Source organism: Frankia sp. RB5, assembly GCF_059816245.1.
Window position 1 is genome coordinate 1 of the sequence record NZ_JCBATA010000012.1, and the last position, 115,343, is coordinate 115,343.

General features: G+C 72.8%; 86 protein-coding genes and 1 pseudogene (1 of these 87 running past the window's edge). 58 read left to right on the forward strand and 29 right to left on the reverse strand.

Annotated elements, in window-relative coordinates; genetic code table 11:
- Window positions 1-609 precede the first annotated feature (609 nt).
- The 9 genes from pglX to AC6EXY_RS08255 all read left to right on the forward strand — a co-directional run bounded on the left by pglX (window position 610) and on the right by AC6EXY_RS08255 (window position 18,668).
- Window positions 610-4,200, forward strand: coding sequence for a BREX-2 system adenine-specific DNA-methyltransferase PglX (gene pglX, locus AC6EXY_RS08215; protein WP_499816447.1), 3,591 nt, complete (start codon window positions 610-612; stop codon window positions 4,198-4,200).
- 46 nt (window positions 4,201-4,246) lie between these two features.
- Complete coding sequence (locus AC6EXY_RS08220; protein ID WP_133150621.1) at window positions 4,247-5,443, forward strand: hypothetical protein; 1,197 nt, start codon at window positions 4,247-4,249, stop codon at window positions 5,441-5,443.
- A gap of 188 nt (window positions 5,444-5,631) precedes the next feature.
- The gene (locus tag AC6EXY_RS08225) at window positions 5,632-9,678 is read left to right on the forward strand and encodes a DUF6079 family protein (RefSeq protein WP_499816448.1); all 4,047 of its coding nucleotides are present in this window, start codon (window positions 5,632-5,634) and stop codon (window positions 9,676-9,678) included.
- A 71-nt stretch (window positions 9,679-9,749) separates the two neighbouring features.
- Entirely contained in the window at window positions 9,750-13,019 is a 3,270-nt protein-coding gene (gene pglZ, locus AC6EXY_RS08230; protein WP_499816449.1) for a BREX-2 system phosphatase PglZ, read from the forward strand.
- Window positions 13,016-13,261 (forward strand): hypothetical protein, encoded by a 246-nt coding sequence (locus AC6EXY_RS08235; RefSeq protein WP_207770235.1) that lies wholly within the window; start codon window positions 13,016-13,018, stop codon window positions 13,259-13,261. Before pglZ ends, AC6EXY_RS08235 begins: the two co-directional genes overlap by 4 nt.
- 131 nt (window positions 13,262-13,392) lie before the next feature.
- Window positions 13,393-14,787 (forward strand): BREX system ATP-binding protein BrxD, encoded by a 1,395-nt coding sequence (brxD, locus tag AC6EXY_RS08240; protein WP_101831125.1) that lies wholly within the window; start codon window positions 13,393-13,395, stop codon window positions 14,785-14,787.
- Window positions 14,784-17,123, forward strand: a complete 2,340-nt coding sequence (locus AC6EXY_RS08245) for a DEAD/DEAH box helicase (RefSeq protein ID WP_499816450.1) — start codon at window positions 14,784-14,786, stop codon at window positions 17,121-17,123. The genes brxD and AC6EXY_RS08245 overlap by 4 nt, the downstream gene beginning before the upstream one ends.
- 417 nt (window positions 17,124-17,540) lie before the next feature.
- Window positions 17,541-18,260 (forward strand): DUF433 domain-containing protein, encoded by a 720-nt coding sequence (locus tag AC6EXY_RS08250; RefSeq protein ID WP_101830552.1) that lies wholly within the window; start codon window positions 17,541-17,543, stop codon window positions 18,258-18,260.
- Between the two features lie 192 nt (window positions 18,261-18,452).
- Window positions 18,453-18,668 carry a hypothetical protein gene (locus AC6EXY_RS08255; RefSeq protein WP_165818246.1) on the forward strand — a complete coding sequence of 72 codons (216 nt, stop codon included), beginning with the start codon at window positions 18,453-18,455 and terminating at the stop codon, window positions 18,666-18,668.
- Here the strand turns inward: AC6EXY_RS08255 and AC6EXY_RS08260 are convergent.
- The 7 genes from AC6EXY_RS08260 to AC6EXY_RS08290 all read right to left on the reverse strand — a co-directional run bounded on the left by AC6EXY_RS08260 (window position 18,665) and on the right by AC6EXY_RS08290 (window position 31,496).
- Window positions 18,665-19,234, reverse strand: a complete 570-nt coding sequence (locus tag AC6EXY_RS08260) for a phosphotransferase (RefSeq protein ID WP_101830550.1) — start codon at window positions 19,232-19,234, stop codon at window positions 18,665-18,667. The two genes, AC6EXY_RS08255 and AC6EXY_RS08260, sit on opposite strands and share 4 nt — an antisense overlap.
- 82 nt (window positions 19,235-19,316) lie before the next feature.
- Entirely contained in the window at window positions 19,317-21,431 is a 2,115-nt protein-coding gene (locus AC6EXY_RS08265) for an MBL fold metallo-hydrolase (RefSeq protein WP_101830549.1), read from the reverse strand.
- Entirely contained in the window at window positions 21,428-27,823 is a 6,396-nt protein-coding gene (locus tag AC6EXY_RS08270) for a hypothetical protein (RefSeq protein ID WP_499816451.1), read from the reverse strand. The genes AC6EXY_RS08265 and AC6EXY_RS08270 overlap by 4 nt, the downstream gene beginning before the upstream one ends.
- A 3-nt stretch (window positions 27,824-27,826) precedes the next feature.
- On the reverse strand, window positions 27,827-28,030 hold the full coding sequence (locus AC6EXY_RS08275; protein WP_499842321.1) for a hypothetical protein: 204 nt from the start codon (window positions 28,028-28,030) through the stop codon (window positions 27,827-27,829).
- A gap of 336 nt (window positions 28,031-28,366) precedes the next feature.
- Window positions 28,367-29,653: an SDR family NAD(P)-dependent oxidoreductase gene (locus AC6EXY_RS08280; RefSeq protein ID WP_499816452.1), complete on the reverse strand. Its 1,287-nt coding sequence runs from the start codon at window positions 29,651-29,653 to the stop codon at window positions 28,367-28,369.
- A complete protein-coding gene (locus tag AC6EXY_RS08285) occupies window positions 29,650-30,078 on the reverse strand; it encodes a nitroreductase/quinone reductase family protein (RefSeq protein WP_101830547.1) in 429 nt (142 codons plus the stop codon). The genes AC6EXY_RS08280 and AC6EXY_RS08285 overlap by 4 nt, the downstream gene beginning before the upstream one ends.
- 425 nt (window positions 30,079-30,503) lie before the next feature.
- A complete protein-coding gene (locus tag AC6EXY_RS08290; protein ID WP_101830545.1) occupies window positions 30,504-31,496 on the reverse strand; it encodes an NAD-dependent epimerase/dehydratase family protein in 993 nt (330 codons plus the stop codon).
- A 202-nt stretch (window positions 31,497-31,698) separates the two neighbouring features.
- Between AC6EXY_RS08290 and AC6EXY_RS08295 the strand changes: the two genes are divergently transcribed.
- Together AC6EXY_RS08295 and AC6EXY_RS08300 are read left to right on the forward strand one after the other, a co-directional pair.
- On the forward strand, window positions 31,699-32,268 hold the full coding sequence (locus AC6EXY_RS08295) for a TetR/AcrR family transcriptional regulator (protein ID WP_165818244.1): 570 nt from the start codon (window positions 31,699-31,701) through the stop codon (window positions 32,266-32,268).
- The gene (locus AC6EXY_RS08300) at window positions 32,265-33,437 is read left to right on the forward strand and encodes an amidohydrolase family protein (RefSeq protein WP_499816454.1); all 1,173 of its coding nucleotides are present in this window, start codon (window positions 32,265-32,267) and stop codon (window positions 33,435-33,437) included. Before AC6EXY_RS08295 ends, AC6EXY_RS08300 begins: the two co-directional genes overlap by 4 nt.
- 302 nt (window positions 33,438-33,739) lie before the next feature.
- On the opposite strand, the gene AC6EXY_RS08305 is transcribed toward AC6EXY_RS08300, so the two are convergent.
- On the reverse strand, window positions 33,740-34,480 hold the full coding sequence (locus AC6EXY_RS08305) for a response regulator transcription factor (protein ID WP_101830542.1): 741 nt from the start codon (window positions 34,478-34,480) through the stop codon (window positions 33,740-33,742).
- Window positions 34,481-34,686: 206 nt separating this feature from the next.
- Here AC6EXY_RS08305 and mpaB point away from each other — a divergent pair, with 206 nt between their 5' ends.
- The 20 genes and pseudogenes from mpaB to AC6EXY_RS08405 all read left to right on the forward strand — a co-directional run bounded on the left by mpaB (window position 34,687) and on the right by AC6EXY_RS08405 (window position 54,963).
- A complete protein-coding gene (gene mpaB / locus AC6EXY_RS08310) occupies window positions 34,687-37,074 on the forward strand; it encodes a daptide biosynthesis RiPP recognition protein (protein ID WP_499816455.1) in 2,388 nt (795 codons plus the stop codon).
- Window positions 37,071-38,147, forward strand: a complete 1,077-nt coding sequence (gene mpaM, locus AC6EXY_RS08315) for a daptide-type RiPP biosynthesis methyltransferase (protein ID WP_499816456.1) — start codon at window positions 37,071-37,073, stop codon at window positions 38,145-38,147. Before mpaB ends, mpaM begins: the two co-directional genes overlap by 4 nt.
- The gene (gene mpaD, locus AC6EXY_RS08320; RefSeq protein WP_499816457.1) at window positions 38,144-39,451 is read left to right on the forward strand and encodes a daptide-type RiPP biosynthesis aminotransferase; all 1,308 of its coding nucleotides are present in this window, start codon (window positions 38,144-38,146) and stop codon (window positions 39,449-39,451) included. The genes mpaM and mpaD overlap by 4 nt, the downstream gene beginning before the upstream one ends.
- Window positions 39,448-40,803, forward strand: a complete 1,356-nt coding sequence (locus AC6EXY_RS08325) for an iron-containing alcohol dehydrogenase (protein WP_499816458.1) — start codon at window positions 39,448-39,450, stop codon at window positions 40,801-40,803. The genes mpaD and AC6EXY_RS08325 overlap by 4 nt, the downstream gene beginning before the upstream one ends.
- Entirely contained in the window at window positions 40,800-42,170 is a 1,371-nt protein-coding gene (locus AC6EXY_RS08330) for a YcaO-like family protein (protein ID WP_499816459.1), read from the forward strand. Before AC6EXY_RS08325 ends, AC6EXY_RS08330 begins: the two co-directional genes overlap by 4 nt.
- A 138-nt stretch (window positions 42,171-42,308) precedes the next feature.
- A pseudogene (locus AC6EXY_RS08335) lies at window positions 42,309-43,642 on the forward strand (IS701 family transposase); the annotation flags it as partial.
- A gap of 107 nt (window positions 43,643-43,749) precedes the next feature.
- A complete protein-coding gene (locus AC6EXY_RS08340) occupies window positions 43,750-43,905 on the forward strand; it encodes a hypothetical protein (RefSeq protein WP_165818502.1) in 156 nt (51 codons plus the stop codon).
- Window positions 43,906-44,002: 97 nt separating this feature from the next.
- Window positions 44,003-44,185 (forward strand): hypothetical protein, encoded by a 183-nt coding sequence (locus AC6EXY_RS08345; RefSeq protein ID WP_101833094.1) that lies wholly within the window; start codon window positions 44,003-44,005, stop codon window positions 44,183-44,185.
- Between the two features lie 62 nt (window positions 44,186-44,247).
- Window positions 44,248-44,430: a daptide-type RiPP gene (locus AC6EXY_RS08350; protein WP_101833093.1), complete on the forward strand. Its 183-nt coding sequence runs from the start codon at window positions 44,248-44,250 to the stop codon at window positions 44,428-44,430.
- A 164-nt stretch (window positions 44,431-44,594) separates the two neighbouring features.
- Window positions 44,595-44,774, forward strand: coding sequence for a daptide-type RiPP (locus tag AC6EXY_RS08355; RefSeq protein WP_101833092.1), 180 nt, complete (start codon window positions 44,595-44,597; stop codon window positions 44,772-44,774).
- Window positions 44,775-44,865: 91 nt separating this feature from the next.
- On the forward strand, window positions 44,866-45,096 hold the full coding sequence (locus AC6EXY_RS08360) for a hypothetical protein (protein ID WP_101833091.1): 231 nt from the start codon (window positions 44,866-44,868) through the stop codon (window positions 45,094-45,096).
- Window positions 45,093-45,824 carry an ATP-binding cassette domain-containing protein gene (locus AC6EXY_RS08365; protein WP_101833090.1) on the forward strand — a complete coding sequence of 244 codons (732 nt, stop codon included), beginning with the start codon at window positions 45,093-45,095 and terminating at the stop codon, window positions 45,822-45,824. Before AC6EXY_RS08360 ends, AC6EXY_RS08365 begins: the two co-directional genes overlap by 4 nt.
- A gap of 3 nt (window positions 45,825-45,827) precedes the next feature.
- Entirely contained in the window at window positions 45,828-46,571 is a 744-nt protein-coding gene (locus tag AC6EXY_RS08370; protein ID WP_499816460.1) for an ABC transporter permease, read from the forward strand.
- Window positions 46,572-46,707: 136 nt separating this feature from the next.
- Window positions 46,708-49,548 (forward strand): daptide biosynthesis intramembrane metalloprotease, encoded by a 2,841-nt coding sequence (mpaP, locus tag AC6EXY_RS08375; RefSeq protein ID WP_499816461.1) that lies wholly within the window; start codon window positions 46,708-46,710, stop codon window positions 49,546-49,548.
- 20 nt (window positions 49,549-49,568) lie between these two features.
- A complete protein-coding gene (locus AC6EXY_RS08380) occupies window positions 49,569-50,744 on the forward strand; it encodes a glycosyltransferase family 2 protein (RefSeq protein WP_499816462.1) in 1,176 nt (391 codons plus the stop codon).
- A 33-nt stretch (window positions 50,745-50,777) separates the two neighbouring features.
- Window positions 50,778-51,470, forward strand: a complete 693-nt coding sequence (locus AC6EXY_RS08385) for a GOLPH3/VPS74 family protein (RefSeq protein WP_499816463.1) — start codon at window positions 50,778-50,780, stop codon at window positions 51,468-51,470.
- Between the two features lie 541 nt (window positions 51,471-52,011).
- Window positions 52,012-52,233: a hypothetical protein gene (locus AC6EXY_RS08390; RefSeq protein WP_101834837.1), complete on the forward strand. Its 222-nt coding sequence runs from the start codon at window positions 52,012-52,014 to the stop codon at window positions 52,231-52,233.
- A gap of 134 nt (window positions 52,234-52,367) precedes the next feature.
- Window positions 52,368-53,225 (forward strand): sterol desaturase family protein, encoded by an 858-nt coding sequence (locus AC6EXY_RS08395; RefSeq protein ID WP_499816464.1) that lies wholly within the window; start codon window positions 52,368-52,370, stop codon window positions 53,223-53,225.
- An 88-nt stretch (window positions 53,226-53,313) separates the two neighbouring features.
- Complete coding sequence (locus tag AC6EXY_RS08400) at window positions 53,314-53,628, forward strand: hypothetical protein (protein WP_101834841.1); 315 nt, start codon at window positions 53,314-53,316, stop codon at window positions 53,626-53,628.
- Between the two features lie 381 nt (window positions 53,629-54,009).
- A complete protein-coding gene (locus tag AC6EXY_RS08405) occupies window positions 54,010-54,963 on the forward strand; it encodes an IclR family transcriptional regulator (RefSeq protein ID WP_499816465.1) in 954 nt (317 codons plus the stop codon).
- Here AC6EXY_RS08405 and AC6EXY_RS08410 read toward each other — a convergent pair.
- The gene (locus AC6EXY_RS08410) at window positions 54,954-55,361 is read right to left on the reverse strand and encodes a hypothetical protein (RefSeq protein WP_499816466.1); all 408 of its coding nucleotides are present in this window, start codon (window positions 55,359-55,361) and stop codon (window positions 54,954-54,956) included. The two genes, AC6EXY_RS08405 and AC6EXY_RS08410, sit on opposite strands and share 10 nt — an antisense overlap.
- A gap of 345 nt (window positions 55,362-55,706) precedes the next feature.
- Between AC6EXY_RS08410 and AC6EXY_RS08415 the strand changes: the two genes are divergently transcribed.
- The 6 genes from AC6EXY_RS08415 to fxsT all read left to right on the forward strand — a co-directional run bounded on the left by AC6EXY_RS08415 (window position 55,707) and on the right by fxsT (window position 67,966).
- Window positions 55,707-56,927 (forward strand): ABC transporter substrate-binding protein, encoded by a 1,221-nt coding sequence (locus AC6EXY_RS08415; RefSeq protein ID WP_499816468.1) that lies wholly within the window; start codon window positions 55,707-55,709, stop codon window positions 56,925-56,927.
- Between the two features lie 42 nt (window positions 56,928-56,969).
- The gene (locus AC6EXY_RS08420; RefSeq protein ID WP_499816469.1) at window positions 56,970-59,777 is read left to right on the forward strand and encodes an ABC transporter permease subunit; all 2,808 of its coding nucleotides are present in this window, start codon (window positions 56,970-56,972) and stop codon (window positions 59,775-59,777) included.
- 699 nt (window positions 59,778-60,476) lie between these two features.
- Window positions 60,477-61,064, forward strand: a complete 588-nt coding sequence (locus AC6EXY_RS08425) for an effector-associated domain 2-containing protein (protein ID WP_499816470.1) — start codon at window positions 60,477-60,479, stop codon at window positions 61,062-61,064.
- A gap of 223 nt (window positions 61,065-61,287) precedes the next feature.
- The gene (locus AC6EXY_RS08430) at window positions 61,288-62,772 is read left to right on the forward strand and encodes a VMAP-C domain-containing protein (protein ID WP_165818623.1); all 1,485 of its coding nucleotides are present in this window, start codon (window positions 61,288-61,290) and stop codon (window positions 62,770-62,772) included.
- Window positions 62,769-63,914, forward strand: coding sequence for a MoxR family ATPase (locus tag AC6EXY_RS08435; protein ID WP_133150863.1), 1,146 nt, complete (start codon window positions 62,769-62,771; stop codon window positions 63,912-63,914). The genes AC6EXY_RS08430 and AC6EXY_RS08435 overlap by 4 nt, the downstream gene beginning before the upstream one ends.
- On the forward strand, window positions 63,911-67,966 hold the full coding sequence (gene fxsT, locus AC6EXY_RS08440) for an FxSxx-COOH system tetratricopeptide repeat protein (protein WP_499816471.1): 4,056 nt from the start codon (window positions 63,911-63,913) through the stop codon (window positions 67,964-67,966). Before AC6EXY_RS08435 ends, fxsT begins: the two co-directional genes overlap by 4 nt.
- Here fxsT and AC6EXY_RS08445 read toward each other — a convergent pair.
- From AC6EXY_RS08445 to AC6EXY_RS08480, 8 genes are all read right to left on the reverse strand, one after another.
- Window positions 67,963-69,711 (reverse strand): HEXXH motif domain-containing protein, encoded by a 1,749-nt coding sequence (locus tag AC6EXY_RS08445; protein ID WP_499816474.1) that lies wholly within the window; start codon window positions 69,709-69,711, stop codon window positions 67,963-67,965. The two genes, fxsT and AC6EXY_RS08445, sit on opposite strands and share 4 nt — an antisense overlap.
- Before the next feature lie 134 nt (window positions 69,712-69,845).
- Window positions 69,846-70,028, reverse strand: a complete 183-nt coding sequence (locus AC6EXY_RS08450; protein WP_133150864.1) for a hypothetical protein — start codon at window positions 70,026-70,028, stop codon at window positions 69,846-69,848.
- Between the two features lie 214 nt (window positions 70,029-70,242).
- Window positions 70,243-71,133 (reverse strand): enoyl-CoA hydratase/isomerase family protein, encoded by an 891-nt coding sequence (locus AC6EXY_RS08455; RefSeq protein ID WP_101834860.1) that lies wholly within the window; start codon window positions 71,131-71,133, stop codon window positions 70,243-70,245.
- Between the two features lie 101 nt (window positions 71,134-71,234).
- Window positions 71,235-72,197 carry an MTB12 C-terminal domain-containing protein gene (locus tag AC6EXY_RS08460; protein ID WP_133150865.1) on the reverse strand — a complete coding sequence of 321 codons (963 nt, stop codon included), beginning with the start codon at window positions 72,195-72,197 and terminating at the stop codon, window positions 71,235-71,237.
- A gap of 165 nt (window positions 72,198-72,362) precedes the next feature.
- Window positions 72,363-73,130 carry a class II aldolase/adducin family protein gene (locus AC6EXY_RS08465; protein WP_207770547.1) on the reverse strand — a complete coding sequence of 256 codons (768 nt, stop codon included), beginning with the start codon at window positions 73,128-73,130 and terminating at the stop codon, window positions 72,363-72,365.
- Between the two features lie 106 nt (window positions 73,131-73,236).
- The gene (locus AC6EXY_RS08470) at window positions 73,237-74,280 is read right to left on the reverse strand and encodes a TauD/TfdA family dioxygenase (protein WP_499816475.1); all 1,044 of its coding nucleotides are present in this window, start codon (window positions 74,278-74,280) and stop codon (window positions 73,237-73,239) included.
- Window positions 74,281-74,362: 82 nt separating this feature from the next.
- On the reverse strand, window positions 74,363-75,616 hold the full coding sequence (locus AC6EXY_RS08475) for an ATP-binding protein (protein ID WP_499816476.1): 1,254 nt from the start codon (window positions 75,614-75,616) through the stop codon (window positions 74,363-74,365).
- Between the two features lie 130 nt (window positions 75,617-75,746).
- Window positions 75,747-75,896: a hypothetical protein gene (locus AC6EXY_RS08480; RefSeq protein ID WP_499816477.1), complete on the reverse strand. Its 150-nt coding sequence runs from the start codon at window positions 75,894-75,896 to the stop codon at window positions 75,747-75,749.
- 255 nt (window positions 75,897-76,151) lie between these two features.
- Here AC6EXY_RS08480 and AC6EXY_RS08485 point away from each other — a divergent pair, with 255 nt between their 5' ends.
- Both AC6EXY_RS08485 and AC6EXY_RS08490 read left to right on the forward strand, forming a co-directional pair.
- Window positions 76,152-76,730 carry a TetR/AcrR family transcriptional regulator gene (locus AC6EXY_RS08485; RefSeq protein WP_101834867.1) on the forward strand — a complete coding sequence of 193 codons (579 nt, stop codon included), beginning with the start codon at window positions 76,152-76,154 and terminating at the stop codon, window positions 76,728-76,730.
- 385 nt (window positions 76,731-77,115) lie between these two features.
- The gene (locus AC6EXY_RS08490; RefSeq protein ID WP_499816478.1) at window positions 77,116-78,615 is read left to right on the forward strand and encodes an MFS transporter; all 1,500 of its coding nucleotides are present in this window, start codon (window positions 77,116-77,118) and stop codon (window positions 78,613-78,615) included.
- 70 nt (window positions 78,616-78,685) lie between these two features.
- On the opposite strand, the gene AC6EXY_RS08495 is transcribed toward AC6EXY_RS08490, so the two are convergent.
- From AC6EXY_RS08495 to AC6EXY_RS08505, 3 genes are all read right to left on the reverse strand, one after another.
- Window positions 78,686-80,197, reverse strand: coding sequence for an AAA family ATPase (locus AC6EXY_RS08495; protein ID WP_499816479.1), 1,512 nt, complete (start codon window positions 80,195-80,197; stop codon window positions 78,686-78,688).
- Window positions 80,198-80,401: 204 nt separating this feature from the next.
- Window positions 80,402-80,947: a cupin domain-containing protein gene (locus AC6EXY_RS08500; protein ID WP_101834873.1), complete on the reverse strand. Its 546-nt coding sequence runs from the start codon at window positions 80,945-80,947 to the stop codon at window positions 80,402-80,404.
- A gap of 6 nt (window positions 80,948-80,953) precedes the next feature.
- On the reverse strand, window positions 80,954-81,847 hold the full coding sequence (locus AC6EXY_RS08505) for a LysR family transcriptional regulator (protein ID WP_101834875.1): 894 nt from the start codon (window positions 81,845-81,847) through the stop codon (window positions 80,954-80,956).
- Between the two features lie 378 nt (window positions 81,848-82,225).
- On the opposite strand from AC6EXY_RS08505, the gene AC6EXY_RS08510 reads away from it, so the two are divergent.
- The 10 genes from AC6EXY_RS08510 to AC6EXY_RS08555 all read left to right on the forward strand — a co-directional run bounded on the left by AC6EXY_RS08510 (window position 82,226) and on the right by AC6EXY_RS08555 (window position 93,141).
- A complete protein-coding gene (locus tag AC6EXY_RS08510) occupies window positions 82,226-83,617 on the forward strand; it encodes an NtaA/DmoA family FMN-dependent monooxygenase (RefSeq protein WP_499816480.1) in 1,392 nt (463 codons plus the stop codon).
- Between the two features lie 64 nt (window positions 83,618-83,681).
- Window positions 83,682-85,250: an ABC transporter substrate-binding protein gene (locus AC6EXY_RS08515; protein ID WP_499816481.1), complete on the forward strand. Its 1,569-nt coding sequence runs from the start codon at window positions 83,682-83,684 to the stop codon at window positions 85,248-85,250.
- Between the two features lie 180 nt (window positions 85,251-85,430).
- A complete protein-coding gene (locus tag AC6EXY_RS08520) occupies window positions 85,431-86,492 on the forward strand; it encodes an ABC transporter permease (RefSeq protein WP_101832532.1) in 1,062 nt (353 codons plus the stop codon).
- A gap of 1 nt (window position 86,493) precedes the next feature.
- Window positions 86,494-87,396 (forward strand): ABC transporter permease, encoded by a 903-nt coding sequence (locus tag AC6EXY_RS08525; RefSeq protein ID WP_101832533.1) that lies wholly within the window; start codon window positions 86,494-86,496, stop codon window positions 87,394-87,396.
- A complete protein-coding gene (locus AC6EXY_RS08530) occupies window positions 87,393-88,415 on the forward strand; it encodes an ABC transporter ATP-binding protein (protein WP_499816482.1) in 1,023 nt (340 codons plus the stop codon). The genes AC6EXY_RS08525 and AC6EXY_RS08530 overlap by 4 nt, the downstream gene beginning before the upstream one ends.
- Window positions 88,405-89,256, forward strand: a complete 852-nt coding sequence (locus AC6EXY_RS08535) for an ABC transporter ATP-binding protein (protein ID WP_101832534.1) — start codon at window positions 88,405-88,407, stop codon at window positions 89,254-89,256. The genes AC6EXY_RS08530 and AC6EXY_RS08535 overlap by 11 nt, the downstream gene beginning before the upstream one ends.
- Window positions 89,257-89,357: 101 nt before the next feature.
- Complete coding sequence (locus tag AC6EXY_RS08540; RefSeq protein WP_499816483.1) at window positions 89,358-90,698, forward strand: NtaA/DmoA family FMN-dependent monooxygenase; 1,341 nt, start codon at window positions 89,358-89,360, stop codon at window positions 90,696-90,698.
- The gene (locus tag AC6EXY_RS08545) at window positions 90,695-91,780 is read left to right on the forward strand and encodes an LLM class flavin-dependent oxidoreductase (RefSeq protein ID WP_499816484.1); all 1,086 of its coding nucleotides are present in this window, start codon (window positions 90,695-90,697) and stop codon (window positions 91,778-91,780) included. Before AC6EXY_RS08540 ends, AC6EXY_RS08545 begins: the two co-directional genes overlap by 4 nt.
- Window positions 91,781-91,786: 6 nt before the next feature.
- Window positions 91,787-92,656 (forward strand): alpha/beta hydrolase, encoded by an 870-nt coding sequence (locus AC6EXY_RS08550; protein WP_499816485.1) that lies wholly within the window; start codon window positions 91,787-91,789, stop codon window positions 92,654-92,656.
- Complete coding sequence (locus AC6EXY_RS08555; RefSeq protein WP_101832183.1) at window positions 92,650-93,141, forward strand: flavin reductase family protein; 492 nt, start codon at window positions 92,650-92,652, stop codon at window positions 93,139-93,141. Before AC6EXY_RS08550 ends, AC6EXY_RS08555 begins: the two co-directional genes overlap by 7 nt.
- Window positions 93,142-93,238: 97 nt before the next feature.
- Here the strand turns inward: AC6EXY_RS08555 and AC6EXY_RS08560 are convergent, their stop codons facing one another.
- Window positions 93,239-93,796 carry a GNAT family N-acetyltransferase gene (locus AC6EXY_RS08560; RefSeq protein WP_165818406.1) on the reverse strand — a complete coding sequence of 186 codons (558 nt, stop codon included), beginning with the start codon at window positions 93,794-93,796 and terminating at the stop codon, window positions 93,239-93,241.
- A 586-nt stretch (window positions 93,797-94,382) separates the two neighbouring features.
- Here AC6EXY_RS08560 and AC6EXY_RS08565 point away from each other — a divergent pair.
- The 3 genes from AC6EXY_RS08565 to AC6EXY_RS08575 all read left to right on the forward strand — a co-directional run bounded on the left by AC6EXY_RS08565 (window position 94,383) and on the right by AC6EXY_RS08575 (window position 99,060).
- Window positions 94,383-95,621: an LLM class flavin-dependent oxidoreductase gene (locus tag AC6EXY_RS08565; protein WP_101832185.1), complete on the forward strand. Its 1,239-nt coding sequence runs from the start codon at window positions 94,383-94,385 to the stop codon at window positions 95,619-95,621.
- Window positions 95,622-95,727: 106 nt separating this feature from the next.
- A complete protein-coding gene (locus AC6EXY_RS08570; protein ID WP_101832186.1) occupies window positions 95,728-96,219 on the forward strand; it encodes a flavin reductase family protein in 492 nt (163 codons plus the stop codon).
- A 288-nt stretch (window positions 96,220-96,507) separates the two neighbouring features.
- On the forward strand, window positions 96,508-99,060 hold the full coding sequence (locus AC6EXY_RS08575; protein ID WP_207770322.1) for a CaiB/BaiF CoA-transferase family protein: 2,553 nt from the start codon (window positions 96,508-96,510) through the stop codon (window positions 99,058-99,060).
- Window positions 99,061-99,130: 70 nt separating this feature from the next.
- Here the strand turns inward: AC6EXY_RS08575 and AC6EXY_RS08580 are convergent, their stop codons facing one another.
- Window positions 99,131-101,044, reverse strand: coding sequence for an ABC-F family ATP-binding cassette domain-containing protein (locus AC6EXY_RS08580; RefSeq protein ID WP_499816486.1), 1,914 nt, complete (start codon window positions 101,042-101,044; stop codon window positions 99,131-99,133).
- A 483-nt stretch (window positions 101,045-101,527) separates the two neighbouring features.
- Between AC6EXY_RS08580 and AC6EXY_RS08585 the strand changes: the two genes are divergently transcribed.
- Together AC6EXY_RS08585 and htpG are read left to right on the forward strand one after the other, a co-directional pair.
- On the forward strand, window positions 101,528-103,039 hold the full coding sequence (locus tag AC6EXY_RS08585; RefSeq protein ID WP_101836470.1) for an MmgE/PrpD family protein: 1,512 nt from the start codon (window positions 101,528-101,530) through the stop codon (window positions 103,037-103,039).
- Window positions 103,040-103,235: 196 nt separating this feature from the next.
- A complete protein-coding gene (gene htpG / locus AC6EXY_RS08590; RefSeq protein WP_101836471.1) occupies window positions 103,236-105,221 on the forward strand; it encodes a molecular chaperone HtpG in 1,986 nt (661 codons plus the stop codon).
- 84 nt (window positions 105,222-105,305) lie between these two features.
- Here the strand turns inward: htpG and AC6EXY_RS08595 are convergent, their stop codons facing one another.
- The 4 genes from AC6EXY_RS08595 to AC6EXY_RS08610 form a co-directional block, all read right to left on the reverse strand.
- Window positions 105,306-106,121 (reverse strand): mycofactocin-coupled SDR family oxidoreductase, encoded by an 816-nt coding sequence (locus tag AC6EXY_RS08595; protein WP_101836472.1) that lies wholly within the window; start codon window positions 106,119-106,121, stop codon window positions 105,306-105,308.
- A gap of 57 nt (window positions 106,122-106,178) precedes the next feature.
- Window positions 106,179-107,072 (reverse strand): SDR family NAD(P)-dependent oxidoreductase, encoded by an 894-nt coding sequence (locus tag AC6EXY_RS08600; protein ID WP_101836473.1) that lies wholly within the window; start codon window positions 107,070-107,072, stop codon window positions 106,179-106,181.
- Window positions 107,069-108,586 (reverse strand): aldehyde dehydrogenase family protein, encoded by a 1,518-nt coding sequence (locus AC6EXY_RS08605; protein ID WP_101836474.1) that lies wholly within the window; start codon window positions 108,584-108,586, stop codon window positions 107,069-107,071. Before AC6EXY_RS08605 ends, AC6EXY_RS08600 begins: the two co-directional genes overlap by 4 nt.
- A gap of 90 nt (window positions 108,587-108,676) precedes the next feature.
- Window positions 108,677-109,873 (reverse strand): cytochrome P450, encoded by a 1,197-nt coding sequence (locus AC6EXY_RS08610; protein WP_101836475.1) that lies wholly within the window; start codon window positions 109,871-109,873, stop codon window positions 108,677-108,679.
- Window positions 109,874-110,480: 607 nt separating this feature from the next.
- On the opposite strand from AC6EXY_RS08610, the gene AC6EXY_RS08615 reads away from it, so the two are divergent.
- A complete protein-coding gene (locus tag AC6EXY_RS08615; RefSeq protein ID WP_499816487.1) occupies window positions 110,481-111,248 on the forward strand; it encodes a class I SAM-dependent methyltransferase in 768 nt (255 codons plus the stop codon).
- Window positions 111,249-111,271: 23 nt separating this feature from the next.
- Here the strand turns inward: AC6EXY_RS08615 and AC6EXY_RS08620 are convergent, their stop codons facing one another.
- Complete coding sequence (locus tag AC6EXY_RS08620; protein WP_499816488.1) at window positions 111,272-112,075, reverse strand: GntR family transcriptional regulator; 804 nt, start codon at window positions 112,073-112,075, stop codon at window positions 111,272-111,274.
- Entirely contained in the window at window positions 112,072-112,212 is a 141-nt protein-coding gene (locus AC6EXY_RS08625) for a hypothetical protein (protein WP_499816489.1), read from the reverse strand. Before AC6EXY_RS08625 ends, AC6EXY_RS08620 begins: the two co-directional genes overlap by 4 nt.
- Window positions 112,213-112,313: 101 nt before the next feature.
- Between AC6EXY_RS08625 and AC6EXY_RS08630 the strand changes: the two genes are divergently transcribed.
- A complete protein-coding gene (locus tag AC6EXY_RS08630) occupies window positions 112,314-112,919 on the forward strand; it encodes a 2-oxoacid:ferredoxin oxidoreductase subunit gamma family protein (RefSeq protein WP_165818710.1) in 606 nt (201 codons plus the stop codon).
- Entirely contained in the window at window positions 112,916-113,230 is a 315-nt protein-coding gene (locus AC6EXY_RS08635) for a 4Fe-4S dicluster domain-containing protein (protein ID WP_499816490.1), read from the forward strand. Before AC6EXY_RS08630 ends, AC6EXY_RS08635 begins: the two co-directional genes overlap by 4 nt.
- A gap of 36 nt (window positions 113,231-113,266) precedes the next feature.
- On the opposite strand, the gene AC6EXY_RS08640 is transcribed toward AC6EXY_RS08635, so the two are convergent.
- Window positions 113,267-114,454 carry an RNA-guided endonuclease InsQ/TnpB family protein gene (locus tag AC6EXY_RS08640; protein WP_499816491.1) on the reverse strand — a complete coding sequence of 396 codons (1,188 nt, stop codon included), beginning with the start codon at window positions 114,452-114,454 and terminating at the stop codon, window positions 113,267-113,269.
- A 96-nt stretch (window positions 114,455-114,550) separates the two neighbouring features.
- Here AC6EXY_RS08640 and AC6EXY_RS08645 point away from each other — a divergent pair, with 96 nt between their 5' ends.
- Window positions 114,551-115,343: the 5' portion of a transketolase C-terminal domain-containing protein gene (locus tag AC6EXY_RS08645; protein ID WP_499816492.1), read on the forward strand. Its footprint extends 365 nt past the window's final position; the window shows 793 of its 1,158 coding nt (coding positions 1-793); the start codon lies at window positions 114,551-114,553; its stop codon lies beyond the right edge, outside the window.

Consider the following 115,343-nt stretch of genomic DNA (forward strand, 5'->3'; position numbering starts at 1 on the left):
AGCGGCGTGCCTGTCCTCGTCCCAGCGACACGTGCCCCCACCGTGTCCACCCCGACAGACACCCACGAACAGCGCGCACCCGACGGACGGCATCAACCGGTCACATCGCACACATGAAAGAGCCCTGGGGTTACAGCCCCGCGACCCTCACCCGCCATGAACATGTCCCTGCCGCCCTCGTGGGCCGACCGGACGTAGACAAACAGGCGACTTGACAACCGCGCTTCCTGATGAAATCCCAGGCCACGGTGCCAACCTGGTGCAGGAGCCCGCGATAGCCTCCCGACCTGCCGACACTGTCAAGATCAGGATCTCCTGCAAAATTCTTCGGCATCAGATTCCGTCGTGGAGATATTCAGCGTGTCCGTGCCGACGTCCCGGGAGAATTTTGTCTCTCGCTGTGAGAGGTCAAGCTTGTGCGCTGAACCCACGCTGCCGCCTCGCGTAAGACAACCACACGCGACGAGCCGCCAACGCTGACGGCGATCAAGTAGAAGTCGTCAGGACTGAATCGATCTCCTATTAAGCTCGCCGGGATGTGCTGTCGCCGGACGCCTGCGGCCACGAGTGGTCTGGGGTCCGTGGATCGCTGCGTGGTGGGGGACTTTTGTGATTGATCGGTTGGCGCTACTGAAGGACGCCCAGCGGCAGGTGAAGGCGCTGGAAAAAGACCTGAATGCGCAGGTCAGCGACCTTGCCGAGGTTGGGGAACGGCTGCGGGCGGAGTACGACCGGGCGTTCAAGGTCGGCCGGACTGCGGCGACCTGGTCGGCGTGGTTGGGGGAGCGGGTCACCCAGGCGGCGGTCGCCTGGGTGCTGGGGACCGTGTTCGTCCGCTTCTGCGAGGACAACGGACTGATCGGCGACCCGTTCCTGGCCGGCCCGACGACCGCCCGGCTCACCCTCGCGGAGGAGCGGACCGAGGAGTTCTACCGCCGCAACCCCGACAAGACCGCCCGCGACTGGCTCCTGGCCGCCTTCGGTGAGATCGCCGCGGTGCCGGTCGGCGCCGCCCTGTTCGACGAGCGTCACAACGCCCTCTTCCAGATCCCGCTGTCCCACGACGCCGCCAAGGACCTCATCACCTTCTGGCGTCGCCGCACCGAGACCGGCACCCTGATCCACGACTTCACCGACGACACCTGGGACACCCGCTTCCTCGGCGACCTCTACCAGGACCTCTCCGAGGACATTCGCAAGAAGTACGCCCTCCTTCAGACCCCGGAGTTCGTCGAGGAGTTCATCCTCGACCTCACCCTGACCCCTGCCATCGAGGAATTCGGCTACGACGTCGTCAAGGTCATCGACCCCACCTGCGGCTCCGGCCACTTCCTCCTCGGCGCCTTCCACCGTCTCCTCGCCGAATGGGAAAAGAACGCCCCCGACCGCGACACCTACGAGCGCGTCCGCCTCGCCCTTGACGCCATTCACGGTGTCGACATCAACCCATACGCGACGGCGATCGCGAGGTTCCGCCTAATTCTCGCAGCCCTGCGCTCCGCAGGATGGAAAAACTTGAAGGCGGCGGATGGATACGAATTTCCGCTTCACGTCGCTGTTGGTGACTCACTCCTCAAGAGTCGCCAACTCGACCTATTCGGTGAGAACCGCGACGAGCTCGCGGAGTTCGCTTATGCCACCGAAGATCTCGCCGACCATCCTAACATCCTTGAAGAAGGATGCTATCATGTCGTTGTCGGTAACCCGCCGTACATCACCGTCAAAGACAAAACTCTCAACGGGCTCTACCGCTCGTTGTATGACGCGTGCTCCGGCAAATATGCGCTGTCCGTTCCGTTTGCTCAGCGATTTTTTGAACTGGCCATACCCGCAAACCTGGAGGGTCGGCATGCGGGGCGTATTGGTCAGATAACTGCAAATTCCTTCATGAAGCGTGAATTTGGAAAGGCGCTCATTGAGAGCTTCTTTGCTTCACGTGTGGAGCTGACCCATGTCATTGACACATCGGGTGCATATATTCCTGGTCACGGCACGCCGACAGTGATTCTGATCGGCAGGAAAAACCGGTGGCACCGCGGAGCGAGTATCCGCGCCGTGCTGGGTATCCGCGGCGAGCAGTCGGCTCCTGAAGATGCGAGCCGTGGAGTTGTGTGGCGGGCTATTGTAGATCAGCTGGATAGGCCGGGATCGGAGAGTGAGTGGGTGAGCGTTGTCGAAGTCGAACGCACCCACTTCGACCTACCCCCATGGAATCTCGGGGGCGGGGGAGCTGTTGATCTTCAAGAGCGGATCGAAGCGGCATCGCCCGCCCGTCTGGTGTCAATCCTGACCTCGGCTGGTATCACTGCGGTTACGGGCGAAGATGACCTATATATTCTTCCTAGTCGTCGAGCTGCCCGCAGGCTCGGAATCGAGCAGACGCGACCATTGGTCGTTGGCAACTCAATTCGCGACTATGTTCTTGCTGACCCAGATGACTCAATATGGCCATACCGTGACGATTTCTCGGTCTGTAGCCTTGAGGATATTCCGCGCATCTCCTCGCTGTTTTTTGCATACAGAACGGCCATCTCGAAACGGAAAAGATTTGGCACTCCTATGCTCGCGAAAGGGATGTGCTGGTATGAGTGGCAGGAGATCTATCCCGAAAAGCTTGCTGTCGGATATGGTATACCATTCCCGTTTGTGGCGACCCATAACCACTTCATGTTCGATCGGGGTGGAAAGGTGTTCAAGCAAACCGCTCCGGTATTGAAACTGTCGGCGGATGCCTCGGAGGAGGACCATCTGCGGCTATGTGGTGTTCTGAACAGTTCGATGGCGTGCTTCTGGCTCAAGCAGGTCAGCCATGGAAAAGGAAATGGTGGTGTCAATGAAGGGTTGCGTGGCGACGAATGGGAGGAGTTCTACGAGTTCACCGGAACAAAGCTGCAGGAATTTCCGCTGCCGGGGGAGATGCCTTTGGATCTGGGGCGGGAGTTGGATGGGTTGGGGCAGCGGGTGATGGCGGTGGGGCCGGGGGCGGTGGCGGCGGAGGGGGTGCCGACGCGGGGGCGGTTGGGGGTGGCGCGGGAGGAGTGGGAGGCGACGCGGCGGCGGATGGTGGCGTTGCAGGAGGAGTTGGATTGGCAGGTGTATCGGCAGTACGGGTTGATGGCGGAGGAGCTGACGCTGCCGATGGGGGAGGTGCCGGAGGTTCGGTTGGGGGAGCGGGCGTTCGAGATCGTGTTGGCGCGGAAGATCGTGGCGGGGGAGGAGACATCCGAGTGGTTCAAGCGGCATGGGTCGACGCCGATCACGGAGGTGCCGGAGCACTGGTCGGAGGAGTATCGGGCGGTGGTGGAGAAGCGGATCGCGGTCATGGAGGCGGATCGGAACATCGGGCTGATCGAGCGGCCCGAGTACAAGCGGCGGTGGGCCACCGAGGGGTGGGACAAGCTGCAGGACAAGGCCTTGCGGGACTGGCTGCTCGATCGGCTGGAGGCGCGCGAGTTCTGGTTCGCCGACGTCGACGGGATGATGCAGCCGCGGCTGTGGACCACCGGGCGGCTCGCCGACGAACTGGCGGGTGACGCGGACTTCGTCTCCGTCGCCGAGATCTACCGGCCGGGGGAGGACCTCGCGAAGGTCGTCGCCGGGCTCGTCGAGAATGAGCACGTCCCGTTCCTCGCCGCGCTGCGGTACAAGGACTCCGGCCTGGCGAAGCGGGCCGACTGGGAAGACGTCTGGGACCAGCAGCGGGCCGAGGACGCCGAGACCGACCCGGAGGCGGCGAAGCGGATCCGCGACGCGATCCCCGTCCCGCCGAAGTATGCACAGGCCGATTTCCGGAAGCCGTCCTACTGGCGGGCCCGCGGGAAGCTCGACGTCCCGAAGGAACGGTTCATCTCCTACCCGCCGGCCGGGCCCGACAACGATCCGACGCTGCTCATCGGCTGGGCCGGCTGGGATCACCGCGAGCAGGCCCAGGCGCTGGCCACGCTGATCGTCGAGCGGCAGGACAACGACGGCTGGGACGCCGAACGGCTCACCCCGATTCTCGCCGGACTGCGCGAGGTGATGCCGTGGGTCCGACAGTGGCACAACGACGTCGATCCCCTGTACGACGGTTCACCGGCCGAGGTCTACGACGCCTTCCTCGCCGAGACGATGGGCCGGCACGCCCTCACCGCCGACACCCTCACCGGCTGGCGGCCACCGGCGGCCACCCGAGGCAGAGCGGCGCGACCACGGCGGTAGGGCGCACGGCGGTAGCGGACACGGCGATCACGCAAGGGGGAATGCGATGGCAATCGAGGACAACGAGCCAGGAGACAGCGGGCAGGAAGGGGACGTGCCGCCCCAGGCCATCGCCTGGATGATCGGTCCGGACATCGCACTGGTGCTGGGCGATGAGGCTACTGCCGAATCGGTGGGCGAGCCGCTGTCCGCGTTCTCGCCGCAGATGGCGCGGGCTGTGCTGGCTGGCAACGCCGCTCTGCAGGGGCTGGTCGGCGCCGGGAAGGCGTCGGGGCAGCTCGTGCGGCTCACCGCGGATTCGGCGAAGATGCTTCGAGCCTACGGAGAAACCCTCGACCGGGCCGGTTCGATCTACGCGGTGACGCGCAATGGATCGGGGCAGATCACGAAGCATCTGTCGTTTACGAGAATGCGGACGCTGCCCGCTGCGGCCGCGGCCGGGTCGGCGTTGGGTGCGCTTGCCCTGCAGCTGCAGTTGGAGCACCTCACCCGGCAGTTGACCGAGGTCCAGCAGGCTGTCGGCGGCATTCAGGACCATCTCGTCGACGAGCTCGTCTCCGCCATCGAGAACGATCTCTCTGGGCTCACCGGCGCCTATCAGGCCCTGCACGACACCGGCACCGTCTCGGACGTGGACTGGCCGGGCATCACGCACTACCTCACCGACGCCCAGCAACGGGTCCGCCAGGTGGAGCGGAAGCTGCTGCGCGGCATCGGGGCGATACAGCGCGTCGGGCCGGACAAGGACGAGGACCGCTCCTCGTCCGCCCGGCTCAAGGAGGTCGAGCGGGCCGAGGCCGAGCATCGTCCGCTGCTGTGGCTCGGGCTTTTCCTGAAGGCACAGCAGGCCGTCATGGTGGGCGAAGCCCTGCGCGTCTACCGGCTCGTCGCCGCGGGCGACCCCAACGTGGACGTCCTGACGCAGAGCAGCGAGCAGCGCCTGCGGGAGACGCTCACCGCGATGAGCGATCTGTGCGACCAGGTGGAGAACGCGATCGCCTACGCGGGCACCCAGGATCTCTCGGAGGCGAACCGCCGGCTGCCACCGCAGCTGTCCCGCAGGCTCGACCCGCTGTGGCAGGGCCTGCCCGCGTCGGTACGCCGGGACAGAAGCTCCGAGCTGGCACAAAGAGTCGGCGACCTCCGCGCCCGCATCGCTCCGGTGATCGAGCGGATCCGCACCGTGGTGGCTGCCAGCGGCCGCGCGGTGACGTCGTCGGACGGACGGCCGTCAGCACCCTGACCGGCCACCACTCCGAGCCGCCACCCCGCTGAGTGGCCGCCACTCTGAGCCGCTCAGCCCTCGCCCCACTACTCTCCACCGGGCATAGTCGAATACGTACGATCCGACCACGGATTGCCGTCGGATGATCCGTTTCCGCACCCGTCTCCGCACACGCGCCCGCACGACCTGACCCGAGGTGCCGCCGCATGACCAGTCCGTCGTCCTCCCAGCCGCTGCTGCGCGAGGTCATCGACATTCCGACCCGGACGTCCGACGGCGACTTCGTCCTCAAGCTCACCGAGGGCGTCGCCGACGCCGCGGCGACGATGCGCGACTACGTCCTGACTCCCCGGCTCGTCGGCAACTTCGACGAGGCGCTCGGCCTGATCGCCCAGGCGGTGACCGCCAGCCAGTCGAAGGGCATCTACCTGCACGGATCGTTCGGCTCCGGCAAGTCGCACTTCATGGCGGTGCTGCACGCGCTGCTGCGCGGTGAACCCGCGGCCCGCGGCATCGACGATCTGGCGGCCGTGCTCGGCAAGCACGACGCGGAGCTGGCCGGCAAGAAGTTCCTGCTCGTTCCGTTCCACCTGCTGGGGGCGAAGTCGATCGAGCAGCGGGTCCTCGGCGGCTACGCCGACCACCTGCGCGCCCTGCACCCGGGCGCGCCCGTCCCGGCCGTGCACCGGGCCGAGGCGCTGCTCGACGAGGCGCGCAACATCCGGGCCCGTGTCGGCGACGCCACCTTCCTCGCCGAGCTGAACGGCGCCGGCGCCGGCGCGGGCAGCGGCGCGCCGCTCGGACAGCACGGCGACGATGACGGCGCTGACGGCGGCGAGGACGAGTGGGGCGACGCCTCGTGGACGCCGGCCGTGCTCGACGGGGCGCTCGACCCGAGCGCCCCGGACGCGGACTCCCGCCGCCGGCTCGTCTCCGACCTGCTGACCACCTGGTTCGCGAACACCTACCGCGACCTGCGCGAGGACGCCGAGGGTTTCATCTCGCTGGACGCCGGCCTCACCGAGATCGCCCGGCACGCCAGGGAACTCGGCTACGACGCCGTCATCCTCTTCCTCGACGAACTGATCCTCTGGCTCGCGAACAACATGGGTGACATGGCCTTCGTGTCCCGCGAGGTGCAGAAGGTCACGAACTTCGTCGAGGGCGGGCTCGGCGCCCGGCCGGTCCCGGTCGTCAGCTTCATCGCCCGGCAACGGGACCTGCGCGAACTCGTCGGCGAGCAGGTCGCGGGCGACGTGCGGCTGTCGTTCCTCGACGTTCTCACCCTCGCCGACGGCCGGTACGACAAGATCGTGCTGGAGGATCGCAACCTGCCGCTCATCGCCAACCGGCGGCTGCTGCGCCCGCGCGACGCGAACGCCGAGGCCGCGATCGCCCGGGCGTTCGAGACGACGGCGAAGGTCCGTGCCGAGGTGTGGGACACGATGCTCGGCGGCAGCGAGCAGCTCGGCGCCGACCGGGACGCGTTCCGGCTGTCCTACCCGTTCAGCCCGGCGTTCATGGACACCCTGGTGCACGTCTCGTCCGCCCTGCAGCGCAACCGGACGGCGCTCAAGCTCATGCGCCAGCTCCTCGTCGACCACCGCGACGACCTGCGCCTCGGTCAGGTCGTCCCGCTCGGTGACCTGTGGGACGTCATCACCCGCGGCGCCGACACGCCGTTCACCGACGTCCTCAAAGCCGAGTTCGACGCGGCGCAGAAGCTGTACTCCCGCAAGCTGCGCCCCTACCTGCTCGACGCCGAAGGACTCGACGAGGACATCCTCGCCGCGGTTCGCCGTGCCCGGACGACGTCCGACGCCATCGACGCGGCGCTCGCGACGAAGGTCCGGCGGTTCACGGCCGACGACCGGCTGGTCAAGACACTGCTGTTGTCCGCGCTCGCGCCGAGCGTTCCGGCGCTGCGCAACCTGACTCCGCGGCGCCTGTCCGCGCTCAACCACGGCAGCATCAGCAGCCCCATCCCCGGCGGCGAGGCGGGGCTCGTCGGCAAGAAGGTCGAACGTTGGGCCGGTCAGTTCGGCGAGATCAAGTACCTGCCGGTCAAGGGCGGTGATCCGGGCGTCGGCCTGGAGCTCGTCGACGTGGAGGTCGACAGCATCCTCAACTCCGCCGTCGCCTACGACAGCGTCGGCAACCGGCGTGCGCTGGTCCGCCGGCTGCTCGTCGACGAGCTCGGCGTGACCGTCACCGACGACGTCTACGGCGACCGGCTCGACCTGGTCTGGAAGGGCAGCAAGCGCTCCGCGGAGGTCATCTTCGGCTCGGCTCGCGGCCGCGACCTGCGCGACGATCAGCTTGCCCCGCTGGACCCGCAGTCCTGGCGACTCGTCGTCGACTACCCGTTCGACGACCACGACGAGGGTCCGGCCTACGCCCGGGCGCGCGTCGAACGGCTGCGCGGCGCGGGCGTGCAGCATCGGACGGTCTGCTGGATCCCCGCGGACCTGACCGGCGCGCGCCTCGCCGACCTCGGCATGCTGGTCCGCCTGGACCATCTGCTCGCCGGGGGTGCGCACCGGTTCGACAGCCACGCCCAGCACCTGAGCGCCGACGACCGCCAGCGCGCCCGCGGTGTCCTGAAAAGCCGTCACGACGCGCTGCTGACCAAGACCCGAACCGTGCTGCGCTCGGCCTACGGGCTGATCTCCAAGGACGAACAGGACGTCACCGCCGACTACACCGACCACCTGCGGACCCTGTGGCCGGGGCTGAACCCGGCGCTGCCCGGCGGCGCGTCCTTCCGCGAGGCGGGCCAGCGCCTCGTCGGCGACCTGCTCGCCGACCAGTTCCCCGGCCATCCCGACCTCGACCCGGACCGGACCGGCGTCTCCGTCCGACCGGCCGACCTGCGGACCGTCCTCGGGTACGTGACGAAGGCGGCGGAGGCCGACGGCGGATCCGTCGAGGTCGCCAAGACCGACCGGGTCGCGGTCCGGCGGATCGCACCGGCGCTGGGGCTCGGCGTCATGCACGAGGTCCGCTTCGAGCTGGGACGAGACTGGGTCGACCACTTCACCCGCCGCGCCGCCCAGACGGCGGCCGACGGCGGCGCCGAGGAGGAGCTGCGGGTCAGCGACCTGCTGGGCTGGATCGACGAGCCCAGGCCACGCGGGCTCGACCCGGCGGTGGCGCACCTCGTCGTCGCCGCGTTCGCCGAGCAGACCGACCGGGCGTGGTACCGCCACGGCGGCCTGCTCTCGCCGCCCCCGGAGCTGCAGGCGATCACCCGGGACATGACACTGCGCGAGCAGCCGCTACCCGCCGCCGCCGACTGGGCCGCCGCGGGCGAGCGGTCCCAGCTCATCTTCGGGGTGCGCCCGCCCGCCCTGCTGCGCGGCAGGCTGCTACGCACCTTCGCGGAGGAGCTCGTCGGGAAGGCGCGGTCGACCCGGCCGGCGTGCGAGGAGCTGGTCAGCGCCCTGGAACGGCGGGCCGACGGACTCGGGCTCGACCGGAGCACCGGCCTTGCCGCGTCCACCGAGTCGGCCGCGGACGGCGTCACAGCAGGGCGCTTGCGCACCGCGTGGGCCGCCCGCGACCTGGTCCAGGCACTGACCGACGCCAGGTCCGGGGCGGAGCTGGTCCGCCGCCTCGCCCGCGCCGACCTCGCCGGACCGGCCAAGCGGCTGAACGTGAGCATCGGCCGCGCCCACGACGTGGCCGCTGCCATCAGGGCGGCACCCTGGGACGAGACCTTCGTCCTCATCGACGGCCTGCCCGAGCCCCACCAGGCCAGAGCCCAGGAGATCCTCGGGCAGATCCGGGCCGCCGGCTCCGCCGACGAGCTGACCACCCCGCTCGCCGCGGTGCTCGCCACCGCCCGCGCCGAGGCCACCGCACTGCTGCGTCGCGCCACACGAACGCCGACCCCACCCCCCACGCCGCTCGGCGCCGGCGGTGATGCCGGCACCACCACGGGTCCCCGGCGGCCGGTCGGGCTCCCGCCGTCCGGCACCACCACCGTCATTGGCGCCCCACACGTTCTTGGCACCCCTCCCGTCGGCGGCACCACGCACGTCATCGATCCCCCGACCGTCGGTGTCGGCGGTGTCGGCGGTGTCGGTGTCGGTGTCGGTGTCGGCGGGGAAGCGGGCGCGGGGGCTGGTCGAGGTGCCGTGCGGCAGTGGCGGGTCCGGATCGCGGACCTCGACCGGGCGCTCGCCGAGGTGCGCGAGCACGCGGGCGACCAGCCGGGCGAGGTCGAGATCGTCTGGAGGCCGGCACCGTGAACCTGCTGTCGTCCCCGCCCGACGGCGGCCTGGCGGGCGGGCCCGGTCCGACGGGCGTTGGAGCTCCGCGGGTGACCCCCGCGATCCTGTTGAACCGTGTCAGCCGGCTACGGCGCGGCGCGCAGAACGGCGACGGCGACCAGCCCCGGGTCCTGCTCGTCCGGGCCCAACCCGAGTGGCCGGCGCCGCGGGAACTCGACGTCGCCGGCCGGCACGTCCGGGTGGTGCCCTGCGTGTCGGCGCTCGCCGTCCTCGAACAGGTCACCTGCTGGGCGCGGGATCCGGTCGAGGACGGCTGGCTGGTGCTGCTGACCGACGCCGACGAGGACGATCTCGGCGACTCCGTCCTGGCCCAGGTCCACCGGCAGCGGGTCGACATCCTCGAGCCCTGGATCGCCGTCCTCGAGGATTTCGGTGCCAACCAGGCCGACCCGCGGCTGCGAGCCCCCGAGCATCGCTGGGTGGCGCAGGCTCTGCTGGAGGCCCGCCCGCCGGCCGGCTGGCCGCGTCGACCCGGCGGCCAGCTCACCCGGGAGGACGCGCTCGCGGAACTGGCGGCCGTCCGCCTCGGCCTGACCGGACTGGGCCTGGGCGCCGCCGACCTGGACATCGCCACGTTGCTGCGCTGGAGTGCGTCCCCCGGCGCGGTCGACGCGCTGCGCCGCCTCGGCGACGAGGAACGCGCCGGCCTCACCGGCTACCTGGCCGAGCGGACCGGCCGCGCGGGGCGCGCCCTGGTCACTCTGCTCGCCGCGGGCAACGGCGACCGGGCCCTCGCCCTCGGGCTGGTCTGTGACTGCCTGTGGCCCGCCCGCGAGCGCGACGCGGCCGCCCCCCCGGCGCCGGCCGGGACGGGCCCCGCAGCGCGCGGCGCGGCGGTCGGCGGTGCGGCCGGGGACATCGCCGCCCTCGAGCGGGCCAGGGCACGGGTCGAGAGGTTCTTCGGCGACGTGCGCCTGGACGACGCGATCATGCGCGCGTTCGCCGACGCGGTCCGCGAGGTGGTGACGACGGCGCTGGCGTCGGCCCGGCCGGGTGCCGGCCGGCTCGGCCTCGTGCCGCCGGACTCCGCGTCGTCCACGCTGCACCCGCAGGACGAGATCCCGGCGCTGCTCGACGTGGCGGAGCGGCTGCTCGACACCATCGACGCCCGCGCGGCCGGTGCCGCGAGCGACATCCTGCGGGCCGGGTTCGACCACCGGCTGGCCGGTGTCGCCACCACCATCCGTGACGTTCTCACCGCCGCCGAGGCCGGCGTCGACCGCACCCTGCTCGCCCGGGCGGCCCACGACGTCGTCACCGCGGTCGGTTCGCTGCGCGCGCACCTGCTGTCCGCCGTCGAGCGTCCCGAGGTGGAACGGGCCGTGATGGCCGCCCGGCTCGTCGGCTGGCTCGTCCGCCAGCCCACGGGCTCGCTCGCCGCCACACCCCCCTCGACCCGGCAGCGAACCGACCGGGAGCGTGCGGGTGTGCCGACGACGCTGCCCGACGCTCTGGACGCCCATCTCGACGACGGCGCCTGGGCCGACATCGCCCTCGGCCACCTGGCGGCCGGGGCTCCCGCCCCCGCGATCGGCACGGTGTACGGCGACCTCTACCGGGTGGCGGCCCGGCGTCGCCGCACCCTCGACGAGGCCTTCGCACGGCTGCTCGCCGTGTGGACGACGACGGCCGGGCTCACCGCGGCGAGGCCCAAGCGGCCACTGACCGTCGAGGACATCCTCGACCGGGTGGTGGCGCCGGTGGTGACCAGCCACGGGGGCCGGGCGCTGCTGGTCGTGCTCGACGGGATGAACGCCGCGCTCGCCGCCCAGCTCGCGGCCGAGCTGCGCCGCGAGCGGTGGGAGGAGTGCGACCCGCTCGGCCCCCACCTCGAGGAGCCTCACCCCGGCGAAGCACCCGCCCCCGCCCGGCGGCGGGCGGCCGTCGCCGTGCTTCCGACCGTCACCGCCGCCTCGCGGACCTCACTGCTCGCCGGGCGTCTCATCACCGGCGACAAGGCCAAGGAAACCCTCGAGTTCGAAGGCCATCCCCGCTGGGGCCGGCGGGCCGCCCGGCTGTTCCACCACGCCGACCTGGCCGGAGCACCCGGGGCCGCGCTCGACGGAGAACTCACCGAGGCGCTGACCTCGAACACTCCCCTGGTCGCGGTCGTGATCAACACGATCGACGACATGCTGGACCGCGGCCGTCAGCGAGACGACGGCGGCTGGGGCCTCACCGACGTCGGTCGGCTGCAGGCGGTGCTGGGCTACGCCCGTACCGCCGGCCGGGCCGTCATCCTCACCAGCGACCATGGCCACGTTCTCGATCACGGCGCCGAGGCGCTGTCCGCCGTCGACGCCGTCTCGGCCCGACACCGCGTTGCCGACAAGGTCGACGAGCAGCCCCGGGGCGACGGCGAGCCGCGGGATGGTGAGGTGGAACTGGCCGGGCCGCGGGTGCTCGCGCCTGGCGGGCGGATCATCGCCCTCTGGGATCCGGCGCGGCACTACCTGGGCCGCCACGGCGGCTATCACGGCGGCGCGTCGCCGGCTGAGGTGACCGTGCCCGTCCTGGCGTTCCTGCCGTTCCACCCGACCCCGGCGTCGGGGAGCCGAGGTCTGCCGCCCGGCTGGCGTCCGCTGCCCGACCAGCGTCCCGACTGGTGGTCGCTGGAAACCGCGGACCCGCTGCGCAGACTCGGCGGTGACACGCTGCTGATCGGCCCCCGCTCCGCCTCGGGGTCGGCGTCCGCCTCGGGGCGACGGCCGGCATCGGACGAGGGGACGATGCTGGTCCCGACGCGCAGGCGCCGCAGGTCCGCCGAGGAACAGACCGGCCCGGCGCTGTTCGAGCTCCCTCAATCCGCCCCCAGCGTGGCCGGCGACGAGCCATCAGGCGCGAGGCCGGCAGGCGGGAAGCCGCCGAACGGGGAGCCGTCGAGCGGGGAGCCGTCGAGCGGGGAGTCCTCCGTCGCGGAGCGCGCCCTGACGCGGTCGCCGTCAGCCCCGGTGTCCGCCTCGCCTGCCGCCCCCCGGCAGGACTCGCTCGATGCTCTGGTCGCGGCCCTTCTCGCCGCCGAGCTGTTCCAGTCGCAGCTCGACGGGCTGGCCCGCAAGGTGCCGGTGGCGAAGGTGGAGGCGGCGGTGCGGGCGCTGCTCGACGCGAACGGCACCCTTGCCACCAGCGTCGTCGCCGAACGCGCCGGTGAACGCCCAGCGCGGGCCGGCGGTTTCGCGGTGACCCTGCAGCGCCTGTTCAACATCGACAACTACCCGGTGCTGGAGCCGATCGACGACGGACACACCCTGCGCCTCAACATCGACCTCCTCCGGGCCCAGTTCGGCCTGCCCGGGTGAGGTGCCCTCGCGGCGCGACACTCGGCCGTACGCGATGTCATCGTGGGCGGGGCCCACAGGCGGGCGATCCCCTACCTGCCGGGCTCGCCCAGCTCGACCGCTACCTCGACCGCCTCGGCCTGACCACCGGCACCCTCGTCATCTTCGACCGCCGTCCGAACGCCCCCGACATCACCGACCGCACCGCCCTCCACACCGCCACCACCCCGGCCGGACACGCCGTCACCCTTCTCCGGGCGTGACGCGCGGCCGGGGCGTCCGGCTGTCAGATCGGAAGCACCTGGCTCCGTGATGTCCGGGCCTTGAGCACGGCGGAAAGCGAATCCGGGAGAATGGCGGGATTCGGGCGCTGGCGACGGATTCGGGGGCGGGCGTGAGCGGCGAGACCGGGCAGGTCAGCGCGGCGCGGCGGCGTGACGTGCTGGACGCGCTGCGGCGCGGGGCGGTGCCGTCGGCCGGGCTGGACCTGCTCGCGGTCGGGCTGGAGCGGTTCGAGCGGGTCGCCGGTGAGGACCTCGCCGCCGTCACCGCCGGCGGGTCGGTGTTCAAGGCGGTCCGCGGCGAGTACGGCTCCGGCAAGACGTTCTTCTCCCGCTGGCTCGCCGATCGGGCGCGCAGGGCCGGGCTCGCCACCGCCGAGGTGCAGATCTCGGAGAACGAGACGCCGCTGCACCGGCTGGAGACGGTCTATCGCCGTCTCATCGAGCGGCTGACGACCTCGACGTTCCCGCCGAGCGCCCTGCGCCAGGTCGTCGACGGCTGGTTCTACGCGCTGGAGGAGGACGTCCTGGCCGCGGACGAGGCGGCGGGCGTCAGCGCCGAGGCGCTCGACCGGGCCGTCGGCGACCTGCTCGACCGGCGCCTGGCGGAGGTCGGCCGGACCGCGCCGGCCTTCGCGGCGGCGCTGCGCGGCTACCGGGCGGCGCTGGGCGCCGCAGACGAGGCGACCGCGGCGGCGGTGCTCAGCTGGCTCGGTGGTCAGCCGCACGTCGCGGCGGCCGCCCGACGGGCCGCCGGGGTGCGCGGCGACCTCGACCACTTCGGGGCCCTCGGGTTCCTGCAGGGCCTGCTGGTCGTGCTGCGCGACAGCGGGTTCCGGGGGCTGCTCCTCGTCCTCGACGAGGTCGAAACCCTCCAACGGGTCCGGTCCGACGCCCGCGACAAGGCCCTCAACGCGCTGCGCCAGCTGATCGACGAGGTCCACAGCGGCCGCTTTCCCGGCTTGTTCCTCGTCATCACCGGGACGCCCGCCTTCTACGACGGCCCGCAGGGGGTGGCGCGGCTCGCCCCCCTCGCGCAGCGCCTGGCGACCGACTTCACCGCCGACCCCCGCTTCGACAATCCGCGGGCCGCGCAGCTGCGCCTGGCCGGCTTCACCGAGGCGTCGCTGGTCGAACTCGGCGGGCGGGTCCGGCACCTGTACGCCGACGGCTCGTCGGGGGAGGCGGCGGGACGGATCGAGACGCTGGTCGACGACGCCTATCTCGCGGAGCTGGCCGCCGCGGTCGCCGGGCGGCTCGGTGGGAAGGTGGGCGTCGCGCCCCGGCTCTTCCTGAAGAAGCTCGTCGGGGACGTGCTCGACCGCGTCGACCAGTTCGACGACTTCGACCCCCGCCGCGACTACCCGCTCACCATCGCGTCGGCCGAGCTGACCGATCTGGAACGCAACGCCGCCCGCGGGGCGACCCGTGCCGACGACATCGATCTCGATCTCGAGACGGGTGCCGACGCCGACCACGGCGCGGGCGCCGAGCTGGACCGGGCGTGACGATCGACCGGTCCGTACCCGCGTCGACGCCGGCTTCCGCGTCGACGCCGGCTTCCGCGTCCACGCCGGCGGCCGAGCCGGTGGATCTGCTGCACCCGGTGGTGGTGCACCACATCGTGAACAGCCTCGGGTGGCCGGGGCTGCGGCCGTTGCAGGAGGCGGCGGTCGCGCCGCTGCTGGCCGGGGCGGACGCGCTACTGCTCGCGCCGACCGCCGGCGGCAAGACGGAGGCGGCGGCGTTCCCGATACTGTCGCGGATGGCCGTCGAGAACTGGCAGCGGACGTCGGTGCTGTACCTGTGCCCCCTCAAGGCGCTGCTGAACAACCTGGCCCCCCGGCTCGAGACCTACACCGGCTGGCTCGGCCGTCGGGCCGCCGTCTGGCATGGCGACGTGGCGCAGTCCCGACGCGACCGGATCCGCCGCGACCAACCCGACGTCCTGCTCACCACGCCGGAGTCGCTCGAGGCGATGCTCGTCAGCGTCCGCACCGACCATCGTCGCTTCTTCGCCGGCGTGCGTGCCGTGATCGTCGACGAGGTCCACGCCTTCGCCGGCGACGACCGGGGCTGGCACCTGCTGGCGGTCCTGGAGCGGCTGCGCCGGACCATCGCCGGCGCATCGCTGGTTGACCGGCAGGCTGACGCTGCCGACGCGCCCGCCGGTCCGGTCGTCGCATCACAGCAGGATCTGCAGGTCATCGGCCTTTCGGCGACCGTCGGGAATCCGGCCGAGCTGTTGAGCTGGCTGCAGGGCTCGGGCGCGGGCCACCGCCCGGCCCGAGTGGTCGCTCCCGACCTGGCGTCCTGGCCCGCGCCGTCGACCCCAGGCGTTGCGCGGAACGCGTCCGACGCGCGCGGCGCCTCCGATTCGTCTCCGGCGCCGATCCTGCCGGCGCCCGCGGGGGACGTCGAGCTGGACCATGTCGGGTCGGTGGTGAACGCGGCGAAGGTGATCGCGGCGTTGCACCGGGGCGAGAAACGGCTCGTGTTCGCCGACTCGAAGAAGACCGTCGAGGAGCTCGGCCAGGCGCTGCGGGCCCTCGGCGTGACGACGTACCTCTCCCACGCGTCGCTGTCCGCCGAGGAACGGCGTCGGTCCGAGGAGGCGTTCACCGAAGCCCGGGACTGTGTGATCGTCGCGACCAGCACCCTGGAACTCGGCATCGACGTCGGTGATCTCGACCGCGTCATCCAGATCAACGCGCCGACGACCGTCGCGTCGTTCCTGCAGCGCCTCGGCCGCACCGGCCGCCGGCCGGGCACGACCCGCAACTGCCTGTTCCTCGCCCTCGGCGACACCGGTCTCGTGCACGCCGCGGGGCTGCTGACGCTGTGGGGACGCGGCTTCGTCGAACCGGTGGTCGCGCCACCGGAGCCGCGGCACATCATCGCCCAGCAGCTGCTCGCCTACTGCCTGCAGGAGCATCGCGTCGGCGACCGGACGTGGGCGGATGAGTGGAACGGCCTCGCGCCCTTCGACCACACCGCCGAACCGATCGTGCGCCACCTCGTCCGGGCCGGCTACCTGGATGCGGACGGCGGCATGCTGTTCGTCGGCCCCGAGGCGGAACGACGCTTCGGCCACCGGCACTTCTCCGAGCTCACCGCCGTGTTCACCGCCGCGCCCGAGTTCACCGTGCTGCACGGCCGCGACGAGGTCGGCCGCACCGACCCGGTGCTGCTCACCGAGGTCGTCGAGGGCCCGCGTCTGCTGCTGCTCGCCGGTCGCAACTGGCGGGTCACCCACATCGACTGGAAACGTCGCCGCTGCTTCGTCGAACCCGCCGATCGCGGCGGTCGCGCCCGCTGGTTGGCCTCCGGCGACGCCGCGACGTCGTTCGCGCTGGCCAGGGCGATGCGCGACGTCCTGCTCGGCGCGGACCCGCCGGTCGCGCTCACCCGCCGAGCCACGCGGCGGCTCGCCGCCGTCCGCGACGAGCACCTCGACGTCGTCCACCCCGGCGGAACGATGATCGCCCGCACCGACGACCTGACCGATGTCCACTGGTGGACCTGGGCCGGACAGCGCGCCAACCGCACGCTGGTCGCGAGCCTCGGCGACCTCGCCGACCCCCTCCAGCACGCCAACGCCGCCTACCTGCGCCTGCGATCCGACCTGACCCCCGCCACCTGGAAGGCCGCGACCGCCGACCTCGACACCCGGCTGTGCCTGCCCCACGTCACCGCCGAGGCGATGGCCGGCCTCAGGTTCTCCGCCGCCCTGCCACCCCGCCTCGCCGAAGCCACCCTCGCCACCCGCCTCGCCGACCTCCCCGCCGCCACCACCGTCCTGCGCGAACCCGTCCGCTTCACCACCCTCCCCGCCCTCCGGTGATCTTCGTGTGTTGGCGCGCCGCTGGGTGTGGCCGCGTTCCGGCAGTGTCGTGGCGGTCCGTGTCGCGAACTGTGGGGCAAACCGGACACGAAACCGCGACTTCGCGACACGGAACCACTGCCCCCCGCACGCCCTTCCCATCGGTGGGAAGTCCGCCCGAAATGCCGCTTACGGGAAACCGTCGATCCCGGTGCCGATCACGGCGTCGAGCCTCACGGCTTGTTCAGCAGCACGTGGAACGCCCGCTCTGCCCAGACTGTCGGCCGACTCAGCCTCATGACAGCGATCAACGGTGCTACGGAGGACTACATCTCGGGCGGCGATGGCTGAGTACGGTGGAGGGAGTGGTGGATCAACAACGTGATCAGGTGACCGGCGAGGGCCATGCCGGTGAGGACGTCCGAGGGGAGGCGGGGCATGACCGATGATCCAGCACGTTTTCGTGTGCCGCTCTACAGCGTGGCTGAGGCTGGCCGCTATCTGGGGGTACCCGCATCCACCTTCGCGGCGTGGGCTTACGGCTACGTCCTGAGACGGCCCGGTGGATCTGCCGTGCACGGCGATCCGATCGTGACGGTCCGGCCGCGTTCCACCCCTGGTGCGGCTGTTGTGCCGTTCGTTGGTCTTGCCGAAGGGCTTGTCCTGGCTGCGATCCGCCGGGCCGGCGTTCCCCTGCAGCGCATCCGGCCCGCGCTCGCCCGGTTGGCTGACGAACTCGGCATCGAACATGTTCTTGCCTCGCGGGCGCTGTACACGGATGGCGCCGAGGTGCTTTACGATTTTGCGGAGAGCCATGGCGATTCTCCTGAAGCCCGTGGGGCCCGAGAACTGGTCGCGGTGCGACACGGGCAGCGGGTATTCGGTGAGATCGTCGAGTCCTATCTGCGGCGGGTGGAGTTCGCGGAGGATGGGTATGCGCGGCTCATCAGTCTGCCTCAGTATCCGCGTGCGAGCGTGGTTGTGGACCCCGCGCGCGGATTCGGGCAGCCGATCTTCGCCAGGGGTGGTGCCCGTCTCGAAGATGCCCTGGGGCGCTTTCGGGCCGGCGAACCCCTTGCCGATGTCGCTGCGGAGTTCGGAGGTCCCCCAGACGATCTGGAGGACGCCGTGCGTATCGCCACCGGAACTGCCGCCTGATGACGCATCCCGTCGGGTTGCCGCATGTGTTCGTCGATCGGAGCCTCGGGCGTATAGCCGTGCCTCGGCTGTTACGTGGGGCCGGCATCCAGCTTACGACGCTGGCTGAGTATTATGGAATTCCGCAGGACGAGGACATCGCCGATGTCACGTGGCTGGCTGACACCGCCCGTCCTGGGGTGGGTGGCCTTCATGAAAGACGAACGCATCCGGCGCCGTCCCGCCGAGCAGCGGGCTGTCCTTGATTTTCAAGCGCGCTGCTTCTATCTCACACGGCAGAATCTCCCCGGCCCGGAGATGGCCCGCTGGCTCCTGGCCAATCTGGACGCTATTGTCGCGGCATGCGCGGATGACGGTCCGTTTCTCTATGCCGTCCATGCAAACCAGATCAAGAAGATGACTATTTAGGTTGTTGGAATTGTAGAGTTCACCAAGGGTGGCGTGTCCGTGACGGTGGATCTCGCGATCGGCTTGACGGCCGGATCGAGGCCGGTCTGGCCGACTCGCAGCCGCGCGACATGCATGGCCTGTGGGCTCAGCGTGTAAGAGTCAGGCGGCCTTGGAGCCGCATATTCGCCGTGGAACGCCGCCCAGCGGGCGGCAGCATGATCCCCGAGTGCGCGGGACAGACCCGCTCCCACGGCGGACGTTGACCCGCCGGCTCGCATGATCCCCGAGTGCGCGGGACGGACCCTTGCTGAGCCGGCCCGGTGGATCGCGACGAGCGCCTCGGCGAGCCCGAGAGCGAGCGTCGAGAGCAGCCGCGCGTCGAGCGGGCCGGCCGCCCTGACCAGCTCGTGCAGGCTGGGGCCGGGGATGTATTCGGTCGCCAGCCACGGTTGGGGGGAGTCGGCGTCGCTGGCGAGAACGGCGGCGGTGCACTGGGCGCGGACGGCCCGGCAGGCCGCTACCTCCCGGCGGAACCGCGCTCGAAAGTCCGCGTCGTCGGCGATCTCCTCCCGGACGAGTTTCACGGCGGCGGGCTGCCCCGCGCTGTCGGTGGCGGGCCGCGATCCGCCGCCGGAGGTGGAGGCGCCGTTCGCCTCCGGTGTGCGGTCATGACGACCAGGCGCCGGTGGCGGCCGTGGGCTGGGCGCGCAGGGCGAGGCGGGCGGCGAAGGTGGCCTGGCCTTTGGGTTCGCCGTGGACGAGCATCACCTCGGCGGCGCCGATGTCGGCGGTGATGGTGACCAGGTCGTCGGCGCTGGCGTGGGCGCCGAGGCCGTGGTGGCCGACGCGGGCGGCGACGGGGATCACGCTGGGTGGGCCGTCCCTCGTGGGCAGTTCGAACGCGCCGCCGCCGGCCTCGGCGAGGGCGAGCAGGCGGGCGCCGGGGGAGTCCTCGTCCTGGTAGCCGACGACCATCAGGCCGGCGCTCGGGTCCGGCAGCAGTGCCCGTGCCCAGCTGACCGCCGGGCCGGCCGTCAGCATGCCGGACGTGGCGATCACCACGCCGGCGCGCAGCGTCCGGATCGCCTCCTGGGTGCCGCCGGGCGGCACAGCGCGGACCCGGGGGCCGAAGATGCGCATCGGCCCGCCGTCCGGCCCGGGCTGCTGCTCGTAGACGGCGGTGACGGCGCGGGCCAGGCCGTCGATGCGGATGTCGACGTCGGGTAGTCGTTCGGTGAGGGTGAGGGCGACCTCCTGGGCGCGGCCCAGCGCGAACGCGGGGATCAGCACCCGCCCGCCGGCGCTGGTGATCGCGGCGACGTCGGCGACGAGCCGGGCGGCGGTGGCCTCACGCGGCGGCATCCGCCCGGCGCCGGCGTAGGTGGACTCCAGCAGGAGCAGCCGCGCACCGCGGGCCGACGGCGGGACCGCGATGCCGCCGACGGTGCGCTGCCCGGCGCGCGAGACGTCCCCGGAGACGACGATCCGCTGGTCGCCGGCATGCACGACGACCCCGGCCGCGCCGACGATGTGGCCGGCCGGGAACAGTTCGACGTCGAGGTCGCCGACGCGGTGCCGGCGGCCGCACGGCACGGCGCGGAGCTGGCGCAGCGCGTGCTGGACGTCGTCGGCGTCGAACGGCGCGGGCTCGAACGCGTCGCCCGTCCCGCGACGGGCGAGCACCTTCGCCGAGTCGATCCACAGGGGCGCGAGCAGCGTCGCCGTCGCCTCGGTGGCGAGGACCGGGGTATGCGGGCTGCGGGCGAGTACCGCCGGCACCCAGCCGGCATGGTCGTTGTGGGCGTGGGTGACGACCACGGCGTCGAGGCGGCCGGCGAACGCGTCGGCGATCCGCGGTGGTGCGAGGTCGTCGGCGCGGTGCCCGCCGGGGCGGCTGCCCGCGTCGACGAGCAGCCGGGTGTCACCGGCGGTGATCAGTACGCAGGAGCCGCCGATCTCGGTGCCGCCGCCGAGGACGTCCACCCGCGGCTGGCGCTCCCGGGCGCTGACGCTGGCGGCAGCCGGCGCGGGCGGATCGGCGAAGGCGTCCAGCAGCGCCGGCAGCCAGGTCGACACGGTCGTGGCCAGCTCGGCGGGCAGGCCGGCGAGCCGGGCCGCCTGGTCGAGGCCGGCGCCTGCGGTGCAGCGCAGCAGGGCGGCGAGCGCGGCGGCGAGCTGGAGCGGGTCGGACGCCTCGCGACGGGCGGCCGCGAGCTGTGCCTGGGCGGCCTGCGCGCGGGCGGTCTGCGCGGCCAGCTCGTCGCCGAGGTCGAGCAGCTCCGCGTGCGACCGCCGGGCATCGGACTCGGCGAGGGCGGCGCGCCGGCGGGCCTGGTCGCGGGCCTGCCGAAGGTCGGCGAGGCGGTCCTTCGCCCGTTCGTCGCGGCGTTGCTCCGCCGTGGCGCGCCCGGCCCGCTGCTGCTCCCGGCGATCCCGGCGCGCGGCCCGCCGCTGCTCGCCGAGCAGGGCCCGCACCTGCCCGGCAGCCCGGCCGACGACCGCCGGATCCCGGTCCGTCAGGCCGAGCGCGAACGCGCCGCCCTCGGCGAGGAGAAGCCCCTCGCCCGCCGTGGCCGCCAGCCGCGCCGCGACCTCCGCGCGCAGCGGCGCGGACTGCGCGAGCAGGTCGAGAAGGATGAAGACGCCCTCGCGGCTGGCGACGACCCGGCCGGGATCCACCGGTTCGCCGCCGACCTCGGCGATGACGGTCGCGGCGAGCCGCAACGCGGCGAGGACGACCGGCGGCAGCGGATCGTGCGTCGCGCCTGGCACGGACGTCATGGGCGTGCGCCGAGGTCGGGCGGGAGGCGGTCGGCGAGGACTGGTTCGGGGCGCAGCAGGCCGGCGTCGTCGACGAGCAGGCAGCCCAGCGCCGTCAGCGCGGCGACCACCTCGTCGAGGGCGGCGAAACCGGCGTCGGACGCCCGCGCGACCAGGTCCGGATCCTCCTCCAGGACGCTGGCGACGACGTGCGGATCCGCACCGGCCGCTCCGCACAGGTCGACCGCGGCGCGGAACACCGCGGCGAGGGCGGGTGCCGAGGCGTCCAGGCCGGCCGCGCGGACGAGGTCCCGGCCGCCCTTGGCGGACAGCCACTCGTCGAGGCCGTCGAGCAGCCGGCCGTGCCCCGCGGCGGAACCCTCGCTGGCGGCCCGCCGCGCGACCTGGGCGAGCGCCATCGGCCAGCCGCCGGTGCGCGCCAGCAGCTGCGAGCGGGCCTGTTCGTCGCGGAACGGCAGGCCGTCCTCGTCGCACCACAGCCGCAGGCCCGGCTCGTCCATCCGGGCCAGGTCCACCCGGCCGGGATGCCCCACCCAGGCGGCCGCGTTCGGCGGCGCGGTGACGACGGCGACGGCGACGTCCGGGGTGGCCGCCGCGACGGCGGTCTCGGCGGCGGCGAGCAGCGCCCGCAGCGCCGAAGTCGGCGCGTCCCGGGCGTCGACGAGGACGAGGGTCGCGTCGGTCGCACGGGCGACCGACCCCCGCACGCCGTCCGGCGTCGGCACCGCGCACCGCTGCACGGCCCGGACCAGCCCGGCCGTCTCCGCGTGGGCCTGTTCGAGGGCGAGGTGCACCCGGTCGATCCACAGCGCGGTGGAGCCGGTGATGGTCAGCACCGTCCGGCGCGCGTCGAACAGCCGGCCGATCTGCCGTTCCGTCAGCGGCGAGCGGATGAGGTCCTTGATCCGCCGGCGATAGGACGCGGCGTCGGACACCGAGGGCACCGCCAGCTGCTGCGGTGCCATGGACAGGGTGTCGAAGACCTCGTCGGCGGTGCCGAGCAGCCGGCGCACCGTCGGGGTCCGCAGCCGGTAGCGACCCTGGTCCAGGGCGAGGACGCCGAGGTCGACGCATTCGGTCACCAGGCCCGCGAAGCCGTCGGAACCCACGTCACGGAAGCCGGCCGGCCAGTGCTGACGGGCCTCGTCGGACAGCTCGGCGAGGCTGAGGCTGGCATCGATGCCCCGCTCGTGGGCCGCGAACGCCACCGAGTAGGTGATCACCAGGTAGCGGGGGTCCAGGTGCAGGGTCATGACGTACTTCTTGCGGAACGCGGCGGCGAGCTCGGCGTCGCCGAACACGTCGTCGACGTCCTCGGCGGTGATCAGCTGGGGCGGGCCGTCGGGCGGCACCTCCCGGGCGGTGAGGTGGCGCACCAGCGCCTCGCCGAACAGCTGCAGCAGCGCCGGCAGGTTGTTCGCCCGGGCCAGGATCCGCGCGGGCAGCGCGTCCTCGTCGGCGAAGGTGAAGCCGAGTGCCGCCAGCGGCTTGGTGAGCAGTTCGTGGGCGTGCTGCGGGCGCAGCGGGCCGACGCTGATCGGCCGGCCGAGGTGGGACAGCGGCTGATTGGGCAGCGACTCGAAACGGGCGGTCGTGTGCAGGCCGGCGAAGACGACCTTGGCGCGGCGGTCGGAGTCCAGCATGATCCGCCGGCACCAGTCGACGTGGGTGAACCGGTTGCCGGCGGCGTCGGCGTCGAGGAACGCGTCCGCCTCGTCGAGCAGGATCAGCAGCGCCCGGGTCGGCTCGGCGCGCAGCCAGCGCAGGATCGCGGCGTGCACGGCGGCGGCGAGGTCGCGGGCCGGCGGCGCGGCGCCGTCGACGATGCGCAGCTCGGCGAGCTTCGGCCACAGTGTGCCCCACAGCAGCTCGGGCCGCCCGTCGGCACCGACGGTGAACACGGTGGTCCCGACGGCCTCGTGGCCGGGGCGGTCGCGGGTGAACTCGCGGGCGGCGATCCGCAGCAGCGCGGACTTGCCCAGCTGGCGCCCCCCGGAGACGAACGACGAACCGCGCAGGTCGAGCACGGCGGCGAGCTCGTCGGTACGCCCGTAGAACATCTCCGGGGCGATCTCGCCCGGGGTGTCCCGGTAGGGGCTCGCGGCGGTGAAGGGCAGCGCGGTGGCCGCGAAGGTGGCGCGCCGTGGCTCCTGCTGGCAGACCAGGTAGGCAAGGCACGCCTCGTCGAGCAGGAACAGCGGCGGCCGGGGGCGCCCGCGTGCCGCGTTGGCGATCGCCCGGCGGTCGGCGGGGGAGAGCACCCCGGCCAGCCACAGCGCGAGCACCGTCTGGTCGTGCGGGGCGACGGCCATCCATTCGATGAGCGTCGCCGGCGTCGGCGAACTGCGGACCAGCACCACCGACAGGGTGGCGCCGTCCGGGCTCATCGCCGAGCCCAGCGCCGGGGTCAGCGCCTCCCCGGTGCCCCGTACGTCCTTCAACGTCACCCAGTGACGCCCGGTCTGGCCGGCGGGAGCCTGTTCCAGCCGAACCTGGGCGAACTCCAGCCCGGCCTGGGCGAGCACCAGGCGCAGTGCGCCGACGGTGTCGTCGCGGCGGATGTTGCGGTCGTTGCCTCGCCGGGCCAGCGCCCGCCAGGCGCCGAGGGCCTTGCGGCCGGCGTCGCGCCGCGCGTCGGACAGCCCCGCGGTGTCGAGCCCGAGCTGGGCCATCCGGGCCTGCGCGGCGCTGTTCGACCCGGTCAGGGCCGCGTACACGAGGTCCAGCGGCTCGCTTGACCGCTCGTCGGCGAGTGCCGGCACGGTCGCGAGGAACGCCCGCAGATGCCGCGCGCCGGTGGAGCCGGCGGATGGCAGCCGACCGCCGGCGGTGACCGTCTCCAGCGACTCCTCGGCGCTGGCCACCTGGCCGCCGAGCGCCCGGCCGACGAGCAGCTCGGCGACCTGCGCGACGTTCTGGTCCCGCCCGGCACGCTCGTGGATGCGGGCGACGGTGCGTGCGATCGCCTCGTCGCGCTGGCGGTCGAGGTCGGTGGCGATCTCGTCGATGGCGGACTGGACGCGGCCGAAGTCCTGCCGGGAGGAGTCCCGCAGCGCCTCCGCCCGGGCGGCCAGCGCCGCCCACGGCTGGTCGTCGAGGCTGCCGTCCAGCCGCCGGGTGGCGATCCGGTCGCTGAGCTCGTCGACGCGGTGGCGGATCTGTCGGGACTGGCGTTGGATGTCGACGCCGCGACGCCGTTCGAGCTCGGTGGCGAGCTCCGGCTCCGCGCGGCGCAGCCCGGCGATGAGCACCGCGGTCAGGTCGTGGTCACCGCGACCGGCCCGCTGGTCGTAGACGTCGCGCGGGCCGCGCCGCTCGGCCTGGGCGAGCCGGCCGAGGTCGCGGCGGCCGGCGTCGGGCAGCGCCGGCAGTCCGCCGTCGGGCAGCAGCGTCCGCGCGTCGAGCAGCAGGGCGGACGCGAGCAGCTCGCCGTGCGCGGCGTAGGCGACCGGCGGCTCGTCGGCGACCGGCACGTCGCCGTCGCAGATCGCCAGGGCCTGGCCGAACAGCCGCCTGGCCGCCCCGGCGACGGCCGGCCGGTCGCTGACGCCCGCCAGCTCGTCGAGGGCCGGCTCGCGCACCTTCTTCAGCCGGTTGTGCAGCTTGGCGAGGGCGGCGGTGTGCCAGTTGCCGACGGTCGTCGCCCGCCGTTCGAGCACACGCTCGGCGCATTCGGCCCAGCGGCCCGCGAGCTCGACGGCCTCATCCCAGCGGCCGGCGAGGTTGTCCCGGGCGCCGGCGACGATCTGGTTCGACTTGTTGCGCCGCTGCCCGGCGAAGGTCGACTCGATGCTGCGGTAGGCCTTGCCGCGCAGCCCGACCACCAGGTCCCGGGCCTGGCTGGCGGCGTCCGGGTTGTTCGCGGCGACCAGCGTCAGCATCGCCCCCAGCTCGCCGTCCGGCCGCATCCACGCCTGGTAGACGCCGTTGGCCGGCACGTACTTGAAGGTGCGCCGCGGCGCGCCGGACAGCAGCGCGGCCGCCTCCGTGGCCAGCTCCGCGGCGACAGTCTCCGCCGCGGCGAGGGTGCCCACCGCGTCGGCGGCCTCGGCGAGCATGACCACCCCGCAGCGGCTCGCCTCCGCGAGTGCGCTGAGCGCCTCGGACAGGTTCGGCTGGCCGCTGACGCACGGCAGCAGCTTCGCGAGCACCCGGGCCGGGCCGGCTGACGGCGCCAGCAGCGCGATCCGGGCGGCGGCCAGCAGCGCCAGCAACTGCCCGGCCCGATCGTCACCGAGCGCCTCCCGGCTGACCTGGGGTTCGATGTCGGCGAACGCGGACGCCAGCGGACCCGCCGGGGCGCGCAGTGCGACCGCGCAGGCCGCGAGCCGACGGGCCGCGACCCCGGCGGTCGGCGCGCCCGCCGCCTCCAGCAGGTCCGCCGCCAGCCCGAACCGGTCCCGCCCGAGCAACGCCTCGGCCAGCTCCGTGACCTGCGCGCCGCCAGGACCCGAGGCCTCCCGGCGCGCATCGTCGGCGGCGGGGACGGCGATGGGCGCGATCGCGGGGGCGGTGGTGTCGCCGTCCGCGACGGCGGCGTGCGCGGCGGCGGGGTCCGAGTCCGACCTGGCCGATGCCACGTCCGGCGCGGGGCTGTCGGTCCGGTGGTCGTCCGGCGAGCCGCCTGTCGCCGGTCGGGCCAGACCCCCGCTGATCGACGCGAGCGCGGCGCCGTGGCCGCGGGCCAGCAGCGCGGCGAGCCCAGCGAGGCCCGGGTCCGCCTCGTCGGTGGGATCGGGCTCGTCCACCGGCTCCGCGTCGTCCGTTGGCTCCGCCTGGTCCGCTGGCTCTGCCTGGTCCGTTGGCTCTGCCTGGTCCGCTGGCTCCGCGTCGTCCAGCGGCGCGGCCGCGTCGGCCGACGTCGACTCCGGCACCGGGGTCGGCGCCGCTGGCCTCGCCGCGGGCGCCGGCGGCGTCGGCTCTGCTGGCGTGGGCGGAGGGGACTGCGGTGGTGGGGGCGAGCGGGGCGGGTCGGGCAGGTGGGCCTCGCCGTAGGTGATGGCGTCGAGCAGCGGCTCGATGCCCGGTGAGGTGGCGATGACGGCCGCGCGCGCGGCGCTCAGCTCGGCCCAGTCGACGCGCCGGCGCGCCGACCGCTTGTCGTCGTCCACACCGAGGAACCGCCACAGGGCCGCCAGCGGCTCGCGGGACACGGCGGGATCGTCCTGGGCGGCAGTGGCGGCCGTGCGCACCCCGGTGATCAGATCCGCGAGGTCGGCCGGACCTTCCAGGCGCGTCAGCCGGTCGATCCAGGCCGCTTCCTCGGTCTGCCGGCGGTGTCGTTCCCGCAGTTCCGCTAACGCGTCCCGCAGGCCGTCCCGCGACGGGTCGATCGCGGCGCCCAGCTCGTCGCCGAGCCGACGCGCGGCGACGCTCACGTGGCGCGCGTGCGCGGCGACCTCGTCGGCGAGGTCGCACGCGGGCAGCTGACCCGCGCGCAGCGCGTCGGCCACCGACAGCGCCGCCCGCAGCGCCTCGTCCCACCGCTTCAGCACCTGGGAGGCCCGCTGCCCGGCGTCGTCCTCGACCCCCTCCCCACCGGAGCGCGGGGAGCCCGCGGGGATGTCGTCGCCCGTACCATCGGACATGAGCATCTCGCGGTCCTCCTCGACGCCGATCTCGCTGCCCGTGGTCAGGTGATACGCACCGCACCCACGGTCGTTCTGACACTCGTCGCGGTTGCCGCCCTCCTCGACCAGCGCGGCGGCGCAGCGCCGCGTCCGGGGAACGAGCCCTGGTAAGGACCGAGTGGGGACGTCCGGCAGCCGGGGAAAACCAGTCCGCAGCGCGTCGTGGGCGGACCGGGCCGCGGGGTGGTCGACGGCGAGCGTGGCCAGCGCCACCGCGGATGCCGGGGCGTCCTTGGCGATGGCGGCGACCAGGGCGCCCGTGACCAGCGCGGCGCCGACGTCGGCGGCGACGTCGAGGAGAGGGCCGAGGCCCGGCGACGACGCGACGGCGCGCAGCGCCGCGCCGTCGTCGTCGCCCAGCACGGCGGACCAGATCGCCGGATCGGCATACAGCATGAAGGCGATGACCAGCGGGCTGGTGAGGTCGTGCAGCAGGTCGATCCGGGTGGTGGAACCGCCGGCGCGCATCCGGGCCAGCAGCCGCGCCGCCATGCCCCGGTTGACCACCGCGACGCGGCGCATCCCCAGCGTGCCGGCGATCACGGCCTGGCGAACGATCAGCGGCATCTGGCGCAGGGACGCGAGCACGTCGTCGGCGGTGAGCGCGGCCACGGCGGCGGCGGCCAACGCGTCGAGGTCGACCTCCTCGGCGATCCGTCGTCCCGGCGGCCAGTCAGCCGGCGTGGCGGGAAATGCCGGATCGGGGAAATGACCGCCGGTTCCACGGATGCGGTGCGCTCTGCGGCGAGTCACGGACGACATCTGTCAGCCTTCCTCGCCAGCGAATCGGGCTAATGTTTTCAATAAATCGAACGTTGGCGTCGGGTGGCAAGAAAGCCGCGGACCGGACGGGCCGATGTCGCCGCGATCCGGTGCGGGAAGGCCTGCTGGCCGCATTTCCTCCTGATCAGGAATGTCGGTGCGCGGCGCACCCGCGAACAACGTCCGAAAATCCCGGGGAAGCGGCATCTGTCAATTCTGCCAGGACGCGCGAACCCGACCTTGATCGGGGTCCGCACGTCCCCATGCGGCGATGTCGCGTTTCTGGGTTTCGCCCGCATCCGGGCGTCCCGCGCGACCATTCGGCCTACCGAATCCGGTCGTACGCTCACCAGGCCAGGCCAGGCCAGGCCAGGCCAGGCCAGGCCAGGCCAGGCCAGGCCGCGGGCGCGTTCCGAGCCGCCACACGTCCCGCGCACGCTGAGGGCGCGGCGTCGCCTGGTCGGGCTGGGGCGCGCCGGCCGGGGGCGGGGCGGCGACATGCCGGCCCCGCCCGTGGCCGGGCAGCGCCGGCCGGAGGCGCCCCTACCTCGTGACGAGCGGGACCACGGCGGCGGCGGAGGACGGGTGGGGGAGCGTGCGGAACCGGTAGGTGACGCCGGTGATCCGCTCGGACTCCGCCCACAGCAGACGCTGGCGATCGGCGTCGCGCGCGCTCGGGCTGGAGTAGGCCGGCGCGGGCAGTCCCGTCCCGCCGAACAGGCCGTCCGGGCCGTAGTACTCGCCGCCGCGGACGTCCGGGTCGACCGCCGCCCGCAGCGGGGCGAGCGCCCCGGCCTGCGGCCCCTGGATGAGCCAGCCCATCAGCGGTGCCGCGCCGTTCGACAGGAACGCCCGGATGACCGGCGACCTCGTGCGCACCAGTGCCGTGCGGGCGATGCCCGGGTGGGCCGCCACCGCGAGGGTCGGGGCGCCGGCCGCCGCCAGCCGCCGGTGCAGCTCGTAGGTGAACAGCAGGGCGGCGAGCTTGGAGGTCGGGTAGGGCAGCCGGGCCCGCCGTCCGCCCGTCGGCCCGCCACGGGTCCCGCCCGTCCCACCGGCCCAGCCGCCCGGGCGGCCGTTCGTCCGGGCGCCGGCGGTGCCGCCCGCCGGGCCGTTCGTGGGCCCGAGGAAGCCGACGTGGCGGTCGGCCGCGGCCGGCGGGCGCGCGGCCCGTGACGGTAGTTGGGCCAGGTCGTCGGCGCTGAGACGGCCGCACAGATGGGCGAGGCTGCTCACGCTGACCACACGTGAGCCCGGGGTGGCGAGCAGCCGGTCGAGCAGCAGGCCGGTCAGCGCGAAATGGCCGAGATGGTTGACGCCGAACGTCGGCTCGAAGCCGTCCTCGGTGCGCGCGGTGCTCGGGGACATCACCCCGGCGTTGGCGACGAGCAGGTCCAGGCGTGGATGGTCGGCGCGGATCCGCGCGGCCGCCGCCTCGACCGAGGCCAGCGACGCCAGGTCCAGGCGTTGGACGCGCACGTCCGCGCCGGGCGTGAGGCTCCCGCCCAGGCCGTGGGACTGGTGGTCGGCGCCGACGTGGTCGGTCGCCGCGCCGCGCGGGGCGCCGATCGCGGTCGCCAGGTGGGCGTCGGCGTGCGTGTGGGCGGCGCGGATGGCGGCGGCGACCCGCTCGGCGCGGTCGACGTCACGGCTGGCGAGCACGACGGTGGCGCCGCGCGCGGCGAGCACCCGGGTGATCTCCAGGCCGATGCCCGAGTCGGCGCCGGTGACGACGGCCGTCCGTCCCCGCAGGTCCGGCACGTCGGCGACGGTCCAGCCCGACCGGTCGTGGGGGCGGCGGGGGAGGCGGACCGCCGGCGGGCGACTCACCTCGGCTCCAGCAGGACCAGCGGGATCACCCGGGTGGTCTTCGTCTGGTAGTTCCGGTACCACCGGTTGTCGGCGACGACCCGCGGCCACAGCTCGTCGCGTTCCGTGGCGGTCGCCGGGCGGGCCCGCATGGCCTGCCAGGGGCCGCCGCGGGTGCGCACCGCCACGTCGGGGTTGGCGCAGACGTTGTGGTACCAGTCGGGATTGCGGTCGTCGCCCCCGCGGGAGGCGACGAGGACGATCGTCGAGCCCTCCCGCAGCGGCGTGGTCAGCTTCAGCGTGTGGGGACGGCCGCTGCGCCGCCCCGTGGTGCTCACCTCCAGGACCTGCATCCCTCCGGCACGCCAGCCGAGCCGGCCCCCGGAGATCCTCACGAGGAGGCGGTGCATCGTGTTCAGCGCCTTGAACGCGTGGTCGCTCGCCATCCCTCCGACTTCCTGTGCATGCGCGCGCGACCCCGGGCGGACCGGACCACACGCGTCTGTCTGACGGCATCCACCGAACGTTCACCCGATGCTGCCGTCGCCAGAACGGATCGGGTACGGATTGTCTGCTACGTGTCGTTGGCCGGCTCTGCCCGGGGGGAGCGATCGTGCTCCTCCCGGGCCGGCCCGGGGCTGCGCCGTCCCGTCATCCGTTGTTGTACCCATCCCGTCGCGGGGATCCGCCGCGCACCGCGAAGCCGCTGCCCGGCAGGCGGAATCGCCCGCCGGGCAGCGGCTTCGTGCGGTCGGCGGGCGCCCCGCGGCGGCCGAGGTGCCCGTCGCCGGTCGCCGCCGCCGTCGGCGTGCCGCCCGTGACGCATCTCATGGGCGCGGCGGGGGTACCCGGGCTCCGCCGGTCCGAGACCTCAGCCTGGGACGCGTCCGGAGCCTGGGACGCGTCCGGCGGCCCGCAGCCAGTCGAGCGTGCGGCGCAGGCCCTCGGCCACCGGGGTCGACGTGATGCCGAGTTCCTTGTTCGTCACCGAGGCGTCGATCGGCGGGTCGGCGTAGGTGTGCTCGCTGAACCGGGTCATCGCGCCGAACCTCTCCGGTTCGTCCTGCGGACGGATGGCGCGGACCCGGTGCGCGACGCCGGCCAGGTCGTTGATCTGGTTGCACAGGTCGGGCAGGCTGCGCAGGTCGTCGCTGCTGCCGATGGCGAGGTAGCGCGCCCCCGGCCGGCCCTGCTCGGCGGCGGCGAGCACGATGTCGGCGACGTCCTGGACGAACACCCACGGCAGCGGCATGTCGAGGTATCCGTCGAACTCGCCGCGCAGCGCGCCCAGCAGACTGGAGTTGAAGCTCGTCGCCGCGAGCGCCCGGTCGACCAGCGGGGACGGGCCGTAGATGCCGGAGGGGACGACGGTGCAGGCGTGCAGGCCACGCGACGCCCGGTGCATCGTGAGGTAGTAGGCGGAGAGCTTCGCCGGCGTGTAGGTCGTCGGGCCGTGCACGATCGGTTGCAGTGGCGAGATCTCGGTCATGGTGTGGGACATGTCGAGGATGGCCGCGGTGCTGATCATGACGCAGCGGGGGTGCGACGCGGCCCGTTCGGCGACGTCGAGGACGTTGACGACGCCCTGGTAGTTGGCCCGGTCGTAGTCGTCGGGCCCGGCGGTGGACCAGGTGCCGCCGATCACCGCGGCGGAGTTGATCACGGCGTCGGCGCCGGTCATGCCGTCGGCGAGGGCGTCCAGGTTCGCCAGGTCGCCGGTGACGACCCGGCAGCCGGCGTCGGTGAGGAACGACGCCGACGCCGGATCGCGCACCATCGTCGTGACCGTGTGGCCTCGTTGTAAGGCCGTGACGCAGAGATTGGCTCCGGTGAGTCCGGAACCCCCGGTGATGAACAGGCGCACGCCAGCTCCCGTGGGTCGAATTATCTAATTGATTGAGATCGATTGAAACAGTGCTGGTGGGGGGACGCAAGACTCGTCGTCGATGTCCGTCCGTTGTGTATCGATTGCCGGGGAGAGGGTCGCGTGTTAACTTGAACGGCGTTCGAGATGGTGGGTGGGAATGCGGGACGGCCCGCCCGGAGCGGGTGGGAGGGGTGTCGCGATGGCGGGGCGGCCGGTGCGCGCGGACCCGCTGAGCGTCGGCGCCATCGTGGCCGTCGCGCTGCGTCTGGCCGCCCGCGACGGGCTGGAGGCGGTGCGGATGCGTGATGTCGCCGCCGAGCTCGACGTCGCCGCCGGCGCGCTCTACTGGCACGTCAGCAGCCAGCGCGCGCTGCAGGTCGCGGTCGTCGAGGCGGTGTTGGGCGCCGTGCCGTCGCCGTCCGAGCTGCGGGGAACGCCCCGGGAGCGGATCACCCGCCACATCCGGCTGCTCCAGCGGGCGCTCGTCGACAACCCCGGGATCACCGGCGCCGTCATCGCCAACGCCCCGGACACCCCGCTGGGCGCCAAGCTGCGCGATGGGGTGCGCGCGGCGCTGCGTGAGGCCGGCCTGAGCCACCCGGCGGCGCATCGGGCCTTCCTGGCTCTGGAGTGGCTCTGGCTCGGGTCCCGCACGGGAACCGGACCGCACGCGTACGACCAGGAGACATTCGACGCCGCGCTCACGGCGCTGCTCGACGGGATCCTCGGCACCGCCCCCGGTGCCCCGGACGAGGGAGCCTACCGATGACCTACGACGGCCCGCTGTTCGACTGCGACAACCACAACTACGAGGTCCGCGACGCGTTCACCCGCCATCTCGACCCGGCGTTCGCCCGCCAGGCGATCCAGCCGGTGAGACTGCCCGACGGGCGCGAGGTCATCCTCGCCGGCGACCGGGTCGTCCGCTGCCTCGAGCCCGAGTTCAACGAGGTCTACCGCCCGGGCACGCTCAAGGAGATGCTCAGGCAGATGGCCTCGGGCAACCCGGACGAGACCTACACGTTCGAACCGATGCGCGAGGAGTACCAGAACCGCGAGGCGCGCCTGGCCCGGATGCGCGAGCAGAACGTCCAGGGCGCGGTGATGTTCTCCGGCGGCTGGTCGTTGTTCGCCGAGGAGTACGTCGACGACACCGACGGCCTCTACGCCAACATCCATTCCTTCAACCGGTGGACGGAGGAGACCTGGGGCTGGGACGGCGAGATCGTGTCCCCGGCTTTGATCAGCCTGCGTGACGTCGACCAGGCCGGCGAGGAGCTGGACCGCGTGCTCGGCCGCGGTGCGAAGCTCGTGCTGTTCTCGGTGGGCCCGGTGGACGGCCGCTCGCCCGGCGACCCGCATTTCGACCCGGTCTACGCGCGGTTGCAGGAGGCCGGGGCGGCCATCGCCTTCCACATCACCGAGCACTGGTACAACCGCTCCATCGCCCCCGCGTGGGGCCACGAGCCGGCGCCGATCCATTTCCGGATGAGCGCCTGGCAGTGGATGAACACCTACGGCACCTACCCGATCACGTCGACGCTGAGCGCGCTCATCTTCGACAACGTCTTCGGCCGCTTCCCCGAGCTGCAGTGCCTGGTCGCCGAGTTCGGTGCCGACTGGGTGCCGCTGACCCTGTCCAAGCTCGACAAGAGCCGCGGCATGGGCCGCAACGGCCCGTGGATCGGCGGCCAGCTCACCGAGCGTCCCTCGGAGGTCTTCCGCAAGCACATCAAGGTCGTCCCCTACCCGGAGGACGACGTCGTGGGCCTTGTCCACCAGGTGGGGCACGCCGACGCGTTCGTCATGGGCAGCGACTATCCGCACGCGGAGGGGCTGGCCGAGCCCCGCGACTTCGCCAAGCTCGTCGACTCGTTGTCCGACGAGGACCAGCACAAGATCCTGTGGGGTAACGCCCAGACGCTGCTGCGCCGCTAATCGCACCTGAGCGTGGTTGCCGGCGCGGGAACGGGGCATTGCGTGTGCGTCCGGGATTCCCTTGCGCGTACAACGATTTTTTGGTGCTGACGCAACGACATCGGCGACCGCGTCCCCGTCGCCTCGCGCCGTACCTCGTTCGGCCCCGCGACGCCGCGGGCCTCGTGGGAATGGCGGGCGAATGCGGGCGGCTCGTTCGCGCGGGAAAGGACACCTGCGCGGGGCCGGGTAACCGCTGAGACGGGGTGACTGCGCGGGGCAGGGCGCGGCTGGATCGGGAGTGTACGGGCGACCTGCGTCGCCTAGTGCCGCACCGGCGACGGGTAGGACACGACACGGCGCTCCATCGCGACCCGCACGAGTTCCGCCTTGTTACCCAGCATGAGTTTCGCGCGGGTGCGTTTGACGTACGTGTTGACCGTCGTCACGGCCAACCCCAGACGCGTCGCGATCTGGCTGTGCGTGAATCCCTGGGCGATGAGGCTCAGAACCTGCTCCTCGCGTTCGGACAGCCGTGGCTGACCGGCGTCCCCCAGCGCGGCGGGAGAGGGGGTGTCAGCGGTGACTTCCCAGGTCACAGCCTCGCCGGGGGCGGCCTTGCCGGGCAGGACCTCGCCGGGCAGGACGACGTCGGTGAGGCCGGCCGGCAGGTAGAAACCGTCGGCGGCCACCGCGCGCACCGCGTCCGCGAAGCTCGAGCACGGCGCCGTGCTCGCCAGACAGCCGGCGGACCCGGCCTTCAGGATTGCGATGGCGTCATCCCGGTGAAGGGACTCGGAAACGGCGAGCACACGGCCGAGGGAACGCGCGTCCCGTATTCTCTCGGCGGCGAGCTCGAGGTTCGATCCGAAGTCGATGATGACGACATCGAGTTTGTCCGAACCAGTGGACCAGGCTGTCCTCCTCAGTTCGTCCGGGGTCTCGCCGATAACTGCGGTCGCGATGTCAGACTCCCGGACGAGCAATTGTTGCACGGCCCACCGGAACAGCGGGCGGTCACCTATGACTCCGACTTTCAGTGGCGACGAGCAGAACGGATCCACGAGTCTCCTCTATCGGTGCGTCGGGTGCTGAGAGTAACGATGTGATCTTTACGTGCACCCTACGGTTGGTAAACGAACGGTGAACTTGCCTGCGTGCGGCGTCAACTATTTTGGGGACACCGGCGAGGACAGACACGGCCACATTGGATGACGATAGTGACTCTGCGTTACTCCGCATCGAGTCCACTCCCGAACCGGAGGTGTCCGTGCGCCGCCTTGTTCTGCTCGCTCTGCGGAAACGCAGCAGCGGTTATGCCACCGAAATCCTGGGATCGCACCCGAGCTGGCCGCTGCGCGTCGCCCAGTCGGCGCTGACCGACCGTGGATTCGAGGTGCTCACCGCCGAGATGGCCGGCTCGTTGTCCTCTCTTCGCGGTCTCGTCGCCGGTCTGGCGACGCACGGCGGCGGGGTGGGATCGCCCGCCGCCACCGCCCCGGCCCCCGGTCACCCCACCCCCGGTTCTCCAGACGGTCCGGGTGCGGACCACCGCATTGTCTGGTTCAGTTCGTGCGATTGCGGGGATGCCTACTGCCCGACCGGCTGGCGGGCGGCGATCGCCTCGGCGGCCGACGGCGTCGCCGGATCCGCCGCGGGCCGCGGCGCGCCGGGATCCCTGCCCGCGCTGCTGACCCTGCTGTCCGCCGAGTGGACCGCGGCCGACCTGCGCCGCAGCCCCTACCTGGACGGTGTCGCCGCGGCGGCCGAGAGCCCCCACATCGGCCTGTCGCTCGTCGCCGACGGCCCGGACGGCACGGTCGTGGACCGGCCCGCCGACGTGCTGACGGCCGAGCTCGCCTGGCTGCGTGCCCGCGCCGACCGCGCCGCCCCGCCGGCCCCCCTGCACGGTCTGGAGGGGACGCCCGACGAGGTCCACCGCCGCCTCACCGCCTTCGCCGCCCTGATCGCCGCCGACGCGCTCGCCGCCGCCAGGTCGCTCGCCGCCGCCCAGCCGCTCACCGCCCCCCAGCCACTCACCGCCCCCCAGCCACTCACCGCCCCCCGGCCACTCACCGCCGCCCAGGGCGACTCCACGCCGGGCATCGACGGGGACGCCGGGGTGGAACTGCCGCAGCCGCTGCGCTGGTCGGCGACGTTGCGGGCCGCCCTCGTCGAGCGGCTCGGCCTCGAGGAGCTGGGCGTCCTCGTCGGCGCCGCCGGCATCGCCGAGCTCACCGTCACCGGCGTCGGCGACGCCACCCAGGCGCTCCGGCTGCTCGCCCTCGCCGACGCGTGCACCCTGCGCCTGGACGTGCGCGAGCTGTCCGGCGGGGACGTGCACCGGGTCGCCGGCAAGATCGACGGTCTGCGCGTCTCGCTGCTCGTCGGCCACTCCGGCGACGGACTGCTGCCCCGGGAACTGCTCGGTCTCGCCCCGGGCCTGGTCGCGGAGCAGGTCGAGGGCGCGGCGCACCTGCAGGAGATCAGCGGCCGGCTGGGCCGGTGGGCCACCGGCGCCCGCGCGCCCCGGCTGGACGGCGCGCCGCCCGGCCTCGCGGCGGCGCCCGGCGACGGCCCGGACGAGATCGTCCTCGCCGCCGCCGAGCACCTCGCCGCGGTCACCGACCCGGACACCGGGCTCGCCGACTTCCGCACCCTGGTGTTCGCCCCGGCCGGCGCGGCGCACACACCCCCGCCCGGCGGCGTCGTCGGCTCGCTTGTCCGCTACACCGGCGAGCTCGCCGCGGCGGGCGACGAACTCGTCATCGGCGACGACTTCTTCCTGCAGACCTTCGACTACTCCTCCGGCGGCTACCTGTCGCTCGTCGGCCCGACGCTGCTGCGGATCACCTCCGAGATCGACTACGCGGTCTTCCTCGAGGACGCCGACGCGGCCCGCCTCCGGGGAACCTTCCCCGAGTACCTGCTGCACCCGTTCGTCCAGCTCGCCGACATCTGCGCGCTGGGCACCGCGCACCCGTGCGCCGGCCGCCGCGGCGGCCGGCTGTTCGTCGACGCCGACGGCACCGTGCGTCCCGCGCCCGGCGGCGCCGCGCTCGGCGCGCTGCCCGCCGGCCTCGACCCGGCCCTGATGGCGCCGTGGAGCGCCGGCGCGGGTGACGACCCGTGCCTGGCCGCGGTGGTGACGGTCGAGGTGAGCCGCGTGGCGCGGGCCGAGCGGCCGTGGCTGTCGCGGTTCCTGTGGGGCCTGGACGCGCTGCGCCGCGCGCGGCAGGAGGGTCTGAAGAAGCCGGTCGTGTCCGGGTTCGGCGGCCGGTTGGTCGCGGCCCTCGAGGACACGGCGGTGGGCACCGAGGCGCCGGACGCGCCGCTGCTGCTCGGAGACCGCACCGGGGCGCTGCTCGTCAGCCCCCGGGACATGCGGGTGTTCCGGATCAGCCGGGACGCGGCGGCGCTGGTCGAGATCCTGCTGGTCGTCGGCCCGGGGGAGCGCGCCGTGGAGCTCGCGGGCGCCCACACCGGGGTGGCGGCCGGCGCCGTCGCCGAGGGCTTCGCGAGCCTCATCGCCACCTTCGCCCGGTCCGGCGTCGACCTGGCGCGCGGCGGCGCTCGGCCAGTGGCGACGCCGGCCGGGACGCCGGCTGCGGTGTCGGCTGGAATGTCGGTGGCGGCCACGGCGGGTGGTCCGCGATGAGCACGACCCTGACCTCCTCGCGCCCGGACACATCTGACGTGCCGGCCGTGCCGAATGCGACAGTCCGGACGGACACACCGGACGTGTCAGCCGCGGCGGGCGTGCCGAACGGCATGGCCGCGGTGGACACGGCCGCGGTGGACACGGCCGCGGCGCCGCGGCCGGGCACCGCCGGCACGATCATGACGATGTTCGGTGCCGGGCTGCCGGTGGAGGACTTCTACTCCGAGCGCGGCTCGGTCCTCTACGACCTGCTCGGCCACGACGACCAGCACGAGGTCGCCGAGCTGCGCGCGGCCCTCGACGCGACGCTCGGTGGCCGCCGCGGCGACGTGCTGGAGCTGGCCTGCGGCTCCGGGCGTCTGACGTTGCCGCTGCTCGCCGACGGCCATCACGTGGTGGGCCTGGAGAAGTCGCCGATGATGCTGCGCCTGCTCGCCGAGCGGGCCGGCGCGCCGGGGGGCGACGGCGCGCGGCTGACCACCGTCGAGGGCGACATGACCGCCTTCGACCTGGGCCGCCGCTTCGACGCGGTGGTGCTGGGCGCCACCTCGGTGTCCCTGCTGGACGCCGCCGGGCGGGCGGCGATGTTCCGCGCGGTCGGCGACCACCTGGTGCCGGCGGGCGTCTTCCTGTTCAGCACCCTGCAGATGCGCCGCGGGCCGATGCGCGCCCAGCCCGTCCGGGAGAACGTCCACACTCTCGCCGTCCCGGCCGCGACCGGCGGCGGCGGATCGATGATCACCCTGGTCGAGTGGATCGACGGCCCGGCGCGCCGGCGGCTCGTCAGCGCCCTGCGGGCCGAGGTCGACGCGTCCGGTGCCGTGACCCACCGCCTGTTCACCAGCCAGGTGAACCTGCTCGACGTCGACGAGGTGACCGACGAGCTGGCCGCGGCCGGCCTCACCGTGCACGCCCGCCAGCAGGTCGCCGGCGGCACCGAGACGGACCGGGCCACACTCCTGCTCGTCTGCGGCCATCGCGATGGGGTCGGCTCCCGCGCCACCCCGCCCGCCGCCGCCGCCGACCACGCCGCCGCCGACCACGCCGACGACGAGGATGCGGCGCGATGACGGGGGCGCTGTGGCAGCTGCTGAGCCCGCCGAGCCGGTTCGACCGACCCGGTGCCCGCGCGGTCGGCGCGGCGGGAGTGCGGGTGCGCTTCGACGACGGCGTCGAGGCGCTGTGCGCGACCAGCGGCCTGTGGAACGTCAACATCGGCTACGGCAACGAGGCCGTGGCGGACGGCGTCCACCGCGCGCTGCGGGACGCCTCCTACCTCACCCTGTTCCGCTACAGCCACCCGTGGGCGGTCGAGGCCGCGTCGACGCTCGCGCAGCTGTGCGGCGCGGAGACGTTCGGCCGAGTGCTGTTCTCGACGTCGGGCAGCGCCGCCAACGACGCCATGATGAAGATCGTCCGGCAGTACTGGGCGCTGCGCGGCCAACCCGCCCGCCGGGTCGTCGTCGGCCTGCGCGACAGTTACCACGGCCTGACCTACGGGGCGTCGGCGCTGTCCGGTGAGGAGCTCGGCCAGGAGCTGTACCTCGTCGACCGGCGCTTCGTCCGGCATGTGAGCTGCGCCGACGCCGGTGAGCTGCGCCGCCTGCTCGCGGGCGCCGGCCGGCAGATCGCCGCGGTCGTCGTCGAGCCGGTGCTCGGCACGGGCGCGGTCGAGGTGCCGGACGCCTTCCTCACCGAGCTCGCCGCGCTGCGCGACGAACACGGCTTCCTGATCGTCGCCGACGAGGTCGCGACCGGCTTCGGCCGCACCGGATCCTGGTTCGCCTCGCAGACCTGGGCGTTCGTCCCCGACGTCATGGTCGTGTCGAAGGGGCTCACCAACGGCACCTGCGCGGGCTCGGCGGTCGTCGTCTCGCACCAGGTCGCCGCCGCCTTCGACGAGGCCGACGCGGTGCTCGCCCACGGCGAGACGAACGCGGGCACCCCGCCGACCTGCGCCGCGATCACGGCGACCGTCGCGGAGATGCGCCGCCTCGACGTGGTCACCCGCGCGGCGGCGCTCGGGCGGCGCCTCGCCGCCGGCCTCGCCGACCTGGTCGCGGACCATCCCGCGGCGGTCGGCACCGGCGGGCGGGGCTGCTTTCGCATCCTGCGCCTGGCCTGGCCGGATGGCGAGACGTTCGGCCCGCAGGACGTGGCCGCCGCCATCGAGACGATCCGCCGGGCGGGCGCGGTCGTTCATCCCGGCCCCGGCGGCATCCAGCTCGTGCCGCCGCTGGTCTACACCGACGACGACCTCGACGAGCTGCTCGACGCCGTCCGCCGGGGCCTCACGACCCTGTGGGCTGGCCGCGCCGGCGCGGCGGGCGCCCAGGCGGCCCGACCGGTGCCGGCCGCGGCGGTGGCCAGGTGAACACCGTCTGGCAGTGGTCGTGCCCGACGCGGGTCGTCGCCGGCCCCGGCGGCCTGGAGCACGTCGTCGACGAGCAGCGCCATGCCGGGCGGCGGATCGGTGTCGTCGTCGACGCGGGCGTGCTCGCCACCCCCGCGGTCCGCTGGCTGCGCGACCAGTGGACGGGCTGGCCCGTGCTCACCGCTGAGCCTGTGGGCGCCGGGATCGCCGACGTCGCCGCCCTGGCCGGGTGGCTGCGCGACCAGACCGCCAGGACCGGCCTGGACACGGTCGTCGCGGTGGGCGGCGGAAGCCTGCTCGACCTCGTCAAGCTGGGCAGCGTCGCCGCGGTCGACGACGGCGTGCTCGCCCGGGTGACGGCCGGGCGCTGCGGTGTCGTCGGCCTGCCGCCGTCGGTCGGCCGCCGGGGCGGGCGCGCCACGATGGGCGACCGACGGATTCCGGGTGCCGCGCCGGTCCCGGTACACACGCCGGACCTGGTGCCCGCGCGCAGCCTCGTGCCCATGCGAGTTCTGGTACCCACGACGACCGGAACCGGGTCGGAGGTCAGCGCGGTGGCGTGTGTGCGCGTGCGCGGCGGCCACCGGCTCGTCATCGGCGAGGCGCTGCGCCCGGAGGTCGCCGTGCTCGACCCGGCGGCCACCGACGGCCTGCCCGCGTCGATGCTCGTCGAGGGAGTCCTGGAGGCGCTGCTGCGGGTGCTCGGGCCGACGGTCGGCAGCCTCGCGTCCCGGCCGGTGCCCGACGCGGCCGGCCTTGCCCTGGCCGGCGAGCTCGTCCGTCTCGGTGACCGCCTGTGCGGCCCCACGCCGGCGCCGGACCCGCCGGCGCCGGACTCGGCGGCGCGGGGGGCCGCGGGCGGGGCGGAGCGGCTGCTGGCCGCCGAGCTGTCCGCCTATACCCAGGCGAGCTGGGCGATGGCCGGGCGGGACCCGTTCGGCGGCCGGGCGTGGTACATCGCGAACGAGGTGTCCACCGTCCTCGGCGCGCGCAAGATGGTGGCCACCGTGCCCGTGGCGGCGGCGGTGTGGGCCCGCGCGGCGGCCGGCGACCGGCGGTTCGGGCATTCCGAGCGCCTCGCGGTCGCCTGGGACGCGGTGTGCCGGGCGGCGCGGCCGGGGCTTGGCGACGACCCGTCGGCCGGGCTGCGCCGGCTGGCCGACCGGTGGGGCGTGGCGAGCTGCCCGCCGGCCACCCCGGCCCAGCTGAGCGCCATCGCCGGACGGGTGGTGCGCGCCTTCGGCGGCGGCCTGCCGCCACTGGCGTCGATCACCCACGCGGACGTCGCCGCGCTGCTGCGGGAGTCGCTGCCCGCGGCGGCGGAGCACGAGCTCGCGGTGGCCGCGTCATGATCGACGCGCGGGCCACCCTCGAGCCCGAGGCCGGGATCGCGCGGGGCACCACTCTCGTCCCACCGGCGCCCGACCAGCCGCTGTGGACGGTCGCCGTCGACATCGGCGGCCTCGACGCCGCCGGCCACCGCGGCCTCGCCGACGGCGACTATCCGCTGCACCTGGTCGGCGCCGCCGGCCTGCGGCCCGGCGACGCCCTGCTGCGTGGGGCGGGCGAGGCGGTCGAGCGCTTCGCCCTGCGGCCCGGGCCGCGGCCGGGTGCGCCCGGGGAGCATGTTCCGCGGCTGCCGTTCGCCGACCCGACCGTCGCGCTCGGCTCGCCCGCCGCCGATCCCGACCGGCTGCGCTGGCTGCCCGGGCGGGACCTCGTCAGCGGGGACGAGGTCGTCGTGCCGGCCGCCCTGGTCGACTATCCGGCCGGTGACGAGCTGGCCCTGCGGTGCTTCGACCCGACGCCGTCGGGCGCGGCCGCCGGCGCGGACCTGGCCATGGCGCTGGGCAACGCGCTGCACGAGATCGTCGAACGGGACGCCGTCATGGTGGCCTGGGCCGCGCAGCTGCGTCTCGAGCGGGTCGACCTCGCCGCCTTGGCGCCCCCGCCGGCGCGGGCCGCCGAGCTGGACCGTCTCGTCCGTGCGGCGGACGAGCTCGGCCTGTCCGTGACCTTCGGCGCGATCCCCACCCCGCTGCGCGGCGTCGAGTGCGTCGTCGCGATCATGATCGATGACGGCGGAGCCGAGGCGGGGGCCGGCGGCGCGGGCGGCGCGGGCGGCGGGAATGGTGCCCGGAACGCCGCGACGGGGTTGCCGCTGGCGGCCGTCGGGGCGCGGGCGTCGCCCTGCCGGGCGGCGGCGATCGTCGGCGCGTTCCGGGAGGCGTTCCAGGTTCGCGCGGCGCTGCGCGGAGTGGGCCAGTGGTACGGCCCCGACGGCCGGGCGCCGACGGTGATCGCCGGCGACCTCGACCGGGCTCGGCTGTGGACCACACCCGCCGCCGTCGCCGCGGCGCGACGCTGGACCGCCGGCTTCGTCGCCCCGCACCCACCCGCCCCGACGGCGGTGGTACCCCCCGGGACGCCCGCGTCATCGGCAGGCAGGGCGTCGGTCGAGGGACTGGTGGCCGATCTCGGGCGGGAGGGTGCCCGTCCGGTCGCGGTACGGCTCACCCAGCGGCTGCCGGGCTCGGTCCAGGAGATGGGCTGGGAGGTGGTGAAGGTGATCCCGGTCGGCCTGCACGCCCTTCGGATGGACGAACGGCACGAGTTCACCTGGCTGCGCGCGCGGATCACGTCGGCGGCGCGCCGCCTCGGCCGGGCCGCCGGGGTGCCCGACGGCCAGCTCCATCCATTCCCCCATCCGCTGATCTGACGGCGCCGCGTGGCCGTGCGTTCGCGGGCGACCGCACGGCACGCGCATCTGAGGAAGGTAGGTGCCCAGTTGACGACGAACTCCCTGCGAGCTCCCCGGCCGGACGCCGGTTCGGCCCTGCTGGCCGAGCCGACGGGCCTGGCCGCGCGGGCCGATGCCTTCGCCCGGCTGCGGCCGCCACCCGACGAGCTCGCGCTGCTGCACGCCAGGGTCGCCCACCGGTTCGGCCGGCCTGAGCCGCGCCGGCGCGCGCTGGCCTACCTGCGCGGGCTCGGGAGCCTGCGCGGCGACCGCAACGGCGTGGCGCTCGCGTCGGCGGCCGGCGAGACCCGCCCCGACGGCATGCAGCGCCTGCTGACGGCGGCCGGCTGGGACGCCGACCTCGTCCGCGACGACCTGCTCGGCTACGTCCGCGAACGGTACGCCCACGCGTCGGCGGCCCTCGTCGTCGACGAGGTGGTGCTGCCGGGCCGGGGACCGAGCTTCGCCGGCTCGACCCCTCGCTACGCCGAGTCCGGCAGGGTGGAGAGCTGTCAGGTGGCCGTCATGGCCGCCTACCACACCCCCGCGCAGGCGGTGCTCGTCGACCGGGAGCTGTGCCTGCCGAGCCCCTGGGACACCGACCGGCGGCTGCGCCGCGCCGCCGGCATCCCCGACGAGCACCACCGCCACACCGGCTGGGAGCTGGCCGGGGAGATCGTGGACCGGTCGCTGCGCCGTCTCCCGGTGCGCTGGGTCGTGCTGGGCGCGGCGTTCGGTCCCGACGATCGGCTGCGGACGTGGCTCGCGCGGCGTGAGGTCGCGTTCGTGGCGCCGGTCGGGCCGGGCACCGTGCTCGGCACCACCGCGGGCCGCCGGATCACCGCCGCCGGTCTGCCGACGCTCGTCGGTGACCTTCGCTGGGCCGCGGTGGGCGCCGCCGGCGCCTCGTGGCCGGGGGACTGGTCCGGCTGGGCGACGCCCGCCGGTCCGCGTCCGCCGCGTCCCGGCGTGGGCGCCGACGGCGGCGAGCGGTGGGCCCAGCTGCGGATCCGACCCGCCCGCGACGGCCGCTGGGAGCATCGCCTGCTCCTGCGCGCCGCGGCCGGCGGCGCCACCGGGGTGCGGTACTACGCCTGTCACGTGCCGCGCGGGACCACGCTGGACGAGCTGGTCGACGCGTCGCGCCGGGGCGGCGCGGTGCAGCGCGGGGTGAGCCGCGCGCGAGCGACCGTCGGGCTCGACGCCTACCGGGTGCGGAGCTGGACCGGCTGGTACCGGCACGCGACCCTGGCCCTGCTCGCCGACGCGGCCGCCGCCGCCCGCCGGCCAGCCGCCTGATGCCCGCCGGCGCGTTGCGCGGAACGCGGCGCCGCCCGCCGGCGGTGGGCGGCGCCGCGGTGGCCGGAGGCCCGGAAGTGCGGTCGCCGGGGCAAAGCGCGGTCGGCGGGAGTTCCGCAAAAAAAATCGCCGCCGGAACCCCGTGGTTCACCTGCCGTTTATTGATGGCGGGAATCGAGGTGCGTACTGTCAGTGGCAGCGGGAAATGGCCGGAATATCCGTCCTCCCGAACTGCGAACCCTGACAAGGAGGTGCAACAATGGAACTCGCCCCCTCGCTCGACCTGGGTGTCGAGGAGCTGGAGTCGCTGGAGGCTCCCGCCTGGTGGCATTACGTCCTCGGCTTCGGTGCCGGCGCGGCGGTCGGCGGTGCCGCCCTCTACGGCGGTATCGCGATCGGAATCGCCATCACCTGATTCCCGGTGGCCTGAGGCTGCCCGGTCCTCACCTGTGCCGGAGCAGTCGCGGCGCACACCGATCCGCCTGCTGACGGTTTGAGGGGAGGTATACAGCATGTCCGCTCTCGCTGCTCTCGAACGCTCCCTGGACCTCCAGCCGTTCTCGCTGGAGATCGAGGAGCTCGAGCCGCTGGAGGCCCCGTTCGACTGGGATGGCTTCTGGTCCGGATTCCGGGCCGGTGTCGCGGTCGTCGGTGTTCTCGGCGGAGGTATCGCCATCGGCGTCGCCATCACCTGACCGGTACCACCAGGCACCGCATTCCCATCGGCGCGACCAGCACACGGCAAAGGAGGTGAAAGATGCTCGCGTCCACTATCGTTGGGCACGGGACGGACACCCCGTCATTGTCGCTGGATGTCGAGGAGCTCGAGTCCCTCGAGGCACTGTTCGACTGGGCCGGTTTCTGGCAGGGATTCCGGGTCGGTGTCGCGGTGGCGGCGGCGACCGGAGCCGGTATCGGCATCGGAATCGCCATCACCTGAGTGCGGCGGGGGTGGGGCGGATGGTAGCCGCCCCACCCCCTTATCGCGACGCTGCCCGCGACTCCGCCCTGCGTCTGGAGTCCCCGGACCATGCCGATGATAAACCCTGCTCATCGCTGGCCCGCGCATATTGCTGGCCTGATCACGTTGCTGGGAGGTGAAACATGACGTCCCTCGCCACTGTGGAGCCCACCGCCGACGCCCTGCGCGCGCTCGCGCTGGAGATCGACGAGCTCGAGTCCCTGGACGCGCCGTTCGACTGGCACGCCTTCTGGGTCGGCGCCGAGGCCGGTGCCGTGGCCGTCGCCGTCATCGGCGGCGGCATCGCTCTCGCGCTGACCTGAGCGCACCGTCTGGACCACACCCGCCAGACCCCGGGACCGACCGGCGCCCCGGCCGGTCCCGGGCCCCCGGCAAGGGAGATCGGAGATCACCATGAGTCGGATACTCACCCTTTCCGCGGCCGCCCGGCCGCAGTCCGCGGCCGCCCTGGCGAGCGCGTTGAGCCTGCTCGTGGCGGCGATCGCCCTGCTCCTGCCGCGCGGTTCCGGTGCCGCCACCACCGCGGTCGCCGTCGCCGGCACCGTCGCGATGATCGCTTTGATCGTCGGTCTCGGCGTGCTCATCGGCCGCCAGATCACCGACACCGGCGGTGGTGGGTCGTGAGCACCGTCGTCCGCTTCGACGCGTTCACCAAGACCTTCGGCGGGACGCGCGCGGTCGAGAACCTCAGCTTCGAGGTCCAGGCCGGCCGGATTGTCGGCCTCGTCGGCCCGAACGGCGCCGGCAAGAGCACCTCGCTGCGCGGGCTGCTCGGCCTCGTGCGGCCGACCTCGGGTAGCGCCGCCGTCTTCGGCGCCCCGTACGCGGCCCTCGCCGACCCGGCGCGGCGCATCGGCGTCAGCATGGAGGGCGTCGGCCTCAACCCGGCCCACACCGGCCGTCGTCACCTGACGGTGTTCGCGCGCGCCGCGGGCCTGCCCGACAGCCGCGTCACGGAGGTCCTGGACCTGACCGGGATCGCGCACGCCGCCGGTCGCAAGCTGCGCGGCTGGTCCACCGGCATGCGCGCTCGCCTCGGCCTCGCCACCGCCCTGCTCGGCGACCCCGAGCTGCTCGTCCTCGACGAGCCGACCAACGGCCTCGACCCGGAGGGGGTGCGCTGGCTGCGCACCTTCCTGCGCGAGCAGGCAGCGCTCGGACGCACCGTCCTGCTGTCCAGCCACATGCTCGCCGAGCTGGAGAACACCGTCGACGACATCGTGGTGCTCAACCGCACCGCCCTGTTCGTCGGCGAGCTCACCGCGCTCACCGGCGACGGGTCCCGGCTGGAGGAGCGCTTCTTCGACCTGCTCACGAAGCCCGGACTGGTCGGCGCCGGGGAGGTGAGGTGAGGCATGCGCAGGCAGATGCGCAGTGAGCTGCTCAAGGCCCGCAGCGGCTGGCTGCTGGCGGCCCTGCTGCTCACCGCGACGCTGCTCGACGTCGTGTCCATCCTGGGCACCGCCGGCACCATCCACCGCGACCTCGCCGCCGGCCACACGACGCTCGCCGCCGGCTCCCACGACATCGTCCGGCTCGGCTTCGCGAACCTGCTGTTCGCGACCCTGTTCGGCGTTCTCATGGTCACCGGCGAGTACCGGACGGGAACGGTCAGCCGGTCGTTCCTCATCGCCCGCTCCCGCGAGGACGTGCTCGGCGCCAAGGCGGTGGTGAGCCTCGCCGTCGGCGCCCTGTTCGGCCTCGCCGGCGCCGGCACCGGGCTGCTCGCCGGCTGGCTGGCCCTCGGCGCCCGCGGCGACCACCTCGCCGTCGACCGGGAGACGTGGCTGATCTGCCTCGGCGTGGTGCTCGTGTCCACCCTCGCTGGGCCCTGGGGGACCTTCCTTGGCTGGGTCATCCGCAGCCAGGTGCCCGCGGTGATCGCGACGATCGTCTGGACGCTCGTCGTGGAGAGCGCGGTGAGCGCCTGGCTGCCCGACGTGGCCCGCTACCTGCCCGGCGGCGCCGAGGCGGCCGTCTACCGCGACACGACGACGGAGGTGCTGTCCATGCCGTGGGGCGTCGTGCTGTTCCTCGGCTGGCTCACCCTCGGCGCCGCCGTCTCCGAGCGGCTGCTGCGCCACCGCGACGTCACCTGACCGCGCCCACCCGATCCCAGCGCCCAGCTGACGTCGCTCGCAACCCACCCGCCCGCACCCGCCAGACAGACAGGGCCCCTGGACCGCCAGGGCCGCAGGACCGACGGGACCCCGGACAGACAAGGGGAAGACGACCATGACGCCACCTGTCACCGTGGCCGCTGGCGCGGTGGTGGTCGACCGGCCGCCCGCGCCGCCCGACCAGCTCCACCGGCCGCCGCGGACCGATCCGGCCGCCACCACGGTCCCGCCGACCTCGCCGGGCCAGCCCCCGACGCCGGGCCTCGGCCGACCGCTCGAACTGCCCAGGGCGGCGACCCGTCTGCTGCTGCCCGGCGAGCCCGGGACGTCGGGCGAGCTCGAGCCGTGCGGCCAGCCGGCGGTCGCCCGGCCCGTGCCGCTCGCGGTGCTCCTGGCGGCTGGCCAGGCCCGCCAGCTCCTCCCACCGCCCCCTGCCCCGTCCCCCGCGCTGGCACCCGACCGGCCCGCGCCCGCGTACGGCGCCGCTTTCGTGCCGGCGCCCACGCTGCCGCCGATGCCGCAACTGCCGCCGGAGCCTGCGCCACCCGCGCCGCCCGCTGTGTCATCGGTGAGTGTGGCGGCCGCGCAGGCCGCTCGGGTGGCCGCCGTCGCGGCGGCGGCGTCGGCGGTGGCGACGGCGGCCAGCGCGGTCGCGGTGGCCGCGTCGGCCCTCGCGAGCATCTCGTCGGCCGTGGCGGACGACCAGGCGGCCACGGTGCGAGGACAGGTGCCGGTGTCGCCCGAGCGGCTCGCCGCGATGCTGGAGCCGGCGCGCCAGGCGGTGGCGTCCCAGTGGCCCCTCGTCCCCGTCAGCCCGGCAGTCCCCGCGCCAGCGGCTCCTGCGGCGGCGGCGCCGTTCGCGGCCGTCGCGCGCGCGGACGTGCCGGCCCTGCCCGCTGGTCCGGGTGCGGCACCGGTGGGTCCGAGCACGCTCGTCGCGCGGGCGGGTTCGGCGATGGCCAGGATCGGATCGGTAGTCGCGCGGGTCGGCTCGGCCGGGCGCGGGGCGGCGGCGACCGGGACGGCGGCGATCGGGGCGGCGGCGACCGGGGCGCGGCCCGGATCGGCGGCGAGCACGGCGGGACGGACCGCGCCGTCGGGTTCGGCGTCGGGACCGGCGGCGCCGGGAGCGATCGCGGCCGGCACGGCCACGCGTGCGGCGTCGGCGGCGGGAGCTCGCCCGTCGGGCGTGCTCGCCGTCCCGGCCGAGCCCGGGGTGACGCGGCTGCCGATGCTCGCTCCCGACGCCTGTGTGCATCCGCCGGTCGACGCCGAGGACGTCTGGGTGGCGCAGGTCGGCACCCGCTACCTGCGGGTCGGCGCGGACGCCGGCAGACTGCTGAGCGCCATGGACGGGACCCGGGACGCCGCGGGCCTCGCGGTCGCGCTCGGGGCGCCGTGGACGGCTGAGGTGGTGACCCGCTCGCTCACGTCCTTCGTGCGGATGGGCCTGATCGTCGACGCCGCCGACCCGGCGGCCGCGTCCGCCGCCACCGCCGCCACCGCCGCGGGTCGGCGACGTCGCCTCCTGCCGTTCCTGCCCGCGCTGCCGACGCTGTCGCGCACGGCGCCGAACGCGGACCAGCAGACGCGGCGACTCGTCTACCGCCCGCCGCTGTCGGTGCAGTTCACCCTGACCGACCCCAGCCGCCTGCTGAGCCGGTGGCGTCCGATGCTGCGGCGGCTCACCGGACCGGCGGCCTGCGGGCTGTACCTGGCGGTCATCGTGGTGGGGCTGTGCGCACTGGCGACGCAGGCCGACTCGCTGCGCCAGGTGGTCGGCCATCCGCTGGGCCTCACCCAGTACGGGGTCGTGCTCGGCGGCCTGCTGCTCGTCACCGGTATCCACGAGATGGGGCACGCGGCCGTGCTCACCGCGCACGGCGGCCGTCCGCGCCGGCTCGGGATCATGCTGTTCTACCTGACGCCCGCGTTCTTCTGCGACATCTCCGACGGCTGGCGGCTGCGCCACCCCCGCCACCGGGTCGCGATCGCGCTGGCCGGCATCGCCGTGCAGTGGGTGTGCGCGGGGCTGGCCGCCATCATCAGCCTGGCGCTGCCGGCGGGGGACCTGCACGACGCCGTCGTCGGTCTCGCCGTGGCCTGCTATCTGTATGGCGTCGTGAACCTGGTCCCGTTCGTCAAGTTCGACGGCTACATCGCGCTGATGTCGCATCTCGACCTGCCGCACCTGCGCCGCAAGGCGATGACCGACGCGCGCCGGGCCACCGCGCGGGTGCTGTTCGGCGGGACCTACCAGCGGGAGCTGCCCCGCAGGCTGTGGTGGTCGGTGCCGTTCGGCGTGCTGTGCGCGCTGTTCCCCGTCTACCTGGTCGGGTACGCGGTGCAGTCGTGGCTCGTCGGGCTGGTGGCGATGGGGCCGGTCGGCGGTCTGGTCAGCCTGCTGCTGATCGGGGCGATGGTGGTCCTGATCGGCCGGTCCGCGCGCAACCTGTTCGTCGAGGCCCGCGGCGGCGGGGCGACCGTCGCGTCGCTCGTGCTGGTGTCGAGCCTGGTCGCCGGGCTCGTGGTCGCCGCGGCGGTGAGCATCACCGTCCCGTCGAAGGTGCGGGCCGGCTACTCCGCCGAGCATGGCCGGGTGCTGCTGGTTCTGCCCGCCGGGACCGATCCGGCGGCGGGGCGTGCCGGCCATCCGGTGACGCTGCGGCGGATGGGGCTGCTCGGCGGCGCCGACGTCGGCACCGCCCGCACCAGCGGCGAATCCGTCCACACCGGCGAGCGCTTCGCCCCGATGGGCACGGCCCTGCCGGTCCGCGGCGGCCCGCGCACCCTGTCGGCCAGCTACCACGGGCTGAGCGGCGTCCGGCTGACCGACGCCGACGCCGGGCGGGCGGGCGCGTCCGGGCAGGCCATCGTCGATCTCGGCAAGGTCAGCGCCGCCCGCTGGCTCGTCGACACCTACCTCGCGCCGGCCTGGCGCTCCATCGTCGGCTGAGGGCGGGAGGTGACCACGTCATGACATCGCCGCTGGTCTCGGTGATCTGCCCGACCTTCAACCGCTCCCGCCGGATCCTGCCCACGCTGCGCTCCGTGCGCAACCAGCGGTTCACCGACTGGGAGCTGCTGGTCGTCTCCGACGGCTCGACGGACGACACCGACGACGTCCTCGCCGCCTGCGCCCGCGAGGACGACCGGATCCGACCGCTGCGCACACCCCGGCACGGCCATCCGTCGCCGGTGCGGCAGGCGGGCCTCGCGCGGGCCCGCGGCGGGATCGTCGCCTACCTCGACCACGACGACACCTGGCTGCCCGACCACCTGGCGTCGCTGGTGGCGGCCGTGGAGCGGGGTGCCGACGTGGTGGCGACCGGTGCGGTGCGGGTCGGGCCGGACGGGCGGGTGACGTCCGTGACCGGGCCGCTCGACCTGCTCTGGCATCCGGAACTGCAGCTCGCGTCGCCGCTGTTCGAGCCATCGCGGGTCGCGCACCGGGCGGGCCTGTCGGCCGCCGTCGGCGGGTGGCGGGCGCTCGCGTCCGGGCTGGAGGACTGGGACCTGTGGCTGCGCCTGGCCGACGCCGGGGCGCGCTTCGCGACGGTCGACGCCCGCTCGGCCCGCCTCGCCGACGGCGGGCCGAGCCGGCGCACCCGAGTCCCGCGCGGCCATCAGCTGTGGCTGGCGGAGTTCCCCACCGCCGCGGCCGCCGCGCGCGCCGTCGCGGGACTGCGGGCCCCTGGCGCCGCCGCCGAGCTGCGCGCGGCCGCCCGCGCCGACCAGCTCGTCTGGTATCGCTCCCTCGCCGCCACCGGCGACCTGCGCTGGCCCGAGCCCCATCAGCCGCACGGCCCGCCGGCTGGCGGGGACGCACGTCCGGCCAGCGTCACGGAGCTGGTGGAGCGGGCGTTTGCCGCGGCCGGTCCGGGTGCGGTGCCCTGGCCCGAGCTGGTGGTGCGGCGCGAGCCCCGATCGGACGTGGCGACGGTGCGGGTCGGGCTGCCGTTGTGGTGCGGCACGGCGGAGCATGCCGCGCGCCTGCGGGAGCTGCTGTGGCGACGCCAACCGGCCCAGCTCGCCCTGACCCAGCGCGTCCTCGGCGGCGGGCCGGTGGAGGGCGATGAACGGAAAAGGGAACGCGAGGGAAACGACAGGAGTATTCCGGCTGGTGGGTCGGTTGCCTTGGCCACGCGCTAACGGACAGGTGAGGTGAGTGTGATGATATCCGGCATGGACGTCACTGTTGCCGAAACGTTTCTTCTCCTCACGCTGGACGAGGCAGGAAAAGATGCCGCCGGCGCCGGATCCGACGCCGGACTCGCCGCGGCGCTCGTCGCGGATCTCGTTCTGGCCGGCGCGCTCCAGCTCGACGGGGAGGTCCTGACCCCGACCCCCGCCGGCCCGCCGGCCACCGACAATGTGCCGCTGCGGCAGGCGTACACCGCGCTCGCGGCGGCGGAACCGGCGCCGACCACGGACGACGCGCTGCAGACCGTGCTGCGGGAGCTTTCGCCGGTGCGGGAGACGATCGCCACCCGGCTCGTCGCCGCCGGCGTCCTCGGCACCGAGCGGGGCCGCATCTTCCGGGTCGTCCGCCATCCGATCGCCGAGCCCGGCGCCGGCGACACCGCCCGCGCCGGCCTGATCGCCGCCCTGTCCACCGACCAGGACCCGCGGGACTCCGCGCCCGCGCAGGCTCCCAGGCCGGACACCGTCGTGCTGCTCGCGCTGCTGCGCCCGTTCGATCTGCTCGAGCAGCTCGAGCCGGCACCGCACCGGGCCGAGGCCGCCGCCCGGGCTGCCGCCCTCATCGACGCCGCCGAGCTACCCCGGATCCTCGGGGGCGCGGTCGAGCGTGTCCGGGGGACGCTGGTGGCCGCGCTGGCCGCGGCTGCGGCGAGCACGGCGGCCGCCAGCGGCTGAGCGCCCAGCCCGCCCGCTCCCGCTCCCGCCCGCCCCCGGCTGGTGGGTCGCCGGGACGCCCCCACACGTTCGCGCTGACCCGCCAGCCGGGCTCCCTCGCTCCCGCTGATGTCTCCCGGACCTATGCCTGGCCTTCCTGACGGCGTCTGGCCGAGGCGCGGGGGGCACCGTGCCCCGCCCACGGGATCGCGGCGTGTCTTCCTTGGCACCGGTTCGTGCCCCCGGAATGCGTCCGCAGTCCTTCCCGAATTGTGGTGGCGGGACGTTCGTAAATCCCGTCGGCTGAACAGCTGGATAGTCGTGGACCACCAGTCCGTCGGGTCCGTCTGATTTTATGGTGAACAATGGGTGTCGCAGTGCGGATCGTCCTCGTACCGCCGAGCAAGATGGGTTATCGTCACTACGACGGCCGGGATATCCCTGCTTTGGACCGGCTGTTGTGATCCTCGGCGGGCCGGGTCTGCCGAGTTCCTTCGATTGGTGTGAGCGTCCTCGCCGGATGCCTCCGGAGCGCTCAGACCAGGGAATGAAAGGAATCCTCATGGCTACGGCACAGACCTTCTTCCAGAACACCGTCGGCCGTATGTTCCTCATCGCGATGCTCGCTGTCGGCCTGGCTGGCGGGACGCTGTCCGTGACCCACCCGGAATGGTTCCGTGGCGCGTCCTCCGACGCCGGCGTGATGCCGATCGGCGGCGGGGTCGGCGGTCCCATCAAGGGCGGTCCGATCGTGATCAACCCGGTCACGGGCCCGACCAGGTAGCCCCTTCGCTCCCTGCTCCCGGCGCCGCCGGGGGATGGGCCGTGCGATCGGGCGGCCCGTTCCCCGGCGCACCGGAGGCGGGGCGAGCCCGAGGATCTGCTGGGTCTGAGATGTCGCTGGGGTTGGAGATGCCGATGGAATCGGACGGGTCGGTGGTGTTCCTGGGGAGCCGGTGGGAGTCGGCGCGGCGTGCGTTCACCGGGCTGGTCGTCGCGGCGGCCGTCGTGCTGGGCGTGGTGGAGCGGCCCCGGCTGGTGATCGGGTTCGCGATCTGCGCGCTGGTGTTCTTCCCGCTTGAGCAGCTCATTCCCCTGGTCCGGCGCCCACCGCGCCGCGACTGGACCGTCGACGTCGTGCACAGCTTCGCCAACCGGCTGCCGATCACGATCGCCTTCACGGTGGCGCTCCGCGTGCTCGGCCCGGCCGCGCACGCGGCCTTTCCCGCCGAGCTGCGCCGGGTCGTCCTCGCCCAGCCCGGCTGGCTCCAGTTCGTCGTCCTGCTCCTCATCGCCGACCTGGCGAACTACGCCGGCCACCGGGCACTGCACGAGATTCCGGTCCTGTGGCGGCTGCACGCGGTGCACCATTCCAGCACCGGCCTCGACTGGCTCTCGACGAGCCGCGGCCACCCCCTCGATCAGATCATCAATCTGCTCGTGACCGTCACCCCGGTCTACGCGATCGGTTTCGACCTGACGTTCTCGGTGGCCTTCATGGCGTTCCAGTTCTACTTTCCGTTCCTGGCCCACGCCAACACCCGCCTGACCCTGCGCCCGCTGAGCGCCGTGCTCGTCACCCCTGCCTTCCACCACTGGCACCACGCCTACGAGCCGGCCGCGGTGAACCGCAACTACGGCGCCATCCTCTCCGTCTGGGACTGGCTCTTCCACACCAGCTACCTTCCCCGCCGCATGCCCACCGCTTACGGCATTCCCGACCCCATGCCAAACGGCTGGCTCGGCCAGCTCGCCGCCCCCTTCCGCTCCCGCTGACCCCGCCGATCAACCGGCGAGGCGAGCCACACCGACCACCATTGCGTCGGTCCAACTATTCGCCCGCCAGCGGACGTCGTGACCGACGATGTCCGCGTTCGCCGCGCAGGGCGAAGGCCCGCGGGTCGTGATCGTGCTCGCGTCGGTGCTGGCGACCAGGGTCAGCTGGTATTGGCGTTACCGGCTGACCCCCGCCTCCGATCTGGGGGCCACGAGCCCGTGGGCCGGGCGGCTGAGCCAGGTCCTTCGCACGCGGGTCGCCGAGCTGCGCTTCGCCCGTCCCTATGCCGTCGTCGCGGTCGCGCGCCACCAGATCCCGTCGACCGGTACCGCCGCGCCGGGCCCCTGGGACGGCCTGCCCGTCTTCTCCGCCTGGATCACCGAACCCGACGACGCCTCCTGACCCGACGACGTCGTCCAGCAGGCGCCCGTGCCCATGGTCCACTGCTGTTCCAGCCCGCGCACGCGGGGGTCGCCGGCGCGCCGGCGACCTCAGTCCGGCGGTGGGCAGCGTCCGCCGGCCCAGGACAGCCGGCACGTTGCGATGGACCGCCGAGCAGTACGACCGCCCCTGCCTTCATGCGCCCTCCCTCAGGTCCGCCGACCAGCCGGGTGCCACACTCCTTCCCTTAGCGAAAGATATCTTCCCTAGGGAGAAGGATCTAGGATCGGGTGGGGGCCCGTCCGGTAGTACGATCGCGACGCGGCACGCCGTTGTCGCCTGTCTTGTTGCCCAGGGAGTCGGCCCGGCGCAGATCAGGCAGAACGAACAGAAAGGCGACAGGTGGCGAAGAGTGTTCCGGCGCTCGACCGCGCTCTGCGGATACTCGGCGAGCTGGCGGCCCGACCCGCCGACGCACTGACCCTCTCCGAGCTCGCGCGCGCCGCCGACGTCAACCTCTCCACCTGTCACTCCATCGTCATGGCGCTCACCGAGGCGAGTTACCTGCTGCGCCACGAGCCGGCCAAGACGTACACGCTGGGGCCGGCGGTGGTCGAGATCGGCGCCGCCGCGCTCGCCCAGTACCCCGGCCTGCTGGCCGCCCGCCAGGAGGGCGATGCCCTGATGCGCCGCTTCGAGCTGGGCGTGATCATCGGCGGTCGGGCCGGCGACGAGCTCCTCGTCCTGGAGGACATCGCGTCGCCCCACGTCACCCCGGACAGCCGCAAGGGCTTCCGGGGGCCGATGGCGCCGCCGCTCGGCCGGCTGTTCATGGCCTGGGAGCCCGACGACGCGATCCTGGCGTGGCTGCAACGGCTCAGCTTCGACGAGGACTCGGACGAGGTCCGCTACTACCGCGACGCCCTGCGCATCACCCGCGAGCAGGGCCACATCGTCGCCCTCGACGGCACGATCAGCGAGTTGGTGATCAGGCTTGCGGTCCAGCTCGCGCGCGCCACCACCCAGCACGAGCGGCTCGACATCGCGGTACGGATGGCGGACCTGGTGCGCGACGAGGAGTACGCTCACCTCGGCCAGCGCACCAGCACCCTGCACCGCCAGGACGTCGTCGGCGTACCCGTGTTCGGCGCTGACGGCCGAACCGCACTGACACTCAGCGTCGTCGGCCGTCCGGGTGACATCGCGCAGCGCAACGTGCCCGTCATCCTGCGCGCTCTGACCGCGGCTGCCCGGCGGATCGCCGCGACCCTCGGCGGCCACACGCCGACCAGCGCGGACGGAGCCGACGGAGCCGAGCACCCGCGGCGAGCGGAGGGCCCGGGGGCTCACGTGTAGCAGCGGGTCAGTCGCGAGCCGTGCCCGCGGGCATGCTCCGATGCCCGCGGACCGCGGTTACCGCGCCTCGGGCAGGGCGCCGGGCCGACGAGGTTCACGTACTCGAACACCATCGGCGACGCCATGACCTCGGCGATCTGCCCGGCGACGTGCTCGAGCCGCATCGGCGTGTAGCCGAACGAGCCGGCCTCCCCCCAGCGCGGCGCCAGCGTCGCCACCGTGGCGCTGTCGAAGTCCCGGGCGAACTCGCAGAACCAGAAGTTGCGGCGCAGCACCTCGGTCGGGGTGATGTCCAGGCCGAACCACGGACCGTAGTACGCCTTGTTGTCGCGGTGACGCAGCAGGTGGTCCATCCGGTTGAGCAGGCCTGGCACCCAGGAGATGCCACCCTCGGACACGCAGATCCTCAGGTCCGGGAAGCGCACCGGATCGCTGCCCCACTCCCGCGCCGCCTCGAACCGGATCGGCGGGAGGTCTTGCCGTCGGTCGAGGTGGCCGCTATGGTTCCGGCATCGCGAAGTGGCCTACGCTACAGAGAAGGTTCCGGGCGGTCAGGAAGGCGGATCCACACCGTCCAGCGGGGTGGCGCGCATGCCTGGCGCCCGGTTGCGCCGCTGTACCCAGCGGCGGGTTTCGCGGGTTGACACGACCATCGCGGACGCGTCGACGGGGGCGCGGGACATGGGACTGGAGTCCAGAATGATCACGGAAGTCTTAGCGGGAGCGTCAGTCCGATGAGAGGCGTGAAGCCCGTCTTAGCGGCTGTCTGCGTCACAGCGCTCGCGGCGCTCTCGGCCTGTGGCAGCGGCGGTGGTGGTGACGCGGGTGCCAAGGCGAAGCCCGGCGCGAACCTGACCGGTCCCGACGTCAAGGTGATGACCTGGTCGGAATGGAACACCCAGGCCATCAACTATCCGGGAATTCCCTATGCCGCGCAGGTGGCGGCGGACTACGTCAACGACCATGGCGGCATCAACGGTCACCGCATCGTCCTCGAGACCTGCAACGCGCAGGGCGATCCCAACCGGGCCGAGCAGTGCGCCCGCCAGGCGGTCTCGAGCAAGGCGGTCGCGGTTCTCGGCTCCTTCACCCAGTTCGGCAACCGGACCGTGCCGGTGCTGGAGCAGGCGCATATTCCGATGATCGGGCTGACCCCGCTCACCGCGCCGGAGTACACCAGCGAGTGGTCCTTCCCGATCAGCGGCGGTTCGTACGCGAACACCGCGGGTGAGGCGCAGCGAGCGGTCGACGCCGGCTGCAAGCAGGTCGCGGTCGCGCAGGCGGACAACCCGGCGGCCGACGCGGCGACCAACACGTTCAAGCTGGCGGCGGCCACCCACAACCTCAAGGTCGTCGGGCCGATCCGGCTGCCGCTGACCGCCACCGACTTCGCGCCGCAGGTGGCCCAGACCCGCGGCTCCGACTGCGTCGCCTTCGTGACGGCCCCCGGCCAGGTCGCGATCTTCCTGAAGAGCCTCGCCCAGTCCGGCGAGAAGCCGAAGCTCATCAACTTCGTCGGCGGCATTGACGACACCGTGCTGAACAAGACCGGCGGCGTTGCGGAGGGCATGCTGACCGACGGCTGGTACCCGCCGACCACCTCGCCGCTGTGGAAGGGCTACCGCGACGCGATCGACACGTACGCGGGCAGCCACAAGAAGGACATCGCCCTGGTCAGTGACCAGAACAGCACCGCCTGGCTGACGTTCCAGATCTTTCAGAAGGTGACGAAGGGCCTGTCGGCCGTCACCGGTGACACGGTGGCGGACGCCCTGCGCAGGACGACCGCTCTCGACACCGGCGGGCTGACCCCGCCGCTGAACTGGAGCAAGCCGGGGCCGATCTCGTCGATTCCGCGCATCGTGAACGCGACGGTCTTCCCCGGAAAGGTCAAGGACGGCAAGGTCGTCGCCGACGGTAAGGAATTCATTCAGGTCGCCCCGCTGCTGCGGGACCTGCGGTAACCAGTCCGCCCCCCGGCAACGAAGAGAGGAGGTGGGTGTCGCGTGACGGAAGTTCTGCGCTTCGCTTTACTCGGTCTCGGTATCGGATCGATGTACGCCCTGTCCGCGAGCGGCGTCATTCTGATTTATCGTGCATCCGGCGTTGTGAACTTCGCCCACGGTGCCATCGGAATGCTCGGTGCGTACCTGGCCTGGGAACTCAACGCCAACCACGGCGTGACCTACCCGGTCGCCTTCGTTGCCGGGGTGGTGGCCTCGGGACTCGTCGGACTGCTGACCCATCTCGTGGTCATCCGCCCGCTGCGGCGGGCGTCCGCGCTCATCCGGCTGGTCGCCACGCTCGGCGTCATGATCATCATTCAGGCCGCGGCCGTCCTGCGCTACGCGGACACCACCGAACTGGTGGACAGCGCCCTGCCCACCAAGCTGATCCACCTCGGTGACATCGACGTGACGTCCGACCGCCTGCTGCTGCTGGCGATCGCCGCCGCGGTCAGCGTGGCGCTCGCGCTCTACAGCCGGACGACGTTCGGCCTGGCCACCGCCGCGGTCGCCCAGAACCAGCGGGCCGCGGCGACGTTGGGCTGGTCGCCCGACGTCATCGCCGCGGTGAACTGGGTGATCGGGTCCGCGCTCGCCGGCGCCGCGACGATCCTCATCGTGCCGATCATCGGCCTGCAGGTCGGCGCGCCGACCGGCATCCTGCTGGCGGCGCTGGCCGTCTGCGTCGTCGCGAGCTTCCGCTCCTTCGGCATCGCCTTCGCCGCAGGCATCGCGATGGGCGTCCTGCAGAGCGAGCTGACCAGGTACGGCAACGTCACCGGCCTGTCCCAGGCGGCGCCGTTCCTGGTCATCATGGTGATGATGACGCTGCGGGGACGCTCGCTCCCGCTGCGCGACTTCATGAACGAACGCCAGCCCGAGGTGGGCTCGGGACGGGTGCGTGTCGGCCGGCTGCTGGTCGTCGCCGTCGTCGCCATCGTCCTGATCACCCAGGCCGCGTCCTCGACCTGGGCGGACGCGGTCACGGGCACGATGGTCGCGAGCCTCATCCTGCTGTCGATCGTGGTCGTCACCGGCTACGCCGGGCAGCTCTCGCTCGGCCAGGTCGCCCTGTCCGGCGTGGGTGCCTACATCGCCGGGCGGCTGGTGGCCTCCGCGCACTGGCCGTTCGAGCTCGCGGCGGTGGTCGCGGTGCTCGCGGCGGTGCCGATCGGGATGGCCTTCTCACTGCCCGCCCTGCGTACCAGGGGCGTCAACCTGGCGATTATCACCCTGGGGCTCGGCGCGTCGGTGCAGTACATGCTGTTCCAGAACGCCAAGGCCACCGGCGGGGTGGCCGGCATCGAGGTCGGCGCCCGGCACCTGTTCGGGTTCAACATCGACGCCTCCGAGCATCCCAGCCGCTATGCCGCGTTCGCGTTCGTCGTGTTCGTGCTGGCCGCGCTGCTCGTGGCGAAGGTGCGCCGCAGCCGGACCGGCCGGCAGCTGCTGGCCGTGCGGACCAACGAGCGAGCCGCCGCGGCGCTGGGCATCGACGTCGCCGGCGCCAAGGTCTACGCCTTCGGGTTGTCCTCGGCGCTGGCCGCCCTCGGTGGCATCGTCGACGGGTTCCGCTCCCACTCGCTGCTGTTCAGCACGTTCACGGCAGATGGCTCGATCACGTCGGTCGGCAACGCGGCCATCGGCGGCATCGGGTACGTGCTGGGGCCGATCCCCGGCGGCACCCTGGCCTCCGGGTCAGTGGGCACCAAGGTCTCGGACGCGATCTTCTCCGGGCTGAGTGACTACCTGCCGCTCATCTCCGGCGTCATCCTGATCCTGCTGCTGATCGGCAACCAGAACGGCATCGTCGCCGAGGTCAGCAGACAGATCGGCGCCGTCTCGGCCCGGCTCCCGTCGCTGCCGTCCCTTCCCTCGCTGCCCTCGCCCGCGGCGCTGCTGCGGCGGGCCCCTCGCTCCGGGGCTCCGACGGCGGACGGCGGCATCCCCGCCGCCGCCGGCGATGCGGTGGCCCGGCGGGAGACCGTCCCGCCGCGCGTGCTGGAGGTCGACTCCATCACGGTGCGCTACGGTGCGGTGCGGGCGGTGCATGACGTCAGCTTCCGCGTCGAGCCCGGCCAGGTCGTGGGCCTGATCGGTCCGAACGGCGCGGGCAAGACGACGATGCTCGACGCCGTCAGCGGCTTCACGCCCATTACGGAGGGTGATATTCGGCTGGACGGACGCTCGCTGCGGGCCCTGTCCGCCGCCCGGCGCAACCGGGCGGGTCTGAGCCGCTCGTTCCAGTCCCTGGAACTGTTGGAGGACATGACCGTCCGCGACAACCTGCGCACCGCGGCGGACGAGCGCAGCCTGCCCGCCTACGTGCGCGACCTGGTGTCGCCGGACAGGGCGGAGCTGCCGCCGCAGGTGCTCGCCGCCGTGGCCGACTTCGAGCTGGCGGCGGACTTCGACCGCCAGACCCAGGATCTCTCCTACGGCCGGCGCCGGCTGCTCGCGATCGCGCGGGCCGTCGCGACGCTGCCCAGCGTGCTGCTGCTGGACGAACCGGCCGCCGGCCTGTCCTCGGTCGAGACCGCGGAGCTCGGCGTCCTGGTGCGCCAGCTCGCCGACACCTTCGGTATGGGCGTCCTCGTCATCGAGCACGACATGAACTTCGTGATGACGCACTGTGACCGCGTGGTGGTGCTCGACTTCGGCGAGAAGATCTGCGAGGGCACGCCGGCGGACGTCCGCAACGACCCGGCGACGATCGCCGCCTACCTGGGCACCAGCGGCGAGGCGGACGGGGAGGCGGGTGGTGCGCCGGCCGTGGACCCCGCACCGGCCGCCGCCGTGCGCACCTGAACGGCCTCACCCCGAGGTGGCTGGCGCCGAGCGTGGGAGTGACGCCAGCGGCGTCGCGGGCTGACGCCGCTGGAATCCTGATCCAGGTCGCCGGTCGCCGCCTCGGCCGGCTGGCCACACCGCCGCCGTCGACGGCGAGCACCCCACCCGAACCTCGATGACGACGGGGCCAGGGCTGGCCGTGTGTCGCCGCCGGCGGCGGCATCTCCGGTTCGGCCGTCGTTCCCGGCCCCCTCGCGGAGCCGCGGCGCTGCTGGCCGATCCACACCCGCTCGTCGCCGCGGCGGCAGCGGTCTGGAGCCGGCCGGGCGTCAGCACCGATGGCCTGCGCCGCTGGCAGGATGGCCTGCCGGGCGCGGTCGAGGTCGGTGACGTCCCGTCCCAGGAGGTGGCGGACGGCTGGGCGCGCGAGCACTCCCTCGGGCTGATCGACCAGTTCCCGTTGCCGGTCGACTCCCCGGTGCGTCGTCGGTCCGCTGCATATTGCATCATCGGTCCGGTCGGCGGGAGACTGGCCTGGTGCATGCCGTCACGAGGACCGCTCGTGGACGGCGTGGATCGTTACCCAAGGTGTTGTGCCGCGATTGTTCGGGGGGTGGGAGGGTCGTGGCCATAGGTGATCCGTTCTGGCCTCGCCGTGTTGACCGCTCCGTGACCGATGGGGTGAGGGGCGCGGCGTCGGCGGGGGACGAGCTCCTGATGAGGATCGTCGACGCGCTCGAGCGTCGCTCGGATCTGCACCTGAGTGGCACCCGCGGGCTCCTCCTCGAGCAGATCGAGCGACGCAGCGGGCGGCGGCTGTATCTCCCGGAGGCGCCCATCGGCCGGGACTGGTGCTTCCTGCTGGTCCAGGCCTGCGCCGACGGTCTGCCAGGGGGGGTCGGCGTCCTCGTGGACGCTGTTGACGACCTGCGGCCGGGATCCTCGCTCGCGCATCAGCTGCGGCGCCTTGGCGCCGCCTGGGAGACGGGCGTTGACGTCGGCACCAGGGGCGATCCCGACGGTGAGGCGCACCCCACGGATGGCGAGAGACGGGATCTTACCCCGGTGGAAATCCGGGAGCTCGCCCGCGCGGCGGGTCACGGGGCCCCCGCGCGACACCTGCTCGCGGACGCCGGATTTCCTCTCGAGCGTGTTCCCGTGCCGGACCACGACGCTGTCACCTTCTGGTGGGAGGTGGCGCGGCTGCTTCGGCACGGCCTGCTGGCCGATGGGCGGCGCTGTGTCCTGGCGGTCGCGGCGGCCCGGTTTCCGGACAACGCCGTCTTCGCGGCCTACCGCACCTGACCTGGCGTACTCGAGAATGCGCGCCGCGCCGGCCTCCCCGCCCGTACCGTCACTGGCGGCACAATGGCCACCGCGGGAAGGAACGTTGCGCGCTGCGGCGACGTTGCGCGTGGTACCTGACGGGTGGGCGCGCATCGCTTTTCCGTCGACGGGCGCGTTGTCATCATTCGGGGGAATCGTGGCCAACGGCGATGCGTCGCGTGCGTACCGGGAAACGCTCATCATGGCCGTTGTCGACATGCTCGAACGAGAACCGGACCTGCGTAGCGTCGAGGTCCGGATGTTGCTGGTCGGCAGGCTGGAAAGGCGCGTGGGGTGGCGGCTTCGGCTCCCGGAGTACCACGTCGACCGGGACTGGTATCTCCGGCTCGTCCAGGGCTGTTTCGACGACCTGCCGGGCGGCGTCAGCGCCCTCGTGGACGCCGTGGGGGATCTTCGGCCCGACTCGCCGCTGGCGGACCGCCTGTGCCGGCTGCGGGATGAGTGGGACGCGATCGACGTCGCCGAGGACCTGGGCACGCTCTGGGAGGTCCTGCGCGACGAGCTCACGGCCGTCACCGCGCGGCGGGGGACGTGGGCGTTCCACGAGGCCTGCAGTCCGTCGCGCACACCCCGCCACTGCGCCACCGCGTGGCACCAGTTCGTGTGGGCCGCGAGTCGGGTGCCGGCGCCGGGAGAGCTGACGCCCCCGGTCCGATTCCTGCTGCGCTGCCAGGATCTGCTCACGCCGGGCACCTGGGTACGGGTCGAGGCCTGGCTCTACCGTCAGGTACATCGGTCCGACCTCTCCGCGCAGCTGCACAGCGCACGGCTCGCGCTGGCACCCGCGCTGGCCCGGCGCCGGCACGCCTGCGTCATCACCCTGCAACTCGAGCCCATGGGCCCAGGGCCCGATGATCATCATGCCTCCTGGACGCTGCGCTGGACGGGGTCCGCGGCGGCCTGGCTCGGGCCCGCCCGCCAGGCCGGCACCGAGCGGTTCGAGGAGGTCACCGCGGCCATCCTCGACGAGGCCGAGGCGGTGGTCGCCGCGGAGATCCCGGTCGGGGAACCGATCGATCTGCTCGTCGAGCTCACCCTGCCCACACAGCACCTGGCCCTTCCCGTCTGCGGATGGGCGCGCGAGGTGGACGGCTCCCGTCGGTTACTCCTCCAGGACTATGCGATCGTGCTGCGCAGCCTCGACCGCCTGCAGTGGTCAGATCTGGCGCGGCGGCGCTGGCAGCAGCGGTGGGCCGCGTACAGCGAGGCCGCTCCCGGTGACGTCGTCGTGGTCGAGGCGGCACGGATCGGGCCGTTCGGTCTGGACGCGCAGCGGGGGATCACCGTGGTGGTTCTCAGCGGTCCGCCGACTCCCGGTTCGGTGGCACAGCGCCAGCTCGTCGACGCGCTGAGGGCCGGAGTCGCCGTGGCCGCCTGGCAGCGTCCGGAGTCCGGGCGCGCGGCGATCGACGCGGACCTGCACCATGTGCTGGTCCACGGTGAACCGCGGGACCTGCCCCACCGCCTGCGGGCCGAGAACCTCACCCGGCTGGACCAGAGCGCCGATCCGCTGGGTGCACACCTGCACGCCGTCACCCTCCTGTACGACGACGCGGACCGGCCGCCGACGGCCGGCGGCGCCGCCAGGCGGACCGAACGGCCGCCGGCAGGTGGATGGGTATCGCCCGCCGCCGTCACCCGGCCCGCCCCCGTGGCGGCATCGTGATCGCGGACGGCGTCGAAGCGGTGGGCGCCGACGATGGCGTCCTGCGCACGAACGCCAGCATCCCCGACGGCCGGGAGGACACCTACCCGGTCCGCCGGACGTCGACCGGTCGCCGTCCGGCCGGTAGTCCGGTCGAGGGCGGCGAACCGCCGGCGTGGTGGCTGGTTCACGGCACCGGCCAGCCGCGAGCAGAGGCCGTGCAGTGGCCGCCGGCTCCGCCGTCGCGTCGGTTCACCGCGGCCCCGAACGACCTGTCGACGCCGGCGGAGGAGGATGAGCGGGCGGCCCGCCGTCGCGCCGATCTGGGCGCGGCGCTGCTGGACCGCGGCCAGCTGCCCGCGATCAACGCGGGCATCGCGCTGCGCAGGCCCCTGGTCGTCGTCGGGCCGGCGGGATCGGGGCGGCGCGAGCTGGCGTATCTGATTGCGCGGGAACTGGGGCTCGGCAGGGTGCTGCGATGGTCCGTCAACGGCCGGACCCTCCTGCGCGACGGTGTCTTCGATGATGACCAGGCCGGGTTCGTCCACGCCCTGTTCCGCCCGCCCGCCGGCGAGGTGGCGGACGGTTCGCTGCGGCTCGGGCCCCTGGCTACGGCCCTGCTCGCGCGCCGGCGACCTCGGGTACTGCTGGTGGAGGGCCTCGACCGGGCCGATGTCGACCTGCCCGACGATCTCGTCGAGGTCATTGATGGGGGGCGCATCCGGGTACCTGGCCTGCTCGCCGCGGCGATGTCCGCGCAGGGCGCCGCCGACGTGGCGACGGACGATCCGGGCGGGGTTACCACGCTCGACTCGAACGTCGTGCAGTGCGCCGAGTTCCCGATCATCGTGATCAGTGTCCTCGACGATCGGGAGCTGCCCACCGCCCTACGGCGGCGCTGCGTGCGGGTGAGGTCCGCCGCACCGTCGGCGCAGACGCTGCGGCGGCTGCTGGAGGGTCGCTTCGGGCCTGATCCCCGCTTCGCCGATCTGGTCGACCGCTTCGTCGCACGCCGGTCCGCCGGGGCGGGTCTCGTCGTGGATCAGCTGGTGGACCTCGCCCAGCTGGCGTTGACCGGAGCCCTTGACGGCGACGGCGGGCTCGAGGTGATCGACGCGGTGTGGGCCGCTCCCGCCGACGAGACCTTCCCGAGCATGCCATGACGGGCGTCTGGCCATCGGCGAACCCGTCGGACCGGGACCAGGACCGCGCGCCGGCCGAGGGAGAGGACCAGCCGGACAAGCCCTCGCGACTGCGGGCCCTGACCGTCCCGGTCCACGCCGAGCTGCCACCGGCCGTGCGCGACGAGCGGGCCTTCTCCCGGGCGCTGGCCCGCGCGCTCGGCCCGCTGGTCAGCCGGGAGGTCCGGTCGTTCACCCGGCCCGACGCCGAGACGCTCGTCCGCGGCCGCCCACGCCGGCGCGGGCCGGCGGCCCGGCGGGGTTGGCATCTGCTCCTCGTGGTCGACGCCAGTCCGACGTTCCTCGCGGTGTGGGCCGACGCCGTTCCTCGCCTGGCCCGGTTACTGCGCCGCCAGCCTGCGTTCGATCACGTCTCCATCGCCCGCCTCGTCGCCGACGAGCCAAACGGCCGGATGCGCCTGCGCGGCGGCCTGCCCGGGGACGCGTCGCGGGGTGCGCCGAGCTGGCGGGCGGCGGTGGGACGTCGTGTGATCTGGCTGGTCACGGACGGGCTGGGACCGGCCTGGCGCGGCGGGGACATGGCCGCGGTCCTGTCGCACTGGGCCGACGCGGGTCCGGTCGCCATCCTCGACGTCCTGAACGCACCGTTGTGGCGCTGGACCGACCTGGGCGCCCGCCGAGTGCGGATACGTGGTGCCGGCCGTGGCGCCGCGGGCCGGATCCGATTCTGGCGCCACGCGGGACTTCGACCTGACGCCGACGGGGACACGGACACGGACACGGATCCTGGCGCTGGGGCGCAGGCACCGTGGGAGGTCTCCGCCCGCGCCGGCACGCTGGTGCCGGTGATCGGGTTCGACGTCGAGTGGATCGCCTACTGGGCCCGTTACGTCGCCGCGACCGAGCCCGTCTGGTTCGAGACGACCGCCGTGATCGCCGATGACCTGGGGCCGTTGCCCCGGCAGCGGGAGGATGCACCACCGCCGCCACCCGACCGTCTCGCGGATTTCGCGGCCGCCGCGTCGCCGGCCGCGCGGCGACTGGCCGGTCTGCTGGCCGCGGTCGAGGCCGTCGACCACCATGGCCTGTGCACGATCGCCGGCATCGCCGGCGCCGAGCGCCGGGACGTGACCGAGGTCTTCGCCGCCGGCCTGCTCGCGCCCAGGGCCGGGCTGGGTCGGGCCGGGGACGCGGTCACCAGGTTCGCGATCGCCACGCCCGCGCGGTGGATGTTGCGCGGCACGCTCAGCCGGGCCGATGTCGTGCGGGTCTGCCACGCGCTGGGCCTCGTCGACCACGACGGACGCCCCACCGCGCCGACGCCGGGCGACGCGCCGCCCGGTCCTCACGATCCCCAGAGACGCCCACCTGTCCCGGTGGGCCGGGCGACACACGGCCCGGCTAATACAACAGAGAGTGATAGTACTTTTACAATGGGCAGCGCAGCCGGGGTGGAGCACATGAGTTCCCACCAAGAGGGCGGCAGGACGGAAGCCACCGAGGGCGTCACGGCGCGCGACCGGCCGGAGGGAGGGCGGGTGAGGCTGAGCGCGACTCTGCCCGTTCCGACGCTTCCCGGTCCCGGCCGGCTGCCCCGGATCTGGGGGAGCATACCTCCGCGTAATCCGCACTTCACCGGTCGCGAGGATCTGCTCGCCGACCTGGACACCCGTCTGGCCGAGGGCGTCGCGACCGTGCTGCCGGAGACGCTGCGGGGCATGGGCGGGGTGGGCAAGACTCAGCTTGCGACCGAGTACGTGTACCGGCATCTGTCGGACTTCGACGTCATCTGGTGGATCCCGGCCGAACAGTCGGTGCAGATCGGCAACGCGTTCACGGAACTGGGCGCGCGGCTCGGGCTGGACGTCGGCACCGAGGCGACCGTGGCGGTGCGCCGCGTCGTCGAGGCCCTGCGCCTGGGGGATCCGTACGGGCGCTGGCTGCTGGTGTTCGACAACGCCGAGGATCCGCAGTCGGTGCGGGAGTACTTCCCAGCCAGCGCGACCGGCCGCATCCTGGTCACCTCCCGCGATCCGAGCTGGGCGCATGTCAGCCGCCCGCTGGAGGTGGACGTGTTCCGCCGCGAGGAGAGCGTCCAGCTGCTGCGCAGCCGGGGCGCGCCGCTCGCGGACGCGGACGCCGACCGGGTGGCAGCGGCGCTGGGAGACCTGCCGCTCGCGATCGAGACCGCGGCGACCTGGCGAGCGGAGACGGGTATGTCGGCGGGGGAGTACCTACGCCTCCTGGAGGACAAACTGACCGACCTGCTCGGTACCCCGCCGGCGGACTATCCCCAGCCGGTGACCGCAGCCTGGAACGTCGCGCTCGACCGGCTGGCGCAGAGCAATCCGGCAGCTCTGGAACTTCTGCAGGTCTGCGCCTCTTTCGCGCCGGCGCCCATCTCCCGGCAGCTGCTGTCCCGCGCGCACAACGAAAAGATCTCGCCGGCGCTCGACGAGGCGCTGCGCGACCCGGTGAAACTGAGCCGGGCCATCCGTGACGTGAACCGGTACGCGCTGGCGCGCATCGACCATCGGGACAACTCGATCGTCATGCACCGTCTGGTCCAGGCGGTGCTCATCGGCCGGATGACGCCCGAGCAGCAGGGGACGATGCGCCATGGCGCCCACGTCCTGCTCGCGGCGAGCGACCCCAACGACCCCTCCAACTCGGTCCTGTGGTCGTCATACGCCGATCTCTATCCGCATGTGGTCGCCTCCAACACCGAGCGGTGCAGAGACCCCCGGGTTCGCCAGCTGCTGCTCAATCTGTGCGACTACCTCTGGTCGTGGGGCGATCACCAGGGCAGCAGCGACTTCGCCCGGCTCGTCTACGATGCCTGGGAGGCGGGGTTCGGCGAGGAGGATCCGTACACCCAGCAGATGGGCCTGCGGGTGGGCTGGGGTCTGGTCGCCGTGGGACGCTACGCCGAGGCCGCCGAGATCAACAGGCGCACCTTCGAGTTGTCGAGGCGCGTCAACGGTCCGGACGCCGAGCTGACCAACATCCTCATGGGGAGCGTCGGCACCGACCTGCGCTGGCGTGGTGAGTTCGCCGCGGCGCTCGAGATCGCCGAGGACGCCTACGCCCGCGCCACGCGGGACTTCGGCTCGGACGATCCCCAGACGCTGTCCACCGCGCAGAACGTCGCGGTATGCCTGCGGCTGCTCGGTCGCTTCACCGAGGCGGCGACGCTGGCCGACGACACCTGGCAGCGCCAGGCCCGCCTGTTCGGGGAGGACGACAGCCAGACGCTCAACACGCTCACCGGGCTCAACGTCGATCGCCGTGAGCTCGGGGACTACCTCGGCGCGCTGGCCGAGCAGGAGAAGATCGACGCTCGCTACCGACGCAAGCCGGGCATCTCGGCGGATCATCCCGCGCGGCTGCACTCGAGCCGCTACCTGGCGGTGGCGAACCGCCGCGCCGGCAACCACGCCGCGGCCCTCGAGCTGTCCCGTGATGTCGAAGAACGATCGTTCCACCGCTACGGCGGTGAGCATCCCGCCTCGCTCGCCTCGGCCCTGGGCCTGTCCATCGACCTGCGGCACGCGGGGTCCCTGCACGAGGCCCGCGCGGTCTGCACCCGAACTCTGCTGCGGTACGCCGCCCGGATCGGCGACGCCCATCCGCACACCCTGACCGCCGCCGTCAACCTCGCGATCATCGATCGGCTCTCAGGCCAGGTCGAGGCGGCCCTCGAACGCGACGAGCGGACGCTGGCCGCCTTCGTCGAACGGCTCGGCGACGCGCACCCGTCGACGTTGGCCACCGGCGCGAACCTGGCCAGCGACCTGTACATGCTGGGTCGCTTCGAGGAGGCGTACGATCATGACAGCCGCACGCTGTCGAGCGCGATCACGACGCTCGGGGAGGCCCATCCCTCGACGCTGGCCGTGTCGGCAAACCTCGCGATCGACCTGCGGGCCCTGGAGCGCACGGAGGAGGCGCTGGACCTGCAGGCCCGGACGCTGAGCAAGGTGGACGCGGTGCTCGGGCGCGAGCATCCGGCCGCCCGCCAGATCGTGGCCTGGATACGCCTGGACTGCGACCTGGACCCCGTGCCGATCTAGAACGACGGCTCGTCGCCGCACGGCGACAGCCAGGCGGCGAGTGCCGCGCCGCCGCCGCGCGGCGCGGCTCGTGCCACGGCGTGGACGAGGTCGGGACGCCGCCGCAGCACCCGTCCCGCCGTCGTGTGCTCGCCGAGAGCGAGTCCGAGGCCGACGAGGTCTCGACGGTCGGCACTGCCGGTCTGGTCGGCCGCATCGAGTGTCCTGGCGTAGAGCCGACCTGCCCGGACGCCGTCCCCGGCAATCAACGCCGCGTCCGCCGCGCTGATCACCGCGTCGCGCTCGTCGCGGCGGAAGGCGTCGCGCTCGGCCAGCCAGCGCCGGGCCAGCCTGGCCCGGGAGTCGAGCGCTCGTGCCCGCGGATCGGGGCGCAACCGCTGGGGGACCGCGACCACGTCCGCCGGCACAGCCGCGCCGTCCGACCAGGCCGCGGCGAGCCGGTGGACGAGGCGTTGCTCGGGAACCAGGTGGTGTATCCGCCACATCGCCCGCGTGTCGGCGTGCACGAGGTCCGCGAGTCGGCGGGCCTCTGTGGGCACCGGTTCACCGATCCAGCCGAGCGCGGTGAGCCGCAGACCGGACAGGAAGCGCCGTCCCAGGCCGGTCAACGGCCCGTCCCGGAGCAGATCCGCGGAGATGTCCAGCACCGCGCGACGCCACACGGCGAACTCGAAGTGGGCGAGCATCGCCTCGGCCCCCCGCGCGCGCCGCCGCTGGATCCGCCAGAAGTCGGTGACGCCGTGGTAGGCGTAGACACCCTGGAGAACGCTGCGGGTCGGCCGCGGATCGTCGCGCCAGGGCACGAACCACAGCCGCGGGGCCGCCCGCGGGTCCACGAGATCGTCAAGGTGGGACAGCGCGCCGAGCAGCGCGTGACGGAGTTCGTGCGCGAGGGTCGCGGCTCCGTCGACGGGATCGTGGGGCTCGGACATCTCGACGCTGCCTACGGCGTCGTTCGAGCTGGCGCTGAAGGAGTGGAAGCGGTCCGCTGCGGGCAGCGCGACGATCGCGGCTACCGTCGCGCTCACGGCCTCGGCGAGGCCCGGATGGCCCTCGCGCAGCACCGTCCAGACCGCGGCCAGCTTGCGTTCCCAGCGTTGCAGGTCGGCAGCCGGAAGCCACACCGGCGGCGCGCTGTGCCGGGTGAGGCGATACGGATCGGCGTCCTCCAGGACGACGCCGACCGCGCTGGCCACGCGGGTGGGCCGCCATACCTGGGTGACCGGGACGGCACGTGCCACCATGCCGGGGCCGCCGGGGCCGCCGGGTGTGGGCGCCGGTACTCCCTCGAGCAGGATGCGGTCGGCGGCTGTGATGATCTCCACCCCGCGCTCCGACATTCGCACGGTGGCGGTCTCCCAGACCTCGTGGTCGGCGAAGCGGGTGTGGCCGAGCGTGGGCAGGTGGATCACGCCCTGGCGCATCGGCACCCTGATGTCGAGCGGGCCCCCGGCGTGGACGACGGCCGAGGCCGCCATAGTGTGCAGGTAGCCGACCTCGACCCATAGCGGCACATCCTCCGTACCGCCGGTGTGCAGCCGGCGCAGCAGCCGGGCGGCCCACGCCCCGGCGAAGGGGGAGTCGAGCACCACCTTGACGGCGGCCGGTCTGCGACGCTCGACATCGACAAGCAGATCCCATGCCTCGTCGGCGGACATCAGTGGACCGGCCGCGCCCGGCCGGTCCCGCAGAGCGTCGAGAACGGCGCGGAATGCCAGCCGACGATGGCTCGTCTCGGCGTCCAACAGCTTTCGGACAATGACCGGACCGAGTGTACCGAAGGTAAGGCTGTCCACGTCCCCGGGCAAGAACAGATGTGATGCGACCGTGCCCCCGATACCGGTGACTGCCGGACCGGCGGCGATGGGATCAGGACACATCAATCCGGCTGAAGTACGCAGCCGCCACCACCGCTTTGATCGCCGCGCGCGCAGGTCGGTTCACGGTCGAGGAGCAGGCGGTGAACACCGCCGCGCAGCGCGGCGGAAGGGGAGTCGCGTAACTGGTCCAAGCCGAGACCGCGCACGTCCACGAGCTCTATTCGACCTGCGGCGTCCGCCATCGTTGACCGCTCCTCCCGCGCGCCGCAGAAGGCCGCCGACGAACGGCTGACCCCGCGGCGACCACATTCTCCGCCCGGGCAAAACTCTGCGACCGCAGTCGGAGTGTCGCACATCGACCCACTCGCACGCGGCGTGAACGTCGTCGAGCCCGCGGGACGGCCGTTCATCCCGCCTTTGGTACGCCGCGGCCACGAGGCGGCACGGATCCGGTCGCTACCTGCCGGTGAAAGCGGCGGGCCGCTTGTCGAGGAAGGCGCGCATCGCCTCGGCGTGGTCGTTCGACATGGAGGTGAGGATCTGGGTGCGGTTCTCGATCTCGAGGGCGGTGTCGAAGGTGACGTCGAGGTTCGACCACAGGGCGCGCTTGGTCAGCATGACGCCGAACGGGCTGTTGGCGACGATGGCGCGGGCGGTGTCGAGCGCGGCCTCGAGCAGCTCGCCCGCGGGCACGACGCGGGAGACCAGGCCGATGCGGTCGGCCTCGGCGGCGTCCACCGGGCGTCCGGTCATCATGATCTCGGCGGCGCGCGACGAGCCGATATGACGGGGAAGGTGGTAGCTGATGCCACACTCGCCGGCGGACAGCCCGATCTTCACCGCGGCGACGTGGAACCGGGCCGACTCGGCGGCGATCCGGATGTCGGCGGCGAGCGCGAGGCCCATGCCGGCCCCGGCGGCGGCCCCGTTGACGGCCGCGATGACCGGCTGCGGGATCGCCCGGATGGCCCGCACCATCGACGCGAAGTTCTCCTGGCTGGCGAAGCGCTCCGCGGACGACCGTGCGCGACCCTCGTTGCGCTTGACCTGGCGGGCGATGTCGAGCCCGGCGCAGAAGGCCCGGCCGGCCCCGGTCAGCACCACCGCCCGCACCGACGCGTCGCCGCCGAGTTCGACCAGGGTCTCCCGGATCAGATCGACGAGCTCCGGCGTCAACGCGTTGAGCTGCTTCGGCCGGGACAGCGTGAGCACCGCGATCGACGGCTCGACGCGTTCCACCCGTAGGGGCGTCGCCTCACCCTCCACCGCGAGCGCGGCCTCGGCGCCGGGTGCCGTGCCGTTCGCGGAGGTCGTCGTGCTGCCGCCGCCGGTGCCGCTGTCTGCCATGGGTCCTCTCTCGGGGCAGTTCCCATCACCAGGAAACATCTAAATATTATGACTTAGTATCTGACCGTATCTACCTGTGGCGAGGGCGTCAACGCCGACGCTCAGGCTGGGGGGCAGCGCGCACCGGTCCAGGACAGCACGCCACAGTAGGTCTCCCGGGACACCTGCCATGCGGTGTTCCCGTCGTCGAGGACCGCGAAGCCGATCCGGGTCCCGGACTGGACGGCTCCGGAGTAGGCGAGCTGGAATTCCACCGCCGCGCGGGTGGGGCTCAGGAACACGATCTCGCCGACGAGTGGCCGTGATGTGCGCGTGGCCACGGGCTGGTTGGCCCGGGCCTGGAGGAGCGTGTCCCGCAGCCGCGGGCCGTCCTGCACCGCGGCCAACACGGCGTCCACGTCCTGGCCGCCGGTGAAGGCACGGGCGAACGCGTCGCGCACTTCGGTGGCCGCGGTCGCCGGATCCGCCGGTGGCTGCCCGGTGCCGGGCGGCGTCGGAGCCGGTGACAGCACCTCGACCGCGCGCTGCGCCGCGCTGTGAACGACGCTCGCGTCGATACTGACCTCGGCGCTGGTCAGGTCTCGCGACGGACACGCCGCCAGGAAGGTGACCGGGCCCGGCGGCGGGAGCGGCGACACCCAGATCCGCTCGGTATGGCGATGCACGCCGTCGAAGGATTCGAGCGGTCCGCTGGGGACGTGGCGGAACGGCACGTCGATTCCGCCGTTCGCGCCGGCGGGGCCGTAGGTGACCCCGACGACCGATCCGCGCGGTCCGGCGCCGACCCGGGGAAACGGCACCGCCTCGGAGCTGTTCCCGCTGCTGGGGCCGTAGCGGACCTCGACGCTGTCGTCGGCGAAGCGTACCCAGAACGCGATGATCGGCGCGGGATCGGGGGGCTGGTTGAATCCACCCGGAAGAAGGAGCCCGGGCAGGGCGTCCGAACGGGCGGCCGTCTCGACCGTCACCTCGAAACCCTGCGGATAGGCCGCGATCGACGCGAGGAACACCGCCACCCGGGTGGTACGGGCGACAAAGAGCTCGACCGGCACGGTACCGGGCACGATGTTGCGCGGCTTCTGCTCGACCGGATTGTTCCGGGGCCGGCGCGGTCGAGGATCCGGACCGTCTGGCCGGTCGTCGCTGGGGGATTCACCGGGGTTCACGTCCAGTCAGGCTAGACCGTTTCGGGGCGGCGCAGGCGGCGTTTGTCCGGCCATACGGCGAAATCAGTCCAGCAGGTCGGGTTCCTCGGTGGTGATCTGCCTCCAGAGCAGGGCGAACTGGAGGCGGCCGACCTCGGGGGAGCCGTTGACGGCGGCGGTCGCGGTGGCGGTGTCGTGGTCGATCAGGTGGAGGGGGCCGGCGGCGGACTCGGCGAGCAGCTGCACCTGGCACTGGCGGTCGAGGCTGATATACCACCAGGCCGCCTCGTCGACGCTGCGCCCGACGGTCAGCAGGCCGTGGTTGGCGAGGATCGCGGCCTTGCCCGGCCCGAGGACCTCGGCGATGTGCTCGCCCTCCCGGGCGTCGAGCACGATGCCGGCGAACGGGACGACGACGTGGTCGCCATAGAAGGCGCAGGCGTCCTGGGTGAGCGGGTCCAGCGGCCGGCGCAGCACGGACCAGGCCTTTCCCGCGACGGAGTGCGCGTGCGCGACGGACACCGCGTCCGGGCGGGCGGCGAGCAGCTGGGCGTGAATGGCCACGCCCGCCGGATTCACCGGCCCGTCGCCCTCCACGACGGTCCCGTCCGGGCTGACGAGAATCAGGTCGCTCGCCCGCAGCCGCGCCCACGGCTGGTCGGCGGGATTGATCCAGAAATGGTCGGGGCGCTCGGTGTCACGGGCCGAGATGTGGCCGGTGGCGCCCTCGGTGAGCCCGAACCGCGCGAACAGCCGCAGCGCCGCGGCGAGCTTCCGCCGCCGGTGGACGCGCTCGTCTGGATCCGCGACCGGCGGCCGGCCGGCGGCGGTGAGCATGTCGGTGACCGTCATGGTCCGGCTCCCTTCTGTTCCTGTCGTGCGTGGCGGTACGGACGGCGGGCGTACGCGTACTGGCCGTCTGACGGCACCGGGCTTCCGCGGGTGCGGCGGCCGGCGGTCAGTCGATGAGGGCGACCTGGACGTCGCGCGAGCCGGTGTACGGATTGCGGCCGTGCGCGGTGTAGACGTTGTCGACGAGCAGCACGTCGCCGTCTTCCCAGGGGAAGCAGACGACGGCCTTCGCGAGCCCGTCGGCGACCGCGCGGTAGTCCGCCTCGTCGATCTGGCCGCCGTCGCCGTAGGTGACGTGATAGGGCCGTGGCATTCCGGCCCGGTCATACAGGTCGAGATACGCCTCGTACGTGTCGCCGAGCCATTGCCCGTCCATGATCTGGGTCAGGATGTGGTTGAAGTACACGCGTTCGTGCGTACGCGGATGGTCCGCGAAGGCGGCCTTTTCCAGACGCGTCGACAGGCTGCCGTCGGGTTGCCACTCGACGTCCATGCCCAGACGGCGGCAGTCCGCCTCGATGGCGTCGTGGTCGTCGGTGCCGAAGCCGTTGACCAGGGTGGCGTGGTAGATCCACGGGTACTTCTCGCAGCCGTGCGGCGTGTGCGGATCGCGGAAGTTGCGGTGGTAGACGAGGCCGCGGCCGGCGAGGTCGTCCAGAAACCGCTCCGGCAACTCCCGGCCGAAGGCGCGCATGTCCCCGATGATCGTCTCGCCGTCGGTGGTGGCGCGCTGCCGGCAGTAGAACGCGATCTTCGCCGGGTAGTGGCGCAGGTAGGCCATCTCCTGGTGCAGCTTGATGTCCACCGCCGCCGGTACCCGGGTCGCCTCGTAGACGTTGCGGCCCAGCTCGTCACGCGGCGTCGCCCCGCCGGCATAGCCGCCCCTGTGCGGGGGATAGTGCGCGATCAGCTCGGAGAAGGCGGCCGTACCGTCGAGGGGCAGGCCGCGCAGAAGCAGCGCGCCGTGCTCGGCGAGCAGCTCGTCGAACGTCTCCCGCTGCCCGGCGAACCACTCCCGCGCCGCCGCCGGGTCCCGTGCCAGCTCACCCCGCATCGAGACGACCAGGGGAAGGCGACGGCCCTCCATCAGCCACGCGTGGGCGTCGTCACCGAGCGGGAGCGTCAGGCGTCCCGATAAGGCCTCCACCATGGACCAGACCGTAACACGATCAGATACATCATCCAACCTAGTTAGTTAAGTCGGGTTGGTGGAAGGGGAGGCAGGTGGGCCTTCAGTCCGCTTCCGCTGCCCACAGGGCGCAGATGGGCAGCGCCCAGATGCGATCGTCGACGTCGAACGGCATCGGGCCGGTGTGGAACAGGACGCCGGCGCGGAAGTCGGAGCCGAGCTGGTCGCGTAGCCATCGGAGGTGGCGGGCGTCCCGGGCGGTGGGGGCCGAGGAGGCCTTGATCTCGAGGGCGATCACCTGGCCGCCGCCGAGGTCCACGACGGCGTCGATCTCCTGACCGTCCCGGGTGCGGAGGTGATGGAGCCGGGCACGCGGATGGAGCAGGGCCAGCTCCGGCCGCAGCTGCGCGACGACGAAGGTGTCGAGCAGCCGGCCGAGCAGGTCGCCGTCGCGCAGGACGCTTCGCTCGTCGACCCGGGCGGCGGCGAGGGCGAGCGCCGGATCGGTCAGATACCGCTTGGGCCGTTTGGTCAGCCGGCTCAGCCGATTCGTCGACCAGGCCGGCACCAGGTCGACGAGGTACAGCGCGGCCAGGATCCGGTCGTAGGCGTCCGCGGTACGCTGGCTGACCCCGGCCGCACTGTGCAGGGTGTTCTCGGCCGGCAGCCCGGCGGTCGAGAGCCCGAGCACCTCGAGGTAGCGGCGCAGCCGGACGGGATCACGATGCTCGCCCGCGGCCAGCACGTCCCGGGTGACGACGTGATCGACGTAGGCGTCGAGCCAGGCGAGCCGTCCGTCGCCGCGCAGGCTCAGGGCGGCCTCGGGGAATCCGCTGCGCAGCGCGAGATCGACGTAGTCGTCCAGGCCCGGCGCCGGACCGGAGATCCGCAGGCGGGAGACGTCCGAGGTGAGGAGCAGGTCGAGCAGGCCGGGTCGGTCGAGTGAGCGGCTCATCTCCCGCTCGGCGAGCCCATGCAGCACGAGCCGGACGACCCGGCCGGTGCCGGGCCACTGGCGGGCGGTCAGGTCGGCTTCGACGCTGCCGGTGAGGATGAACCGGCCTGGCCGCGAGTCCTCGTCGACCGCGCGCTTGACCGCGCCGAGGATCGCCGGCACCTCCTGCCACTCGTCGAGGAGGACAGGCTCGCGGGCGCGCCGCAGTGCCGCGTCCGGACTCGCCATGACGGCCGCGGCGACCGCGGGGTCGTCCAGCCGAAGGATGTCGTTGGCGACACGTCGGGCAGAGGTGGTCTTCCCCGCTGCCCGTGGCCCTGTGACGAGCACTGCGGGCAGCTCGGCGAGCAGGTTTGACAGCCGCTGGTCGGCGATGCGCGGGATGTACCCTGACATGGGCATACGTCAACAGTACTCATTCTGCGGCCATGTCAATGCAAAAATCGCGGGGTGACGAGTGCGTGTTCTGCGGGCCCTGGAGTGCGTGTTCTGCCGTTACTGAGCGTACCGGACGGCTGGGTGGGTGCGCGGGTCAGCAGGTGGGGGAGGGGGTGCCGGGGTCGTCGGTGCGGACGTCGGACCAGTCGAGGCCGTCGAGGTTGACGACGATCGCCTCCTGGGTGGTGCGGGCGATGACGACGACGGCCTCGTGGTGTGCTGTCGGCACGTCTCGGCGTGTCACGACCCTGCGCCGCGATCCTGATCCGGTACCAGCCCGGCCCGTCGAAGGCCAGGTTCGGGCTGGCTGGGTCGGGGCCGTTCATCAGGGAACCGAACCGCAAACCTCCCCGCGCCAGCACCCGCGACAGGCAGATCAAGGTGATGGGGCGCAGGGCCCGGAGGGGCGTCGGTCGAGGCAACCGAGGTGCGCTGGCCCGCGGAGTAGTCTGACCAGGCGCCGCGTCGCGTGGTTCGAGTCTGGTGGAGAGGTGAGCTGTTGGCATCGCAACCGCCGACGACCAGGACCGAACGCCGCGATCGCGTCGATGCTCTGCGCAATCGTGAGCGTCTGCTGCGTGCCGCCCGCGCCGTGTATTCCGAGGAGGGGACCGACGCGCCGCTGAAGACGGTGGCCGAGAGGGCGGGTCTCGGCGTCGGCACGGTCTATCGCCATTTCGCCACCCAGGAGACGCTCGTCGAGGCGGTCCTGACAGATCACCTCGCCGAGATGGACGGGTTGGCCGCCACGCTGCGTGATACGCGCGGTCCTGACGACGCCCTCGCGGACTGGCTGGCCGAGTTCGTGGCCCGCCTCACCATGTACCGGGGCCTGGCTCGGCTGGTGATGCCCCAGCTGCGGGATCACGGGTCGCCGCTGGGCCGCGCCTGCCAGCGGATGCGCACGGCCGGCGCGGAGCTGCTGGCGCAGGCGCAGCGTGACGGGTCAATGCGCGCCGACGTCGATGTGGTGACGCTGCTGACGCTGGCGAACGCCACGGCGTTGGTGGTTGAGCAGCGACCGGATCAGGCTGGCCTCGTGCTGTCGGTCCTGATCGACGGGCTTAGGCGCCGCTAGCCTGGCCGCCAAAAGGCCCTCTTGCGCGCCGGGCGGGGCGCCGGCCCTGGCCGCGAAAGCTTCGAACGGGTTCCGCGGTCAGGTTCCGACGGCAGTCGGCGCGTCCCGGGATCCCCGACGATCGCGCCGACCAGGTCCGCGGCCGGCTGGACCCGCTCGGCCTGGCGACCGCGATGGCCGCGGGAGTGGCCGGAGTGGCAGGGGGCGTCGGCGGCGCCGACCCGCGGCAGCGCACCCTCGTGGTAAAACGGAATTTCTTTCCGTATCGTGGGGCCCGCGAAGCGGCCCGGATCGCGGGTCCGGGCATCCGGAACCATGCCGACCGCTCGTGTGTCGCACCCGGGCCGGGCCCGTGCCCCGGCCCGTGTCCTGATCGAGGTTGAGGATGAGCCAGGACCAAGACGTCAGGGCGTCGACCCCGGCCGGGGCCGCCGCCCCCGAGGCCGCCGCCCCCGAGGATCCCGGCCGCGCCCGACGGCTGAGGATCGCGCTCGCGATCATCGTCGCCTGCCAGCTGATGGTCACGCTCGACGCGACCATCGTCAACATCGCCCTGCCGAAGATCCAGAAGGACCTGGGCTTCTCGCCGATCGGGCTGTCGTGGGTGCTCAACTCCTACACGTTGATCGCCGGCGGGCTGCTGCTGCTCGGCGGCAGGTTCGGTGACGTCTACGGCCGGCGTCGGATGTTCATGTCCGGTCTGGTCGTGTTCACCGCGGCCTCGCTGCTGGGTGGGCTCGCGCCGAGCGCTGCGGTGCTCCTGGTAGCGCGCTCCCTGCAGGGCGTGGGCGCGGCCATGGCGGCGCCCGCCTCACTGTCCCTGATCATCAACAACTTCCGCGAGGGCCCGGAGCGCAATCGGGCGCTGGGCGGCTTCTCCAGTGTCGCCGGCCTGGGGCTCACCCTCGGTCTGATCCTCGGTGGGCTGCTGGCGGCCCTCTCGTGGCGGCTGGTGTTCTTCATCAACCTGCCGATCGGCCTGCTCGCGGTGGGCCTGGCCCGCTCCTACCTGCTGGAGACCGAGCGGCACCCGGTCCGCTTCGACCTGCCGGGCGCGGTCACCTCCACGGTGGGCACCGCGGCTCTCGTGTTCGGGTTCATCCGCGCGGCGTCGGACGGCTGGTCGGACCGGTGGACCGTGATCTCGTTCGTCGCGGGTGTCGCGCTGCTCGTGGCGTTCGTCCTGATGGAGACGAAGGTGCCCCAGCCGATCATGTCGCTCGGGCTGCTGGCCAACCGCGCGCGGGCGGGCGCCTATCTCAACATGCTGCTCATGGCCTGCTCCCTGTCCGGGACCTTCTTCTTCCTGTCCCAGTTCGTCCAGGACATCCTTGGCTTCGGTACGGTCGAGGCCGGCGCGGCCTTCCTGCCACTCGCGGTGACGCAGTTCGTCTCCGCGCGCAGCGCACCGAAACTACTGCCGAAGTTCGGGCCCAAGCGGATCTCGACGACCGGCGTCGCGCTGGCCCTGTGCTCCAGCATCTGGATGACCCGGCTCACGGCCGACAGCAGCTATCTCACCGGCATTCTCGGGCCGACCATCCTGTTCGGGGTCGGGGTCGGCCTGTGCTTCATGCCGCTGAACTCCGTCATCATGGCCGGCCTGCCACGTCGCGATACCGGCGCCGCCTCCGGACTGCTGCAGTCACTGCAACGCAGCGGTGGGGCGCTCGGCGTGGCCGTCCTCGTCACGGTCTTCGGGACCGCGCTCCAGCACGCGCGCAGCCATCCCGCCGCCGGCCTGGACGCCACCAGGCAGGCCCAGCACGCACTCGCGCACGGCATCGCGACCGCGTTCATCGCCGGCACCATCTTCATGGCGGCGGCGCTGCTCGTCTGCCTCTTCGTCATCAAGGTCAGGCCGGCTGCCCGACCTGGCAGCTGATATCCGCGGATCCGCGGGGCGGTTTGCGCGCAGGGCGGCGGCGTGCGCAGCGGCGCGTGGTGGCCTCACGTCAGCCGTGGAGCAGGGTGATGGTGCGGCCGGCGGGGCTGGTGGTGGAGGTGATCGTGGTGCGTTCGTCGATGGCGGGCGCGCTGGGGCGCTGGTCGAAGAGCGCGAGGGTGCCGGTGTCGAGCTGGAGGCGGTCGAGGTAGCGGTCGAGCTGGGTCAGGCCCGCGTTCAGCGGGTTGGTGCGACCGGCCCGCCAGGTCTTGATCTCGACGGCTTCACGTTGCACCGTGCGGTGGCCGTTGCGGGTGTAGGTCCAGCGGACGTGGAGATCGATGCGGCCGGAGCCAACGGCGTACTCGCGTTCGATGAGGCCACCGCCATTGACGACGCGCTGGAGATAGCCCATGAAGATGAGTTGGGGAGCGGCTTCGTTGTAGTAGCCGGACGCGGTGAGGAACTCGCCGTTCTCGATCCACCAGTCGGCGAACTCGACGAGGACCCTGGGGAAGTCGAAACCGCCATCGGGGCGGACGAAGGAGCGGGGGTCGGCGGTGACGGACTCCTGGATGCTGGAGGACAGCACGCGGGCGATGACCTCGCGGTAGATCGGGTTGGCCACGCGTACCGGCGGCTGCGGCGCGATCAGGCCGAGGTCGCGAACGTAGGCGACGTCGTCGTCGTAGGGGTCCAGGGTAAGGGGCGCGCCCGCCAGGACGGGCTCGATGACCCGTTGGACGCGGGGCTCGGCGAGCCTGGCCGCCAGCGAGTCCAGATGGGTCGCGCGGGCCAGGATGAGCCGTTCCTTGGCTTCTTCCAGGTGCTCGACCGTGATCCATTCCTCCGGGGGTACCACGAGTTTCTCGACAACCTCACGGGCGAGAGCGTTGACGAGCCAGGGCTGGCCGCCGGTGAGTGTGAAGGCACGCTCGACGGCGCCGGGGGCGAAACGCTGGCCGGTCTCGGCGGTGTGCTGGCGGTAAAGCTCGGTGACCTCGCCTGGTGTGAAGTCTCCCAGCCGCAGCGATTCCAGCTTGATGTTGAACGGGCTCGACGTGCCGAGACGCGAGGAATCGCCGCCGGCCATGGTCTTGTACTCACGGACGTCACGCAGACCGCACAGCACGACTGCCAGCGGAAAGTGCGCCGGCCGGGTGTCGAACCCCTCGCGCAGCTGCCGCAGCACGTTCACCAGACTTTCCCCGCGTACCGCGTCTATCTCGTCGAAGAACAGGACCAGCGGGCGCGGGCAGCTTTCGGCCCAGGCCGTCAACGCCTCGCCGAGCAGCGCGATCGGCGCGGCGCTCGGCCACCCGGGCGGGCGTAGTTCCGCCGGCAGCGACAGACGGGCGCGGCGCTGGATGACCTGGAGAATGGACTGCTGCGCGGCGGAGTAGTCGTCACCGGCGGACTCGGCGGCCTCACAGGAGACGTGCAACGCGGCGAACCGCCCCCTGGCGGTCAACTCGTGCGCGAGCGCGCGCAGCGCCGTCGTCTTGCCGGTCTGCCGTGGGGCGTGGACGACGAAGTACGCCTTCTGCTCGACCAGCCCGGGCGCCTCCGGCAACCGGGACAAGGCCGGGACCATGTAATGGTCGGACGGCACACACGGGCCGGCCGTGTTGAAACGGCGACCCATGGTCACGCTCCCCAGGTGGCGGCGGTAGTTGCGCTGAGGGCATCCTACCCGTCGGCAGCTGATCAACGATCATCGTCTTCGCCTCGCCGGGCTTCGGGTCAGGCGCGCTCGAGATGGGACCTGGCCGCGACCTGGGGGTGGTCAGCAGGTGGGGGAGGGGGTGCCGGGGTCGTCGGTGCGGACGTCGGACCAGTCGAGGCCGTCGAGGTTGACGACGATCGCCTCCTGGGTGGTGCGGGCGATGACGACGACGGCCTCGTCGGAGGGGTCGGGGTTCTCCTCGCGGTGCGGGACGTAGGGCGGGACGAAGACGTAGTCGCCCGGCGCCGTCTCGATGCGGGTCTCGACGGGCTCGTCGCCGTCGACGTCGAGGAAGACGAAGACGGGATGGCCGGTGACGACGTAGATCGCCGTCTCGGAGGCGCCGTGGTGATGGTTGCCGGACGACGTCGACGCGGGGACGTGGGTCTGGCCCATCCACAGGTTGCGGGCACCGACCGTCTTGCCGCTGATCGCCTCGCGGCGGCGCATGCCGCTCGTCTGCGTGGTGTCGCCGACGAGGCCGGCGGGGGCGACCCGGTGCAGCCGGCGGTGAAACGGGTCGATGTCGGCGGGCAGCAGGACGCCGGCGGGGGAGCGGACGAACTCCCCGTCGGAGCTGCCGGCGGGGACGTGGACGGCGGGCATCGAGACTCAGGCTCCCTTGGCGAGATGGAGGCCGCCGGCGTCGGTCGACGACCACTCGGCCAGCAGCGTGCGCAGCGCGTCGGCCACCTGCCAGGTGATCGTCTCGGCCAGGCCCTGGCGGGCCCAGACGGCGAGTGGCAGCGGCCGGGGGGCGGGCAGGTCGTCGCGGGGGACGAGCCCGTCCGGAGTCTGGCGCAGCGTGGCCATCAGCGCCACCCCCAGCCCGGCGCCGACGGCGGCCTGGACGCCGGCGAGCTGGATCGCCTCCGCGCCGATGACGGCGGGCAGGCCGTGCGACGACAGCGTCTCGAGCGCGCGGGTGCGCAGCGCGCAGGGATGGTCGAAGGCGACCAGCGGAATGGGACTGGTGCCGGGCGGCCGCTGCCACATCGTGGCGGCGTACCAGTGCAGGTCCAGGTCGCCGACGGGGGTGGCGCGCGGGTCGGCGGCCGGGCCGAGCAGCAGCGCGAGGTCGACGCCGCCGGCGTCGAGGCGCTCGCGCAGCTTCGTGCCGCGATCGAGCCGGAAGCGGATCTGGTGCTCGGGCAGCGACCGCTCCAGTGCGGCGGCCAGTGGCGGCAGAAGCTGCGCGGCCGCGTGCTCGGTGGAGCCGATGACGATCGTCTTGTCGGCGGCGACGCCGAAGTCACGCAGCGTCTCGTCGTGGATGGCGAGCAGCCGCCGCGCCTGGGCGAGCAGCGTCTCGCCGTCGGGGGTGAGACGAGAGCCACGTCCCTGCCGCTCGACGAGCGCCCGGCCGGTGGCCGCCTCCAGCCGGCGCACGTGCTGGCTGACCGCGGCCTGGCTGAGGTGCAGCGATGTCGCGGCACGCTGGAACCCGCCGCAGTCCGCCACCGCCACGAGGCTGCGCAGCGGGGCGATGTCCAACGTACGGCCCATGTTCACCAGACTACTCGACAATGCATCACGAGACGTGATGATTCGCCATCACGAAGCGTCGTTGGACTTTCGTTCGGTTCGGCCGCATGCTGAGCGCCATGACCCAGTCGACCGCCGTGCTGCTCACGTGTTGTCGCTGGCTGGACTTCGCCCGCGGCCAGGCCACCCTCTGTTGCTGACCTGATCGGTCGCACAGGGATCATCGGGCTGTTCGCCGCGCCCGGCCACTCGGGCCGCCGCGCGGCCGTCGCCTCCTGAGCGACCCGCGCCTCACCCCGTCCTCTCCTCTCAAACCCTGACGCCCTCGTCCGGCGACGCACCGTCGCGCGCCCGGAACCGGTCCGCCAGCGTCGCCGCCTGCTCCAGGAAGGTCCTCCCATGTCCGCTCGCACTCTCAAGCTGGGCGCCGTGCTCCTCGGCGTCGGTGGGCCAGGCCAGCACAACACCTGGCTGAACCCGGAGATCCCGGGCAACGCCAGCGTCGACGTCCGCTGGTACATCGCCCGCGCGCAGCAGGCGGAGGCGGCGAAGTTCGACCACGTGTTCATCGTCGACAGCCAGTTCATCACCCCGGACTCGCCGCACCACTACCTGAGCCGGCTCGAACCGCTGACGCTGCTGAGCGCGATCGCCGTGCACACCAGCCACATCGGCCTGGTCGGCACGATCACCACCTCGTACAACGAGCCGTTCAACGTCGCCCGCCGGCTCGCCTCGCTCGACCACATCAGCGGCGGGCGCGCCGGCTGGAACGTCGTGACCAGCGGTGACGGCGGCACCGCCGGCAACTACAGCCGCGACGAGCACTACGACTACGCGACCCGCTACGGCCGTGCCCACGAGCACGTCGCCGTCGCGCGGGGCCTGTGGGACTCCTACGAGGCGGGCGCCTTCCCCCGGGACAAGGACCGCGGGGTGTTCTTCGACCGCGCCCGGCAGCACCGGCTCGACCACTCCGGCGAGTACTTCTCCGTCGTCGGCCCGCTGAACCTCGAGCGCACCCCGCAGGGGCAGCCGGTCATCTTCCAGGCCGGCGACTCCGAGGAGGGCCGTGACCTCGGCGCGAGCATCGCCGACGCGATCTTCACGCACGCGCCGACCCTGGAGCGGGCGCAGGCGTTCCGCCGCGAGCTGCGCGCCCGCGCGGCCGCCAAGGGCCGCGACCCCGAGCACCTGCTCATCGTCCCCGGCATCTCGGTGATCATCGCTGACACGGACGAGGAGGCCCGGGCGAAGGACGCGGCGATCCGCGGCACCAAGAGCTTCGACAAGGCGCTGGCCGAGCTTGGCCGGCCCTTCGGCTGGCACGACTTCACCCAGTACGACCTCGACGCCCCCTTCCCCGAGGTCGGCGACGCCGGCGCGCTGAGCTTCCGCACCCAGGCCGAGTCCATCAAGAAGGTGGCCCGGGACAACGACCTCACCCTGCGCCAGGTGGTCGAGCATCAGCTCGAGCAGTTCCGCTCGCCGTTCGTCGGCTCGCCGCGCACGGTCGCCGACGCCATCCAGCGCTGGTTCGAGGCCGGCGCCTTCGACGGCATCAACATCACCGTGAACGTGCCGAGCGAGTTCGCCCAGTTCACCGACCGGGTGCTGCCGATCCTGCGTGAGCGCGGCGTCGTGCGCAGCGAGTACGAGTCCACCACCCTGCGCGGCAACCTCGGCCTGCCGATCCCCGCCAACCGCCACACCGCCCTTCGGGAAGCCGAAGCCGCCGCGACGGCACCAGCGCAAGGCGCGCCGGCCGCGGCGCCCGTCCCCGTGGCCTGACCCCCACCCCGTTCCACCCGACAGACCGCACGACGAACGTCCGAACCGACCAGAAAGACAGACGATGACCTCCGCGCGACCGCTGCGCTTCGCCCGCCGTTCCCGGCGCGGCGCCCTGTCCGGGACCCTTCTGCTTCTCGCGGCCCTCGTGCTCGGCGCCTGCGCCGGTTCAGGCGGCTCCGGAGCCTCCACCAGCGCGGGCGGCTCGGCGACGCTGAAGTGGGCGTCCTCCTACTTCCCGACGCACTGGGACCCGGTGGTCTCGGGCTCCGGCGCCCAGTTCCGCCAGCTGGCCCTCGTCTACGCGTCGCTGACCCGCACGGACGCCAAGGGTAATGTCGCCCCGGACCTGGCCGAGAGCTGGACCTACAACGCGGCCGGCGACCAGGTCACCTTCCATCTGCGGCCGAACCTGCGTTTCAGCGACGGCACCCCGCTCGACGCGGCGGCGGTCAAGGCGGCGATCGAGCGGGCCAAGACGCAGAAGGACTCCGCCCTGTTCGGCGACCTGACGTCTATCAAGACGGTGACCGCCAGCGGGGCGCGGGACGTCGTTCTCCAGCTCAGCCAGGTCGACCACCAGATCCCGTTGCTGCTCGGCGAGCGTGTCCTGCAGGTCGCGAGCCCGAAGGCCGCGGCCGACCCGGCCGCGCTCGACCAGAAGCCGATCGGCGCCGGGCCGTTCGTCGTCACCCAGCTCATCCCGGGCACGAAGGCCGTCCTGACGAAGAACCCGAACTACTGGGACGCCGCGAACATCCACATCGACAAGGTCGAGCTGACCTCGGCGTCGGACCCGACGACGATCGTCTCGGGCCTGCAGACCGGCGTCTACAACTTCGCCGACATCCCGCCGAGCCAGGCCAAGGCCGCGAAGGGCGCCGGTCTCGACGTCTTCGTCCAGCCGGGTTTCAACGCCAACAACATCAGCCTCAACATCAACAAGGCGCCGTTCACCAACCCCAAGGTCGTCGACGCGGTCCGCTACGCGACGAACCGGCAGGAGTTCGTCGACAAGCTGACGTTCGGCTACGGGCACCCGACCAACCAGCCGTTCCCGCAGGGCTACGTCGCCTACGACCCCGCCTCGGCGAACCTGTACCCGTACGACCCGGCGAAGGCGAAGCAGCTGCTGGCCGAGGCCGGCTACCAGCCCGGGCAGATCAAGCTGGACCTGGTCATCGCCAGTAGCGCCGCCTACTCCTCGACCGCGGAGATCGTGCAGTCCCAGCTCAAGGCCGTCGGTATCGACCTCACCATCAAGATCGACAAGAACTGGACCACGCCGTTCTTCGCCAAGGACCTACCGATCACGCTCTACGGCACCACCGGACGCGACTCGGCCGCCCAGACGCTGACCGCCCACTTCGGCCCGAACGGCCCGCTGAACCTCAGCTCGCCGTACGAGCCGGCCGGGTTCGAGGCCGCGATCGCCAAGGTCCGCGAGACCCCGCTCGACGCGCCGAACTACGCGCAGGTCCTGCGGGAGGCGACCCGGGCCGGGCTGCAGAGCAAGGCGCTGGTGTTCACCTTCGAGCAGCCGAACCTGTTCGCCAAGAACAAGGCGATCTCCGCGCTGCCCGCCAACCCCGGTCACATCGACTGGACCGGCGTGACCATCGGCGGCTCCTGATCCCTCCTCCCGGGTGGGCCGCCCGCCGCCCCCGCGGGCGGCCCACCCACCCCTGGCGGCCAGCCGCCCACCGTCCCGACCCGGCGCGGTGCGGGCCCGCTCCGATCCCGGCTCGGTCCCGCACCCCAGCACGGTCCCGCACCTGTCACACACCCGTATCCAGCACACAGGAGGCACGCCATGGCGGTGAGCACGGCTGATCCGCCGGTCGCGGCCGTCGGGCCCGCCGGGCCTGCCGGGCCCGTCCGGTCCGGCCGGGTCGCCGCGATCGGGGCGCGGCGGGCGGCCGGACGCGTCCTCGCCGCCCTGGCCCGCTCGATCGCGATCGTCGTCCCGGTGTTCGTGGTGGCGACCTTCATCACCTTCTCGCTGCGGTCACTCAGCGGCCTGAGCCCGGCGCACATCCAGCTCGGCGAGAGCGCCACCCCGGAGGCGGTCCACCGGGTCGAGGCGTCCTGGGGCCTGGACCGGCCGTTCCTCGCCCAGTACTGGAGCTGGTTCAGCGGGATTCTGCACGGCCAGCTCGGCCGGAGCTGGGCCAACGGGGCGACGATCTCCGACCTGATCTCCAACGGTCTGGCCGTGAGCCTGTCGATCTCGCTGTACGCGCTGCTCATCGGCCTCGTCGTCGGGGCCGCGCTCGGGACGCTCGCGGCGGTGCGGCGCACGAGCTGGATCGACCGGACGATCACCGCGTTCACGACGGTCATGGGGGTCACGCCGCCGTTCGTCGTCGGCATCGTGCTGGTGACGGTGTTCGCCGTCGGGCTCGGCTGGTTCCCGGCCGGCGGCTACGTGCCGACCAGCGCCGGCTTCGGCCCCTGGCTCGGGCATCTCACCCTGCCGGCGCTGGCGCTGAGCTTCGACGTGATCGCCGACGTCGCCCGGCAGCTGCGCACCGGCCTGGTCGCCGCCTACCGGGAGAACTACGTGACCGGGGCGATCGTGCGCGGGCTCAGCCCACGGCGGATCTTCCTGCGGCACGTGCTGCGTAACGGGGCCGGCCCGGCTCTGGCCACCCTCGGTTTCCGCTTCCCGATCATCGTCGGCAACTCGGTCATCACCGAGTGGATCTTCGGTCTGCAGGGGTTCGGCCGGTTCGCCAACGACTCGGCGCAGGCCGGGGACGTGCCGGCCGTGCAGGGAGTGCTGGTCGTGTCGATCGTGCTGGTCGTCGCGTTCAACCTGATCGTCAACGTGGTGCTCGCCCGGGTGACCCCGGCGTCGCGGCGGGGGGTCTGACATGGGCACCGTGCGCCGGGTACTCGGCCTCGTCTCCGGCCGCCTCGCGGTCGCGATCCTCTTCGTCGTCGCGCTGCTGGCGATCCTCGGCCCACTCGTCGCTCCGCACGACCCGCTGGCGACGAGCCCGCGCACGCTCGCCGGTCCGTCCGGCTCGCACTGGCTGGGCACGGACAACCTGGGCCGGGACGTCTTCAGCCGGCTGCTCGAGGGCTCCCGGACCTCCGTCGTCGGCTCGGTCGAGGTGGCCCTGGTCGGCCTCGCCGTCGGGGTGGTGCCGGGGCTGCTGTCGGTCTACCTCGGGCGGGTCTTCGAGTGGGTGACGCTGCGGGTCGCCGACACGCTGCTCGCGCTGCCGTTCCTGGTGTTCGCCGTCGCCGTGACCTCGCTGCTCGGCAACGGCATCACCCAGGCGATGCTCACCGTCGGCGTGCTCCTCTCGCCGCTGTTCTACCGGGTGACCCGGGCGGCGACCCTGACGGTGGCGCAGTCGCAGTACGTCGAGTCGGCGCTGATCTCCGGCGCGTCGGTCGGCTGGGTGGTGCGCCGGCACGTGTGGGGCAAGGTGCTGCCGCCGGTCATGGTGGCGCTCGCCTACACGGTCGGCATCGGCTTCGTCGTCGTGTCCAGCCTGACCTTCCTCGGCATCGGCGTGCAGCCGCCCGCGCCGACGTGGGGCGGCCTGCTCGCCTCCGACCTCGGCTACCTGTCCTACCAGCCCTGGGCACCGATCGCACCGGCGGTGCTGATCATCGTGACGGTGTGGGCCAGCAACCTGCTCGCGGACGCGATCCGCGACGTGTCCGGCGAGGCCGGCCGGGCGCTGCTCAACAACCGCCGGGCTCGCGCGGTGCGGGCCACGGCCACCACCGAACCGATCTCCGCTGGAGGTGCGACCCCGTGACGACGACCCAGGCCGATCGTGATCTGGTCGCGGCGACCGACGTCGGCGACCCACCGACAGCGACACCGACGCCCCGTCCCCGACCGGCCGACGAGGTCGTGCTGGCGGTGCGGGACGTGCGGATCCGCGACAATGTCGGCGACCGCGAGATCGTCCACGGCGTCACGTTCGAGCTGCGGCCCGGCCAGGCGGTCGGCATCGTGGGGGAGTCCGGCAGCGGCAAGACGCTGACCTGCCGCGCGGCGCTGGGCATCCTGCCCGAGCACTTCACCGTCTCCGGCGGGACGATCGAGATCGCCGGGGAGGACATCGCGGGGCTCACACCGGCCCGGTGGACCGCGCTGCGCGGCTCGACGATCAGCGCGGTGTTCCAGGACCCCGGGTCGTATCTCAACCCGTCCCTGCGGGTCGGCGCTCAGATCGCCGAGGTCGTGCGGGTCAAGGCCGGGCTGCGGCGGCGGGCGGCGCGGGCGCGGGCGGTCGAGCTGCTGGCCGCCGTGCGGCTGCGCGATCCGGAGCTCGTCTACGGCCAGTACCCCCACGAGCTGTCCGGCGGCATGCTGCAGCGGGTGCTGATCGCCGCCGCGATCGCCGCCGGCCCGCGAGTGCTCATCGCCGACGAGGCGACCACCGCGCTCGACGTGACGGTGCAGGCCGAGGTCCTGGACCTGCTGGCCGACCTGCGGGAACGCACCGGACTCGCACTGGTGGTCGTCTCGCACGACCTGGCCGTCGTCGCACAGGTCTGCGACGAGGTGCTCGTGCTGCGCGACGGCGAGGTCGTCGAGCAGGGACCGACCGAGCAGGTGCTCTACCAGCCACGCCACGCCTACACCCGGATGCTCATCGACGAGCACGAGCAGTACGGCCTCGAACGCTTTCTCGACGCCGACGCCGACGCCGACGCCGACGCCGACGCCGACGCCGACGCCGACGCCGGCACCGGTGCGGAGGCGGACGCGGACGGCGGTCGCGCCGGCGCACCCGCGAGGGACAGGGAGTTCGACGGTGTCCGCTGACGACCAGCAGCGAGCGGGGGACCGGCCGATTCTGGCGGTCGAGGACCTGGCGGTGCACTACGGAGCGGGGCGGCGGCGTCAGTCGGTGCTCGACGGGGTGTCCCTGTCGGTGGCCCGCGGGGAGACCGTGGGCATCATCGGCGAGACCGGCTCCGGCAAGTCGACGTTCGCGCGTACCGTGCTCGGCCTCGTGCGCGCCGGGCGCGGGCGGATCCTCATCGACGGCGAGGACGTCGCCCGGCACAAACCCCGGCAGTGGCAGGCGCTGCGCCGCCGGGGGGTGGTGCAGTACGTGTTCCAGGATCCGCTGCGCAGCCTCGACCCGGACCTGACGATCGAGGACTCGCTGGTCGAGCCGCTGCTCGTGCGCGGGATGCGGCGCCCCGAGGCCGTCGAGCGCGCCCGTGCCTACCTCGGCCGGGTGCGCCTCGACGAGGATCTGCTGCCGCGGCTGCCGGGGGAGCTGTCCGGCGGGCAGCGCCAGCGCGTCGCCGTGGCCCGCGCCCTCGTCGCCGAGCCTGGTCTGATCATTCTGGACGAGCCGGTGAGCGCGCTCGACTCGGCCAACCGGGTGGGCGTGCTGGAGATCCTCAAGGGGCTGCGCGACTCCGGCGTCGCGCTGCTGTTCATCTCGCACGACCTCGGCTCCGTGGCCGGCATCGCCGACCGGATCGCCGTGCTCTACCAGGGCCGGTTCGTCGAGGTCGGCGCCGCGCGCGACGTCGTGAACACGCCGCGCCATCCCTATACCCGCCTGCTCGTCGGCTCCGCGCCGACGCTGCGCTCGGCCGCCGCCGCCCGGGCCCGCCGGGAGGAGCTGCGCGCCCTGCTGCGCACCTGACCGTCACCGCCCGTCCGTCACCGCCCGTCCGTCACCGCCCGTCCGTCACCGCCCGTCCGTCACCGCCCGTCCGTCGTCGCCCGTCCGAGGGGAGCCTCCTCATGCCCCGCACCCTGCATCTCGCGCTGAGCGCCTACGGCGTCGGCGGTCCCGGCCAGCACGGGCTGTGGAAGGACCAGCGCGTTCCGAAGAACGCCAGCGTCGACATCGACTACTACATCCGGCAGGCGCAGACGGCGGAGGCGGCGCTGTTCGACGCCTACTTCATCGTCGACAGCCAGTTCATCAACGCCTCCTACCCGGCGCACTACCTCAACCGGCTCGAACCGCTGACCCTCCTGTCGGCCGTGGCCACCCACACCCGCTCGATCGGCCTGGTCGGCACGGCGAGCTCGACGTACAACTCGCCGTTCAACCTCGCCCGCCGCTTCGCCTCCCTCGACCACATCAGCCACGGGCGGGCCGGCTGGAACGTCGTCACCAGCTTCGACACCGGCACCTCGCGCAACTACGGCCTCGACGAGCACCTCGACTACCCGACCCGTTACGGGCGGGCCGAGGAGGCCGTCGACGTCGTGCGCGGGCTGTGGGACAGCTACGAGGACGACGCGTTCCCCGCGGACGTCGACCGGGGTGTCTTCCTCGACCCGTCGAAGCTGCACGCGCTCGACCACGCCGGCGAGCACTTCCGCGTCGCCGGCCCGCTCAACCTGGCCCGCTCCCCGCAGGGCCAGCCGGTGATCTTCCAGGCCGGGGTGTCCGAGGAGGGCCGTACCCTCGCCGCCCGGGTCGCCGAGGGCATCTACGCCCCCGGCGGCACGCTGGCGGAGTCGCAGGCGTACTACCGCGACATCAAGGACCGCGCCGCGGCGCTCGGCCGCGATCCCGACCACGTGGTGATCCTCGTGGGCGCCGGCCCGGTGGTGGCGTCCACCGACAAGGCGGCCCACCGGCTGTCCCGGGACATCTTCGAGGCCGACAATGACTTCGACCGCAAGCTCGGCTTCCTCGGCCGCAGCTTCGGCTCCCACGACTTCACCCCGTACGACCTCGACGCGCCGTTCCCCGACGTCGCCCACCTGGCCGAGCGCAGCGGCCGCACCCGCGGCCTGGAGATCGTCCGGCAGGCCCGGGACGAGAACCTCACGCTGCGCCAGGTCGTCGAGACGGTCAGCGAGTACACGCCGTCACCGTTCACCGGTGCCCCGGACACCGTCGCGGACGCCCTGGAGCACTGGTTCGCCGCCGGCGCCGCGGACGGCTACAACCTGCGCTTTCGCACCCACGAGGACCTGGAGCGCTTCGCCGCCGACGTCGTCCCGCTGCTGCAGAAGCGCGGCGTGTTCCGCACCGAGTACGCCGGCGACACCCTGCGCGCCAACCTCGGCCTGCTGGTTCCCGCCAACCGCCACACCCTCGCCCGCGAAAGCGCCGCCCGATGACGGCCCCCGGCACCGCCACCGCCCCCGCGGCCGACGGTGACCGGCCGCGGTTCCGGCTCGGCTTCCTCACCCACGTCGAGGGGCACGGGGACCCGGCCGCCACCTACCGCGACGCGCAGGAGCTGTTCGTCGTGGCCGACGAGCTCGGTTTCGACGTCGGCTGGGTCGCGCAACACCACGTGCCGCTCGCCGGCGGCGGGGTGCCCTCGCCGTGGACGTTCCTCGCCCACGCCGCCGCGCGCACCCGGCGGATCCAGCTCGCGACCGCGATCACGATCCTGCCGTTGGAGAACCCGGTGCGCCTCGCCGAGGACGTCTCCGTCGTCGACACGCTCAGCGGCGGACGGGTCGAGATCGGTGTCGGCAGCGGCGCGAGCGACGTCGAGTACGCCGTCTTCGGCCGTGACGTCACCCGCCGGCGTGAGCTGACCAGCGAGGGCCTCGCGATCCTGCGCGCGGCGCTCGCCGGCGAGGAGGTCGGCGCGCCCGGATTCACCATCCAGCCGCCGGCCGGCGACTTCACCGACCGGATCTGGCAGGGCGTGTTCAGCGCGCCCGGCGCCGGCCATGCCGCCGCCGCCGGCTCGAACCTGCTGCTCAACCGGGCCGCCTACGGCTACGACGAACCGACCGACGAGGTGCAGCGCCCCTGGGCCGACGCCTACCTCGCCGCCTGGGAGCAGCCGCGCCGCCCCCGCATCGGCCTGTCGCGGTTCGTCTTCCCCGCCGCCGACCGGGACGCGGCGCTCGCCCAGATCGGCCCCGGCGTGCTGACCGCGGCACGGCGCTTCGCCGAGCGCGGCGCCTTCCCGGCGGGCATCGACCTGGACGAGGCGCTGCGCCGCTTCCATGCCTTCCACGGGCATCCGGACGAGATCGTCGAGGGACTGCGGCGGGAGCGGGTGCTGCCGGTGGCCACCGACCTGATCACCCAGTTCAATCCCGCGATCGTCGACCACGACGCGGCGATCCGGGCCCTGGAGCTCATCGCCACCGAGGTGGCGCCCGCCCTGGGCTGGCGCCCCGCCGCGGATCCCACCCCCGCGCCCGCCACCGCCGATCGAGAACCGGCAGGAGTCTGACCGCCGATGACCGCCCCCCTGACGACCCCGTCCGCCGCCGCGCCGTCCACCGCCGCCGCGCCCGCGTCCACCATCTCCACCTCCGCGCCGCTGGACTTCCCACCCCCGCAGGGCCTGCGCGAACGCGGCACCGTCGTCGTCGTACCCGGGCGCGGCGAGAGCGCCGCGACCTACCGCCGGCTGGGCGCCCGCCTCGCCGCCGACGCCTACCGCGTCCGCGTTCTGCCCGCCCCGCCGGCCCTCCCGGCCCAGACCCTGTCGGGTACGCCGGGGTCGGGCCCGGCGGGGATCCTCGGCCCGCTCGCGGACGCGCTGTCCGCCGCGGTCACCGGCATCGGCGACGGCCCGGCGCGCCCGCTTGTGCTGGTCGGCGCGGACAGCGGGGCCGCCGCGCTCGCCGCGCTGGTGGCGACGGCACCGCCGGACGCCGCCTGGTGGCCCGACGCCGTCGTCCTCGCCGGGCTGCCCGGCCACGGCTCGCGGCTCGCGGCCGACGACTGGGCGCAGGAACTCGACGCCCGCACCCACTGCCCGGTGCACCGCGAGACGCTCGCCGACGATCCGGCGACGCGGCCCGGCATGCTCGCCGACGCGCTGCCCGACACGCTGCTCGACCTCGCCTACGGCAGCACGGCCCCCGTGCCGGCGCTGCTGCTCACCGGCGACACCGATCCGCTCGCCGACCGCGACGCGCTTCGCCGGCTGGCCAAGTCCCTGCCCGTCGCGCGCCTCGCCGTCGTACGCGGCGGGCATCGCGACGTCCTCAACGATCTGCAGCACCGTTCGGTGGCCGCCGAGGTCGTCGGCTTCCTGGAGGCGCTGCGCGCCGCCCCGCCGCTCGTCCCGTCGATCACAGTGGAGTCCAGCGCATGGTGAGTCCGCCGCGGGTCTTCGATCCCCGCCGGCTGCGCAACGTCTTCGGCGTCTTCCCCTCCGGGGTGGCCGCGGTCGCCGCGCTCGTCGACGACGCTCCCGTCGGCCTGGTGGTGAGTTCGTTCACCTCCGTGTCCCTGGACCCGCCGCTGGTCTCGCTGTGCGTCGCGCACACCTCCGGCACCTGGCCGGTGCTGGCCCGCGCGCCGCGGCTCGGTCTGAGCATCCTGTCCGCCGAGCAGGAGCGGGCCGGCCGCCAGCTCTCCGGCCGGGCCGCGGACCGTTTCGCCGAGCTGCGCTGGCGCGCGACCGCGGACGGCGCCATCCTGCTCGACGGTGCCAGCGGCTGGCTGGAGACCAGTGTCGACCAGCAGGTCCGCGCCGGCGACCATGACATCGTCGTGCTGCGTGTCCACGACCTGGACGCCGACCACGACGTGAGCCCGCTCGTCTTCCACGCCAGCCAGTTCCGCCGCCTCGAACGCTGACCCCGGCGAGCACCGCCGAGGACGTCGTCCGGCGATCACCAATGCGCCGGCGATCGGCGCCGTCATCCCGCGCACCGCGTACGCCCGCTCGCGGGAATCAGGCTCGCAGGTCGGTCGCGGACTGAGTCCAGACGTCGACCTCGCGGTCGAGCAGCGGGTTGTGGATCCGGCGGGTGGGACGCAGGCCGAGCTTGCCGGCGACGCGCTGGGAGCGGGCGTTCTCCGGGTGGATCACGGAGATGAGGTCCGGCAGGCCGAGGCGCTCGAACGCGTCGTCGCGGGCGGCCCGCGCGGCCTCGGTGGCCAGGCCCCGTCCCCAGGCCGCCCGGCACAGCCGCCAGCCGAGTTCCGGGCGTGAGCCGGCCGCCGCCAGGAACGGTGGGACGTGTGCCAACCCGGCGAAGCCGAGGACCTCTCCAGCATGGTCGGGCTCGTGGGACTCCAGAATCCAGGGCCCGTAACCGTGCTCCTGCCAGTGTTGGACCATGCGGCCGAGGAACGCCTCGACGGTGGCGGGATCGACGGGGCGGTTGAGGTAGCGCGCGACCTGCGGGTCGCGGTTCATCTCCGCGATGGCGGCCTCGTCCTCGGGCCGCCACCGGCGCAGCAGCAGCCGGGGCGTGCTGAGCGCCTCCACCTGCGGAAAATGGGTCATGTCCTCCCTTTCCGGGTCGCGTCCCGCGTCGTGACCTTCGCGGTCGTTGTCGCGCGGCTGGTCGTGGCAGCGTGATGGCATTGTCGCAGCGGCCCGTGTCGCGAACAGGGTGACAAACCGGACGCGGCGCGCGGCGCTCGCGACACGGTGCCGCTGTCCTCTGCGCGCTCTTCCCCGCCACGGGAAGTCCGCCTGATCGTCGGCTTTCTGGTCGACGCTGACGCCAGAGATGATCACGGAGTCCGGCTCGTTGACTGATCGTTGATTCTTATCGGTGTGATCGTGGATTCGCGTTGGACGGGAGGGAGAATCCCGCTCATCCTGATGGACATGCTTGGGAATCGGGCGGAGGGTCGGCGCCCACGATGGGCGCTCACCCGCCGGCGGTTCCTCGACTACGGGATCATCGCCTCCGCCTGCTGTCGTCCTCGCTGATCGAGCCGGCCGCCCCCCACGCGCCGGGCGCGCCCCGCAGTGCGTGCCTCATCCCGCTCCCGCGCCCGCGCCCCCGGCCGCCTCGGCCGGCGCCGTCGTGCCGCCACCCGCCTACCGCCGCCGGGCGTCCACCGGACCGAAAGGATCAGCCATGTCCGATCCCGCCGCCATCCCCGCGACCGCCGCCATCCCCGCGACCGCCGCGATTCCCGCGACCGCGTCGCCGACGGTCGAGTTCATCAGCCTGTCCCACCTGAACCCCTCGACCGAGCTCAACCCGGTGTCCACCCGAGGCATCGATCTGGCGTACTTCCGGACCTACGTGCGGTCGCTGGAGGAGGCCGGCTTCGACTACACGCTGCTGCCGTACGGGTCGAACAGCGCGGACTCGTTCGTCGTCGCCTCCGCGGTCGGGCAGCTCACCGAGCGGCTGCGCCCCATCGTCGCGCTGCGGCCGAACACCGCCTTCCCGCTCGTGGCCGCGCAGCAGCTCGCCACCCTCGACCAGCTCACCGAGGGACGCGCGGTGGTGCACCTCATCTCCGGCGGCAGCGACGTCGAGCAGGCCCGCCAGGGCGACTACCTGCCCAAGGACCGCCGCTACGCGCGCACCGCGGAGTTCATCGACCTGCTGCGCCGGGCCTGGACCGAGACCGCGCCGTTCAGCCATGACGGCGAGTTCTACCGCTTCGACGAGTTCGGTCCGGGCTTCGCGCCCTACGGCGCGACCATCCCGATCTCGATCGGCGGCCAGTCCGACGCGGCCTTCGAGGTCGGCGGGGCCAAGGCGGACATCTTCAGCTTCTGGGGTGAGCCCCTGGCGGACCTGCGCGGCGAGATCGACCGGGTGAACGCGCTCGCGGACGCCGCCGGCCGGGCCGAACGGCCGCGCATCTGGGTGACCTTCCGGCCGATCATCGCCCGGACGGACGAGCTGGCCTGGCGCAAGGCGTACGAGTACGTCACCCGCATCGAGCGGACCTATCAGGCCGGCGGCGCGCGCCGGTTCGTCGGCCCGGGCGGTCCGCAGAACGTCGGCTCGCAGCGGGCCCTCGACTTCGCCGCGAGGGGCGAGGTCTACGACCGGGCCCTGTGGACCCGCACGGCGGCCGCGACCGGGGGGCTCGGCGCCTCGACCGCGCTGGTCGGCAGCCCGGAGACGGTGGCCGCCGCAATCCTCGACTACGTCGACCAGGGCGCGAGCCTGGTCTCGATCCGCGGCTACGACACCCTGGCCGACGCGGTCGACTACGGGCGGTACATCCTGCCGCTTGTCCGCCAGGAGATCGCGCACCGCGAGGCCACCGGGCGCCGCGGCACCCTGCAGGAGCAGCACCCGGGGGCGCTCGCCCCCGGCTTCGACGCCGCGGTGGCCGCCGGAGCGCACTGAGCCCGCCTGACAGCCCCGCCTCTGACAGCCCCCCGTCTGAGAGCCCCGTCTGACACCCGCCTGAGAGTCCGCCGCTCGTCTCGTCGATCACAGTGGAGTGCAGCGCATGGTGAGTCCGCCGCAGGTCTTTGATCCCCGCCGGCTCCGGCACGTGTTCGGGGCGTTCCCATCCGGGGTGGCCGCGGTGGCCGCCGTGGTCGACGGAGCCCCGGTCGGGCTGGTGGTGAGCTCGTTCACGTCCGTCTCGCTGGATCCGCCGCTGGTGTCGGTGTGTGTCGCGCACACCTCCGGCACCTGGCCGGTGCTGGCGGGGGCGCCGCGGCTGGGGTTGAGCATCCTGTCCGCCGAGCAGGAGCGCCACGGCCGCCAGCTCGCCGGCCGGTCCGTCGACCGCTTCGCCGAGCTGAGCTGGCGTGCCACCGACGACGGCGCGGTGCTGCTCGACGGCGCCAGCGGCTGGCTGGAGACGAGCGTCGACCAGCAGGTCCGCGCGGGCGATCACGACATCGTCGTGCTGCGCGTTCACGACCTGGACGCGGACCACGACATCAGCCCCCTCGTCTTCCACGCCAGCCAGTTCCGCCGCATCGAACGCTGACGGCGCGGGCACGCCGGCGGCCCGCCCACACCCCCGCGTCGGCCCGCCCCAGGTGGCCTGGCATCAGGTAGTGGAAGTGGCGTAGCTCACGATGTATAAACATCAACACGATTCTTGTGATGGTGATGACGGCCGTTCCTCCAGAGGGGCAGGTGGCGGCGGTCCGCGAGGGTGGGACGGCACGACGGGGTGCCGCCGCCCGCCCGGCCGGGCCACGCGGGCGCCACCTTCGTGCCTGTGCGCGACGCGCAGCTCCCGGCGGGACGGACGACGGAGGGATGTGACCCCATGTCCGGGATCTGCGCGGGACTGACCGTCGTCGAGGTGGGATCGGGGAGCGTCGCCGCCTCGATCGCGGGAATGGTGCTCGCGGACGCCGGGGCGCGCCTCGTGAAGGTCGAGCCACCCGCCGGCGACACGCTGCGCGGCCGCAATCCCAGCGGGTTCCTCGTGTGGAACCGGGGCAAGGACAGCGTCGTCGCCGACCTGCGTGAACGCGACGGCCGCGAGCGGTTACGCCGGCTCGCGGCGAGCGCCGACGTCGTCATCGAGGCTCTGGCGCCGGGGCGCGCGGACGGCTGGGGGGTCGGCGCAGGGGACCTGCGCGCGCTCAACGCCCGTCTCGTGCACTGCTCGATCACCGCCTTCGGACGCACCGGCCCCTACGCGCGGGTGAAGGGACGCGACGAGCTGGTCGCCGCCAAGCTCGGCCTGTGGTCGCGCGGAGCGTTCGGGTTCCGCGACGGACCGCAGATGTACCCGGTCGCCTGGCCCAGTTTCGGTGCGGCGATGCAGTCGGTGGCCGGCGTGCTCGGCGCGCTGCTCGTGCGCGAGCGGACCGGGCGGGGACAGCGCGTCGACGCGACGCTGTTCGCCGGCCTGGACCCGCTCGACTACTTCGTCGCCACGGTCGTGCAGCTGACGGCCAAGCGGGGCGAGAAGCCGTCGGGGGATGCCCGGTCGGCGATCTCGGCGAGTCGCTACGGCGTGCTGGTCGCCACGAAGGACAGCCGCTTCATCCAGACCTCGACGATGCTGGGCCACCAGGCGCGGGCGCTGTGCGAGGCCGCGGGGATCCTCGACATCGTCGAGGCCGACGCCCGGTTCGCGGGCATGCCGACCTTCGCCACCGCCGAGATCGCCCAGGAGTGGGAGGACCTGCTGCTGGCGGCCTTCCGGTCCCGCGACCTCGAGCACTGGATGCCCCGTCTGCTCGCGAGCCCCGACATCGCCTTCGAGGTGTCACGCACGCCGGAGCAGGGCCTGGACCATCCGCAGATCGTGCACAACGGCGACGTCATCACCATCGACGACCCGTGGCTCGGTCCGGTGCGCGAGGTCGGCCCGATCGGGCACTTCTCCGCGACGCCGATGGACCCGCGCCGGTCCGCCCCCGCCCTCGGCGAACCCGCCGCCTGGGCCCCCGACGACAACGCCGAGGCCGAGCCGGCAGCCCCGGCCACCTCTCCCATGCCGGCCGGCGGGGCGGTCCCGGCTGGCGTCACCGCCGCGGCTGGTGGGGGCGTCGCGGCTGGTGGTGACGGGTACGGTGGTGACGGGGACGGTGGCGCGGGTGGGCCTGATGCCAACCCACAGGCGCCGCCGTTCGCGGGTACGACCATCGTCGAGTTCGGCTACTTCTACGCCATGCCCTACGCGACGGTGATGCTGGCCGAGCTCGGCGCCCGCGTCATCAAGATCGAGGACGGCGCAGGTGACCCGCACCGGATGTCCTTCGGCCCCGAGGTCGCCACGGCGAAGACCACGGCGGGCAAGGAAAGTCTGTCGGTGAACCTGCGCAGCGAGGAGGGCCGTCGCGTCGCGCACCGCCTCATCGCGACCGCCGACGTGTTCGTCACCGGCTTCCGCAGCGGCGTCGCCGAGCGTCTCGGCCTCGGCGAGAAGGAGCTGCGCGCGCTGAACCCCCGGCTGCTCTACGTCCACGCCGCCGGCTACGGCACCGAGGGCCCCTACGCCCATCGGGCGCTGTACGCGCAGGCCGCGCAGGCCGTCGGCGGCAGCTTCGGCCGGCAGGTCGGGCACTGGACCGAGCCGTCCCGCAGCCTCGACATGTCCGTCATCGAGCTGCAGGCCATCGTCATCCCGCGCCTCGGGCAGGTCGTCGACGGCGACTCCAACGCCGCCCTCTCCCTGCTCGCCGCCCTCGCGCTGGGTATCTACCACCAGCGGCGCACCGGCATCGGCCAGCGCCTGAACACCTCGATGATCGCCGCGAACGCCTTCGCCTACAGCGACGACTTCTGTACCTACGCCGACAAGCCTCCCGCCCCGATCGTCGACGAGGAGGCGTGGGGTACCTGCGCGCTGGGCCGCTGCTACCCGGCCGCCGCCGGCTCCTACGTCTGCCTGGTCGTGCGGTCCGAACCGGAACTGCGCGCGCTGTTCGCCGAGCTCGGCCTGCCCGCGCCGGACGACGACGCGCGCTTCGCCACCGCGACCGCCCGCGCCGAGCACGACGACGTGCTCGCCGCCCTGCTCGCCGAGCGTTTCGCCGAGCGCCCGGCCGCCGAGTGGGAGCGCGCCCTGGTGGCGGCCGGCGTCGGCTGCGTGGAGGCGGACCTGCGCGGGCATGCCATCGTGACCAGCTTCGACGCCAGGCTGCGCGACGCCGGCCTGACCACCGTCTACGCGCATCCGCTGTTCGGTGACCTGGTCAGGGCGGCACCGTGCGTCACCTTCTCCGAGACGCCGAGCCGGCTTGGCGTGCCCTGCGTGCGCGGCGAGAACAACCACGCCCTGCTCGCCGAGCTCGGCCACACCGCCGACGAGATCGCCCGCCTCGAGCACGCCGGTGCCGTCGTCCCGAGCACGATCGACTGACCGGGAAACGTAGCGTGCAGCGCGGGTCGCGGTGCCTACCCGCCGGCGGCCACCGGGTGGATGCTGGAGATCAGCTCCGGTAGGCCGAGGCGTCCGAAGGCGTCGTCGCGGGCGGCCCCATCGTCGCAGGCATGCTCGTCGTCGCAGGCATGCTCGTCGTCGCAGGCATGCTCGTCGTCGTGGGCGTGCTTGTCGTCGTGGGCGTGCTTGTCGTCGTGGGCGTGCTTGTCGTCGTGGGCGTGCTCAGCGACAGGCGGGCTCCGTGCCATCGGCGCCGGATCCAGCGGTCGTGGCTGACGAGGACGATCGCGCCGGGGTAGGCGTCGAGCGCGGACTCCAGTTCGTCGACGAGGGCGAGGGACAGATGGTTGGTGGGCTCGTCGAGGAGCAGGACGTCGACGGGATCGCGCAGCACCTGGGCGAGGGCGAGCCGCTGGCGCTGGCCGGCGGACGCCCGCGCGACCGGCACCGCGAGCTGGTCGGGCGTGAACAGGCCAAAGGCGAGCAGCGCCTGGGCGTGCTCGGCCGGACCGCCGGCCCGGCCACGGGCGAACGCGGCGAGCAACGTGTCGTCCGGGCGGGCGTGGGCGACCTGCTGGGGGAGATAGCCGATCGTGCCCCGCCGGGTGAGCTGGCCCTCGTCGGGGCGCAGCTCCCCGGCCAGCAGCCGCAGCAGGGTGGTCTTGCCCGCGCCGTTGGCCCCGTCGACGAGCACCCGCTCGCCGGCGCCGACGGTGAGGTCGGTCGGTGCCAGCCGCCCGGCGACCGTCACGCCGACGGCCTGCACCAGGGTCCCGGATGCCGGCGCGTTCGCCGCGGCGGTGGACGGCGACGGCCCGGCGCCGGCCGCTGTTCTCGGACGTTGGCCCGGCGGGCCGTACTGGGTCGGGTGGCCGTGCCGGCCCGGCAGGCCGTGGTGGGCCGGGTGGGCGTGCTGGGTCGGCAGGGTGAAGCGCAGGGGTGCGGGCGGGGGCGGGACGGGGGCGTCGAGCAGGCGGCGCAGGCGCTCCTCGGCGTTGCGCACGCGGCTCGCGACCGCCTGCTGGACCCGGTCGCCGGCGAGGCCGTAGGACATCTTGTTGCGGTCGGTCGGCGCGCGGTGTGACACCCGGCGTGATGTGACGGCGACGGCTTCCCGTTGACGGTCGACATCGGCCTGCCAGGTGGCGTACGTCTGGGCCTGGCGGGCACGGGCGGCCCGGCGCGCGGCGAGATAGCCGGCGTAGCCGTCGCCGTAGCGGGACAGGGTGTGCCGCTCGGCGTCGACCTCGACGAGGGTGTCGACCGTCTGGTCGAGGAAGACGCGGTCGTGGGAGACGACGACGGTCGTGCCGCCGCGCGTGCGCAGGTGCGTCGCGAGCCAGGTCAGCGCCTCGTCGTCGAGGTGGTTCGTCGGCTCGTCGAGCAGCAGTACCTCCCGCCCGGCACTGAGCACGCAGGCCAGGCGCAGCCGGGCCTGCTGACCGCCGGAGAGCGTCCCCACCGGCCGCTCGCGCTCCAGCCCGCGCAGCCCGACGCCGTGCAGGACCCGTTCGACGCGGGCATCGGCGTCATAGCCGCCGCGCAGGTCGAAGGTGGTCAGCAGGGTGCCGTACTCGGCGAGCGCGGCCTGCTGCGCGTCGGGCCCGCCAGGGGCGTCCGGCGCGGCGGCGCCGGCCATCACGGCTTCCAGCACGCGCAGCCTGAACTCGATCGCGCGCAGGTCGGCCAGCGCGTCATTGATGGCGTCGCCCACCGTCCAGCCCGCCGGCATCGGCGCCTCCTGGGCGAGGTGGCCGACACCCCCGTCGGCCTGGACGATCACCCGACCCTCGTCGGGCGTCTCCCGCCCGGCGAGCATCCGCAGCACCGTGCTCTTGCCGGATCCGTTCTCGCCGATCACCCCGGTGCAACCACCGGTGGGCAGCGCACAGGAGGCGGCCACCAGCACGGGGCGGTGGTCATACGACTTGCTGACAGCGTCCAGGGAGAGTTGCGTGGACATACGTGTCCTCCGAGGTGGTACCGGCGACGCGACCGTGGCGGGTCACGCCCTGGCGGGGCACCTCAGCGGAGCACCGGCAACTCCTCGGGACGGCAACACGAACCCGATCACCCTGCCATGCTCGGCCGCGGCCGGCAAACCAGTTTTCGCGCCCGCCCGTCAGCGTGGGCCGGCACCACCTCCCGTGGCCGGGCCGGCGGACTGCGCCGCGCGGATCGGGCGGGAAGGCCCGCGGATTCCGTCATCTCCCCGCGGTGACCCGCCCTCGTCAGACGCACCGGGCGGCGGCCGGCGTCGGGAGTCAGGACTCTCCAGCGGAACGCCGGATCTGCCAATTCTGTCAATGGGGTGGATCTCCGCGGGGAGGTAGCGTCGGACCTCGTGGACAAGATGTTCGCCGGCGCGCGGCGGCGGCTGCGGGAAGGCGGCGCGATGAGCCAGGTCGATCTTGCCCGCGTCCTGGCTGTCGCGAGGTGAGCCCGCATGGCTGAGCACAAGGTGCGTGTCTACCGCAGTGAGGAGCGCTTCGTCCGGGAGGAGCAGCTCGCCTGGAAGATCGCGGCGGTCGCGGCGGATCCGGTGGAGGTCACCGACGAGGTGGCCGCGATGGTCGTCAACCGCGTGATCGACAACGCCGCCGTGGCGGCCGCGTCGCTGGCCCGAGGGCCGGTCACGGCGGCACGGGAGCAGGCGACGCGGCACGCGCCGCCGTCCGGCCGGCCCGGCGCCACGGTGTTCGGCCTGCCGCCCGCGACCCGGGTCTCGCCCGAGTGGGCGGCCTGGGCCAATGGTGTCGCGGTGCGTGAGCTGGACTTCCACGACACGTTCCTCGCCGCCGAGTACTCCCATCCCGGCGACAACATCCCGCCGATCCTCGCGGCCGCCCAGCACACCGGGCTCGGGGGGCGCGAGCTGCTGCGCGGCATCGCGACCGGCTACGAGATCCAGGTGGCCCTGGTCCGGGCGATCTCCCTGCACAAGCACAGGATCGACCACATCGCGCATCTCGGGCCGTCGGCCGCGGCCGGGATCGGGACGGCGCTCGGCCTGCAGACGGAGACGATCTACCAGGCGGTCGGGCAGGCGCTGCACACCACGACGACGACCCGCCAGTCCCGCAAGGGCGAGATCTCGAGTTGGAAGGCGTACGCCCCCGCGTTCGCCGGCAAGATCGCCGTCGAGGCGGTCGACCGGGCGATGCGCGGCCAGGGCGCGCCGTCGCCGATCTACGAGGGCGAGGACGGCGTGATCGCCTGGCTGCTCGATGGCCCGCAGGCACAGTACGTCGTCGGCCTGCCCGGCCCCAGCGAGCCCAAGCGGGGCATTCTCGACACCTACACCAAGGAGCATTCGGCCGAGTACCAGAGCCAGGCTCTCATCGACCTGGCCCGCCGGCTCGGCCCGCGCCTCGGCGACACCCTGGCGAGCGTGCGGTCCATCGTCCTGCACACCAGCCATCACACCCACCACGTCATCGGCTCGGGGGCGAACGACCCGCAGAAGTACGACCCGACGGCGAGCCGGGAGACCCTCGACCACTCGATCCCGTACATCCTCGCCGTCGCCCTGCAGGACCGGGACTGGCATCACGAGCGCTCCTACACCCCCGAGCGGGCCGCCCGGCCGGACACCGTCGAGCTGTGGCGGAAGATCACCACGGTCGAGGATCCGGAGTGGACCCGGCGCTACCACGCGACGGACCCCGCCGAGAAGGCCTTTGGCGGTAGGGTCGTCGTGACTCTGGCGGACGGCTCGGTCGTCGAGGACGAGATCGCCGTCGCCGACGCGCATCCGCTCGGCGCCCGGCCGTTCGGGCGGCCCGAGTACGTGGCGAAGTTCCGCCGCCTCGCCGAGGGCGTCGTGTCCACCGACGAACAGGACCGTTTCCTCGACGCCGCGGTGCGCCTGCCCGAGCTGCGCCCCGACGAGCTCGGCGAGCTGACCCTCGTCCCCGACTGGCCGCTGCCCACCAGCTCCGCCGCCGGTCTCTTCTAGAGCCCAGCATGTCCGGCTCGGGCGGTTCCGTCGGGCCGCGGACTGGCAACCGGTAGGATTTCCTGCGCCGATCGCGCCGGGCCACGCGGGCCTGGCAGTCCGTCGCGCATGCCTGTCGGGGGCGTCCCAGCCGGTGTTCGCGGTTGATCGGTTGTGTGCTTTCCGTCCATCATCCGTGTCCGCATGGAGGAACCCCGTGAGCAGCCGGGTCGAGACGTTGGAGTTCCAGGCCGAGGCGCGTGCGCTGCTGCGCCTGATGGTGCACTCGATCTATTCCGACAAGGACGTGTTCCTACGGGAGCTGATCTCCAACGCGTCTGACGCGCTCGACAAGCTGCGCATCGCCGCGCTCGTCGACCAGAGCCTGCGTGAGGACGCCGAGGACCCGCACATCGACATCGAGGTCGACCGGGACAGCCGGACCCTGACCATCCGGGACAACGGGATCGGGATGTCCCGCGAGGACGTCGTCGGGCTCATCGGCACGATCGCCCGGTCGGGCACGGCGGAGCTGCTGCGCAAGCTGCGGGAGTCCGCCGACGCCGCCGCCTCCGCCGACCTCATCGGCCAGTTCGGCGTCGGCTTCTACGCCACGTTCATGGTGGCGGACACGGTCACGCTGGTGACCCGCAAGGCCGGCGAGCCGGGCGGCACCCGGTGGGAGTCCTCCGGCGAGGGCACCTACGTCATCAAGGACGTCGACGACGTGCCGCACGGCACCGCGGTCACCGTGCACCTCAAGCCCGAGGACGCCGAGGACCGGCTGTTCGACTACACCGACGAGTACAAGATCCGCGAGATCGTCAAGAAGTACTCCGACTTCATCGCCTGGCCGATCAGGATGGCCGTCGAGCGGCCCGCCCCCGCCACGGCGGGAGAGGAGACCGACGGCGCGGACGGTGGCGCGAGCGGCGACGGCGCGGACACCGCGGCGGGCGCCGCAGCGACGGTGACCGAGATCGAGACGCTCAACTCGATGAAGGCGCTGTGGGCCCGTCCGCGCGACGAGGTCGAGGCGGCCGAGTACAACGAGCTCTACCGCCACCTCAGCCACGACTGGACCGACCCGCTCGAGGTCATCCAGATGAAGGGCGAGGGGACCTTCGAGTACGAGGCGCTGCTGTTCATCCCGTCCCGGGCGCCGCTGGACCTCTACACCCGCGACGCGAAGCGCGGCGTGCAGCTCTACGTCAAGCGCGTGTTCATCATGGCGGACTGCGAGGCGCTGCTGCCGAACTACCTGCGCTTCGTCAAGGGCGTCGTCGACGCGCGGGACCTGTCGCTGAACATCTCCCGCGAGATCCTCCAGCAGGACCGCCGGATCCAGCAGGTGCGCCGCCGGCTGGTGCGCAAGGTGCTCGCCGCCGTCGCGAACCTGCGCGAGAACGAGCCCGAGAAGTACCGCACCTTCTGGACCGAGTTCGGCGCCGCGGTCAAGGAGGGCCTGCTCGAGGACACCGAGAACGAGAAGGCGATCCTCGACATCGTCTCCGTCGCCTCCACCCGCGACCCGGAGCAGACCACGACGCTGCGCGAGTACGTGGAGCGGATGAAGGACGGCCAGACCGAGATCTACTACCTGACCGGCGACTCCCGGGCGACGATCGAGAACTCCCCGCACATGGAGGCGTTCGCGGCGCGTGGCTACGAGGTGCTCATCCTGACGGACCCGGTCGACGAGGTCTGGGTCGAGCGGGTCGGCCGGGTCGACGACCACCCGCTGAAGTCGATCGCCAAGGGCCAGGTCGATCTCGACTCCGACGACGAGCGCAAGGACGCCGAGGCCGAGCGTGACGAGCAGCGCAAGGAGTTCGCCGAGCTGCTCACCTGGATGACCGAGCGGCTGAAGGACGAGGTCAAGGAGGTCCGGCTGTCCTCGCGGCTGACGACGTCGCCGGCCTGCGTCGTCGGCGACACCTTCGACATGACCCCGGCGCTGGAGAAGATGTACCGGGCGATGGGGCAGAACGTGCCGCACCAGCGCCGCATCCTCGAGGTGAACCCCACCCATCCGCTGGTCGCGGGCCTGCGTCGTACCCACGAGCAGGACGCCGGGTCGACCGCGCTCGCGGAGACGGTCGAGCTGCTCTACGACATGGCGCTGCTCGCCGAGGGTGGCGACCTGCGGGATCCGTCCCGGTTCACCCGGGTGCTCGCGGGCCGGCTGGCGAGCACGCTGTAGCGTTCGGGTCGCGCGAGAACCCCGGTCGGGACGAACCCGTCCCGACCGGGCAGCGGCGGCACGCCTACCGGCTGCCGCCCTCGGTCAGGTCTTCGTCGCGCCCATGTCCACCGTGAGCTGGGTGGCCGTCACCGACCGGGACAGGTCGCAAGCGAGCCACAGGACCGCGTCCGAGATGTCGTTGGCATCGGCGACCGGCAGGTTCGGCAGCATGCTGCCGAACGACACGGCGTAGGCGGGATGGTCCCCGAGGATCTTCTCGACGGTCGGATCCTCGCCCATCGGGGTGGCGACCGCCCAGGGATGCACCGAGTTCACCCGGATGTTGTACTCGCCGAGCTCGATCGCCGCCGCCTTGGTCAGACCGACGACGCCGTGCTTGGCCGCACTGTAGTGCGCCTCCGCCGGCAGCGACTTGAGGCCCGCCGCCGAGCTCACCGTGATGATCGACCCACCGTTGCCGGCCGCGATCATGTGCGGTGTGGCGGACCGCAACGTCCGCCACACGCCGGTGAGATTGATGTCGATCACCGTCTGCCACTGTTCGTCGGACAGCTCCCAGAACCGGCCCCAGTTGTTGATGCCGGCGTTGGCGACCACGACGTCGAGCCGCCCGCCGAAGGCCGCCACCCCCTCGGCGAGCACGTCGTCGAGCGCCTTCGAGTCGCGCACGTCACCCGGGCGGGCGACGATCTTCCCGCCCTCGGTCTCGACCAGCCGCACCGTCTCGGCCAGGTCGTCGGACGTCGCCGCGGGGTAGGTGTTGTGCGGCGACGCCGGCCCGGCGATGTCGATCGCGATGATCGACGCGCCCTCACGCGCGAACCGGACGGCGTGACTGCGGCCCTGGCCACGGGCGGCGCCGGTGATGAACGCGACCCGTCCGTCGAGTAAGCCCATCTGCTCTCCCCTGCACTGGTGGTGGGTGCTCCGGTGGGTGGGTGGGCGGGCCCGGTGTTACGCCCCGGCGGCGCCGGCGATGTCCTCCTGCAGGTTCGCGGGCAGGACGCCCGCGCTCCCGTCCAGGTCACCCGGCATGATGATCGAGGTCCTGGCGAGGTTGCCGCCGTCCGTCGCCGGCAGGCAGACGCCCGACATGTAGGCGGACTCGTCGCAGATGAGGTACAGCGCCGCGTAGGCGTTGTCGCGCAGGGACGGCGGGCGCGACAGCTTGAGCGGGATCGACGTCTGCGCCGAGTCCCAGGGCTGCATCTCCTCGTAGCTCTTCCCGAGCACCTCCGCGTCCGGCGGCATCGCGAAGTTGATGCTCATGCCGTGCGCCGGACACAGCGCGTTCGCCCGGATCCCATAGCCGCCCAGGGACAGCGACATGCCCTTGACCAGGCCGTTCACGCCGTGCTTGGCGGCGGCGTAGCCGGGGAAACCGGGGTAGGCGACGTAGCCGGCCATGGACGACACCGCGAGGATCGTGCCGCCACGCTGCTTCTTCATCTGCGGCACGACGGCCTTGGCGGCGAGGAACACGCCGGTGAGGTTGACCGCGAGCATCGAGGTGAAGCCCTCGACGGAGATGTCCTCGAACGCGAGCGTGCCGAAGCCCTCCTCGGGCACGCCGGCCGAGCACATCAGCCCGTCGACGCGGCCGAACGACGAGACCGCGAGGTCCACGGCGCTCGTCAGCTCGTCGAACTCGCGCACGTCGGCCTTGATCCCGACGGCCTGGCCGCCCGCGTCCTTGATCTCGGACACGACCCGGTCGACCCGGGCGGGAACGACGTCGGTGACCACGATCCTCGCGCCCTCGGACGCGAACAGCAGGGAGCTCTCCCGACCGAGGCCGGAACCGGCGCCGGTGATCAGGATGGTCTTGTCCGCCAGCCGCCCGCTCATGCCTGTGCGCCCTTCGCGCCCGCGCCGCCGGCCACGCCGGGGCTCGCGATCGTCTTCGCCTGCAGGTACTCGCGGAACCCGTCCTCGCCGTGCTCACGGCCGACACCGCTGATCCCGTAGCCGCCGAACGGCGTGTCCGGCGACAGGTAGAACGACGGACCGATGTTGACCGTGCCCGCCTTCAGCCGGTTCGCGACCCGCCAAGCCCGCTCCGGGTCCTGCGTCTGGACGTAGGCGGACAGGCCGTAGCGGGAGTTGTTCGCCACCCGCACCGCCTCGTCGTCGTCGCCGTCGTACTTCACAACGGTCAGCACCGGGCCGAACACCTCGAGCTGGGCGATCTCGGCGTCCTCGTGGACGTCGGCGACCAGCGTCGGCTCGTACCAGAAGCCCCTGCCGTTCGTCGGCGACGCGCCGCGCCTGCCGCCGACGGTGGTGCGGGCGCCGGCCTCGCGGGCCCGGTCGACCATGCCCTCCATCCGGGCGAGCTGGGCGGCGTTGATGATCGGGCCGACGACGTTGGTCGGGTCGGTCGGGTCGCCCCAGGGCAGGTGACGCAGCGCCTCGGTGAGACCCTCGACCACTTCGTCGTAGCGGCTGGCGTGCACGACGAGCCGGGTGGCCAGCGCGCAGCCCTGCCCGGAGTTCGACATGCACATGCCGACCGCGAGCGGCAGGGCGACCGCGAGGTCGGCGTCGTCGAGGATGATGTTCGCGGACTTGCCGCCGAGCTCCAGGCATACCTTGCGGATGCCGACGGCGCCGCGCTCGTAGATGCGCTGACCCACGGCCGGCGATCCGGTGAAGTGGTACATGTCGACCCGCGGGTCGCCGGTCAGCGCCTCGCCCGCGGCCGCCTTGTCCTCCGAGCTGAGGATGTTGAGCACGCCCGCCGGGATGTCGGTGTGCTCGTGCGCGATCCTCGCGAGGAGCGAGCCGGTCAGCGGCGTGTCCGGGGCCGTCTTCAGCACGACGGTGTTGCCGGTCGACAGCGCGTGGTGGATCTTCCAGAGGTCGGTCATGAACGGCGCGTTCCACGGCGTGATCGCGCCGACCACGCCGTACGGCTCGTAGCGCACGTGCCGGTTGCTCGGCAGGCCCATGACGCCCTCGTGGACCCCGAAGTCCGTCTCCCAGGGGAAGCGGCCGATGAGGTCGTTGAAGTAGCTCATGTCGCCGGTCATCACGTCGATGTGAGCGCCGATGTTGGACGCCGGCGTGCCCGCCTCGGCGATCTGCACCGCCTTGAGGGCCGCCGCCTCCTTGGCCAGCGCGTCCTGCAGCTGGCGCAGGACCCGCTGGCGGAAGGCGTGATCGGTGGCCCAGGAGGTCTCGTCCGCGGCGCGGCGCGCCGCCGTGACCGCGGCGGCGACATCCTCGGCCTGCCCGTCGGCGGCGGTGCCGACGACGGTCTCGTCCGCCGGGTTGATCACCTCGAAGCGCCCGCCGCCGGCCGCCTCGCGGAACTGCCCGTCGATGTACAGCCGGCCCTCGGGCTCGAAGTCGAGCGACATGAACGTACTCCACCTTTCTCGGACTGTGATGATGTGCCGCGGCCGACCGCGTCGTCCGCCCGTCGCGCCCCGAACCCGGGCGCGGACCGTTCAGGAGACCGGGAACGTGATGGGCAGATGGACCGCCGCCCGGACTCCGTAGTTGGTGTAGACGACCTCCTGGCCCGGGGTGATCTCGTACTCCGGGATGCGGCGGTGGAACTCCTCCAGCGCCACGCGGAGCTCGAGCCGGGCGAGGTTGGAGCCCAGGCAGCGGTGCGGTCCGGCCGCGAAGCCGACATGCGGGTTGCGGGCGCGGTCGAGATCGACGGCGAGCGGGTCGGGGAACGCCGCGGGGTCCACGTTGGCCGCCGCCCAGAGAACCTCCACCATGGTGCCGGCGGCGAACCGGCGCCCGGCGACCTCGATGTCCTCGGTCACCCAGCGGTGGGCGAGCGGCACCGGGGACTCGAAGCGCATGAGCTCCTCGACCGCCCTGGCGAGCAGCTCCGGCTGCGACACCACCCGCCGGCGCTCCTCGGGATGCTCCGCGAACCACGCGAGCATGCAGGACAGCGAGCACGTCACCGTGTCCAGCCCGGCGATGACCAGCAGGTAGCAGATGTCGACGATCTCGGTGTCGGTCAGCCGGGCGCCCTCGACCTCAGCGGTCAGGAAGCCGCCGATGAGGTCGTCGCCGGCCTCCTCGGCGCGCCGCTGCGCGAGGACGTCGGCGAGGTAGTCGTACATGCGCTGGCCGGCGGCGCGGCTGTTCGCCTGCTGTTCCTCGACGGTGGCGCCCTGGGGGCGAACGACCGATTCCTTGAACTCGAGGAAGATCGGCAGATCCTCGAGCGGCAGCCCGAGCAGATCGATGAAGATGTGGGTCGGCAGCGTCGCGCACAGCCCGAACATCAGCTCGGCCTCGCCGGCGTCGGCGAACGCGTCGATCAGGGCGTTGGTCCGGGCGCGGATCTTCGACTCCAGCCGCGCCACCTGCTTCGGCGTGAACAGGGGGTCCAGGAGCCTGCGGTACTTGCGGTGGGTCTCGCCGTCCAGGTCCAGCGGGATGAGCGGCCGCTGGGCACCCATGTTGTAGTGGACGCCGTCGGTGGCCCGCACAGCCGGGTGGCGCAGGAACTCGATCATCTCCTCGCGGCGGGCGACCACCGGTGTCCCGTCGGGCCGGGCGGGGGCGTCCTGGCCGGAGAGTTCGACGAAGGCCGCCTGCGGGTGGCGCTCGTCCCACGATTCCAGCATGTGCGCGACGCAGAAGACCGGCATCGTGCCGGCCTGGGGGCTACTCATGCGCTGGCCTCTCCTCCGGGCAGCGCCGGGCTGGGCCGTCCGGACGGACGTCCCCGGGCTGTGGGGCCCGGCGCGGGAACTGACATCTGCCGCGGCGCGCGTGCACGCGACCTGTCGTGACACGACCGGCCACCGAGGTGCACGGCTCACCCCGCCTCGGGCCGACGAGGCACGATGAAGGCGGATCTGTCACGCACGTCACACTGTCAGGTCATCTGGGGAGAGTCAAGATATCGCCGCTATCCACCGGCGGCGGGCGGGGGCCGGCGCGGCACGGGCGACGCCGCGGCGGCTGTCGGCCAGCCAGCACAGGCGACGCTGGCGGTTCGCCCTTGTTGGCGAGCGCCGGCGAACGGGCCGAGAAGCCAGTTGGCGAGCTCGGACTCGTCTCTACTCTTTGGATCAGCGCGACAGAGCGTGTGGAGTGGTGGCGTCAGCGCAAGATGAGAAGATCCTCGACGTGCGGGAGGCACCGGACCGCCCGGGGCGTGAGTTCGTGTTCATCGCCGAACGTTCGGCCTGATGCGACCAGTGTCCGTCACCGCCTATCGACCGGCGGTCAAACCCGATGGACAGCCGCCCATGCCCCGGGGTAATCGTTGGCACCGTGCAGCGGCAGGAGACCTGGGACGCTGATACCGCTCAGTGCTATGACATGCCGGGCGCCGGCATGTTCGCCCCCGCAGTAGTGGGGCCGACCGTGGACCGCCTGGCAGGGCTCGCGGGGACCGGGCGGGCGTTGGAGTTCGCCATCGGAACCGGCCGGATAGCCGTCCCGCTCGCCGAGCGCGGAGTGCCTGTCACCGGGATCGAACTGTCCCGCCCGATGATCGACCGGCTACGTGCCAAGGCAGACGAGGCGACGATCCCGGTCGTCGTCGGAGACATGGCGACGGCGGTCGCCCCGGGCACCTACACGCTCGTCTACCTCGTCTACAACACGATCTCCAACCTGCTGACGCAACCTGAGCAGGTCGCCTGCTTCCGTAACGCCGCCCGTCACCTCGTCCCCGGCGGCCGGTTCGTGATCGAACTGTGGGCGCCGGAGCTGCGCAAGCTTCCCCCGGGCCAGCAGGCCGTGGTCTGGCAGTCCGACCCTGACTACATCGCTCTCGACACCTACGACGTACTGCATCAACACGTCGTGTCGCACCACATCAGGCTCGATGAGAACGGAGGGGCCCGGCTGGCGCGCAGCCCCCATCGCTACGTCTGGCCCGCCGAACCAGCGACAAACGCCCAGCGCCGGCGCACCACCCCGAAGGCCGTGCGGGCATCACCCGCCTTCCCGTCCCGTCGCATCGTCACCTCCCTGCTCGAGGCCGCCGCGCGGGCGGCCGCTGGTCGCCGGTCATCCCCCCGTGCCGCGTCGTGACCGTCACCGTGCGGCGGTGACGGTCAGCCGGCGGTGAGTCCTCGGGTGGTCAGGCCGCCGAGCACCCGGGCGTAGAAGTCGCCGGGATGCGCGCGGGCCGCGACGTCGGGCGCCACCGCGTCCTCCCGGAGCACGCCGTGCGCCCGCAGCACGGCGACGATCTCCTCGCCGGTGCGGCGCATGCTGGTGAACGCCTCCCGCGCCGCGGCCTCCGGGTCGCGGGCGTGCAGCGACTCCCATTCGGCGCGCAGGCCCGCGAGCCCGGTGTCGCGGTGCTCGCCGACGGTGGCGCGCCCGGCCGCCGCGAGGATCGTCCGGAACGAACCCAGCAGCTGGCGCAGGCGGGGCGTGCCGCCGATGCGGTGCACCTCGCGGCGAAAGGCGTAGGCCAGCCGGAAGAACTCCTCGGTCGGGATGGCGGGTTGACCCGCCGCGGCGAGCGTCGTGGCCAGGCCGTCGAGCTCGCCGTCGGTGATCAGCTCCGCGGCGCGATGCGCGGCCAGGCTCGTCAGCATGCCGTACAGCTCGAAGTTGTCCTGGATCATCGCCGAGGTGAGCGGGGCGACGTAGGCACCGCGGTAGAACTCGACCTGCACGAGGCCGTCGCGCTCCAGGCTGGCGAGCGCCTCCCGGACCGGCACGCGGCTCACCCCGAGCTCGGCGGCGACGGCGTCCAGGTCGATGCGCCCGGGGTAGGGGTACTCGCCGGAGAAGATCTTCTCGGCGATGCGGTCGGCGACGTCCCGGCTGATCCGTCCGCGGGGCAGTCGGCTGCGCCCGCCCGCGCGGTCGCCGCCCCTGCCCTCACTCGGCCCGTCGTCCTTCACCCTGCTCCGCTCCCGCCCTCCATGCCGGCCCCAACGCCATCCTCGCCGACGTCCCGCGCACCGGCCGGGGCGGGCGTCGGCCCACCGGGGCGGGTGACCGCGCCGGCCGGCAGCGACCGGTCGATCTCCGTCCGCATCCGCGGAACCATCTGTTCGGATTTTAGATTCAAAATGTTGAACCCGTCCACGGCGGAGTGGTATTACCACAACGCACGACATGCGAGGGTCGAGGAGGGTCATGCAGAGTGAGACTCTGATCACAGGAATCGGCGGGCAGGGTATCCAGCTCGCCGCCCGGACACTGGCGCTCGGCGCGCTGCGCTCCGGCCGCGAGGTGCAGTACACCTCCGAGGTCGGCGGCGAGATGCGCGGCGGCGTGTCCACCGCGACGCTCGTCGTCGGCACGTCCCGGCTGCGGGCGCTGCCCGTCGTGCCGACGGCGGGCAGCCTCGTCGCCATGCACGACCGGTACTGGCCGTCGCTGTCCCGCCGGATCCGGCCGGGGGGCGTCGTCATGATCAATTCGACGCTCTGGGAGGCGCCGCGGCCGGAGGGCTTCCAGGTGGTCGAGATCCCGGCCACCCGCCATGCCCTCGACACCGGCGCGCCGATGACGGCCAGCCTGGTGATCATCGGCGCGTTCGCCGCGCTAACCGGCCTCGCGCCCGTCGAGGCGCTGTGCGCGGCGATGGAGAGCTCCATCCCGGCCTACCGCCGCCAGAGCGTGGCCGCGAACCTGGCGGCGATCCGCTTCGGCGCCTCCCTGGTGGCGCCGCTACCCGAACCGCTGCTCCCGCCCACCGGGACCGGCGCGCCGAACGAGACGACGGTGGTGGGGGCGTGAGCGCTCCGGCGCCGGCGCCGGGGCGGTTCCACGGGACCGTCACGGTAGCCGCGGCGCGGTGCAAGGGCTGCGAGCTGTGCGTCATCGCCTGCCCGGTGGACGTGCTGTCGATGTCGACCGAGGTCAACGACGCCGGCTTCCGCTTCCCGCTGCTCGAACCCGGCTGCATCGCCTGCGGCCTGTGCCACGCGGTCTGCCCCGACTACGTGTTCGAGGTCTACCGGTACCAGGACGACCAGCCGTCCGAGCAGCCACAGGACGACCCGCCAGCCGCGGCCGGCCCCCGACCCCCGCCGGAGGACTCGGCTTGACGTCCTCCCCCGCGTGAACGCGGGGGATTCCAACTCCTACACGCCCACCAAAGGGGGTGCGCAGTGTTGAGGTTCGCGGTTCACGGGCACCGGCAACCCGGCGCCTCCCCGCGCGGTCACCGCACGTCCTGCGGCGATGTTCATAGCAGCGTTCACATCAGCATTGGCCGTGTGCCCGCAGGCCGCGCATCGGAATACCGCTTGGCTCTCGCGGTTCCCGGGCGCCGTGTGCCCGCAGGTCGAGCAACGCCGACTCGTAGAGGCGGCCGGGACGCGTTCGATCCGGCCGGGGGCTTTCTGTTCCAACCGTTGCACGAGCAGCCCCCAACCGTTGGCGAGGATCCCCCGGTTCAGCCCGGCTTTCTGCGCCACGTTCCGCCCCGGCTCGGCCACCGTGCCACGGGCGGAGCGGGTCATGCCCCGAATGTTCAGATCTTCGACGCGGATCAGGTCGTACCGTCGAGCCAGATCGGTGGAGGTCTTCTCCGCCCAGTCCTTCCGCCGGTCGACCTCCCGGGCCTTGACCCGGGCGATCCGGACCTTGAGGTGGCCGCGCCGCGCGCTGCCACGCTTCGCGTGCGCGAACCGGCGTTGCAGCCCGTGGAGCCGCTCCGCTTCCTTCGGTCGCAGCCCGGGGCAGGCCAGCATCTCCCCGGTCGACAGGGCGGCGGACACGGCCACACCCCGGTCCACACCGACTACCTCGCCGGTTCCCGGTGCCGGGATCGGTTCGGGTACGACGGCGAACGCGACATGCCACCGGCCCGCACGGTCCAGGGTGACCCGGTAGGACCTGAAGTCCGGGACCTTCCGCGACACGCGGAACTTCACCCAGCCGACCTTCGGCACCCAGCATTGAGACCATCGCCGGTTCACCTTCTCGACCCTGGCGTTTTTCCCCACGACCTGGAAGCCCTCGGACTGTCCGCGTTTCCGGTAGGCAGGGCGCCTGTGTGAACCGTTGAAGAAGTTCCGCATAGCCTGGTCGAAGTCCCGCAACGCCTGCTGTTGGACGGTCTGCGACCCGGCGCGCAGCCAGTCGGACTCCGCCCGCGCGTCGGTCAACTGCCGGCAACGTTCCAGATGGTTCGGCGTCTTTCCCCGGTAGGGCGTCCACCACGACTGCTGTTCGACCGCAAGGTTCCACACATAGCGTGCATGCCCGCAGTGCTCATCGAGTCCAGCGACCTGTTCAGGTGCCGGATCGAGCCGGTAGCGAGACATGCTTTTATTCTATCGAAAGGATCCGCGTATGCGCTCCAGTGTGAGGCGCCGTTTCCTCCCCGGCCTGACGGCCGGGGTATCCACGGCGAAATCCCGATGACCGTCACGCAGCCGCCCCCCACCCCCGACGCGCCGTCCGCCTCGGCCGGGGCCGGGATCAGCGTCGGCTCCGACCAGGGCACGTCGCTGCTGCTCAGCGGCAGCGAGGCCGTCGCGCGGGCGTCGATCGACGCCGGCTGCCGGTTCTTCGCCGGCTACCCGATGTCCCCGTTCACGAACCTGCTGGAGAGCTTCTCGAAGCTGATGCGCGGGCCCGAGCGGGTCTGCGTCGCCGCCGAGAGCGAGATCGAGGGCGCCAACATGGCGATCGGCGCCGCCGCCACCGGCGCCCGCGCGGCGACCGGCTCCTGCGGCCAGGGCCTCGCGCTCATGCAGGAGGCGATCGCCGAGTCGGCGCTGAACGAGACGCCGCTGGTGTTCTTCAACATGGCCCGCAGCCAGCAGGACTACTTCCAGGCGACCCGCGGCGGCGGGTGGGGCGACTACCGGACGATCGCGCTGGCCCCCAAGGACGTGCACGAGGCGATCGAGCACACCCACCTGCTGTTCCACCTGGCCGACCTCTACCGGGTGCCGACCCTGTTCTACGGCGACCACTTCATCGCCCACACCGAGGTCGGCGTCACCCCGCACGTGCCGGACCTCGGGCCGCTGCCGCCGAAGGACTGGGCCCTCGACGGCCGCGCCGGCGGGTCCGGTCGCTCCAAGCTGCACTGGACGTGGAACATGGGCAAGGTCCTCGATCCCGGCCCGGGGCCGGACGCCCACTGGCGCGCCGTCGCCGCGAAGTTCGACGAGATCCGCCGGCTCGAGCAGCGATGGGAGGTCG

Excerpts from the sequence above, each read along its gene's own strand:
- AC6EXY_RS08220 (WP_133150621.1), top strand. The coding sequence starts at position 4,247 with ATGGCAATCGAGGACAACGAGCCAGGAGACAGCGGGCAGGAAGGGGAC.
- AC6EXY_RS08225 (WP_499816448.1), top strand. The coding sequence starts at position 5,632 with ATGACCAGTCCGTCGTCCTCCCAGCCGCTGCTGCGCGAGGTCATCGAC.
- AC6EXY_RS08250 (WP_101830552.1), top strand. The coding sequence starts at position 17,541 with ATGACCGATGATCCAGCACGTTTTCGTGTGCCGCTCTACAGCGTGGCT.
- AC6EXY_RS08255 (WP_165818246.1), top strand. The coding sequence starts at position 18,453 with ATGAAAGACGAACGCATCCGGCGCCGTCCCGCCGAGCAGCGGGCTGTC.
- AC6EXY_RS08265 (WP_101830549.1), bottom strand. The coding sequence starts at position 21,431 with ATGACGTCCGTGCCAGGCGCGACGCACGATCCGCTGCCGCCGGTCGTC.
- AC6EXY_RS08270 (WP_499816451.1), bottom strand. The coding sequence starts at position 27,823 with ATGTCGTCCGTGACTCGCCGCAGAGCGCACCGCATCCGTGGAACCGGC.
- AC6EXY_RS08275 (WP_499842321.1), bottom strand. The coding sequence starts at position 28,030 with ATGCCGCTTCCCCGGGATTTTCGGACGTTGTTCGCGGGTGCGCCGCGC.
- AC6EXY_RS08285 (WP_101830547.1), bottom strand. The coding sequence starts at position 30,078 with ATGGCGAGCGACCACGCGTTCAAGGCGCTGAACACGATGCACCGCCTC.
- AC6EXY_RS08295 (WP_165818244.1), top strand. The coding sequence starts at position 31,699 with ATGGCGGGGCGGCCGGTGCGCGCGGACCCGCTGAGCGTCGGCGCCATC.
- AC6EXY_RS08300 (WP_499816454.1), top strand. The coding sequence starts at position 32,265 with ATGACCTACGACGGCCCGCTGTTCGACTGCGACAACCACAACTACGAG.
- mpaM (WP_499816456.1), top strand. The coding sequence starts at position 37,071 with ATGAGCACGACCCTGACCTCCTCGCGCCCGGACACATCTGACGTGCCG.
- mpaD (WP_499816457.1), top strand. The coding sequence starts at position 38,144 with ATGACGGGGGCGCTGTGGCAGCTGCTGAGCCCGCCGAGCCGGTTCGAC.
- AC6EXY_RS08330 (WP_499816459.1), top strand. The coding sequence starts at position 40,800 with ATGATCGACGCGCGGGCCACCCTCGAGCCCGAGGCCGGGATCGCGCGG.
- AC6EXY_RS08340 (WP_165818502.1), top strand. The coding sequence starts at position 43,750 with ATGGAACTCGCCCCCTCGCTCGACCTGGGTGTCGAGGAGCTGGAGTCG.
- AC6EXY_RS08345 (WP_101833094.1), top strand. The coding sequence starts at position 44,003 with ATGTCCGCTCTCGCTGCTCTCGAACGCTCCCTGGACCTCCAGCCGTTC.
- AC6EXY_RS08350 (WP_101833093.1), top strand. The coding sequence starts at position 44,248 with ATGCTCGCGTCCACTATCGTTGGGCACGGGACGGACACCCCGTCATTG.
- AC6EXY_RS08355 (WP_101833092.1), top strand. The coding sequence starts at position 44,595 with ATGACGTCCCTCGCCACTGTGGAGCCCACCGCCGACGCCCTGCGCGCG.
- AC6EXY_RS08360 (WP_101833091.1), top strand. The coding sequence starts at position 44,866 with ATGAGTCGGATACTCACCCTTTCCGCGGCCGCCCGGCCGCAGTCCGCG.
- AC6EXY_RS08370 (WP_499816460.1), top strand. The coding sequence starts at position 45,828 with ATGCGCAGGCAGATGCGCAGTGAGCTGCTCAAGGCCCGCAGCGGCTGG.
- mpaP (WP_499816461.1), top strand. The coding sequence starts at position 46,708 with ATGACGCCACCTGTCACCGTGGCCGCTGGCGCGGTGGTGGTCGACCGG.
- AC6EXY_RS08380 (WP_499816462.1), top strand. The coding sequence starts at position 49,569 with ATGACATCGCCGCTGGTCTCGGTGATCTGCCCGACCTTCAACCGCTCC.
- AC6EXY_RS08385 (WP_499816463.1), top strand. The coding sequence starts at position 50,778 with ATGGACGTCACTGTTGCCGAAACGTTTCTTCTCCTCACGCTGGACGAG.
- AC6EXY_RS08390 (WP_101834837.1), top strand. The coding sequence starts at position 52,012 with ATGGCTACGGCACAGACCTTCTTCCAGAACACCGTCGGCCGTATGTTC.
- AC6EXY_RS08395 (WP_499816464.1), top strand. The coding sequence starts at position 52,368 with ATGGAATCGGACGGGTCGGTGGTGTTCCTGGGGAGCCGGTGGGAGTCG.
- AC6EXY_RS08400 (WP_101834841.1), top strand. The coding sequence starts at position 53,314 with ATGTCCGCGTTCGCCGCGCAGGGCGAAGGCCCGCGGGTCGTGATCGTG.
- AC6EXY_RS08425 (WP_499816470.1), top strand. The coding sequence starts at position 60,477 with ATGAGGATCGTCGACGCGCTCGAGCGTCGCTCGGATCTGCACCTGAGT.
- AC6EXY_RS08430 (WP_165818623.1), top strand. The coding sequence starts at position 61,288 with ATGGCCGTTGTCGACATGCTCGAACGAGAACCGGACCTGCGTAGCGTC.
- fxsT (WP_499816471.1), top strand. The coding sequence starts at position 63,911 with ATGACGGGCGTCTGGCCATCGGCGAACCCGTCGGACCGGGACCAGGAC.
- AC6EXY_RS08450 (WP_133150864.1), bottom strand. The coding sequence starts at position 70,028 with ATGGCGGACGCCGCAGGTCGAATAGAGCTCGTGGACGTGCGCGGTCTC.
- AC6EXY_RS08455 (WP_101834860.1), bottom strand. The coding sequence starts at position 71,133 with ATGGCAGACAGCGGCACCGGCGGCGGCAGCACGACGACCTCCGCGAAC.
- AC6EXY_RS08465 (WP_207770547.1), bottom strand. The coding sequence starts at position 73,130 with ATGACGGTCACCGACATGCTCACCGCCGCCGGCCGGCCGCCGGTCGCG.
- AC6EXY_RS08470 (WP_499816475.1), bottom strand. The coding sequence starts at position 74,280 with ATGGTGGAGGCCTTATCGGGACGCCTGACGCTCCCGCTCGGTGACGAC.
- AC6EXY_RS08475 (WP_499816476.1), bottom strand. The coding sequence starts at position 75,616 with ATGCCCATGTCAGGGTACATCCCGCGCATCGCCGACCAGCGGCTGTCA.
- AC6EXY_RS08490 (WP_499816478.1), top strand. The coding sequence starts at position 77,116 with ATGAGCCAGGACCAAGACGTCAGGGCGTCGACCCCGGCCGGGGCCGCC.
- AC6EXY_RS08500 (WP_101834873.1), bottom strand. The coding sequence starts at position 80,947 with ATGCCCGCCGTCCACGTCCCCGCCGGCAGCTCCGACGGGGAGTTCGTC.
- AC6EXY_RS08505 (WP_101834875.1), bottom strand. The coding sequence starts at position 81,847 with ATGGGCCGTACGTTGGACATCGCCCCGCTGCGCAGCCTCGTGGCGGTG.
- AC6EXY_RS08510 (WP_499816480.1), top strand. The coding sequence starts at position 82,226 with ATGTCCGCTCGCACTCTCAAGCTGGGCGCCGTGCTCCTCGGCGTCGGT.
- AC6EXY_RS08515 (WP_499816481.1), top strand. The coding sequence starts at position 83,682 with ATGACCTCCGCGCGACCGCTGCGCTTCGCCCGCCGTTCCCGGCGCGGC.
- AC6EXY_RS08520 (WP_101832532.1), top strand. The coding sequence starts at position 85,431 with ATGGCGGTGAGCACGGCTGATCCGCCGGTCGCGGCCGTCGGGCCCGCC.
- AC6EXY_RS08525 (WP_101832533.1), top strand. The coding sequence starts at position 86,494 with ATGGGCACCGTGCGCCGGGTACTCGGCCTCGTCTCCGGCCGCCTCGCG.
- AC6EXY_RS08540 (WP_499816483.1), top strand. The coding sequence starts at position 89,358 with ATGCCCCGCACCCTGCATCTCGCGCTGAGCGCCTACGGCGTCGGCGGT.
- AC6EXY_RS08545 (WP_499816484.1), top strand. The coding sequence starts at position 90,695 with ATGACGGCCCCCGGCACCGCCACCGCCCCCGCGGCCGACGGTGACCGG.
- AC6EXY_RS08550 (WP_499816485.1), top strand. The coding sequence starts at position 91,787 with ATGACCGCCCCCCTGACGACCCCGTCCGCCGCCGCGCCGTCCACCGCC.
- AC6EXY_RS08555 (WP_101832183.1), top strand. The coding sequence starts at position 92,650 with ATGGTGAGTCCGCCGCGGGTCTTCGATCCCCGCCGGCTGCGCAACGTC.
- AC6EXY_RS08560 (WP_165818406.1), bottom strand. The coding sequence starts at position 93,796 with ATGACCCATTTTCCGCAGGTGGAGGCGCTCAGCACGCCCCGGCTGCTG.
- AC6EXY_RS08565 (WP_101832185.1), top strand. The coding sequence starts at position 94,383 with ATGTCCGATCCCGCCGCCATCCCCGCGACCGCCGCCATCCCCGCGACC.
- AC6EXY_RS08570 (WP_101832186.1), top strand. The coding sequence starts at position 95,728 with ATGGTGAGTCCGCCGCAGGTCTTTGATCCCCGCCGGCTCCGGCACGTG.
- AC6EXY_RS08575 (WP_207770322.1), top strand. The coding sequence starts at position 96,508 with ATGTCCGGGATCTGCGCGGGACTGACCGTCGTCGAGGTGGGATCGGGG.
- AC6EXY_RS08580 (WP_499816486.1), bottom strand. The coding sequence starts at position 101,044 with ATGTCCACGCAACTCTCCCTGGACGCTGTCAGCAAGTCGTATGACCAC.
- AC6EXY_RS08585 (WP_101836470.1), top strand. The coding sequence starts at position 101,528 with ATGGCTGAGCACAAGGTGCGTGTCTACCGCAGTGAGGAGCGCTTCGTC.
- AC6EXY_RS08595 (WP_101836472.1), bottom strand. The coding sequence starts at position 106,121 with ATGGGCTTACTCGACGGACGGGTCGCGTTCATCACCGGCGCCGCCCGT.
- AC6EXY_RS08600 (WP_101836473.1), bottom strand. The coding sequence starts at position 107,072 with ATGAGCGGGCGGCTGGCGGACAAGACCATCCTGATCACCGGCGCCGGT.
- AC6EXY_RS08605 (WP_101836474.1), bottom strand. The coding sequence starts at position 108,586 with ATGTCGCTCGACTTCGAGCCCGAGGGCCGGCTGTACATCGACGGGCAG.
- AC6EXY_RS08610 (WP_101836475.1), bottom strand. The coding sequence starts at position 109,873 with ATGAGTAGCCCCCAGGCCGGCACGATGCCGGTCTTCTGCGTCGCGCAC.
- AC6EXY_RS08625 (WP_499816489.1), bottom strand. The coding sequence starts at position 112,212 with ATGCGGACGGAGATCGACCGGTCGCTGCCGGCCGGCGCGGTCACCCGC.
- AC6EXY_RS08630 (WP_165818710.1), top strand. The coding sequence starts at position 112,314 with ATGCAGAGTGAGACTCTGATCACAGGAATCGGCGGGCAGGGTATCCAG.
- AC6EXY_RS08640 (WP_499816491.1), bottom strand. The coding sequence starts at position 114,454 with ATGTCTCGCTACCGGCTCGATCCGGCACCTGAACAGGTCGCTGGACTC.